Annotated in this window: 107 protein-coding genes, 1 tRNA gene and 1 pseudogene (1 of these 109 cut by a window edge); 29 read left to right on the top strand and 80 right to left on the bottom strand. The window is 62.4% G+C overall.

Annotated features, from left to right (window positions below):
• Window positions 1-560, top strand: the 3' end of a protein-coding gene (locus CWS72_RS01370) for a type IV pilus twitching motility protein PilT (RefSeq protein ID WP_274540576.1). 658 nt of this gene lie to the left of the window's left edge; 560 of the gene's 1,218 nt are visible here — the last part of the coding sequence; the start codon falls outside the window, past its left edge; its stop codon occupies window positions 558-560.
• Window positions 561-718: 158 nt separating this feature from the next.
• Here the strand turns inward: CWS72_RS01370 and CWS72_RS01365 are convergent, their stop codons facing one another.
• The 21 genes from CWS72_RS01365 to CWS72_RS01270 form a co-directional block, all read right to left on the bottom strand.
• Window positions 719-1,444 carry an ABC transporter ATP-binding protein gene (locus tag CWS72_RS01365; protein WP_199175497.1) on the bottom strand — a complete coding sequence of 242 codons (726 nt, stop codon included), beginning with the start codon at window positions 1,442-1,444 and terminating at the stop codon, window positions 719-721.
• Window positions 1,441-1,914 carry a hypothetical protein gene (locus CWS72_RS28025; RefSeq protein ID WP_199175496.1) on the bottom strand — a complete coding sequence of 158 codons (474 nt, stop codon included), beginning with the start codon at window positions 1,912-1,914 and terminating at the stop codon, window positions 1,441-1,443. Before CWS72_RS28025 ends, CWS72_RS01365 begins: the two co-directional genes overlap by 4 nt.
• On the bottom strand, window positions 1,911-2,555 hold the full coding sequence (locus CWS72_RS01360) for a hypothetical protein (protein ID WP_101248751.1): 645 nt from the start codon (window positions 2,553-2,555) through the stop codon (window positions 1,911-1,913). The genes CWS72_RS28025 and CWS72_RS01360 overlap by 4 nt, the downstream gene beginning before the upstream one ends.
• The gene (locus tag CWS72_RS01355) at window positions 2,555-4,282 is read right to left on the bottom strand and encodes a hypothetical protein (RefSeq protein WP_146002585.1); all 1,728 of its coding nucleotides are present in this window, start codon (window positions 4,280-4,282) and stop codon (window positions 2,555-2,557) included. The genes CWS72_RS01360 and CWS72_RS01355 overlap by 1 nt, the downstream gene beginning before the upstream one ends.
• 8 nt (window positions 4,283-4,290) lie before the next feature.
• Window positions 4,291-5,496: a type II secretion system F family protein gene (locus CWS72_RS01350; protein WP_101248749.1), complete on the bottom strand. Its 1,206-nt coding sequence runs from the start codon at window positions 5,494-5,496 to the stop codon at window positions 4,291-4,293.
• 12 nt (window positions 5,497-5,508) lie between these two features.
• Window positions 5,509-7,299: a GspE/PulE family protein gene (locus CWS72_RS01345; RefSeq protein ID WP_241911523.1), complete on the bottom strand. Its 1,791-nt coding sequence runs from the start codon at window positions 7,297-7,299 to the stop codon at window positions 5,509-5,511.
• Window positions 7,300-7,614: 315 nt separating this feature from the next.
• Entirely contained in the window at window positions 7,615-8,427 is an 813-nt protein-coding gene (locus CWS72_RS01340; protein WP_101248748.1) for a prepilin-type N-terminal cleavage/methylation domain-containing protein, read from the bottom strand.
• Between the two features lie 217 nt (window positions 8,428-8,644).
• Window positions 8,645-9,340 carry a hypothetical protein gene (locus CWS72_RS01335; protein WP_101248747.1) on the bottom strand — a complete coding sequence of 232 codons (696 nt, stop codon included), beginning with the start codon at window positions 9,338-9,340 and terminating at the stop codon, window positions 8,645-8,647.
• A 3-nt stretch (window positions 9,341-9,343) separates the two neighbouring features.
• Entirely contained in the window at window positions 9,344-10,111 is a 768-nt protein-coding gene (locus tag CWS72_RS01330) for a hypothetical protein (protein ID WP_101248746.1), read from the bottom strand.
• 50 nt (window positions 10,112-10,161) lie between these two features.
• Complete coding sequence (locus CWS72_RS01325) at window positions 10,162-12,150, bottom strand: type II secretion system protein GspD (RefSeq protein WP_146002584.1); 1,989 nt, start codon at window positions 12,148-12,150, stop codon at window positions 10,162-10,164.
• A 113-nt stretch (window positions 12,151-12,263) separates the two neighbouring features.
• Window positions 12,264-13,028 carry a prepilin peptidase gene (locus tag CWS72_RS01320; protein WP_101248744.1) on the bottom strand — a complete coding sequence of 255 codons (765 nt, stop codon included), beginning with the start codon at window positions 13,026-13,028 and terminating at the stop codon, window positions 12,264-12,266.
• A complete protein-coding gene (locus CWS72_RS01315) occupies window positions 13,025-14,563 on the bottom strand; it encodes an ExeA family protein (protein WP_101248743.1) in 1,539 nt (512 codons plus the stop codon). Before CWS72_RS01315 ends, CWS72_RS01320 begins: the two co-directional genes overlap by 4 nt.
• A gap of 4 nt (window positions 14,564-14,567) precedes the next feature.
• Entirely contained in the window at window positions 14,568-15,818 is a 1,251-nt protein-coding gene (locus tag CWS72_RS01310; RefSeq protein ID WP_101248742.1) for a tetratricopeptide repeat protein, read from the bottom strand.
• A gap of 148 nt (window positions 15,819-15,966) precedes the next feature.
• Window positions 15,967-16,920 carry an adenylate/guanylate cyclase domain-containing protein gene (locus tag CWS72_RS01305; protein ID WP_101248741.1) on the bottom strand — a complete coding sequence of 318 codons (954 nt, stop codon included), beginning with the start codon at window positions 16,918-16,920 and terminating at the stop codon, window positions 15,967-15,969.
• Window positions 16,921-17,140: 220 nt separating this feature from the next.
• The gene (gene ubiV, locus CWS72_RS01300) at window positions 17,141-18,040 is read right to left on the bottom strand and encodes a ubiquinone anaerobic biosynthesis protein UbiV (RefSeq protein ID WP_101248740.1); all 900 of its coding nucleotides are present in this window, start codon (window positions 18,038-18,040) and stop codon (window positions 17,141-17,143) included.
• A complete protein-coding gene (ubiU, locus tag CWS72_RS01295) occupies window positions 18,037-19,035 on the bottom strand; it encodes a ubiquinone anaerobic biosynthesis protein UbiU (RefSeq protein ID WP_101248739.1) in 999 nt (332 codons plus the stop codon). Before ubiU ends, ubiV begins: the two co-directional genes overlap by 4 nt.
• A complete protein-coding gene (ubiT, locus tag CWS72_RS01290; protein WP_241911522.1) occupies window positions 19,035-19,679 on the bottom strand; it encodes a ubiquinone anaerobic biosynthesis accessory factor UbiT in 645 nt (214 codons plus the stop codon). Before ubiT ends, ubiU begins: the two co-directional genes overlap by 1 nt.
• A gap of 117 nt (window positions 19,680-19,796) precedes the next feature.
• The gene (locus tag CWS72_RS01285; protein ID WP_241911521.1) at window positions 19,797-20,327 is read right to left on the bottom strand and encodes a TlpA family protein disulfide reductase; all 531 of its coding nucleotides are present in this window, start codon (window positions 20,325-20,327) and stop codon (window positions 19,797-19,799) included.
• Complete coding sequence (locus CWS72_RS01280) at window positions 20,324-21,229, bottom strand: 1,4-dihydroxy-2-naphthoate polyprenyltransferase (RefSeq protein WP_101248737.1); 906 nt, start codon at window positions 21,227-21,229, stop codon at window positions 20,324-20,326. Before CWS72_RS01280 ends, CWS72_RS01285 begins: the two co-directional genes overlap by 4 nt.
• 284 nt (window positions 21,230-21,513) lie before the next feature.
• Window positions 21,514-22,899, bottom strand: coding sequence for a pentapeptide repeat-containing protein (locus CWS72_RS01275; RefSeq protein WP_146002583.1), 1,386 nt, complete (start codon window positions 22,897-22,899; stop codon window positions 21,514-21,516).
• Between the two features lie 112 nt (window positions 22,900-23,011).
• The gene (locus tag CWS72_RS01270; protein ID WP_101248735.1) at window positions 23,012-23,740 is read right to left on the bottom strand and encodes a response regulator; all 729 of its coding nucleotides are present in this window, start codon (window positions 23,738-23,740) and stop codon (window positions 23,012-23,014) included.
• A 273-nt stretch (window positions 23,741-24,013) separates the two neighbouring features.
• Here CWS72_RS01270 and CWS72_RS01265 point away from each other — a divergent pair, with 273 nt between their 5' ends.
• Genes CWS72_RS01265 through CWS72_RS01255 form a run of 3 tightly spaced genes read left to right on the top strand, consistent with a single transcriptional unit; the run spans window position 24,014 to window position 30,864 of the window.
• A complete protein-coding gene (locus tag CWS72_RS01265; protein ID WP_101248734.1) occupies window positions 24,014-27,370 on the top strand; it encodes a transglutaminase family protein in 3,357 nt (1,118 codons plus the stop codon).
• Window positions 27,371-27,412: 42 nt separating this feature from the next.
• The gene (locus CWS72_RS01260; protein ID WP_101248733.1) at window positions 27,413-29,986 is read left to right on the top strand and encodes a circularly permuted type 2 ATP-grasp protein; all 2,574 of its coding nucleotides are present in this window, start codon (window positions 27,413-27,415) and stop codon (window positions 29,984-29,986) included.
• On the top strand, window positions 29,983-30,864 hold the full coding sequence (locus CWS72_RS01255) for a transglutaminase family protein (protein WP_101248732.1): 882 nt from the start codon (window positions 29,983-29,985) through the stop codon (window positions 30,862-30,864). The genes CWS72_RS01260 and CWS72_RS01255 overlap by 4 nt, the downstream gene beginning before the upstream one ends.
• A gap of 282 nt (window positions 30,865-31,146) precedes the next feature.
• Here the strand turns inward: CWS72_RS01255 and serA (CWS72_RS01250) are convergent, their stop codons facing one another.
• Window positions 31,147-32,379 (bottom strand): phosphoglycerate dehydrogenase, encoded by a 1,233-nt coding sequence (gene serA / locus CWS72_RS01250; RefSeq protein WP_101248731.1) that lies wholly within the window; start codon window positions 32,377-32,379, stop codon window positions 31,147-31,149.
• Between the two features lie 390 nt (window positions 32,380-32,769).
• Here serA (CWS72_RS01250) and CWS72_RS01245 point away from each other — a divergent pair, with 390 nt between their 5' ends.
• A complete protein-coding gene (locus CWS72_RS01245) occupies window positions 32,770-34,035 on the top strand; it encodes an ammonium transporter (protein ID WP_101248730.1) in 1,266 nt (421 codons plus the stop codon).
• A 31-nt stretch (window positions 34,036-34,066) separates the two neighbouring features.
• On the opposite strand, the gene CWS72_RS01240 is transcribed toward CWS72_RS01245, so the two are convergent.
• Window positions 34,067-35,047, bottom strand: a complete 981-nt coding sequence (locus CWS72_RS01240) for an aldo/keto reductase (RefSeq protein ID WP_101248729.1) — start codon at window positions 35,045-35,047, stop codon at window positions 34,067-34,069.
• A gap of 153 nt (window positions 35,048-35,200) precedes the next feature.
• Here CWS72_RS01240 and CWS72_RS01235 point away from each other — a divergent pair, with 153 nt between their 5' ends.
• The 3 genes from CWS72_RS01235 (at window position 35,201) to CWS72_RS01225 (ending at window position 37,259) form a co-directional block, all read left to right on the top strand.
• The gene (locus tag CWS72_RS01235; RefSeq protein WP_101248728.1) at window positions 35,201-35,686 is read left to right on the top strand and encodes a YchJ family protein; all 486 of its coding nucleotides are present in this window, start codon (window positions 35,201-35,203) and stop codon (window positions 35,684-35,686) included.
• Between the two features lie 276 nt (window positions 35,687-35,962).
• Complete coding sequence (locus CWS72_RS01230) at window positions 35,963-36,865, top strand: LOG family protein (RefSeq protein ID WP_101248727.1); 903 nt, start codon at window positions 35,963-35,965, stop codon at window positions 36,863-36,865.
• Between the two features lie 7 nt (window positions 36,866-36,872).
• Window positions 36,873-37,259 carry a hypothetical protein gene (locus CWS72_RS01225; protein WP_101248726.1) on the top strand — a complete coding sequence of 129 codons (387 nt, stop codon included), beginning with the start codon at window positions 36,873-36,875 and terminating at the stop codon, window positions 37,257-37,259.
• A gap of 71 nt (window positions 37,260-37,330) precedes the next feature.
• On the opposite strand, the gene CWS72_RS01220 is transcribed toward CWS72_RS01225, so the two are convergent.
• The 7 genes from CWS72_RS01220 to CWS72_RS01190 all read right to left on the bottom strand — a co-directional run bounded on the left by CWS72_RS01220 (window position 37,331) and on the right by CWS72_RS01190 (window position 44,452).
• Window positions 37,331-37,882 (bottom strand): gamma-glutamylcyclotransferase, encoded by a 552-nt coding sequence (locus CWS72_RS01220; RefSeq protein ID WP_241911520.1) that lies wholly within the window; start codon window positions 37,880-37,882, stop codon window positions 37,331-37,333.
• Between the two features lie 55 nt (window positions 37,883-37,937).
• The gene (locus CWS72_RS01215; protein WP_199175494.1) at window positions 37,938-38,684 is read right to left on the bottom strand and encodes an amino acid ABC transporter ATP-binding protein; all 747 of its coding nucleotides are present in this window, start codon (window positions 38,682-38,684) and stop codon (window positions 37,938-37,940) included.
• Between the two features lie 14 nt (window positions 38,685-38,698).
• Window positions 38,699-39,793, bottom strand: a complete 1,095-nt coding sequence (locus tag CWS72_RS01210) for an amino acid ABC transporter permease (protein ID WP_101248723.1) — start codon at window positions 39,791-39,793, stop codon at window positions 38,699-38,701.
• 1 nt (window position 39,794) lies between these two features.
• Window positions 39,795-40,892 carry an amino acid ABC transporter permease gene (locus CWS72_RS01205; RefSeq protein WP_338056136.1) on the bottom strand — a complete coding sequence of 366 codons (1,098 nt, stop codon included), beginning with the start codon at window positions 40,890-40,892 and terminating at the stop codon, window positions 39,795-39,797.
• A 105-nt stretch (window positions 40,893-40,997) separates the two neighbouring features.
• Window positions 40,998-42,017 (bottom strand): amino acid ABC transporter substrate-binding protein, encoded by a 1,020-nt coding sequence (locus tag CWS72_RS01200; RefSeq protein ID WP_101248721.1) that lies wholly within the window; start codon window positions 42,015-42,017, stop codon window positions 40,998-41,000.
• Window positions 42,018-42,299: 282 nt separating this feature from the next.
• The gene (locus tag CWS72_RS01195; protein ID WP_101248720.1) at window positions 42,300-43,418 is read right to left on the bottom strand and encodes an NADH:flavin oxidoreductase/NADH oxidase; all 1,119 of its coding nucleotides are present in this window, start codon (window positions 43,416-43,418) and stop codon (window positions 42,300-42,302) included.
• Between the two features lie 332 nt (window positions 43,419-43,750).
• Entirely contained in the window at window positions 43,751-44,452 is a 702-nt protein-coding gene (locus CWS72_RS01190; protein WP_101248893.1) for a pirin family protein, read from the bottom strand.
• Between the two features lie 129 nt (window positions 44,453-44,581).
• Between CWS72_RS01190 and CWS72_RS01185 the strand changes: the two genes are divergently transcribed.
• From CWS72_RS01185 to CWS72_RS01165, 4 genes are all read left to right on the top strand, one after another.
• Complete coding sequence (locus tag CWS72_RS01185; RefSeq protein WP_101248719.1) at window positions 44,582-45,493, top strand: LysR family transcriptional regulator; 912 nt, start codon at window positions 44,582-44,584, stop codon at window positions 45,491-45,493.
• Between the two features lie 115 nt (window positions 45,494-45,608).
• Entirely contained in the window at window positions 45,609-46,556 is a 948-nt protein-coding gene (locus CWS72_RS01180) for a glutathione S-transferase family protein (protein WP_101248718.1), read from the top strand.
• A gap of 263 nt (window positions 46,557-46,819) precedes the next feature.
• Window positions 46,820-47,521, top strand: coding sequence for a class I SAM-dependent methyltransferase (locus tag CWS72_RS01170; protein WP_199175493.1), 702 nt, complete (start codon window positions 46,820-46,822; stop codon window positions 47,519-47,521).
• Window positions 47,522-47,629: 108 nt separating this feature from the next.
• Window positions 47,630-48,028, top strand: a complete 399-nt coding sequence (locus CWS72_RS01165; RefSeq protein WP_101248716.1) for a hypothetical protein — start codon at window positions 47,630-47,632, stop codon at window positions 48,026-48,028.
• Window positions 48,029-48,408: 380 nt separating this feature from the next.
• Here CWS72_RS01165 and CWS72_RS01160 read toward each other — a convergent pair whose 3' ends face one another.
• Entirely contained in the window at window positions 48,409-49,080 is a 672-nt protein-coding gene (locus CWS72_RS01160; RefSeq protein WP_101248715.1) for a hypothetical protein, read from the bottom strand.
• A 160-nt stretch (window positions 49,081-49,240) separates the two neighbouring features.
• On the opposite strand from CWS72_RS01160, the gene CWS72_RS01155 reads away from it, so the two are divergent.
• The gene (locus tag CWS72_RS01155) at window positions 49,241-49,630 is read left to right on the top strand and encodes a hypothetical protein (RefSeq protein WP_101248714.1); all 390 of its coding nucleotides are present in this window, start codon (window positions 49,241-49,243) and stop codon (window positions 49,628-49,630) included.
• A 229-nt stretch (window positions 49,631-49,859) separates the two neighbouring features.
• Here CWS72_RS01155 and CWS72_RS01150 read toward each other — a convergent pair whose 3' ends face one another.
• The 11 genes from CWS72_RS01150 to CWS72_RS01100 form a co-directional block, all read right to left on the bottom strand.
• Complete coding sequence (locus CWS72_RS01150) at window positions 49,860-50,165, bottom strand: hypothetical protein (protein WP_101248713.1); 306 nt, start codon at window positions 50,163-50,165, stop codon at window positions 49,860-49,862.
• A 276-nt stretch (window positions 50,166-50,441) separates the two neighbouring features.
• Window positions 50,442-51,218, bottom strand: a complete 777-nt coding sequence (locus tag CWS72_RS01145) for a prepilin peptidase (RefSeq protein WP_101248712.1) — start codon at window positions 51,216-51,218, stop codon at window positions 50,442-50,444.
• A complete protein-coding gene (locus CWS72_RS01140) occupies window positions 51,215-53,206 on the bottom strand; it encodes a type IV secretory system conjugative DNA transfer family protein (RefSeq protein WP_158240454.1) in 1,992 nt (663 codons plus the stop codon). The genes CWS72_RS01145 and CWS72_RS01140 overlap by 4 nt, the downstream gene beginning before the upstream one ends.
• Before the next feature lie 39 nt (window positions 53,207-53,245).
• Entirely contained in the window at window positions 53,246-54,244 is a 999-nt protein-coding gene (locus CWS72_RS01135; protein ID WP_101248710.1) for an ATPase, T2SS/T4P/T4SS family, read from the bottom strand.
• On the bottom strand, window positions 54,241-55,797 hold the full coding sequence (locus tag CWS72_RS01130) for a TrbI/VirB10 family protein (RefSeq protein WP_101248709.1): 1,557 nt from the start codon (window positions 55,795-55,797) through the stop codon (window positions 54,241-54,243). The genes CWS72_RS01135 and CWS72_RS01130 overlap by 4 nt, the downstream gene beginning before the upstream one ends.
• A gap of 127 nt (window positions 55,798-55,924) precedes the next feature.
• Window positions 55,925-57,094, bottom strand: a complete 1,170-nt coding sequence (locus tag CWS72_RS01125) for a GNAT family N-acetyltransferase (RefSeq protein ID WP_101248708.1) — start codon at window positions 57,092-57,094, stop codon at window positions 55,925-55,927.
• On the bottom strand, window positions 57,091-57,423 hold the full coding sequence (locus CWS72_RS01120) for an EamA family transporter (protein WP_101248707.1): 333 nt from the start codon (window positions 57,421-57,423) through the stop codon (window positions 57,091-57,093). The genes CWS72_RS01125 and CWS72_RS01120 overlap by 4 nt, the downstream gene beginning before the upstream one ends.
• A complete protein-coding gene (locus tag CWS72_RS01115; RefSeq protein ID WP_101248706.1) occupies window positions 57,420-57,839 on the bottom strand; it encodes an EamA family transporter in 420 nt (139 codons plus the stop codon). Before CWS72_RS01115 ends, CWS72_RS01120 begins: the two co-directional genes overlap by 4 nt.
• A gap of 93 nt (window positions 57,840-57,932) precedes the next feature.
• Window positions 57,933-59,276, bottom strand: a complete 1,344-nt coding sequence (locus CWS72_RS01110; protein WP_101248705.1) for a sensor histidine kinase — start codon at window positions 59,274-59,276, stop codon at window positions 57,933-57,935.
• Window positions 59,273-59,950, bottom strand: coding sequence for a response regulator (locus CWS72_RS01105; protein ID WP_101248704.1), 678 nt, complete (start codon window positions 59,948-59,950; stop codon window positions 59,273-59,275). The genes CWS72_RS01110 and CWS72_RS01105 overlap by 4 nt, the downstream gene beginning before the upstream one ends.
• A 162-nt stretch (window positions 59,951-60,112) precedes the next feature.
• Entirely contained in the window at window positions 60,113-61,015 is a 903-nt protein-coding gene (locus CWS72_RS01100) for a protein-L-isoaspartate O-methyltransferase family protein (protein ID WP_158240453.1), read from the bottom strand.
• Window positions 61,016-61,372: 357 nt separating this feature from the next.
• On the opposite strand from CWS72_RS01100, the gene CWS72_RS01095 reads away from it, so the two are divergent.
• The 4 genes from CWS72_RS01095 (at window position 61,373) to CWS72_RS01080 (ending at window position 64,557) form a co-directional block, all read left to right on the top strand.
• Window positions 61,373-61,576: a hypothetical protein gene (locus tag CWS72_RS01095; protein WP_101248702.1), complete on the top strand. Its 204-nt coding sequence runs from the start codon at window positions 61,373-61,375 to the stop codon at window positions 61,574-61,576.
• A 392-nt stretch (window positions 61,577-61,968) separates the two neighbouring features.
• Window positions 61,969-63,135: an AGE family epimerase/isomerase gene (locus tag CWS72_RS01090; RefSeq protein ID WP_158240452.1), complete on the top strand. Its 1,167-nt coding sequence runs from the start codon at window positions 61,969-61,971 to the stop codon at window positions 63,133-63,135.
• A 137-nt stretch (window positions 63,136-63,272) separates the two neighbouring features.
• Complete coding sequence (locus CWS72_RS01085; RefSeq protein ID WP_101248700.1) at window positions 63,273-63,551, top strand: hypothetical protein; 279 nt, start codon at window positions 63,273-63,275, stop codon at window positions 63,549-63,551.
• 166 nt (window positions 63,552-63,717) lie between these two features.
• Entirely contained in the window at window positions 63,718-64,557 is an 840-nt protein-coding gene (locus CWS72_RS01080; protein WP_146002582.1) for a hypothetical protein, read from the top strand.
• A gap of 8 nt (window positions 64,558-64,565) precedes the next feature.
• On the opposite strand, the gene CWS72_RS01075 is transcribed toward CWS72_RS01080, so the two are convergent.
• From CWS72_RS01075 to CWS72_RS01065, 3 genes are all read right to left on the bottom strand, one after another.
• A complete protein-coding gene (locus tag CWS72_RS01075) occupies window positions 64,566-65,498 on the bottom strand; it encodes a formylglycine-generating enzyme family protein (protein ID WP_158240451.1) in 933 nt (310 codons plus the stop codon).
• 111 nt (window positions 65,499-65,609) lie between these two features.
• A complete protein-coding gene (locus CWS72_RS01070; RefSeq protein WP_101248697.1) occupies window positions 65,610-66,584 on the bottom strand; it encodes a TRAP transporter substrate-binding protein in 975 nt (324 codons plus the stop codon).
• Window positions 66,585-67,092: 508 nt separating this feature from the next.
• Complete coding sequence (locus tag CWS72_RS01065) at window positions 67,093-68,181, bottom strand: SMP-30/gluconolactonase/LRE family protein (protein WP_101248696.1); 1,089 nt, start codon at window positions 68,179-68,181, stop codon at window positions 67,093-67,095.
• Between the two features lie 331 nt (window positions 68,182-68,512).
• On the opposite strand from CWS72_RS01065, the gene CWS72_RS01060 reads away from it, so the two are divergent.
• A complete protein-coding gene (locus CWS72_RS01060) occupies window positions 68,513-69,088 on the top strand; it encodes a beta-class carbonic anhydrase (RefSeq protein ID WP_101248695.1) in 576 nt (191 codons plus the stop codon).
• Window positions 69,089-69,103: 15 nt separating this feature from the next.
• Here the strand turns inward: CWS72_RS01060 and CWS72_RS27310 are convergent, their stop codons facing one another.
• Window positions 69,104-69,340 carry a hypothetical protein gene (locus CWS72_RS27310; protein ID WP_146002581.1) on the bottom strand — a complete coding sequence of 79 codons (237 nt, stop codon included), beginning with the start codon at window positions 69,338-69,340 and terminating at the stop codon, window positions 69,104-69,106.
• Between the two features lie 138 nt (window positions 69,341-69,478).
• The gene (locus CWS72_RS01055) at window positions 69,479-70,231 is read right to left on the bottom strand and encodes an SDR family NAD(P)-dependent oxidoreductase (RefSeq protein ID WP_101248694.1); all 753 of its coding nucleotides are present in this window, start codon (window positions 70,229-70,231) and stop codon (window positions 69,479-69,481) included.
• 104 nt (window positions 70,232-70,335) lie between these two features.
• On the opposite strand from CWS72_RS01055, the gene CWS72_RS01050 reads away from it, so the two are divergent.
• Both CWS72_RS01050 and CWS72_RS28255 read left to right on the top strand, forming a co-directional pair.
• Window positions 70,336-70,668: an ArsR/SmtB family transcription factor gene (locus CWS72_RS01050; RefSeq protein ID WP_101248693.1), complete on the top strand. Its 333-nt coding sequence runs from the start codon at window positions 70,336-70,338 to the stop codon at window positions 70,666-70,668.
• 273 nt (window positions 70,669-70,941) lie between these two features.
• Window positions 70,942-71,085, top strand: a pseudogene (locus CWS72_RS28255) (transposase); the annotation flags it as partial.
• On the opposite strand, the gene CWS72_RS01040 reads toward CWS72_RS28255, so the two are convergent.
• Window positions 71,045-71,120 (bottom strand) — tRNA-Glu (locus CWS72_RS01040). The pseudogene CWS72_RS28255 and the gene CWS72_RS01040 overlap by 41 nt on opposite strands.
• A gap of 317 nt (window positions 71,121-71,437) precedes the next feature.
• On the opposite strand from CWS72_RS01040, the gene CWS72_RS01035 reads away from it, so the two are divergent.
• From CWS72_RS01035 to CWS72_RS01020, 4 genes are all read left to right on the top strand, one after another.
• Window positions 71,438-72,115, top strand: coding sequence for a TetR/AcrR family transcriptional regulator (locus tag CWS72_RS01035; protein ID WP_199175492.1), 678 nt, complete (start codon window positions 71,438-71,440; stop codon window positions 72,113-72,115).
• 297 nt (window positions 72,116-72,412) lie between these two features.
• On the top strand, window positions 72,413-73,090 hold the full coding sequence (locus CWS72_RS01030; protein ID WP_101248691.1) for a type 1 glutamine amidotransferase domain-containing protein: 678 nt from the start codon (window positions 72,413-72,415) through the stop codon (window positions 73,088-73,090).
• A gap of 264 nt (window positions 73,091-73,354) precedes the next feature.
• Window positions 73,355-73,912, top strand: a complete 558-nt coding sequence (locus tag CWS72_RS01025) for a cytochrome b (protein ID WP_101248690.1) — start codon at window positions 73,355-73,357, stop codon at window positions 73,910-73,912.
• Window positions 73,913-73,947: 35 nt separating this feature from the next.
• A complete protein-coding gene (locus tag CWS72_RS01020; protein ID WP_158240450.1) occupies window positions 73,948-74,586 on the top strand; it encodes a TetR/AcrR family transcriptional regulator in 639 nt (212 codons plus the stop codon).
• Here CWS72_RS01020 and CWS72_RS01015 read toward each other — a convergent pair.
• Entirely contained in the window at window positions 74,570-75,070 is a 501-nt protein-coding gene (locus tag CWS72_RS01015; RefSeq protein WP_101248688.1) for a M67 family metallopeptidase, read from the bottom strand. The genes CWS72_RS01020 and CWS72_RS01015 overlap by 17 nt on opposite strands.
• A gap of 7 nt (window positions 75,071-75,077) precedes the next feature.
• The gene (locus tag CWS72_RS01010; RefSeq protein WP_101248687.1) at window positions 75,078-75,389 is read right to left on the bottom strand and encodes a hypothetical protein; all 312 of its coding nucleotides are present in this window, start codon (window positions 75,387-75,389) and stop codon (window positions 75,078-75,080) included.
• Window positions 75,390-75,446: 57 nt separating this feature from the next.
• On the opposite strand from CWS72_RS01010, the gene CWS72_RS01005 reads away from it, so the two are divergent.
• Complete coding sequence (locus CWS72_RS01005; protein WP_101248686.1) at window positions 75,447-76,436, top strand: RluA family pseudouridine synthase; 990 nt, start codon at window positions 75,447-75,449, stop codon at window positions 76,434-76,436.
• A gap of 130 nt (window positions 76,437-76,566) precedes the next feature.
• Window positions 76,567-77,451 carry an RNA polymerase sigma factor RpoH gene (rpoH, locus tag CWS72_RS01000; protein ID WP_101248685.1) on the top strand — a complete coding sequence of 295 codons (885 nt, stop codon included), beginning with the start codon at window positions 76,567-76,569 and terminating at the stop codon, window positions 77,449-77,451.
• Window positions 77,452-77,544: 93 nt separating this feature from the next.
• Here the strand turns inward: rpoH and CWS72_RS00995 are convergent, their stop codons facing one another.
• From CWS72_RS00995 to CWS72_RS00930, 14 genes are all read right to left on the bottom strand, one after another.
• Window positions 77,545-78,030, bottom strand: a complete 486-nt coding sequence (locus CWS72_RS00995) for an acyl-CoA synthetase (protein WP_101248891.1) — start codon at window positions 78,028-78,030, stop codon at window positions 77,545-77,547.
• The gene (locus CWS72_RS00990; RefSeq protein ID WP_146002580.1) at window positions 78,030-80,048 is read right to left on the bottom strand and encodes a protein kinase family protein; all 2,019 of its coding nucleotides are present in this window, start codon (window positions 80,046-80,048) and stop codon (window positions 78,030-78,032) included. The genes CWS72_RS00995 and CWS72_RS00990 overlap by 1 nt, the downstream gene beginning before the upstream one ends.
• A gap of 416 nt (window positions 80,049-80,464) precedes the next feature.
• Window positions 80,465-81,754: an adenylosuccinate synthase gene (locus CWS72_RS00985; protein WP_101248683.1), complete on the bottom strand. Its 1,290-nt coding sequence runs from the start codon at window positions 81,752-81,754 to the stop codon at window positions 80,465-80,467.
• Window positions 81,755-81,824: 70 nt separating this feature from the next.
• Window positions 81,825-82,946 carry an ATP phosphoribosyltransferase regulatory subunit gene (locus CWS72_RS00980; protein ID WP_101248682.1) on the bottom strand — a complete coding sequence of 374 codons (1,122 nt, stop codon included), beginning with the start codon at window positions 82,944-82,946 and terminating at the stop codon, window positions 81,825-81,827.
• 182 nt (window positions 82,947-83,128) lie between these two features.
• Window positions 83,129-84,706, bottom strand: coding sequence for a phosphoglycerate dehydrogenase (gene serA / locus CWS72_RS00975; protein ID WP_101248681.1), 1,578 nt, complete (start codon window positions 84,704-84,706; stop codon window positions 83,129-83,131).
• An 81-nt stretch (window positions 84,707-84,787) separates the two neighbouring features.
• Entirely contained in the window at window positions 84,788-85,963 is a 1,176-nt protein-coding gene (locus CWS72_RS00970) for a phosphoserine transaminase (protein ID WP_101248680.1), read from the bottom strand.
• 123 nt (window positions 85,964-86,086) lie between these two features.
• On the bottom strand, window positions 86,087-86,494 hold the full coding sequence (locus tag CWS72_RS00965) for a GNAT family N-acetyltransferase (protein ID WP_101248679.1): 408 nt from the start codon (window positions 86,492-86,494) through the stop codon (window positions 86,087-86,089).
• Window positions 86,491-87,471 carry a threonine dehydratase gene (locus CWS72_RS00960; RefSeq protein WP_241911519.1) on the bottom strand — a complete coding sequence of 327 codons (981 nt, stop codon included), beginning with the start codon at window positions 87,469-87,471 and terminating at the stop codon, window positions 86,491-86,493. Before CWS72_RS00960 ends, CWS72_RS00965 begins: the two co-directional genes overlap by 4 nt.
• The gene (gene thiD / locus CWS72_RS00955; protein WP_101248678.1) at window positions 87,468-88,277 is read right to left on the bottom strand and encodes a bifunctional hydroxymethylpyrimidine kinase/phosphomethylpyrimidine kinase; all 810 of its coding nucleotides are present in this window, start codon (window positions 88,275-88,277) and stop codon (window positions 87,468-87,470) included. The genes CWS72_RS00960 and thiD overlap by 4 nt, the downstream gene beginning before the upstream one ends.
• 17 nt (window positions 88,278-88,294) lie before the next feature.
• Window positions 88,295-89,653, bottom strand: a complete 1,359-nt coding sequence (gene glmM, locus CWS72_RS00950; protein WP_101248677.1) for a phosphoglucosamine mutase — start codon at window positions 89,651-89,653, stop codon at window positions 88,295-88,297.
• 92 nt (window positions 89,654-89,745) lie between these two features.
• Window positions 89,746-91,641, bottom strand: a complete 1,896-nt coding sequence (locus CWS72_RS00945; RefSeq protein WP_158240449.1) for a VOC family protein — start codon at window positions 91,639-91,641, stop codon at window positions 89,746-89,748.
• 540 nt (window positions 91,642-92,181) lie between these two features.
• Entirely contained in the window at window positions 92,182-93,009 is an 828-nt protein-coding gene (locus CWS72_RS00940) for a 2-oxoacid:ferredoxin oxidoreductase subunit beta (RefSeq protein ID WP_101248889.1), read from the bottom strand.
• 5 nt (window positions 93,010-93,014) lie between these two features.
• Window positions 93,015-94,727 carry a 2-oxoacid:acceptor oxidoreductase subunit alpha gene (locus CWS72_RS00935; protein WP_101248675.1) on the bottom strand — a complete coding sequence of 571 codons (1,713 nt, stop codon included), beginning with the start codon at window positions 94,725-94,727 and terminating at the stop codon, window positions 93,015-93,017.
• A gap of 382 nt (window positions 94,728-95,109) precedes the next feature.
• Complete coding sequence (locus CWS72_RS00930) at window positions 95,110-95,967, bottom strand: IclR family transcriptional regulator (protein ID WP_199175491.1); 858 nt, start codon at window positions 95,965-95,967, stop codon at window positions 95,110-95,112.
• Between the two features lie 551 nt (window positions 95,968-96,518).
• Here CWS72_RS00930 and CWS72_RS00925 point away from each other — a divergent pair.
• Both CWS72_RS00925 and CWS72_RS00920 read left to right on the top strand, forming a co-directional pair.
• A complete protein-coding gene (locus CWS72_RS00925; protein ID WP_101248674.1) occupies window positions 96,519-97,847 on the top strand; it encodes an MFS transporter in 1,329 nt (442 codons plus the stop codon).
• A gap of 154 nt (window positions 97,848-98,001) precedes the next feature.
• A complete protein-coding gene (locus tag CWS72_RS00920; RefSeq protein WP_101248888.1) occupies window positions 98,002-98,304 on the top strand; it encodes a putative quinol monooxygenase in 303 nt (100 codons plus the stop codon).
• Between the two features lie 31 nt (window positions 98,305-98,335).
• Here CWS72_RS00920 and folP read toward each other — a convergent pair whose 3' ends face one another.
• The 14 genes from folP to CWS72_RS00850 form a co-directional block, all read right to left on the bottom strand.
• Window positions 98,336-99,502: a dihydropteroate synthase gene (gene folP, locus CWS72_RS00915; RefSeq protein WP_241911518.1), complete on the bottom strand. Its 1,167-nt coding sequence runs from the start codon at window positions 99,500-99,502 to the stop codon at window positions 98,336-98,338.
• 17 nt (window positions 99,503-99,519) lie between these two features.
• Entirely contained in the window at window positions 99,520-101,454 is a 1,935-nt protein-coding gene (ftsH, locus tag CWS72_RS00910) for an ATP-dependent zinc metalloprotease FtsH (RefSeq protein WP_101248672.1), read from the bottom strand.
• 95 nt (window positions 101,455-101,549) lie between these two features.
• The gene (tilS, locus tag CWS72_RS00905; RefSeq protein WP_146002579.1) at window positions 101,550-102,854 is read right to left on the bottom strand and encodes a tRNA lysidine(34) synthetase TilS; all 1,305 of its coding nucleotides are present in this window, start codon (window positions 102,852-102,854) and stop codon (window positions 101,550-101,552) included.
• Window positions 102,855-102,874: 20 nt separating this feature from the next.
• Window positions 102,875-103,882, bottom strand: coding sequence for a tol-pal system protein YbgF (gene ybgF / locus CWS72_RS00900; RefSeq protein WP_146002578.1), 1,008 nt, complete (start codon window positions 103,880-103,882; stop codon window positions 102,875-102,877).
• A gap of 338 nt (window positions 103,883-104,220) precedes the next feature.
• Window positions 104,221-104,715, bottom strand: coding sequence for a peptidoglycan-associated lipoprotein Pal (gene pal, locus CWS72_RS00895; protein WP_101248669.1), 495 nt, complete (start codon window positions 104,713-104,715; stop codon window positions 104,221-104,223).
• Between the two features lie 162 nt (window positions 104,716-104,877).
• Window positions 104,878-106,209, bottom strand: coding sequence for a Tol-Pal system beta propeller repeat protein TolB (gene tolB, locus CWS72_RS00890; RefSeq protein WP_101248668.1), 1,332 nt, complete (start codon window positions 106,207-106,209; stop codon window positions 104,878-104,880).
• Window positions 106,206-107,177, bottom strand: a complete 972-nt coding sequence (locus CWS72_RS00885; protein ID WP_241911517.1) for an energy transducer TonB — start codon at window positions 107,175-107,177, stop codon at window positions 106,206-106,208. The genes tolB and CWS72_RS00885 overlap by 4 nt, the downstream gene beginning before the upstream one ends.
• Before the next feature lie 6 nt (window positions 107,178-107,183).
• Complete coding sequence (tolR, locus tag CWS72_RS00880; RefSeq protein ID WP_101248667.1) at window positions 107,184-107,642, bottom strand: protein TolR; 459 nt, start codon at window positions 107,640-107,642, stop codon at window positions 107,184-107,186.
• A gap of 2 nt (window positions 107,643-107,644) precedes the next feature.
• A complete protein-coding gene (gene tolQ / locus CWS72_RS00875) occupies window positions 107,645-108,367 on the bottom strand; it encodes a protein TolQ (RefSeq protein WP_101248666.1) in 723 nt (240 codons plus the stop codon).
• A 4-nt stretch (window positions 108,368-108,371) separates the two neighbouring features.
• Entirely contained in the window at window positions 108,372-108,821 is a 450-nt protein-coding gene (gene ybgC / locus CWS72_RS00870; protein ID WP_101248665.1) for a tol-pal system-associated acyl-CoA thioesterase, read from the bottom strand.
• Window positions 108,814-109,860 carry a Holliday junction branch migration DNA helicase RuvB gene (gene ruvB / locus CWS72_RS00865; RefSeq protein ID WP_101248664.1) on the bottom strand — a complete coding sequence of 349 codons (1,047 nt, stop codon included), beginning with the start codon at window positions 109,858-109,860 and terminating at the stop codon, window positions 108,814-108,816. Before ruvB ends, ybgC begins: the two co-directional genes overlap by 8 nt.
• Window positions 109,857-110,480, bottom strand: coding sequence for a Holliday junction branch migration protein RuvA (ruvA, locus tag CWS72_RS00860; RefSeq protein WP_101248663.1), 624 nt, complete (start codon window positions 110,478-110,480; stop codon window positions 109,857-109,859). Before ruvA ends, ruvB begins: the two co-directional genes overlap by 4 nt.
• Window positions 110,477-110,983, bottom strand: a complete 507-nt coding sequence (gene ruvC, locus CWS72_RS00855; RefSeq protein WP_101248662.1) for a crossover junction endodeoxyribonuclease RuvC — start codon at window positions 110,981-110,983, stop codon at window positions 110,477-110,479. Before ruvC ends, ruvA begins: the two co-directional genes overlap by 4 nt.
• A 23-nt stretch (window positions 110,984-111,006) precedes the next feature.
• Complete coding sequence (locus CWS72_RS00850; RefSeq protein ID WP_101248661.1) at window positions 111,007-111,759, bottom strand: YebC/PmpR family DNA-binding transcriptional regulator; 753 nt, start codon at window positions 111,757-111,759, stop codon at window positions 111,007-111,009.
• 393 nt (window positions 111,760-112,152) lie between these two features.
• Here CWS72_RS00850 and CWS72_RS00845 point away from each other — a divergent pair, with 393 nt between their 5' ends.
• On the top strand, window positions 112,153-114,285 hold the full coding sequence (locus CWS72_RS00845; protein WP_101248660.1) for a methyl-accepting chemotaxis protein: 2,133 nt from the start codon (window positions 112,153-112,155) through the stop codon (window positions 114,283-114,285).
• An 82-nt stretch (window positions 114,286-114,367) separates the two neighbouring features.
• Here the strand turns inward: CWS72_RS00845 and CWS72_RS00840 are convergent, their stop codons facing one another.
• Both CWS72_RS00840 and CWS72_RS00835 read right to left on the bottom strand, forming a co-directional pair.
• Window positions 114,368-114,646 carry a hypothetical protein gene (locus tag CWS72_RS00840; RefSeq protein WP_146002577.1) on the bottom strand — a complete coding sequence of 93 codons (279 nt, stop codon included), beginning with the start codon at window positions 114,644-114,646 and terminating at the stop codon, window positions 114,368-114,370.
• A gap of 16 nt (window positions 114,647-114,662) precedes the next feature.
• Window positions 114,663-115,079, bottom strand: coding sequence for a DUF1178 family protein (locus CWS72_RS00835; protein WP_101248658.1), 417 nt, complete (start codon window positions 115,077-115,079; stop codon window positions 114,663-114,665).
• Window positions 115,080-115,343 lie beyond the last annotated feature (264 nt).

Genomic DNA, 115,343 nt, shown 5'->3' with positions numbered 1-115,343 from the left:
CCGACGTCATCCTGGTCGGCGAGATGCGCGACCACGAAACCATTTCGCTGGCGCTCACCGCCGCGGAAACCGGTCATCTGGTCATGGGCACCCTGCACACCGGCGGGGCGGCGAAGACCATCGACCGGATCATCGACGTCTTTCCCGGCTCGGACAAGGACATGGTCCGCGCCATGCTTGCCGGCTCCCTTCAGGCGGTGATCAGTCAGGTTCTGTTGAAAAGGACCGGCGGCGGGCGAGTGGCGGCCCATGACATCCTGGTCGGCACCGCCGCCGTCCGCAATCTGATCCGCGAAAACAAGGTGCCGCAGATCGCCTCGATGATGCAGATGGGCAGCCGCTACGGTATGCAGACCCTGGAGGATTCGGTGAAGACCCTGATCGCGCAGGGAAAGATCGACCCGGCGGAAATGGACCGTTTCATGCCACCGGGCCAGGACCGGAGCACGGGAGGAACGTCCGCCGCGCCTCTGCCGGCGACGGCGTCCGCCTCGACGGAGGAGGCCCCCGCCACGCCCCCGCAACCACCGAAACGGGGGGTGACCAGCCTGTTCCGCTGATTTCCACTTCTCGGTGATCGGCCCCGATCACCTCTGCCCTCAATCGCCGGGCGGGTTTCTCCGAAACCCTGGGCTACGCGCCAATGATGGCGCGGGCCCTCAATGGGCCAGACCAAGTCTCGATGAGCGGCACTCATCGAGACTTGGTTTAATCCGCATCACCGCGCAACGGCGTCGATCGCCGCCAGGAAGGCGCGTTCGAGATTCTGCCCTCCATGACGCGCCATCAGATCTCCCGGCGGCCCGACATAGATCAGACGCCCGTCGCACATCACGGCGATCCGGTCGCACATTTCCTCGATGTCGGCCAAAATATGCGACGAAAAGAAAATCGCGTTTCCGTCGACGCTGTATTCCTTCAAGCGGTCCTTCAGCATGATCCTGGCGCGGGGATCGAGACCACTCATCGGTTCGTCCAGAATCAGCAGGGGAAGACCGGTCAACAAGGTCCCGAGCAACCCCAGCTTCTGTCCCATTCCCTTCGAATAGGTCCGTCCCTGCCGACCCAGTGCCGCCGGATCCAGATCCAGCCCCTCGCACAACCGCGTCGCCGCGTTCCGGTCCAGAACCTTGCCGTAATAGCCGAGCGTGAGGGATAGAAACTCCCACCCCCTCAGAAGGGGCGAGGGTTGAAATTTCTCGGGCAGATAGGCGAGCAACCGGCGTCCCTTCGGCGGGCCGGCGGGCAATCCGAAAATATCCGCCGTTCCGCTGGCCCGGCTAAGCCCCAGCAACGCCTTGATCAGTGTGGTCTTCCCGACCCCGTTCAGACCGATCAGACCGAAGACCTCTCCCGGCTCGACGGTAAAGGCGATATCCCGGATCACCGTGCGTTTTCCATATCCGGCCGCCAGATCGGCGATTTTAAGCGGTGGAACGCTCACGGAACGATACCCTCCACGATGTCGTGACGCGCCGCCCGCCAGGTCTGAAAGGGACGTAAATGGAACCGCGCGGGCTCGTCGCCCAGGGTCACGATCTCCACATCGTTTTCCTTGACCGAAATCACGCGAAATCCCGGCGGCTGATGATCGGGACTGATCCGGTAGCCGTTCGCCCAAACGGTCCATTGGCCATTTCCCAGGTCCACCAATGCCGACACGAAAATATTCGCCGCTCCGCCCTTCCCGGCGGAGACGGCCTTTTCCATGTCCGCCGAGGCGCCCCCCTCGGATTGACCGGCGAGGGCGCGGCGGATGGCAGCCGCTTCCTCGGCGCTGAAAAGCAGCGTCCGCCCCCCCGCCCCCGGTTCGCCGGGCGGCGGCGATTGCTGGGCATGGGCGGGGCCCGGCGCCGCCACGGAAACGGCGGCCGCCAACAGAGCCCGGCAAAGGGCGGAACGCTTCGTCGTCATGGCCCCTCCTGCGCCGGCGTCCGCAAAGTCAGCCATTGGAAGGAAAGACGGACGCGAACCGCCGAGACGGAACGTCCGGCGCGAAGGTTGTTCAACAGATCGGCATCGATATCGGCGGTTCTCTCCAAACCGGCTTCGACCACATGATAATGGGATGGCAGGGATTGCAGGACCTCGTCCCAAAAATCCATGGCATCGGCATCCAGCAGGGCTCCGCTTTCGAAGCTGACCTGTGTCGATCCGATCCGATATTTCTCCTGGGCCGGTCCCGCCACCGCCTGAGGCTCGACCTTATAGTGCAGATTGGCCAGGGAATGGCGGCCGGCCATGTCCTGGGCGTCGGCGATCAGCTTGACGGCATTCGGATTGTCGAGAACCCCCTTGTCCCCGGCCGCAGCATAACGCCGCCGCAACTCGGGATATTGGTCGATCTGACGCCGCAACTCGGCGCTTTGCCGCCTTGCCTGCGCCAATTGCGCGCGCAATTGGGCAACCCTGGACTCTTGCTCGTCCACCACGGTTTCGACCGCATAGGCGCCGAGGATGACGATCACCTCGGTCAAGATGACCGCCAGGACGATTTTCAGCCGGCGGGGCAGCGCCTTCAGCCGTGTCATGTCCAGACGCAACTCGGCGCTCATCACAGCCTCTTGCGGATCAGATAATCGGCAACGGCCGGACCGGTCGGCTTGACGACGGGGCTGGCCCCCGCCGTTCCCTCCAGAACCTGGGCGCGCGAGGTCGCGGACGGCAATTTCAGCAGGGAGACGTCATGCCCCGGCAGGCTTCTCGTCAGCCGGTCCTTGATATCCCTGGCCCATCGCGTCACCTGATCGGTCTGCCCCGCCTCCATCGCCGGCAACCGAATGGTCAGTTGGATCTCGTAGCTCACCGCGGCATCTTTTTGCGCCCCCCTCGCCGCCCCGGCCGGTGCCCCGGCGGGACGGGGAAGGAACGGGGGATCGGGAGCGGTGAAGAGGATCTTTTGCACCTGCGTCGCCGGATCCAGGGCCAAAGCGACCGACCGCAAGACCTCGTTCGGATTGATCTGGGCCTTGTCGAAGGCGGTTAGCGCCTGTTCGACCTTCTGCAAATCGTCGATGGAGACCTCGTAATTCCGCGTCCTCTGCCGAAGCTGGTTGAGCCCTTGCGTTTCCAGGGCCATGGAATTTTGCAGCGCCTCGGCCGTGGACATCGCGTCGAGGGCATCGAAGGCCAGCGAACCCACATAAAAAATGGAAAGCAGCGCCAGAAGCGAGGCCGTGGCGAAACCAGCCTTGTACAACTGCTCGAACACCAGCCTCTCGCGCAACCTTTCGGTCGGCAGGAGGATGCGGGGACGGCGCTTCGATGCCAGGACCTGGGCGTGCAGGATATCGGCGTAAGGACCATCTTCCGGCCCGACCTCGCCATACCCCAACCGCTGCCCCGCCTGTTTCGGGGTCAGCGCCATCACCTCGCTCACCGGCAGGTCGCGCCGGGTCACCGCGGCGCAGATGTCGTGATTGGCCAGAACGACGAGATTGAGCCGATCGGTTTCCGCATAGCCGAGACGCTTGATATAGCTGATCGAGGAGCGAAGCTCCCGTTCGATCAGCATCGCGGCGGCTTCCGCGCTCAGGTCGCCGGGCGGAGACGCGGTCAAACGGGTGAGCACCAGATTGGCCCCCGACGAAAAGATCTGACGGAAACCGCTGGTCGCCTGCTGCGTGACCAAAGCGTGCCAGACGGTCTGGCCTTCGTCGCCGGAAGACGGGCAAAGACGGGCGGCCACGGCTTCCGATTCCAGCGGCAACAGACAGAAGCCGGTCACCGGATTGGACAGGCTTTCGAGAAAGCCGATCCATTTGCCGATCGTCCCGGTAACCGGCAGGGCGGCGAACAACACCGTCTCCTGCCCGTCCTTGGCGCGGTTCAAGGATACCGCGGCCTTCAGGGTGTCGTGAGGAAAGGCGACATCCAGACGCCGCTTGACGATGGTCAGACGATCGAAGCGGCCGACGCGGGGCAATTGTTCCTCGCGGTACATCTGTTCCAGGACATCGACGGAAACCATCAATGGCGCCGTGGGATCGTCCCCCAGATATCGACGAAACGTCTCCAGGCCGTCTTCCGCGTCGACCGCGACAAACAGGGCATCGACCACCCGGCGCCCCTGAAACCGAACCAGACTGCCCCCGCCATCGCCGAAAATCAGGACGAACCGGCCCGCCGACGAAAGCAGGCCCCAAGCCCTCAACAGTCTTCCCAAGGGGCGAACCGCCGCCGCCACACGGCCACCCGTGATGACGCCGGCACCGCGCGCCAACCATTTCCGGATGGAAGCGGCGGGACGAAACAGGGACATCCAACGGGACGGCTCCAACATCGAAAAAATCACCCCATCCTGCTCAGGCTGTCGTAAATGGGCCCCAATACCGCCAGCACGATCCACGCCATCATCGCCCCGGCGAACAGCGTCAATGCCGGCTCGATCATGCTGACCAGGGCGTCGACGCTCCGCTCGACATCACGATCGTAGAAATCGGTCACATTGTTCAGCGTCTCCCCCAGGTTACCGCTGTCTTCGCCGATCTTCACCAGGCGGATCACCAGACTCGGGAACTCGCCGGTATTGCGCAATCCAACCGACAACGGGTTGCCGTCCTCGACGCCGACACGCACCAAAGCCAGGGACCTGGCCAGACACCGGTTGCCGGTCACCCGGCCGGCGGTGTCGAGGCAGGTGAGGATCGGCACGCCGCTTTGGAACATGGTGGCGAAGAAATGCGCGAAACGCGACAAGGAAAGTTTACGCCTCAATTCGCCGAGGAGCGGGACCCGTAAAATGTAAAAATCGATTTTGTAAGCAAAGCTCTCCGAGAGGCGTGCCCAGAGCTTGAACAGAAAATAACCGCCCACGGGCAGCCCGGTGATCGCCCACCAATAGCCCTGGACGAAATCGGAGGTGGCGATCAACGCCATGGTGATGATTGGAAGTTCCTGTCCGTTGGCCATCAGAAACGACACCACCTGCGGCACCACGAACAGCATCATGAACATGAACAGGGCCGCCATGACAGCCAGCATGATCATCGGATAGCGGGTCGCCCTGCCGATCTTGGCGTTCAGGTTCTCGGACCATTTCAAATGCGCGATCAATTGCGTGAAGGATTCGGTCAGATTGCCGCTTTCCTCGCCGGCGGCCACCAGGGATTGGAAGACCGTGCTGAACACTCGCGGATGCCTGCCGAACGCCTCGGACAGGGATTGGCCGGAGGAGACATCCTCGAAGACCTCGGCCAGCAAATCCCGCAGCCGCCGATGATCGGTCGCATCGCGCACATCGGCCAGCGCCTCCATCAGGCTGACACCGGCGGCCGACAGTTGCTGCAGATGGAGGCACATCTGGATCAGCTCGCGATTTTTGACCCTTCCGCCAAACAGGGCCAGGCGGTTCCGCCCTTTATCGGCGGAGACGGTGAGCAACTCGAGATTGATCTGCTTCAGTCGCTGATAAAGATCGGCCTCATTGTTGGCGTTCAACTGACCGGAAACCCGCCGCCCGGTCTGATTCAGCGCCCGATAATGGTAAAGAGGCATCGGCGCGCGCCCTTACAACCGATCGGTGATGTCGACCGCGCGGGAAAGGCTGTCCAAGGTAATCGCCCCCTGAAGGACCTTCAGGAAACCATCCTCGGCGATCGGCACATAGCCGAACTTCCGCGCCGCCTCCCTGACCTGGACCAGGGAGGCGCCGGACAGGATCATCTCGTCGAGCACCCGGTTGACCGGCAGCAGTTCATGCACGGCGAGCCGCCCCTTGTAACCGGTGTGGCGGCATTCGGGACACCCCCTGGCCTCGCCGAGCAGCGGCGCCTTTTCCGGATCGACGCCGAGAATTCCGCATTCCTCCGCCGTCGCCGGACGCTTCGCCATGCAATGGGGGCACAGCGTCCTGACCAGCCGTTGCGCCATGATGGCGATGATATTGCCAGCCAGCAGGCCGTGGCTGAGGCCAAGATCATGCAGGCGGGGGATGGCCCCCGCCGCGTCGTTGGTATGCAGCGTCGTATAAACCTGATGGCCGGTCATCGACGCCCTGAGCGCCATGGCGGCGGTCGCCTGGTCGCGCACCTCGCCGATGAAGATGACGTCCGGGTCCTGGCGCAGGATGGCCCGCACGCCGTCGGCAAAATTCATCGCCGTGCCGTCCCTGACCTGGCCCTGGCGCATCAATTGGACCTCGTACTCCACCGGGTCTTCCAGCGTCATGATGTTGCGTTCGAGGGAATTGATCTGGTTGAGCACGGCGTAAAGCGTGGTCGTCTTGCCCGAACCGGTGGGACCGGTGACGATGATGATGCCTTCCGGCCGTTTGATCAGCTTTTGCAGCAGCCGGAAATTGTTGTCGGAAAGGCCCAGGCCGTCGATGGACATGACGGCGCGCGATTTGTCGAGGATCCGGATGACGATGTTCTCGCCATGCACGGTCGGCAGGCAGGAGACGCGGAAATCGATCTTGCGGCTGCCCATGGCGAAGCCGAAACGACCGTCCTGCGGGTTCAGCTTGTCGGCGATGTTCATGCCGGAGACGATCTTGATGCGATGCGAGATGGCCGGCCAATGATCCTTGTGGAAGGTGCGGATCTGCTGCATCACCCCGTCGATACGGTAACGCAGGCGGACGAAGGCGCCCTCCGGTTCCAGATGAATGTCCGAGGCGGCGCTTTTCACCGCATCCAGTACGATGGCGTTGACCAGCCGCACCAGGGGATGGACATAGCCCTCGCCGGCCAGGGCGGACGCCGAGATGTCGTGCTTGCCGGTTTCAAGTTCCCGCAGGATGCCGTCGATGGAAAATTCGTAGCCGTAGAACTGGTCGATGGCCTGCAGGATCTCGGCCTCCGAACTGACCAGCGGAATGATCTCGCAGCCAGGAGGGGCGTATTTGCGGGTCTGATCGAGGGCCAGGACGTCATAGATGTCGGCCATGGCCAGGCGCAGCGACTTACCCTCCAAGCCGACCGGCAGCACCCGGTAGCGCAGCGCCACTTCCTTGGGAATCCGCTTCAGCACGTCGGGCTCGACCACCGTGCCCTGCAAATCGAACTTCTCGTAACCGGAACTGGAGGCCAGCACCGCCGAGAGCGCCGATTCGGTAATAAAGCCCAGATCGACCAGCAACGTCCCCAAAAGCTTGCTGGTCCGCTTCTGCTCGTAAAGGGCGACTTGCAGCTGATCCTTGGAAATCAGCCCCATCTCGACCAGATGATCGCCGATGCGGGCCCCGGCTCTTCCGTCCTCGTTCCGAGAAGGCGATTGCGCATCCGGAGGGGGGGCAATGGAATCTTCGGACTTCGCCGGCGTCCGCCCGACCTGATCGGAAAATTCGAAGCCCCCCACCGTCTCGCTCCCTTCCCGGCCATGCCCAATTGCCCACCTTGGATAACCGGCGTCCCTACCCATCGGCGCTCGGATAAACCCTCGCCCCTTGCGGGAGAGGGTGGCCGCCTTAGCGGCCGGGTGAGGGGGTCGCGCGTCGGCGCGGCATAAAGACTTGTCCGTTCCTGCACACTTTTTCCGCGCTCCCGCGCGTAAGTCCCCTCACCCCACTCGCTTCGCTCGTCCCCTCTCCCGCAACGCGGGCGAGGGGTTTTTTCTTTAAAGTCAGTGCCGAAAAATCGATCTCTACGGACAAGCGGCGGCAGGCCCCAATATTTATTGAAGAATGAAATTTTCCACGCAAGATACCGAGTTAGGATTTACGCCCGAGACGACATATCGACCGACCCCAGGATCGGCCGTCGTCGGAGCGGGATTCGTGCAAGTACCGTAGGTCGCCGTATTGACGAGAATCGTCCCCGTTCCGGGATTGCCATCATCATACTTCGCATCCATGCCGGAAGCATCGGCCTCCTTGAGGCCCACCGTGGGGACAGCCGCAGCCGGCGCATTTCCTTGAATACGCAGGATCGGGGCCCTCACGGCGGGACCGCCGTTCGCCGCCATATTGTAACTTCCGATGGTCAGGAACGTTCCGCCGATTTTTCCCGCATATGTCGCGCTTGTCGACGTAAATACATTGCCGCTGCTTACCACGATGCCCGAAAGCAGGTCCGCCGCAGCCAGATCCAGCCAAACGATCTGCGATTCGTTGCCCGTATCATTGGCATTATCGGCCAGATAGGCAGGCGCCGCCGCCTGGAAGGCTCCGATCATGCCGTCCTGATTGCCATCGGTGGCCGCGGTAAGCGCCGTGAAGCCGAAGGTGGTGCGCCCCGTAAGGTCGCCGGGATAGTAACCATATCGGTCCTGGAAGGTATAAACGGCTCCCCGGACGGCGTCGATCTGCGCGACCTGCATTTTCACGCGCGCGCTGTTGACGACCTCCTGCCCCTTGATGATGCCGCCGATAATCAAGCCGATGATCACCAGGACGATCGACATTTCGATCAGGGTAAAGCCATGCTGACCATTCCGGCAATCGCCCGCCCTCGACAGAAATCCCCCAGATGGCGCAACCTCCGTCATCACCCTCTCCTTCCGGGGACACCCACACCCCCACGTTGAACTATATATTTAGTATAGTGACCAAGAGGAGCTTCGCAACTCTTTCCTACAAAACCTCTTAAAATCAATGAAAAACATCAATAACGTCCTTATGCCGACATTCATATTGACCAAGTTACCGGAAAATAATCCTTCAATTGGTCAATACCGGTTGATCATCGGCCGCGGGCCATCCCAATCAGGGGGATTCTGGCAAATTCAGTCTCTTCAGAAGCTCTTGCATGGCTTCGCGCCGCAATTTCGACAAGCCTGGATCGGCGTCTATGTCCTCGGCGGCCCGGTTGTTTCCCGCGAAGCGGTAGAGCGGCGGGGCGAGCAAGGGCAGCCAGGCCGGCACCCGCGGATTGTCACGCAGCGCGCTCAAGTCCCCCGCGATCAATTCGCTCAATTGCCGATCCTTGACGATCCGGCGCGCCCGTTCACCCGCCCATACCAATTCCGGCCAGCGCCGCGCCGGATCGGCCAGGGCGCGCTCGCGGAAATAAAGCGCGATCTTGCGCACGCGGGACGGCCCCGCGTTGGGTTCCATCACCGAACCGAAATAGCTGGCGCCCAGGACGAAACTGTAATCCGAACGCTCGTCGAGGCGGTCGAGAACCTTCAGCCAGTCGACAACCCGGTCGTAATCGTAATCGATCAAGGGGCGGACCCGGCCGCCGCCATCGCCGACGTCCTGAAGCCAGCGGGCCAGAACGCGGAACAAAAACTGGTCGTCGCCCAGGGCCAGCCCCTTGATGCCCTGCTCGTTCAGGGGAAACGGCATCTCCTCGATGGCCGGACGCAGCGGCCGCAGGATGCGGGCATAGCCGACCTGGGCGCATAAAAGCGCGACCAGGACGATCCATAACAGGGGATGGCGGCCGGCCGGCGCCATGGCTCAGAACCGCTTGACGTGAAGATCGCGGATGGTCGCGGCCAGCAGCAGGGGCAGGTAAATCGCCGTCTGCACCGCCAATTCGCGCAATCCCCATCCGCCGCCCGGCCCATAAACCAGCCAGCGGCTTTGGCCGAACAGATCGATCCGCGGCATCACGGCGGCGATGATCTCGACGACCCATCGATTGACATCGTTCAGCAGGGCCTGATCGAAGCTCGCCGTATGGCTGACGGTGATGGCATGCAGAAAAGCGGCGGAACGCGCCAGCAGATAGAAGCCGAGCGCCGCCATCACCGAGGCGCCGGCGCTTTCCAGCGACATGGCGCAGAACAGCGCGATGGCCACCACGATGAAGCCCTCCAGGGTCAGGCTGACACCCCATTCCATCAATCCCGCGCCATTGGCGGAAAAAGCCACCATCAGCAGCAGCGGCGCCACGATGGACAGCAGAAGGGCGATCAGGGCGTAGGCGCCGAAATAGGCCAGCACGAAGGACGTCCGCGAAATCGGCCGGGCCAGGATGGCCTCGATCTCGCGGGTTTCATACATTCTGCGGACATGGAAACTGATGAAGGTGATCAGCCCCAGGACCAGAATCATCCGCGTCAGCTCGCCGCCGAAGGCCAGTCCGAACTCCCGCTTTTCGGCCAGCGCCGAGGCGGCCAGAAACGTCGCCCCGCCAACCCCGGCGACGAGAGCCACCAGAAAGGCGGCGATCAGGCGGTCGCGAATCGCCGTGATCAACACGTAGCGGAGCGTCGTCAGCATGGTTCAGTCCCCCACCGGCTCGCCCCGTCGCCGGGGAAGGCGCGCAATGCTCAGAACCCCAGGGGCCGGGGATCGTGCATGTAGCGCTTGTAAAGATCCTTGTCGGCCCAATCCACCGTGTCATTGCCATGAACGATGGTGGCCTTGAGGAAGATCACCAGTTCGGTCATCTGCGTCTGATCGGTGTTGGCCTTGAACAATTCACCGACGACCGGCGCGTCCTCGACTCCCGGCAGGCCGCTGTCCTGCTTGCTCGCCACTTCCTGCATCAGGCCGCCCATGACGACGACGGCGCCGGAGGGAACGGTGACCACAGAATCCATCTCGCGCACGTCGATCACCGGCACGCTGGAACTCGCGATGGCGGCGGTGATGTTGGCCGACGAACAGGCGTTGCTCGACGAACTGCCGCAGGCGCTGGCCAGCCCCAGGGCGACGGCCGGATCGGAAACCGAGCTGCCGGGCCATGCCGTCACCGTCGGACGCAGGCCCAGGACCACCTGATCCTTATCCAGATCGATGGCCGGCTGCACCGTCATCACCACTCCGATCGGCAAGGTCTGCAAAGTGCTGTTGTAGGTGGCGGTCTGCGACGCCGACGAGCCCGTGGTCGAGGGGGTGGAGGTCACCGTCGCCGTCAGTTTGAAATAAACCTTGTTCTCGGCCACCTTCAGCATGGCGGTCTGATTATTCATCACCGTCAACCGGGGACTGGACAGGGTCCGGGTGGTCCCGAAGGCCCTGATCAGATTGATCATCGCCGACAGATCGCCGCCGAAGGTGGTAAAGCCGATATTGAACCCCGTCGAGCCGAACGGCTGGGTCAGGTTGCCGGGAGTGGGCAGTGATGGAATCGAAGCCGTCGTGCTGGTGCTCGGGTTGTTGGAACTGATGCCGAAGCCGGTCCCCTTCAAATTCTGACGCAGCGCCACCCAGTCGACGCCGGTGCTGTATTTGTCGTTCAGGCTGACCTCGACCACCTTGGCCTCGATCAGCACCTGGGCCCCGGCCTTGGCCAGCGCCTTGTCGAAATAGGCCTTGACCAGCTTCTGCTGACGTCCCGTCGCATAGACCGAGACGATCCCCGCCTGCTTATTGACGCTGTAGCTGGCCGCCGAAAGAGCGCTCGCCGGAGGGGCCGCGGGGGCCGGCGGCGCGGGAACGACGGCGCGCGCCAATTCGGCGGCGGCGCTCTTCACCGCCTCGCCCGGTTCGCCGGCCGATCCCTCGCCCGCCTCCAGCGGCAAGGCGCCGGTTCCGCCCCGCACGGCCTTCAGCGGGCTCGCCGGGACCACGGCCGAACTGATCATCGAGCCGGTCGTGTTGGTGGCCACCGGCTGATTGCGGGGATTGGAGTTGGCCAGGATCTGCTTGAGATTGGTCTCGACCTCGGCCCAGGCGTCGGAAGTCGATTTGCTGCTCACGTCACTGGTCGAGGTATTGGTGCCGCCACTACCGCTACCGCTCCCCTGAATCATCGTATTGATATTGGCGCTGCTGGCGATATCCGTACTCGTGCTGCGGATGGAATTCAGCAGATCGAGGTGATAGCTCTCGTGATACATGCCGTCCACCTCGACATGCAGCACATTGTTCTTGAAGGAATAGCGCAGATTGCCGAGATCGCAGATGCGGTCGACCACGTCGAGGAACGGACGGTCCCTGGCGGTCAGAATGATGCCGCCGCCGATATTGGGATCGAGGTCGAGATCGACGTCGACCTTGCGGGCCAGTTCCAAAAGGACGTCGCGCAACGGCACCGAGGGATCGGTGATGCTGACGCTGACCAGACGCTGGGCCACCGACGGCGGCGGCGGCGCGGCCAGGATGGGCTGAAGATCGGGAATGGGCGGCGGCGCGGCGGAACGATCGGCCGCCGGCGGCGGGTTGCGTTCCAGCAGGTTCTTGTAGTCCGCCTTGGTCAGGCCGTTATCGGGAGGGGCGCAGGCCGCCAGCACCGCCGCCGCGCAGAAGGAAAACAAAATCCCGCGACCGGCGGAATGGCGGACGTCCAATCTTCCCGAATAAAACCCAAACACGGAATTCCCCCATTCCCCACCAGCGTCAAAGGATAAAGGCCAATCCACCCCGATTCAATCTCCAGTCCTGGTAATGGGCAAAGTGGGGAAATGGGAAAAGAGAAAAAGACGCCTCATCCCGGCGCCAGCACGGCCAAGACGGCGGGATGGAACAATCCGACGAGAAGACTGACGCACAGGGCCGGTCCGAAAGGAAAGACCGGCCCACGGCCGGACAGCCGCCAGACGACGCCCAACAGCAATCCCGTCAGCCCGGACAGCAGGAGATAGGCGCCGAGATCCTGCAACCCCAGGTAATAGCCGGCCACACCCAGGAATTTCACGTCGCCCAGACCAAGGCCATCCCTGCCCCGCCAACGCTTGAATCCCCATCGCAATCCATACGTCACCACCACCCCGGCAACCGCGCCGGCCAGGCCGTCCCACCAGCCGCCGCCGTCCCACCAACGCCAAATGACCGCCAGCGGGGCCAGAAACAGAAGCATGGCATCGGGAATGATCCCCGCTTCGAGATCGGCCACGGTAATCACCGTCAGTCCGAACGCCGTCAACGCCAGGATCACGGCGCCCGGAAGATCGCCGACGCAATGCCGCCACGCGGCGAGGAACAGAAGCGCGACAAGCAGTTCGATCACGGGATAGCGCCAGGATATGGGCTGCCCGCAATGCCGGCAGCGGCCCCGGGCCGCCCCCCATGACAAGAGGGGAACCAGATCGGCAACGCCGAGCGACACGGCGCATTTCGGACAGCGCGACCGATCGTTGCCGATCGGCAGGCCCAGCGGCAAGCGGTGACTGAGGGCCGTCGCCAGACTACCGAAGACCAGACCGAACAGCACGAAGACGGTGGCTTCTCCCAGGGAACCCGGTCCGCTCAATGGCCGCGACCGCTGCCGTAAATTCCCGGTCGTCCCGGCAAGGTGGCGTTGATGGCGGCATCGTTGGTCACCGGAATATCGACAGGAACCGGGGCCGCCGCCGGCGCGGCGACGGGAGCGGTGGGCGCGGAGGTCGAGGTCCCCGTCGTGGAGGCCGCCGCCGGGACTGTTGCCGCCGAGGAGGTGACGACCTTGGGGCTTTGGGTTCCGCTCTCCGACGGCGGCGAAGCCGAAACCGGCGCCACGGGCGCGGCCGTGTCCGGCGGCGGTTCGTCACCGGAAACCGATACCGGCACCGACTTCGTCTTGCGGGGGGCGCCCCGTTTCGGCTTGCCCTGGTGCGTCTTCGTCATCGCAGTCGCCACGGAGGGCGAGGCCGTCTCGGGAGCAGGCGATATCGCGGCGTCTCCCCCGGCATCCGCCGCTATCGGCGTCACCGCCGGGGCAGTGGCGGCCGGCAACGGAGGAGGAACCGCGGCGGCGGCGGGCGGCGGCGACATGACGGATTGCGGGGAACTCTGCGACGGCGCCGGCAAGGCGACCGGCGCCGGCGCGGCGGAAACCGTCGCCGGTTCCACCAGGACGACGACCCGATGGGTTGCCGACCAGGCGAACCAGCCGCCGACGCCGGCGGCCAAGGCGGCCAGCAGCGAAACGACGACAGCGCGGCGCCCGAACGCCCCGAAGCAGGCCTTCAACCAAGTCCAGTCAAAGCCGCCCCCGGTGACCAGCCCGGGCGTGTCCTTGATCGCCTCTAGAACATGGGCGCGCCGCACGGTGGGCGATCCTTCGGAAAAGGCGACCAGCATGCTCTTGTCGGCGATGATGTTGACCACCCGGGGAATGCCGCCGCTGCGGCGGGCTATGGTGGTCAGGGCTTCCTCGTTGAAGATGTCGTAATCCACGCCCTGGCGGCGCGACACTTTGAGACGGTGCGCGACATAGCGCCTGGTTTCCGCCTCGGTCAGCGGCTTGGTGGAAAAGGAGAAGACCACGCGCTGATTCAGCTGCCGGAGGGCCGGATCGCGCAGCAATTCGTCGAGTTCGGTCTGCCCGAACATCACGACCTGCAAAAGCTTGCTTCGTTCGGTTTCGAGATTGGAGACCAGACGAATGGCTTCCAGCCCGCTCTTGCCCAGATGTTGCGCCTCGTCGATGACCACCACCGCCAGACGGCCCCTGGCATGCTCCTCGACCAGGAAACGGTTGAGGGCGGCATAGGGAGAGATATCGCCGGCCGGCGAGACGCCGAATTCCTCGCATACCGTCAGGATGATCGACTGGGCGTCGGCCTGGGGAGCGTTGATATAGGCGACCGCCTCGGTTTCGATCAGCTTGTTGATCAGAAGACGGCACAGCAGGGTCTTGCCGGTACCCACCTCACCGACGATCTTGACGATGCCGCTTTCACGCCGGAGCGCGAACTCCAGCGAGGCAATGATATTGGTATTCTCTTGCGTCGGATAATAATAATCGACGTTTGGCGTCAGCGAGAAAGGATGATCTTGCAGCCCGAAATGGGCGAGATAGGGCATACGGTCACCTCCCCTGCAGATAACGCAGACGTTGGCGAATTTGATCGAGCGGCACCGGCAGCGACGATGCCCCCCCCAACAAATCGACGGCTTGGCGGTAGGATGCCACCGCCGCTTCCCGGTCGCCAGCCCGGTCCTGCAAAATCGCCAGATTAAGACGATAGAGGCCGTTGTCGGGCGATTGCGCGACCGCGTCGCCCAAGGCCAGGATCGCCGCGGCGAGATTGTCCCGCCGGGCTTCGATCGAGGCGATCTGGGCGGAAATCGGGCTGAATGCCGGATAGTTCTTCTGAAGTACGCGCAACTCCCCCAGCGCCTGATCGGGCGCAAGATCGGCGACGATGGCCGTCGTGTTGGTCAGCGCCTCGCGGTTGCCGGGATCGATCGCCAGCACTCTGCGATAGCTTTCCCGCGCATCGCCATAGCGACGCAGTTTGTGTTCCGCCGTGCCCTTGCCCAGCAGGGCGGCGACATTCCTGGGCGAGGATTTCAGGATCTTGTCGTAAAGGCCGAGGGCGCCTTCGTACTGGCCGCGCATCAGCATATCGTAGGCGGTATTCGCGTCTTCATGATTGGGCGCCGCCGCCACCGAAACGGCGATCGAGGAGGCGCCGTCACGCCCGGTCAGATCGGCCGTCGCCGTCCGCCGGTCGACGGTGACCCCTTGGGCCAGCGCGGGAGCCATCCTTTCGCGCCGGATGCGGTCAAGAACGGCGGGAAGATCCTCATCGGCCTGTACGACTTTCGGCCTTCCAGCGGCCGCCCTGCCGGCAACCGGCAAAGCCGGCGCCGTCGAGACCGGCGCGGGCTTTGCCGGAACGACGGGAGCCGGAGCGGCCTGTATCGAAGCGGGTTGGACCGGAGCGGGTTGAGACGGCTCGACCGATGCCGCCGCCGCTTGCGGCGAAAGCGCCCCCGCCTTCTCGCCGACTTGTGCCGGCGCGGCGTCGGGCACGGCCGGCATCACAGCGGGCGGCTGCTGGGCCAGGGTGGGAAGCTTGCGCGGCGATCCCGGCACTTTGGGCGACGGGGCCGAGACGCGATCAAGACCGGATAGCAGGTCATCTCCGAACAGAACAAAGACGCCGGCCGCGATGGCGAGACCCGCGGCCACTGCCGACAGCGCCACAGGCAGGCGACGCCGGCGAGCTGGCCGCCCCCCCATCAGAGGCAGGCGCGGCGTCGGCATCGGATCGGAACGCAGTGTCTCCCGAGCCTTGGACGCACGCTCCAAGGCTTTGTAGAGAACGCTCATGCCTGCACCTCAAAGGGAAACGACACCCCACCCCCAAATGATCGAACCGCCCATTTCAGGCCACGAATCTAGCATGGAACCCCGCCGTCGCCCATCACTGATGATGGGATTTTCAATAACGATCGATGGCAATTCTTACCCACCATTTCTAAAAGGGCATATGCACGCGAAAGACCTCGGGCGGATTAGCGATATTCTTCATTTTTGGCTGCCCAATGCTTTGAAAACCCGCTTCGATCTTCCCTTTCACGTCCTCGTAAATATCGGCGCAGATGGAAATTCCCCCTGGCGCCGTCACCGATTCCATGCGCGCCGCGATATTGACCCCCTCGCCGAACACGTCCTTTTCGGTACGGATGACTTCACCACGGTGAATGCCGATACGGACCTGCAATTGATCGTGGGTGGGGCGAGAGCGGTTCAATTCCCGCAATCCCGTCTGCATGGCGATGGCGCAGCGCAACGCGTCGAGCGAACTTTCGAAGACGACCATGAAGGCGTCGCCGATGGTTTTGATTTCCTTGCCGCGATGGGAGGTGATCGCCTTGCGCATCACGACATTGTGTTCCTTGAGCAGGGCGTAGGCGGCGGCCTCGTCCTTTTCCATGCGCGCGCTGTATCCGACGATATCGGTCATCATGACGACCATGACCTGCTTCCTGTCGGCATCGGGGCGCGTCACCTCGAATGCCCGCGCCGTCCCCGAGGGAGAGAAAACAGCCGATGAGGCGGCGATCCGCCGCCTTTGCAGCGCCAGGCGAAGAGCCCCGCCGACGATGCTCACCGGCAACCAGAGACCGGCCACAGCAACGGCGGCGATCAGACATGCCACCACGATATCGGGATAAAGCACGCGGAATTCGGCATTGCTCGAAATGACATAAAACAGGGCGCCGTAAAGTCCCGTCCGCGCCGCCCAGCCGACGATGCCGCCCGCCAGGACCCGCAGAAAAAGAAACAGCAGAGCGACGGCGACGGCCACGGCCGCCAGCTTGGGCTCGTAAAAATAAAGAGCGGTTTCCCAGGTCGATTGAAAATAGAGGGGAAGAACCGCCACATAACCGATAATTATTTTGATATATTCCGCAATAATTATCGGCATCTCCCCTCACCCGTCACGCCCTGCGGAAGACCCGCGCGGCGGACGTCTGAACGCGAGCGTTCCCCCGCCCCGGTCCGGATATAACGGACATATGCGACTTTTCCGGTAAGACCAACCCCAGAGGTCAGCCTAGCACGAAGCGGAAGCGCCTGTGGAGAGGTCAGTGCATACTCCGGTGAGAAAGATGGGGCTTGATTCAAGCCCTGTCGTTCGCGAACCTTCAGGCGACGAAGGCATGTCCTTCCCTGCCATGCACATAGCCGTTGGCGAACTCGACGTCCGGCGGCACCAGATCGGCCAGGCGCCCGGCCGCCTCTTTCGCATCCAGGGCCCCATCCAGAACGCGACGAAACAGCCCGGCCACCGCCACCATGTCGCCGCTCTGGGGCCACAGGCGGAACCGGTGGATGCCGGCCTTCCGCAGATCCCCAAGTTCGCCCAGGAGATTGGCGTAACGCGAGGACATGGTCTGGGTCCCGTTGACGGTGAGAAAGGCCAAGCCGTCCATGGTGTCAACGGCCATGCCGTCGAGATCCTGTCCGCAGACGTATTGACAGCCGTCCTTGTGCAGATTGTGCGAGCGTGCGTGATAGCAGCGGGCCGAAAGGGCGAGAGGCAGGCGGCCGAAGGACTGCACCTCGATTTCGGCCTTGTCCTCGGCGGCGAGGATCGTCAGGGTTTCCAGCGGCAGCTCCGCCGGCAGGCAAATCCGCCGCGCCCCCCTGCCGGCGAGATAGCCCAGCGTTCCCTCGTTATAGACATTGACGAAGGGCCCGATCATATGCGGCCGTCCGGCCAGATCGGCGGCAATGGCAAGATCGTTGGCCTCGACCAGCAGATCACCCGCATCCAGGGCCAATGCCCGCATGGCGTCGCGTTCGCGCTCCGACATGACCAGGGCGAGCGAGGACAGGACGACCTCCTTGCCGGCGGCGGTCAGGCGGTCCATGACCTCCGGCAGATGGGGCGCGAAAAACGGCTGGCGCTTCGAACAGACCACCTCGCCCAGATGCACCGTGTCGACTGGGGCCTCGTCGGCCAGGCGGAAATAAAAGTCGCGCCAGACTTCCGGCCGCCAGTTGAAGAGCACCGGGCCGACGGTCAGTTTCGCCTCTCTCATCGCCAGCTCCGTTCATAGGCGCCGGCGGTCTGCCGGCCCCCTTCGGTGATGTCCTCCAGCGCCATGTCGGGCGGCGTTTCGCCTCGGGCGATGGCGTCGACCGCCTGGCGAAAGGACCGCACCACATTCGCCACATAGGCCCGGCCGCGCTGCCGGCCTTCGATCTTGAAGGCCCGCACGCCGGCGGCGATCATCTCCGGCAGAATGGACAGGGTATTGAGCGAGGTCGGCTCCTCGAAAAGATAGTTCAGACGACCGTTGGCTTCGAAGCGTCCCTTGCAGAGCGTCGGATAGCCGGCCGGCTCGCCGGCACCGAAGGTATTGATGGTGAAGCCGCCCAACTGGCTGACCACCTTGTCGCCTTTTTCGATATAGCGGACATGGCTGGCGGGCGAGCAGGCGCCGTTCATGTTCGGCGATTTGCCGGTGGCGTAGGAGGACAGCGCGCAGCGGCCTTCCGCCATCACGCAAAGCCCGCCGAAGACGAACACCTCCATCTCCACCGGAACGGCCGCGCCGAGACCGGCGATTTCGGAAACGGTCAACACCCGGGGCAGCACGGCGCGGCGAATGCCGAAAGCCTCATGATAGAAACGGATGGCTTCGGCCGAGGAGGCCGAGGCCTGCACCGACAAGTGAAGCCGCAAATCGGGATGTTTGCGGGCCGCATAGTCACAAAGGCCCAGGTCGGCCAGAATCACCGCATCGACACCGAGCCTCGCCGCATCATCGACGGCGCGGTGCCAGATCTCGGGATGGCCGGCGCGGGGAAAGGTATTGATCGCCACATAGACCCGGCCGCCGCGAGCATGGGCGTAGGCCACTCCCTCGGCCAGTTCCTCGCGGCTGAAATTCAGGCCGGGGAAGTTGCGGGCATTGGTCTCGTCGCGAAAGCCCAGATAGACGCAATCGGCCCCGGCATCGATGGCCGCCCGCAAAGCCGCCGGCGTTCCGGCAGGACAGACCAGTTCGACGGGCGATTGGGACGCCGCCATCACGGCCGCTCCCGCTGACGAAGACTCCGGCGCAGGGTGGCCACTTCGCTTTCCAGCTCGGCCAGGCGGGCCGACTGGGCATCGACCCCTTTCAGCGCCTGCCCGACCAAGGCCCGGCGGATCAGGTCCATGTCACGCGACAGGCGATCGAACAGCCGGCCTCCGACCAGACCGACACGCCGAAGCGGCCGGGCCAGTGGGCCCAGCGTGGCGGCGAAATCGGCATCGAGATCGATGCCGGCTCCGTCGACCGCATTGCGCAGCGCCAGCACCACCTCGGTATCGCCTTCGATGACCAATTGACGCGAGAAGAAGACCGCGTCGCCGTCCAGGCGCCCCTCGGCCAAGGCGAACAGCAGGCTCAAGGGCCCGCGAACCACCGCCGTCGTCGTCATATCCGAAAAATCGCGGCGCACCGTGAGCCGGGGCCGATCGGGCCGCGGTTCCAGGATCAGAACGAACGGCAGATCGACGGGATCGATGCCGACCACCGCATCGGGATAGGCGCTCAATCTTTCCAGAATATCGGGATGCCGGCGTCGCACCACCGCCATGACACCGTCGAACAACGGCTGGAGAAGGCGCGGCGGTACCGGCGTCAACGCCACCCCAGCCAGCAGAACCGGCGAAAACGGCGGATCCACGGGGCGCGAACGCTCCGTGCGTTGATACTGCATAACAACCCCGATTTTTTTATGGCCAGAACTCGCAGCAAAGCATCCGGGGGACCGCCGCGTCAAGAGATCCGGCGACAAGGCCGTTCACCCGCCGGCCAGGAGACCTTCGAGGATTTTACCGATCTCGGGGCCATCCCAGGCGGCCTCGCCTTCGACACGCACCACTTCCCGCCCCTGGCGGTCGATGAGCAGCGTGGTGGGAAGCCCGCGAATTCCCAGCGCCGTGGCGCTGTGGCTCGACGGATCGAGATATTTACCCAAATGGGAGATGCGCAGATCCTCGTAGAAACGATCGACCACCGGTTTACCCTTGCGGTCCAGGGAAACGGCCACCACGACCAATCCCTTGTCGGCCAGTCGGCCCTGCAGCTTGTCGAGTTGAGGGAATTCGGCGCGGCAGGGCGCGCACCAGGTGGCCCAATAATCAAGCACCACCACCTTGCCCTTGAACGCCTCCAGCCCAAGCGGGCGGCCGTCCTGATCGGTGAAGGTCACAGATGGCACGAGCTTCGGCGCCGAGGAGAGCAGCAGCTCGCCGGCATGCGCGGAATGCCCCATGGCGACGACCAGCAGAAAGCCGAAAAGACGGGCAAGCCGCCCGCGCGGGGCCCTCACAGGGCGAGTCCGACACAAAGCAACAGGCCATAGGCCAACTGCACCTGGGCCGTTTGCCCGAGAATCCGATTGAAGGCCGGCCCCGGCGCCTCGCGGAAGAACCGCCTGACCATCACCAGGGCCAGGGGCAGGCCGACCAGGGCCACCCAGGCGTGCCCGCCGCGCAGCAGAAGGTCGAACACCGGCAGCAGGGCGAAAGGAGTGACCATCAGCAGGGCGTAAAGCCACCGGCTGATCCGCGGACCGGCGACGATAGCCAGGGTCCGGCGCCCGGCCCGGGTATCGGCCACGATGTCGCGATAGTTATTGACCAGCAGGACCGCCGAGCCGAAGCAACCGATGGCGACACCGCCCAGGACCGAAGCCACCGTCACCCGCCCCAGATGCAGCCAATAGGTTCCAGCCACGGCGCCGATGCCGAAAAAGATCAGGACGCAAATTTCACCGAACGGCGTGTAGGCGATAGGCAGCGGACCGCCGGTGTAGGCCCAGGCGGCCAGCAGACTGGCGACGCCCAAAAGAAGAATTGGCCAACCGCCCATCCAGACCAGGCTGAGGCCGGCCAGCGCCGCCACGACCGTGCAGACCATGGCGCCGCGCTTCATCTGGGAGGGTGACAGAAGACCCGCAGCCGTCACCCGCAGCGGCCCCAGGCGATCGGGACCGTCGGCACCACGCTCGTGATCGGCGACATCGTTGTACAGGTTGGAGCAGATCTGGATGGCCATGGCGGCGACCAGCGCCAAGGGAATGGCCAGGCAATTGATGCGTCCGTCGCCGCTCCAGGCGATCGCGCTGCCCACCGCCACCGGAACCGCCGAAAGGCTCAGGGTTCGCGGACGGATGGCCATCAGCCAAAGGACGAAAGGCGACGGCCGGGGAGCAGCAACTGAAGTCGACATAAAATCCTCTATGGTTCAAAACTCAGGGCTTGTCACGAAATTAACGCTCCAAACCCCACGGTTTCAGATGACGTCCACGCTCCGCCCCGGCGGGCCGAAGCGCCGCTCGGGCTCAGGCGACCGGCATGACCGACAGAATGCCCAATAGCACGGCAGGGCCCCGTTTATCCACAGGATCGTGCCCCGGAGCGGAGCGAATCCGCCCGAACGTCTTATAGCAAATCTCGACAAGGGCCTGTGGCACTTATCGTTTAGCCAGAACCTCAGTCATCCGCCATGCCGAATCAATCATTTCCCTCCGGCAAAATCAGACCTGGCGGCAGTCGGGTCGCGGCATCGCCTTTGACACCGTCCAATTGCCCTTGGATCAAACCGCCCACCTCTGACAAATCGGCTTCGGCCAGATTGGCCCCGACGAGAATGGCGCCCGTCAGGTCGGCGTCGCCGAATGTCGCCCCGGTCAGATCGGCTCCGCCCAGGTCGGCGCCCTTCAGGCTGGCCTGGGAAAAGACGCACCCCCGCAATTTGGCATGCCGCATGCGGGCCACGGCCAGATTGGTCCCGACGAAGGTGCCGCCGAAAACGTCGGCATTGCGAAGGTCGACGCCGTGCATATCGGCCCCGGTGAAATCGGACCCGGAAAGCTCGGCGCGCCGCAGCATCGCCGAGCTCAGCACTTTGCCGCCGAGGGCCAGACCACACAACTCGCGCCCTTCGAGGTTGGCCCGGCGGCCGTCTCCGCCGCTGCTGGCAACCCATGAGGCGTGGGCCTCAAGGATTGCTTCGATCCCGGCCCCAGCGTCCTTTTTGGCGCCGTCCTTGTCCTGGAGCGGGTCCGCCAGGGCAATGTCTTTCTTCTTTTTTTTCTTGTTTTCCGCGAGGGCGGCCAGTTCCAGCGGCTCCGACGGCGCCTTCCCGACGGCGGCCGATTCGTCGGGCCATGGCCGGATCTCGGCCACCGGAGGGCTTGCGACCACTTCGATCGGATCCGTCCCCCGGTTCGATTTGGCTGGAGGCTCGACAGCGCCGATACCGCCTCCCGAGCGGACCGTCATCGCCGGAGGCGGCGAGGGAAGATCCCGTCCGACGGGTCGTGCGGCCACCCTGACCGCCTTTTGGGCGGCCGTTCGCCGCTCGACCGGCGGGGGCGGCGGCGCCTCTCCGACGGGGACGGACGCCGGAGCGGATTCCTCGACGGCCACCTTGGCCGCTGGAAGAACTTTCGACGCGGCGTCGGCGACGGGTTCCCCCGCCGATTTGAACAGGCGCGGATTGGTCGCCACGCCGACGACCGCCTTCAGCAGTTTCTCGCCCGATACCGGTTTTTGCAGAATGCCATGAATACCGAAGGCCGTAACGCGGGCCAACTGGGTCTTGTCCAGCGTTTTCACCAACAAGATGACCGGCATTTCGGGAGCGGGACTGTCCTCGCCATGACGCAACCACCGCAGCATCTGGATGACGGGGGTGTCGTCCTCGGGCACCTCGATGAAAGCGATATTGATTTCCTGGTGGGAAAGACGCGGCACCTCGGTGACGCGAGCCGTACTCTGGACCTCGCAAACCCGGCGGTGAAGAAACAGGCCGCGTGCAAAAAAACGGAACTGTTCGTCGCGATCGACGATCAAAATCCGTTGCTTGGTCCAATCAATAGCGGAAACCGCACTCACTCATCCGCCCCCTTGCCAAACCCGGGCGCGGCTCATTGTGGCGCCGTTTGCAAAGCGCGTCGATAACCTTAGGAGGGTTATCCAGTTCAGCCCATCACCACCGATTGCCGGTTCAGCCCACCGCCACCGACGGGGCGAATTTATAGCCGAAACCGTGACTGGTCAGAATCATCGCGGGGGACTTGGGGTCGACTTCCATCTTGCGGCGCAAGCGGCTGACCAGAACGTCGATGGTACGATCCACCGGCGTCCAGAACTGACTGCCGATGGCATCGAGAAGCTGATCACGCGACAATACGCGGCCGGCACTGTTGACCAGGGCGGTCAGCAAATCGAATTCGGCCCGCGTCAGATTGATTTCCAGGCCTTGCGGATCGATCAGGCTGCGCTTGGCGAGATCCATCTCCCAGCCGTCGAAACGCCGGACTTCGCTGCCGGGCGGGCCATCGGCCCGGCGTCCGGCGCGCGGCATGTTCAGACGGCGCAGCAAATTCTTCACCCGGGCCACCAACTCACGCGGGAAAAACGGCTTCGTCACGTAATCGTCGGCGCCCATCTCAAGGCCGATCACGCGATCGATATCCTCCTTGCGCGAGGTCAGCATGATGATGCCGACATCCGATTTGGCACGCATTTCGCGGGCGATGTAGAGACCGTCCTCGTCAGGCAGGTTCAAATCGAGAAGTATCAGATCAAAACGATGATGAGCGACCAGATCATGGGCCTGCGCGGCGCGCTGCGCAGTACTGACGCGAAAGCCCTCAGATTCCATGAGAGTTGCCAACATGGCGCAGGTGGCCGGTTCATCTTCCAATACCAGGATGTGGTAGTCCCTGCCCATTTCTTGCCTTTCTTGGCTTTATGTAGAAATTCGAATGAACCGAGGGGCAACCATTTACTTTTTGGGACCCTGAAGCCGAATATGCCACCGACTTTAATGGGTTGCAACAAAGGTAACACATGACAAAGGTCACGTCTGCCAATGGTTCCCGCCTCAAAGTAGCCCAAAAGACAGGCCGCGCCCTTGACTGCCCAAAAATCGGACAAATCTTGGCTTGCGATGAACCCGGCTTTGAGCCATTGATCGCAGACGGCCATCATTTCGGGGAGCCACATGAGCATTCACGTCGCCCTCAACCATAAGACGACCTACCAATACGACCGCCCGGTCAAGGTTTCACCCCAGGTGGTCAGGCTTCGCCCGGCCCCCCATTCCCGCACCAGCATCCTATCTTACGCCCTTAAGGTTGAGCCTTCCGGCCATTTCATAAATTGGCAGCAGGATCCCCAGGGCAATTTCCTGGCTCGCCTGGTTTTTCCAGAACCGGTCACGGCATTGACCTTCGAGGTCGATCTGGTCGCCGAAATGGCCGTTTTCAATCCTTTTGATTTTTTTCTCGAGCCGTCCGCCGAAACCATTCCCTTCGACTACGACCCCACCTTGAGCGAGGAACTGAAACCCTTCCTGGTGGCCGAGCCGGCGGGACCGGAACTCGCGGCCTTCCTCAAGGGCATCGACCGGACGGCCTGCCGGACCATCGACTTCCTGGTCGGCCTCAACCGCGATCTGCAGCATTTGATCGGTTACGTCATCCGCATGGAGCCCGGCGTCCAAAGCTGCGAGGAAACGCTGGGCAAACGCACCGGGTCGTGTCGCGACAGCGCCTGGCTGCTGGTGCAGACGCTGCGCCACCTGGGGCTGGCCGCGCGGTTCGTCTCGGGCTATCTCGTGCAATTGGTCCCCGACCAGAAACCGCTGGACGGCCCCGCCGGACCCGAGCGCGACTTCACCGATCTTCATGCCTGGACGGAAGTTTACCTGCCTGGAGCCGGCTGGATCGGCCTCGATCCGACCTCGGGCCTCCTGGCCGGCGAGGGACATATCCCCCTCGCGGCCACGCCCGAACCGGGAAGCGCCGCGCCGATCACCGGCCTGGTGGAACCCTGCGAGGTGGAATTCGCCCATCACATGGAGGTCAGGCGCATCGTCGAAACGCCGCGCGTCACCAAGCCCTACACGGACGAACAATGGGCCGGCATCGACGCTCTGGGGAACAAGATCGACGAAATCCTGCGATCCGGCGACGTCCGCCTGACCATGGGCGGCGAACCCACGTTCGTCTCGCTCGACGACATGGACGCCGACGAATGGAACACCGCCGCCGTCGGGCCGACCAAACGCCAGAAAGCCTTCGCGCTGATCAACCGGCTCCGCGACCGCTTCGCGCCTGGCGGCCTGCTGACCTTCGGCCAGGGAAAATGGTATCCCGGCGAAAGCCTTCCTCGCTGGGCCTTCTCGCTTTATTGGCGGGGCGACGGGAAACCGTTGTGGAACAATCCAGATCTGGTCGCCGCGGAAGACGCCGAGGATCAGCCCGACGAGGAAACCGCGCGCCTGTTCGGCGAACGGCTGTGCCAGCGGCTGGGGCTGGACAGCCAATATCTGGTGGCGGCCTACGAGGATCCGCTGCACTACATCGCCCGCGAACAGACGCTGCCGGTCAATGTCGATCCGCTCGACTGCAAGCTCGATGATCCCGAGGAAAGGGCCCGCCTCGCCCTGGTCTTCAGCCGTGGCCTCGACCGTCCCGTCGGGTTTGCCCTGCCGATCCAGCGCTGGAACGCCAAGGATCGGCCCCGCTGGATCACCGGCCCCTGGCCGATGCGCCGGGGACGGATGTTTCTGGTCCCCGGCGATTCGCCCCTGGGCTATCGGCTGCCGCTCGAATCGCTGCCCTGGATTTCGCCCTCCGCCTATCCCTGGACCTACCCGGAAGATCCCTTCTCGCCGCGCGGCCCCCTGCCCGATCCGCAGCAGTTGCGCCAGTCCCCGCCGACGGCCCAGCCTAAACGGCAGGCAACGGGCTCGCCGACGGCGAAACCGACGGCCATCATCAAGGAGCAGGCCACAACACCCCTGGGCGAAGTCCGCCAAACAGCTTCCGGCTGGATTTCCGATACCGTCCGGACGGCGCTCGGACTGCAACCGCGCGGCGGCAAGCTGTGCCTCTTCATGCCTCCGCTCGACAATGCCGACGACTTCGTCGAACTGGTGAGCGCCATCGAGGAAACCGCCGACGACCTTTCGGTGCCCGTGCATATCGAGGGATATCCGCCACCCACCGATTACCGGCTCAATCTCATCAAGGTGACCCCGGATCCCGGCGTCATCGAGGTCAACATCCACCCGCAGTCCTCGTGGCCGGCGCTGAGGGACACGACGGCGGCGCTCTACGATTGCGCCCGTCAGACCCGTCTCGGCACCGAGAAGTTCATGATCGACGGCCGCCACGTTGGAACCGGCGGCGGCAACCATATCGTCGTCGGCGGGGCGACGGCCCCCGACAGCCCGTTCCTCCGCCGCCCCGACCTCCTCGGCAGCCTGGTCCGCTGTTGGCAGAACCACCCCAGCCTCAGCTATCTGTTCTCCGGCTTGTTCATCGGACCGACCAGCCAGGCGCCGCGCGTCGACGAAGCGCGTGACGACAGCCTCTACGAACTGGACATCGCGCTCCGCCAGTTGCCCTTGCCGGGCCTTGAGGTGCCGCCGTGGCTGGTCGACCGCATCATGCGCAACGTCCTGACCGACGTCACCGGCAACACCCACCGCACCGAAATATGCATCGACAAGCTCTATTCGCCGGATGGCCCCACCGGACGGCTCGGCCTGGTCGAATTCCGCGCTTTCGAGATGCCGCCGCACGAAAAGATGAGCTGCGCCCAGCAGCTTCTTCTCCGCGCCCTGATCGCCCGTTTCTGGTTCGAACCCTATCGCGCCCCGCTGGTCCGCTGGGGACACGCGCTGCGCGACCGCTTCATGCTGCCCCATTTCCTCTGGCGGGATTTCACGGATCTTCTGGACGACATGCGCCGCGCCGGTTTTCCCTTTGAAAATGCCTGGTTCGCCCCGCATTACGAGTTCCGCTTCCCGCGGTACGGCAACGTCCGCCACGGCGGCGTCGGCGTCGAGGTCCGCCAGGCCCTGGAACCCTGGCATGTCATGGGAGAGGAACCCGGCGCCGGAGGAACCGTGCGTTACGTCGATTCCTCGGTCGAACGGCTGCAGGTCAAGGTCGACGGCCTGGTGGGCGAACGCCATGTGGTGACGTGCAATGGCCACCGTCTGCCGCTGACGCCGACCGGAACGCCGGGAGAGTACGTCGCCGGCGTCCGCTTCCGCGCCTGGCAGCCGGCGTCCTGCCTGCATCCGACCATCGGCGTGCATGCCCCTCTGATCTTCGACGTGGTCGACAGTTGGAACAAACGCTCGCTGGGCGGCTGCACCTATCACGTGGCCCACCCCGGCGGACGCAATTACGAAACCTTCCCGATCAACGCCAATGAGGCGGAAAGCCGCCGTCTCGCCCGCTTCTTCGCCATCGGTCATACGCCGGGCGAAATGTCTCCGCCGCCGCCCGAGCCCAATCCGGATTTTCCCACCACCCTTGACCTGCGGCTCTCAGTTCGGTGACGATAGAACGCGAATAACCCGTTTTTGGTGTGTGAAAGACATATGGAACGCAGGCAGCTTCCGCCGGATGACAGACTGATCGGGCAAGGCTCCCTGCCGGGGGCCTTCCGTTTGGGCTATCCCATGGTCCGCGGCCACAGGGATGAAATGGTCGACGCCGACGGCTGGCTGCGTCCCCAATGGGAAAACTTCATCGAAGCCCTGTCGACCTTTCCCCACGACGAGATGCTGACCCGCTGGGACCGGGCGCAGCGCCTGATCCGCGAGAACGGCGTCACCTACAACGTCTATCGGGACCCCCGCGGACTGGACCGACCCTGGCAGCTCGACCCCGTACCCCTGATCCTGTCCTCCCAGGAATGGGCGGGCATCGAAGCGGCGATGATGCAGCGCGCCGAACTTCTCGACAGAATCCTGGCCGATCTTTACGGACCGCGCGAATTACTGTGCGACGGCATGCTGCCGCCGGCCCTGGTCTTCGGTCACCCCTCCTATCTGCGAGCGCTGCACAATGTCTGTCCCGCCGGCGGACGGCGCCTGCATCTCTACGCCGCGGACCTGGCCCGCTCGCCCGATGGGCAATGGTGGGTGATGTCCGACCGCTGCGAAGCGCCCTCGGGGGCCGGCTACGCCCTGGAAAACCGCGTCATTGTCGCCCGGACGCTGCCCGAGATGCTCCGCACCCGCCCGGTCGAGCCGCTCACGCCATTTTTCCATAAATTGCGCGAGACGCTCTACAGCCTCTCGCCGCGCCATCACGAGGCGCCGCGCATCGTCCTTCTGACGCCCGGCCCCTATAACGAAAGCTTCTTCGAACACGCCTATCTCGCCCGCTTCCTGGGCTATACCCTGGTCGAAGCCGAAGACCTGACGGTTCGCGGCGACCATGTCTATCTGAAGACCCTGGACGGTCTGCAACCGGTCGACGTCATCCTGCGCCGCACTGACGGCGCCTATTGCGACCCCCTGGAATTGCGGGGCGAGTCGACGCTGGGCATCGCCGGCCTGGTTCAGGCGGTGCGGCGGGGCAATGTGGTGGTGGCCAACGGCCTGGGCAGCGGCCTGTTGGAAAGCGGCGCCATGGCCCCGTTCCTGCCCCTTCTGGCGAGACGACTGCTGGGCGAGGACCTGAAGATGCCCTCGGTCGCCACCTGGTGGTGCGGCGGCAACAAGGAACGCGATTACGTGCTGGCCAATCTCGACCACATGGTGGTCAAACCGGCCTATCCAGGCATCAAGGCCCTGCCCCAGCCGATATTCGGCGAACATCTCCCGGCGATCCGCCGGGCCGAACTGGCCCAGAACATTCGCAACCGCCCCGAAGCCTTTCTCGCCCAGGAGCGCCTGAAACTGTCCACCGCGCCGGTGTGGACGAAGGGCGAATTGGATCCCAGGCCAATGATGCTGAGGGTGTTCGTCGCCGCGCATGAGGACGGCTATGTCGTCATGCCGGGCGGCCTGACCCGCGTCGCCGCCGAGCGCGGCGGCAATATCGTCTCGATGCAATATGGCGGCGGCAGCAAGGACACCTGGATCAGCGCCGACGAACAGGTGCCGCTCGCGGTGCCGCTGAAGACCGCCGACGCCCCGGTCAAGCTGGTGCGCGGCGCCCATGACCTGCCCAGCCGGGTGGCCGACAATCTTTATTGGTTCGGCCGCTATGTCGAACGCTCGGAAGACGCGACGCGGCTTTTGCGGGCCACCCTGTCGCGCATCGGCAATGCCGCCAGCTATGGCGCGGCCGACGAACTGCCGGTGGCGGTCAGCCTGATCAGCCGGCTCTACCGGCTGCCGGCGGACATCGACCCCGAAGAGGCCGCCGCCACCATCGCCCGGATGAACTTCGACCCGGCCCATATCCACGGCCTCAGGGCCACCATCGAACGGGTCCATCGCATGGCCGCCATGGTCCGTGACCGCCTGTCGCTGGACACCTGGCGGGCGGTCAACCGGCTGCTCGACGAGGTTTCGAAAATCAGCATGGGCGATCGCCTGAACACCGAGGATCTCGTCAATCTGCTGAACCACGTCGTGCTCGCCTGCGAGGCGTTGAGCGGACTGGCCATGGAAAACATGACGCGCGGCCTGGCCTGGCGCTTCGTCGATATCGGCCGGCGGCTGGAGCGCGGCATGCATGTCCTCGATGTTCTTTCCAACATCCTGCAACCGTTGGACAGCGCCGGCTCGGCCGCCCTCGACGTGCTGCTCGAAGTCTCGGACAGCGCCATGACCTATCGCTCGCGTTATCTTTCCGCGCCGCAGTTCGCCCCCGTGCTCGACCTGCTGCTGGCCGACGAAAGCAACCCCCGCTCGCTGGCCTTCCAGATGGCCGCTCTCGGCACCCACATGGATCAGGTGGCGGCGGGACGCCGCACCGCCTTCTACGGCCCTGAGCAGCGCCTGACCATCTGGCTGACCGGAGCGGTCCGCACGGCCGAGGTCGATGTTCTCGCCCGCCCCGACGAAGACGGCGGCCGACGGAATCTGGCGACCTATCTGGAAGTCCTGCGCTCGAAATTGTGGGAGCTGTCGGAGACGGTGACACGGGAATATTTCACCCACGCGGTTGGCCGCAGCGCCACGGGAAACGCCCCGATCCGGGAACCGATGCCATGAATTACAAGGTCCGCCATCTGACCACCTACACCTACAACGAGCCGGTGCTGGTGGCCCATCACATGGCGCATCTGGCGCCACGTCCCCTTTCCTGGCAGGTCTGCCGCCGTTCGACCCTGAGGATCCGTCCGCAGCCCACCGAGATGGAAGGGCACGGAACCGACTATTTCGGCAATCCGATCACTTTTTTCTCGCTGCACGACCAGCACCGTAAATTGATCGTCGAGTCGTTGAGCCGGGTCGAGCTGAAGCCGCGCATCCGCCCGGCCCCCGAGGATACGCCTTGGTGGGAAAGCGTCGTCGACGTCCTGGACAGCGTCCGCACGCCCGAACTTCTGGAAGCCAAGGAATTCTGCTTTCCCAGTCCCCTGGCGGGTATCTCGGAGGCGCTGGCCGACTATGCCGAGGCCTCCTTTCCGGCCAACCGCCCGATCCTCGCCGGCCTGCTCGATCTCATGCACCGGATCCACCGGGACTTCACTTACGACCCCACGGCGACGACGGTGAGCACCCCGCTGGAGCGGGTGCTTATCGACCGCCGGGGCGTCTGCCAGGATTTCGCCCATCTGGGGATCGCCTGCCTGCGCAGTGTCGGCCTGGCGGCCCGCTATGTCTCGGGATATCTGCTCACCCGGCCGCCGCCGGGAGGGACCAAACTGAAGGGCAGCGACGCGTCGCACGCCTGGTTCCAGGCCTATGTCCCCGGCACCGGCTGGATCGACTTCGATCCCACCAACGACCGCGTTCCCGACCTTGAACATATCACCACGGCCTGGGGCCGGGATTACGGCGACGTCAGCCCCTTGAAGGGCGTGGTGCTGGGCGGCGGCGAGCAGTCGCTGAAAGTCGCCGTCGACGTCGAGCCGATCGAGGCGTGAGACGGGCCGGAACACCGGCAGGAACGCCCATAAGCGCTAGCATAACCCTCGCCCCTTGCGGGAGATGGTGGCCGCTTTAGCGGCCGGGTGAGGGGGGCTTAGCGTCCGCGCGACATAAAGACTTGTTTGTTTCTGCACACTTTTTCCGCGCTCCCGCGCGTAAGTCCCCTCACCCAACTCGCTTCGCTCGTCCCCTCTCCCGCAAAGCGGGCGAGGGTTAAGCTTGCGCCTATGGGTATCCCGCCGACGCCACCCACGACGCGGCGGGAAGTCCCCTGAATATCAGTACAGGTAACGGGCCCGGATGGTGCCTTCCAAAGCCTGCAGTTCGGCCATCACCTCCGCCTCGTCGACCTCGCCGTCGATATCGACCACCACATAGCCGACCTCCGGGTCGGTTTGCAGATACTGGGCTGAAACGTTCAGATTCCGAGACGAGAACAGCTCGTTGATCCGCCGCAGCATGCCGGGGACATTGGCATGGATGTGCAGGAAACGGCCGCCGCTGGCTTTCACCGGCAACGAGACCTCGACGAAATTCACCGCCCCGAAGGTCGAGCCGTTATCCGAATATTTGATCAGCTTCTCGGCCACTTCGAGACCGATATTGGCTTGAGCCTCATGCGTGGAGCCAGCGACATGCGGCGTCAGGATGACATTGGACAGACCGCGCAAGGGACTGTCGAACGCGTCGGCATTACTGCCCGGCTCGGACGGGAAGACGTCGATGGCCGCCCCGAGGAGATGCTTGTCCTCCAGAGCCTTGACCAGGGCCTCGATCACCACCACATTGCCGCGCGAAGCGTTGATCAGGTAGGACCCCTTGCGCATGGCGCGCAATTCCTTCTCGCCGATCATGTTCTTGGTCTGCGGCGTCGCCGGCACATGCAGAGTTACCACGTCCGAGATGCTCAACAGCTCCTTCAGCTTGGAGCAGGGCTGTGCATTGCCGATGGCGAGCTGCTTCTCTGTGTCGAAATAGCGTACCCGCATGCCCATGGCCTCGGCCATCACCGACAATTGGGAACCGATATGGCCGTAGCCGACGATGCCCAGGGTCTTGCCGCGCAGCTCGAAGGAGTCCTTGGCGCTCTTCAGCCATTTCCCTTCATGCGCCAGACGAGACTTGTCCGGAATGCCGCGCAACAACATGACGATCTCGCCGATGACCAGCTCTGCCACCGAGCGGGTGTTCGAATAGGGCGCGTTGAACACCGGGATACCGGCCCGGCGCGCCGTATCCAGCCGGACCTGATTGGTCCCGATACAAAAGCAGCCGACGCAAAACAGACGGTTGGCCGCGGCCAGGACCTTGTCGGTCAGCTTGGTGGCCGAGCGGATCCCCAGCATATGCACGCCTTGGATCTTTTCGACCAGCTCGGCTTCACCGAGGGCGTGCGGCAACAATTCCACATTGTTGTAGCCTGCCTCGTGAAATTCGCGGACGGCGTTTTCATGGACGCCTTCCAGCAGCAGAATGCGGATCTTATCTTTGGAAAGGGAAAGCTTCACCACGGCGGTTGCCTCGGCATCAAATGAGGAGGCGGCGAAGATACGAAAGATTGGCCCGCAGGTATAGACCGGAGATGAAAAAGCTGCATAGCGGTGACGGCCAGGGAGAGCCCGACCAGAAAGCCCACCGCAGCCCAAATAATAAGCAATATTGACAAGGATATGAGTTTTGCCTATTATGTTACCATAACGTCTTCGAAAGACTAGATTGTCTAATTTATAGGCCATTTCTTTCTAGTTTGCCCATTTTTATTGCAGAATATTTTTAAGACTTTTTCAAGTATTCCGACTAATCGGTTGAAATCGTGGAATTCACTCCAAACGATATGCGTTGGCATGCCGTTTGATAGCGGTTGGCCCATCGCGTTTCAGGAATGACTTCACGAGGCCAAGATGGATTCCACCACCCCGGGGCTTGATGTCCTATTCGTTCTGCTCGGCGCCATCATGGTGCTGGCCATGCATGCGGGCTTCGCCTTTCTCGAAGTCGGCACGGTACGGCGCAAGAATCAGGTCAACGCCCTGGTAAAAATTCTGACCGATTTCGCCGTCTCGACCGTTGCCTATTTTTTCATCGGCTACGGCATCGCCTATGGCGTGCATTTCCTGGTTTCGGCCAAGGTCCTGACAGGCGCGGAAGGCAGCCTTTTCGCACCTAAAGGCTACGATCTCGTGAAGTTCTTCTTCCTGGCCACCTTCGCGGCGGCCATTCCCGCCATCGTTTCCGGCGGCATTGCCGAGCGGGCCAAATTCCATCCGCAACTGATCGCCACATTCCTGATCACCGCCATCTTCTATCCCGGGTTCGAAGGCATGGTGTGGGGGACCCGCCTGGGCTTCCAGGATTGGATGGGCGCCACCTTCGGCAGCGGGTTCCACGACTTTGCCGGATCGGTGGTGGTCCATGCCTTCGGCGGCTGGGTGGCCCTCGGCGCCGTAGTGATGCTGGGCGCCCGCCGCGGCCGCTACCGCAAAGGTGGCGGGATGGCCGGCATCCCCCCGTCGAACCTCCCCTTCCTGGCCCTTGGCGCCTGGATCCTGTCGGTCGGCTGGTTCGGCTTCAACGTGATGAGCGCGCAGAAGATCGAAGGATTGTCGGGACTGGTCGCCCTCAATTCCCTAATGTCCATGGTCGGCGGCATCCTCTCGGCCCTGCTGATCAGCCGCAACGACCCCGGCTTCATTCACAACGGAGCCCTGGCCGGGCTGGTCGCCGTTTGTGCCGGTTCCGACGTCATACATCCGGTTGGCGCGCTCGCCACCGGTGCGATCGCCGGCATGCTGTTCGTCTGGGTCTTCAACCAGTGCCAGTCGAAATGGAAGATCGACGACGTCCTGGGCGTCTGGCCCCTGCACGGCTTCTGCGGCGCCCTGGGCGGTATCGCCTGCGGCGTGTTCGGACAGGAATCGCTGGGCGGCTTGGGCGGCGTTTCATTGCCGGCACAGATTTTCGGAACCGGGCTCGGCGTCCTCATCGCCACGGTGACCGGCTTCGTCGTCTACGGCGTCTTGAAGGCTATTCTGGGTCTCCGGCTATCCGGCGAGGAGGAATTCGCCGGCGCGGATCTCTCGATCCACCGGATCGGCGCCTATCCGGAGGAGGAAGTGCCGTCCTACGACATTTCCCCCGTCCTCGACGACCCCAGACGGGTCGCCTGATCCTGCGCATGGTGGGCGATCTGGCGCCCCGTCAGGAGAAACCGACGACGGGGTGCGGAACGTAAGCGGCCTCCAGCGCCGCGACTTCCTCGGCCGACAGCTCGATCGACAGGGCCGCCACCGCGTCATCGAGATGCCGGGGCTTGGAGGCCCCGACGATCGGCGAGGTGACCCCCGGCTTCCGCAGAACCCAGGCCAATGCCACCTGGGCACGGGGAATGCCGCGCGCCTTGGCCACCTCGGCGACTTTTTCGACGACCCGGCGGTCGGCATCCAACGTGGCGGAATAGAGCGTCTTGCCGTAGGCGTCGTTTTCCTGGCGCTCGCTGGTTTCGTTCCAGTCCCTGGTCAGCCGGCCGCGGGCCAGCGGACTCCACGGCAGCACCGCGATCTTCTGATCGGCGCAAAGCGGCAGCATTTCCCGCTCCTCCTCGCGATGAAGCAGGTTCAGATGGTTCTGCATGCTGACGAATTCCGTCCAACCGTGCAGCCTGGCCACGTAAAGCGCCTGGGCGAACTGCCAGGCGTACATCGACGAGGCGCCGATGTAGCGCGCCTTGCCGGCCTTCACCACATCGTGAAGCGCCTCCAGCGTCTCCTCGATCGGCGTTGCGTAATCCCAACGATGGATCTGGTAGAGATCGACGTAATCGGTGCAAAGACGCCGCAGGCTGTTGTCGATCTCGGTCATGATCGCCTTGCGCGACAAGCCGGCGCCATTCGGCCCGGGGCGCATGCGGTTGTAGACCTTGGTGGCGATCACCACCTCGTCGCGACGCACCATGTCCTTCAGGGCGCGACCGACGATTTCCTCCGAAGTCCCTTCGGAATAAGCATTTGCGGTATCGAAGAAATTGATGCCGAGATCGAGCGCCTTCCTGATCAGGGGGCGGCTCTGCTCGTCATCGAGCGTCCAGGAGTGCGGGCCCCGGCCGGGAACGCCGAAAGTCATGCAGCCCAGCGTGAGATGCGAGATTTCGAGGCCGGTCCGGCCAAGCTTCACAGTGTCCATCGATCCACTCCTTAAAATCCCCCGCGAGATCCGAACGTCCCGGCCATATCCAATCATGCGGGACGCTTCAAAACAACGCCTCCTGGACCGGCGGCCCGGTTTGGGGTAACAAGCGCCTTCGGTTTCATTTCAACCTGGGACTTGAGAGACATCATGACCGATTGCCCCTGCGGCAGCGCCAAAGCCCTCGAAGATTGCTGCGGCCCCATCCTGGCCGGCGGCCCCGCCGCCACGCCGGAGGCGCTGATGCGCTCGCGCTACACGGCCTATGTGCTGTGCGACATCGACCATCTGGAACGCAGCCTGGCGCCGGAAGCCCGCACCGACCATGACCGCAAGGCGGCCGAAGCCTGGGCGAAAGCGGTCGAATGGCAAGGTCTGACGGTGCTCTCGACGGAAGGCGGCGAGGCGGACGCGCAAACCGGCACGGTGGAATTCGCCGCGCGCTTCCGCCAGAACGGCCTGGAACAGACGCACCATGAAACCGCCAACTTCCGCCGCCTCGACGCCAGTTGGGTCTATGTCGACGGCAAGATGCACAACAAGCCGGTGGTGCGCAGCGGTCCGAAGGTCGGGCGCAACGATCCCTGTCCATGCGGCAGCGGCAAGAAATACAAGCAATGTTGCGGTCGCTCCTAGTCGGGCGCGTCATCTAAAATGACACGACCGACTAGGTGGGCTTCATACGATGCCTTCGCCTCCGGCTCCGGCAGGCTCAGACGCCGCTCAGGCTTTCGTGGAACCTTTCATTCAAGATGAAACGTTCCACTAGCGATACCTGTCGCCCGCGTGCCGTGACTCATCTGAAGCGAGTCACGGCGGCGGCATCGACGAAATCCCGGGGAATGCCTGCCAACCATTGGATATCGGCCCGTTCGTCCCTAAATCTATCCGATTAAGCAACGGAAGTTCCGCATGACACCCAAAGGTGAAGGCCCTTTTCCAACTGCCCGTGAAGACGCCGAACTCGCAGAAAAGCCGCAAAGCCAATCGGCGGCCTATCGCCTCGCCTTCAAGGACGAAGACTTTCTTCTCCGCGAAGATCTGCGGCCGGTTCGCCTCCAGCTCGAACTGCTGAAGCCCGACCTTCTGCTGAAGGAACACGGCATCCGCTCGACGGTGACATTCTTCGGCAGCGCCCGCATCACCGATCGCGCCACTGCCGAGGCGTCGCTCGCCGAAGCCGAAAGCGCCGCCCGAGCCCATCCGGACAATGCCGAACTGGCCCGCAAGGTCGGCATCGCCCGCCGGACGCTGGCCAACGCCCGCTATTACGACGAAGCGCGGCGCCTGGGCGAAATGGTCTCGAAAACCTGTGCCATGGGCAGCGACTGCGATTTCGTGGTCTTGACCGGAGGCGGCCCCGGCATCATGGAGGCGGCCAACCGCGGCGCCGATGACGCAGGGGCCCAATCCATCGGCCTCAATATCGTGCTGCCGATGGAACAGGCGCCCAATCCTTACGTCACGCCCGAACTGTCTTTCCGCTTCCACTATTTCGCCCTGCGCAAGATGCATTTCCTGACCCGCGCCAAGGCACTGGTGGTGTTTCCCGGCGGGTTCGGCACACTGGACGAGATGTTCGAGGCCGCCACCCTGATCCAGACGGGAAAGATCGAGCGCATCCCCTTCCTGCTGTTCGGCAAGGAATATTGGGAGCGGGTGATCAACTTCGACACCATGGTGAACGAAGGGATGATCGCCCCGGCCGACAAGGATCTGTTCGAATTCGTCGAAACGGCCGAGGAAGCCTGGCATCACATCGCCCGCTTCTGGGGCCTGTCCTCGTTGGAAATGGTCAAGGCCGCAACCGACTGAACAGGGGATGGCATTGAAGTTCCTGGATTCCCCGGCAGCCTTCCTGACCGCCCTCGCCATCGGCATCTTCGCCTTTGGACTGGGCTTGACCTCACCCATGTGGTTTCTGCTCTCCGGCATGGGGCCGTTGGTGGCCATGCGGGCGGGAACCCCGATCGTCGACACCAGCATCGCCGGGCTGATCGTCACCACGATCATCGGCGTCCTCGCCTATCGGCTGAGGAAGCCCGTCGAAAGCGGCGTTTCCAAGGAGCCTGCCCCCCTTTCCGAACGGGCCGAACGGCGGAAACATCTGACCGTGCATATCCTGGTCATGCTGATGTTCGTCGTGCCCTTCCTGACCATCATCCTGGGCATGCTGCTCCGCCAGTACATCGACGCCGACGCGGGGTGAAAAACGACGCCCAGGGGCCTCGGCGGCTTAAAAGCCCTCCTATCCCTCGTCTGAGGTGACCCTGCGCTTTTTCAAATCCCGCTGCCGCCTTCGATGACGCCGGTCAGTTCCTCGACGGTGCGCAACAGGGCGTGCAGGGCCGGCTCGACGAAGCCGGTGGCTTCCAACTCGCGGACCGTGTTGATCAGATAATCGCGGTTGAGGCCGGCGATGCCTTGCGACTCCATGATGATATGGGCCGCTTCGGCCAGGGCAAGATCACCGGCATAGTAACGATGAGCCTCGTCGGCGACGAACGTATAGGCGTTCACCCTGGCGTCACCGATGGTGACCGGGAGGGTCTTCGGAAGATAGGCATAGCTGCCGAGTTCACGCTCGTTCAGATAGGAAACGACCGCGTGCCGCTCCTCCTCGGCCACGCGGTAGACCAGCCCCCGGCAGACGCCGCCCGGCGTCAGGCCCAGCACCAGCCCGGGCCGCTCCGGCGTTCCCCGCCAATAGCGGCTGTAGATGCAAAAGGACCGGTGATATCCGTCGAGAACGGCGGGCTCCACCTCCACATAAGGAAAATCCGGCCGCCACATCAGCGAGCCGTAACCGAACACCCAAAGATCACCACTCAACGCTGTACCTCCGCCCGGCGTCTGCGCGCCGCGCGCCCCCTCGTTTCAACCGGCGTCAGTGACGGATGATCTGACTCAGGAACTGTCGTGTCCGTTCTTCCTTCGGATTGCCGAAAAGTTCGGAGGGAGTGTTCATTTCCACCACCTGACCATCGGCCATGAACACCACCTTGTCGGCAACGGTGCGGGCGAACCCCATTTCGTGGGTGACGCATACCATGGTCATGCCTTCTTCGGCCAGTTCGACCATCACGTCCAGGACTTCCTTGATCATTTCGGGATCGAGCGCCGACGTCGGTTCGTCGAACAGCATGATGCTGGGGCGCATGCACAGGCTGCGGGCGATAGCCACGCGCTGCTGCTGACCGCCCGACAGTTGGCCCGGATATTTCTTGGCCTGCTCGTGAATCTTCACGCGCTCCAGATATTTCATGGCGATGTCCGCCGCCTCGGCCTTCGGCATGTGCTTAACCCAGATCGGGGCCAGCGTCAGATTTTCCAACACTGTCAGATGGGGAAACAGATTGAACTGCTGGAAGACCATGCCGACGTCGCGGCGCACCTTCTCGACCGCCTTGACGTCGTTCGAGACTTCGGTCCCATTGACCAGAATGATGCCGCTCTGATGTTCCTCCAGGCGGTTGACGCAACGGATCATCGTGGATTTCCCCGACCCCGAGGGCCCGGCCACCACCACCCGCTCACCCCTGCGGACGTCAAGATTGATGTCGCGCAGGGCGTGGAACGTCCCGTACCACTTGTTCACGTCTTTGAGCGAAATGACGATTTCGTCTGTCGGCATGAAGCTTGTTCCCATCACCTGCGGCGCGCGCCGGCACTGAGGCGGCGCTCAAGATATTGACTGTATTGCGACATCACGTAGGAAAAAACGAAATAGATCAACGCAGCCACCACATAGCCCTCGACATAGAAGGCCCGCCATTGCGGATCCGACAGGGCCACCTTGGTACTGGAAAGCAGATCGTAAAGTCCGATGATGATGACCAGCGAGGTATCCTTGAAGGTCGTGATGAACTGGCCGACCAGCGGCGGAATGACCAGCCGCAACGCCTGGGGCAAAATCACCAGGCGCATCTTCTGCCAGTAGGTCAGGCCGATGGAATCGGCCGCCTCATATTGCCCACGCGGAATGGCCTGCAAGCCGCCACGGACGATCTCGGCCAGATAGGCGGCCGTGAACAAAATAATGCCGAGCTGCGCGCGCAGCAATTTATCGATGGTCACGCCCTCGGGCATGAACAGCGGAAACATGATGGAGGCCATGAACAGCACGCTGATCAGGGGCACGCCGCGCCACAGCTCGATATAGACGACGCACCAAGCCCGCACCGCCGGCAATTGCGAACGCCGCCCCAGCGCCAGCACCACGGCCAGCGGAAAGGACAGGACGATACCGAAGATCGACAGGATCAAGGTCAGGGGCAGGCCACCCCAGCGGTCATTCGTCACCAGGGGCAATCCAAGGATGCCACCCCACATGAGGACGCTCACGACGACCAGTCCGGCCACCAGCACCCAACCCAGCCACGGCCTCCAGAATCGCGGATTGGCCGCCGTCGCCAGCATGACGATGAACAGGACGACAGCCAGGAACGGACGCCATTGCTCGTCGTAGGGGTAGATACCGAACAGGATCAGACGGTATTTCTCGGTAACCAACCCCCAGCAGGCACCGCCGGCCGCCCGGCACGCGGCCGGATCGCCGATCCAGGTCGCCTTGATCAGCCCCCATTGAATCGCGGGCGGAACCGCCAGCCACAACCCCCACAAAGCGACGATGGTGAGCAGGCTGTTGGCGGGCGAACTGAACAGATTTTTTCGCGCCCAGTCGACGGGGCCGCGCAGCCAACCATTGGCGGAAGGATTTTCCAGCAGGGAGGATTCGGCCATCTCAGCGCCCTCCCCGCAAGGCAACCCGCTTGTTGTACCAGTTCATCAGGAAGGACAGGATCAGGCTGATGGCCAGATAGACCCCCATGATGATGGACACCCCCTCGACCGCCTGCCCCGTCTGGTTGATGGCGGTATTGGCCACGCTCACCAGATCGGGAAAACCGATGGCCACCGCCAGCGGCGAGTTCTTCACAAGATTGAGATATTGACTGGTCAGCGGCGGAATGATGACGCGCAGGCTTTGCGGCAGGACGACCAGACGCAGCACCTGCATTCGCGACAGGCCGAGCGCCAGCGCGGCCTCGGTCTGGCCGTAGGACACCGCCAGAATGCCGCTTCGCACGATCTCGGCGATGAAGGCTCCGGTGTAGACCACCAGCCCCAGCAAAAGGGCGGCGAATTCCGGACTGACGGTCGAACCTCCGGCGAAATTGAACCCCGCCATGTGCGGCACGTCGAAGGAAAGATGGGCGCCGGTCGCCAGAAAGGCGATCAGGGGCAAGCCCGCGATGAGCCCAAGACTGCTCCAGAGCACCGGGAAATAGCGGCCGGTCTTTTCCTGCCGGCGACGGGCCCAGACGCCGACCAGAAAACTGGCCGCCACGGCGAGCGCCAGGGTTGAAACCACCATCACCGCGCTGTCGTCCCAGATCATCGCCGGCACGCGCAAGCCGCGGTTGGACAGGAAGATGCAGTCGAACAGATTGAAGGCGTTGCGCGATAGCGGCAGTGAAACCGTGATCAGGGAATAGCAGAACAGCAACAACAGCAGGACCGGCACATTGCGCATGGCCTCGACATAGGCCGAGGCCAGACGCGCCACCAGCCAGTTGTGCGAAAGCCGGGCGATGCCCATGACGAGCCCCAGAAGGGTCGTCAGGACGATACCGATGACGGCGACCTCCAGCGTGTTCAGCAGCCCCACCTCGAACGCCCGAAAGTAGGAGTCGGACGGCAGATAGGGAACCAGATGTTCGCTGATGCCGAAACCGGCTTCGCGGTCCAGGAACCCGAAGCCGGTGGCGATATGACGGGCATTGAGATTGGTGAGCGTGTTGGCGACCAGGAACCAGCCGATGCCAGCCACCATCGCCATCAGCAGAAATTGGTATAAAACTCCGCGGAATCTCTCATTGTTCCACCAATGACGGAATTCCGCGGAGGAAGCCCCAGACGAAACGGGATCAACCATGGCGGAGAATCAGCGGATCGGCATGGCGTACATCAGCCCGCCCTTGTTCCACAGATCGTTCAATCCACGTTCCAGTTTCAGCTTGGAATCCTTGCCGACATTGCGGTCGTAGCTTTCACCGTAATTGCCGACCTGCTTGATGATGGAATAGGCCCATTTCTCATCGACGCCGAGACTCTTGCCCATGCCCGGGGTGACGCCCAGCAGGCGCTGAATGTTGGGATCGGAGCTTTTCAACTGGGCATCGACATTGGCGGAGCTCACGCCGCGCTCTTCGGCGTCGATCATCGCCTGGAAGGACCATTTCACCAGGTTGAACCATTGATCGTCACCCTGGCGCACGGCTGTGGCCAGGGGCTCCTTCGAAATGCGTTCCGGCAGGATGACATAATCATCCGGGACCGGCGTCTGATTGGCGCGGATGGCCGCCAACTGGGACCCGTCCGAGGTCATGGCGTCGCAACGCCCCGAAATGAAGGCGCTCGCCGCCTCCTCGAAGCTTTCGATGGTCACCGGCTTGATGTCGATCTTGTTGGCACGGGCGAAGTCCGACAGATTGAGTTCGGTGGTGGTGCCGGTCTGGACGCAGACGGTCGCCCCGTTCAGTTCCCTGGCGCTCTTCACGCCGAGTTTCTTGGCGACCAGGAAACCTTGGCCGTCATAGAAATCGACGGCGGCGAACAACAGACCGTTGGAGGCCTCGCGCGTCAGCGTCCAGGTGGTGTTGCGCGACAGCAGATCGACCTCGCCCGACTGCAGGGCCGGCAGGCGCTGCTGCGCCGACAGCGGCACATAGCGGACCTTGGTGGAATCGCCGAACATGGCTGCGGCGACGGCGCGGCAGACATCGACATCGAGGCCCGCCCAATTGCCCTTCTGATCCGGTGCCCCGAAACCGCCCAGACCGGTATGGACGCCACAGACCACCTGTCCGCGGCTCTTCACGGAATCGAATGTTTGACCGGCTTCGGCGGTACCTGCAATTCCCAGTAGAACCGTCGCCAGACAAAGGGAGAAGATGGACTTCATTTTGTCGTTCCCTCCAAGAGATTTAAGGTGGCCCGTCTGTCTTTAACCGACATTGACCGTCGCATGATGACGTCACCTCTCGGAGCTTACAAGAGGCTGGCGCCATATTTTGGGCAGCCTCATCTTTTTCGCTGAATTTGCTCACAAATACGGCAGCCCGCGAGCCAGAATTATCCCAGATCCAGTAAGCCGTCGGCAGCTCTGCATACCGGACGCGACAAAGGAAAAGCCATCCGGTCATTCAGGCCATACTTGCGCCGGATGATTTTTTCTGCGCCTCGATTAGCCGGCGAGACCGGCGCGTTGTCCCGCTCCCGGCCATAATTTCGGTTGAACCCGCAGATACTGCGGCGGATAGAAGGCGTTCGCCCGCAGGACATCGGCGGCATGCCATACCCAGCGGGGGTCGTCGAGAAAGGCGCGCCCGAGGGCGATGAAATCGGCCTGCCCCTTGGCCAGCACCTCCTCGGCCAGATGCGCGTCGGCGATCAATCCGACCGCCCTGGTCAGCATCCCCGTCTCGCGGCGGATGCGGGCGGCCAGTTCCACCTGATATCCGGGAGTGACGGGGATCTTGGCGTCGGGCGACAATCCACCCGAGGACACACAAACGTAATCCACCCCCTCGGCCTTGCAGGCCGCCACATAGGCAACCGCCTCGTCGGGCGAGAAGCCGCCGTCGATCCAGTCAGTGGCGCTCACCCTGATTCCCAGCGGCTTGTTGGCCGGCCAGACCACTCTTACGGCCCTGATCACCTCAAGCGGGAACCGCATACGCCCCTCCAGCGCTCCACCATAAACGTCGGTCCGACGATTGGAGAGCGGCGAGAGGAACTGATGCAACAGGTAACCATGCGCCGAATGGATTTCGATGGAGTCGAAACCAACCCTTTCGGCGCGGATGACGGCATCGACGAAGGCATGGCGCAGACGGTCCAGATCGTAAGGCCCGGCTTCCGACGGTGCCGGCCAGTTGGACGTGTAGGGAATGGCCGAGGCCGACAGGGTCGGCCAGGCGCCATCCGCCGACGACAACGGCCCGGCGCCTTGCCATGGCGGTTGCGTCGAGGCCTTGCGGCCGGCGTGACAGAGCTGCAAGGCGATCCGGGTCTCGCCGAACTGCTTGACGGTCCGGACGAGTTGCGCAAGACCGGCCTCGCAGGCATCCGAATAAAGCCCCAGGCAGTTGGGCGATATCCGCCCTTCCGGGGATACCGCGGTCGCCTCGACCACGATCATGCCCGGCCCGGAAACCGCCAGATTGCCATAATGCTGGAAATGCCAGTCCTGCGGGGTTCCGTCGATGGCGCTGTATTGGCACATGGGCGCCACGACGATGCGGTTGTTCAAACGCATGTCCCTGATCGCCAACGGCTCAAACAGATGACTCGATCCCGCCATGAATGGACCCTCCCTGAAGTTCCCATGAAATCCGGCTTCATGATAGACCCGCAGTGAAGACGAGGCGAGAGCGAAGGCAGGAGAGCCCGCTCTTAGATCATTGTTTTTCCAAGATTTAGGATCATTCCACAAAACCGGGGCGACCGTTTCGCCGCCCCCGGCCCCCGCGCGATTACCCAAGTATTCAAGGCACCCGGAAAAAGGCCATTATTCATAAACCATAGGGGAACCGGCAAATTTTAAGACGCATTTGAGGAGAACGGAACGTGATCTCTTGTAATGCGCCCCCTCGCCGGAGGGCCAGACGATTGGCGAGGGAGCGCCCTGGATTCTTAAGCAAGATCGAAGAGAAGGAATTCGCTCGTCTGGTCAGCTTTGACGGTGAGCAGATCCTCGCCTTCGACGGCAGCGCCATCACCGGCCCGCATCGGCTGATCATTCAGCAGAACCTGACCCGAAACCATCTGCAACCAGGCACCGCGACCAATGTCCAGGGAATGGGTGAGGACGCTCCCGCCGTCCAGTTTGGCCGCGTAGAGGGCCACGTCCTGATGGATGCTCAGCGCGCCTTCGCGGCCGTCGGGAGCGGCGATCAGACGCAGACGGTTGTGCTTCTCTTCTTCAGCGAACAATTTCTGTTCATAACCGGGCGGCAGGCCTTCCTTCTCCGGCAGCAGCCAAATCTGCAGCAGCTTCAGCGTTTCGGAGCGCGAGCCATTATATTCGGAATGCCGAATGCCCGTTCCGGCCGACATCCGCTGAACCTCGCCGGGCCGGATGATCGAATGCTCTCCCATGCTGTCGCGATGTTCGAGCACGCCTTCCGTCACGTAGGTCACGATCTCCATGTCGTGATGACCATGGGTTCCGAAGCCCGTTCCGGGTGCGATCCTGTCGTCGTTGATGACGCGCAGGGCGCGGAACCCCATATGATCGGGGTCGTGGTAATGGGCGAAGGAAAAACTGTGATGCGTGTCGAGCCAACCGTGGTTGGCATGGCCGCGCTCGGCGGCGGGACGCAAGGTGATGGTCATGGCGTAAAACTCCTGTGTGAGACGCCCGTCGATCTTGAGAACGAGGATATCTCCACCCAAAATTGGAGACAATCCGCCACATAAGCACTATACTGTTGCTAATTTAACGACAATGGAGAGGGGGAAATCTTGGACCGCCTGGATAGCATGGAAGCGTTTGTCCGCGTCGCCGACAGCCATAGCTTTTCAGAAGCGGCCCGGCGGCTCGGCCTGTCGAAATCGGTGGTCAGTCGTCAGGTCTCCGCGCTGGAATCGCAACTGGGCGCCCGGCTCTTCCACCGAACCACCCGCAGCCTCTCGCTGACCGAGATCGGCCAGGCCTATTACGAACGTTGCGCGCGTATTCTGGCCGAAATCGAGGAGGCCAATCTTTCGGTCAGCAGCCTGCAGGCGGCACCGCGCGGCAAGCTCAGGATCAACGCGCCGATGAGTTTCGGCGTTCTGCACCTGGCCCCCCTGCTTCCGGCTTTCCTCGCCCGCTATCCGCAGATCGACATCGATATGGCGATGAACGACCGTTTCGTCAGTCTCGTCGACGAAGGCTTCGACGTCGCGGTCCGTATCGGAAAGCTTGAGGATTCAAGTTTGATCGCCCGTTATCTGGCTCCCGCCCGCCGTGTCGTCTGCGCCAGCCCCGCCTATCTTGAACAATATGGCACCCCCCTTACTCCGAACGATCTCGATGGACATTGCTGCCTGACCTACAGCAATCGGACGACGCCCGAGGAATGGCCCTTTCATACGCTGGAAGGCCAGCGCTGGGCGGTGGAAGTGCATGGCCGGCTGCGGGTGGACAATGGCGATGCGCTACGCGAAGCCGCCCTGGGGGGGGTCGGCATCGTCACCCTGCCCAGCTTCATCGTCGGCCGCGACCTTCAGGCCGGCAGCCTGGTCCCTCTGCTGTCGGAGTACATTCCCCAGGATCTGGCCATCCACGCGGTTTATCCGCACAATCGCCACCTGTCGCCCAAAGTGCGGGCTTTCGTCGATTTTCTCGTCGAGCATATCGGTTCCCGCCCCTATTGGGATCTGGTGGAATAGCGAACGCCGCCGTTCCACCCCACGCAACACTGTTTTGCCGTCATCCGGCGTTGCCCGCGGGCGGCCCTTCATCCGATGATGGGGGCAACTTGAATATTCAAGGAAGGCAAGGCGAATGGGTCTGTTGGTCGATGGCCGGTGGCAGGATAAATGGTATGACACGGCGTCGCAAAACGGCCGCTTCGTCAGGCCGCCCACGCAATTCCGCCACCGCATCGGCACGGATACGGGCTTTCCGGCCGAGGCCGGACGCTACCATCTCTACGTCTCCTACGCCTGTCCCTGGGCGCATCGCACCCTGATCTACCGCGAGCTGAAGGGGTTGCGCTCCGCCATCGGGGTCAGCGTGGTCGCCCCCCTGATGCTGGAGAACGGCTGGGAGTTGGCCGACGGAGCCGATCCGGTCAATGACGCGGCCTTTCTGTGGGAGATTTATACCAAGGCCGATCCCACCTACAGCGGCCGGGTCACCGTGCCGGTGCTTTGGGACAAGATGCGCCGGACCATCGTCAACAACGAATCCTCAGAAATCATTCGCATCTTCGATGCCGATTTCGGGTCCCTGGCGACCGGCCCCACCTTCCGCCCGAAGGATCGCGAGGCCGAAATCGACGCCTGGAACGACGAGATCTACGACAGCGTGAACAACGGGGTCTATCGCGCCGGCTTCGCCACCACGCAGGCCGCCTATGAGGAGGCTTACGGCACGCTGTTCGCCACCCTCGACAAGCTGGAACGCCATTTGCGGGACCACGCATTCCTCCTGGGCGATCAGGTCAGCGAAGCCGACTGGCGACTGTTCACCACCCTTTTGCGCTTCGACGCGGTCTATCACGGTCACTTCAAGTGCAATCGCGCCCGCCTGATCGATTTCCCAGAGCTTTGGGATTATACGCGAGCCCTCTATCGGATCCCGGTCGTGGCTGACACCGTGCGCTTCGATCATATCAAGCAGCACTATTACGGAAGCCACCGGACCATCAACCCGACCGGGATCGTCCCCCTGGGGCCGGTGGTCGACTTCAACCATCCGACCCGTCGGACACCCGCGTTTTTCGACTGATACGGCAACAGCCCCGGCCATTCGAAATTTTTTCCCGAAAGGAATCAACGCCTTTCCGGTCAAGCGCGGTCTATGCCCTGGAAGGGCTTTGCCGAAACGATCCGGTCTGCCAAACTGTGCGCCGTCAATGACCGTACGGGGGGTCTGCCCATGCGTACTCGACCGGTCTTCTTCGACGCGCCACGCCACCGGATGGGCGCAGGCGATAGCCGCCCCGCGCATGGCGTGCCTGTCCTCAAGGCCACGGCGATCGCGAGGCGGCCGTGAGAGAAAATCCGCATGGTCACCTGGTCCGCGAGGCCTTCGACAATTCGGCGCGGCATTTCGATCGTCTCCGCCGCCGCCTGGTTCCCCGTTTCGACGATTTCTACGGCAGCGTCCTCGAACTTCTGGAGGACCATCTTTGCGACGAGCCGGTTCATTGCCTGGACCTTGGCGCGGGAACCGGCCTTTTGTCGGAACTGGTGCTCGACCGGTTTCCCCAGGCCAGCCTGACAGCCATCGACGTCGCCGAGAAAATGGCCGAACAGGCCCGCCTGCGCCTGACCCGTTTCGGCGAGCGCGTCCGCATCAAGGTTGCCGACTACCGCCACATGGACTTGCCGAACCCGGTCGGCGCGGTCGTTTCGGCTCTGTCGATCCATCATCTGGCCGATGGAGAAAAGCGGTCCCTGTTCCGTCGTATTCACGATGCGCTGCTGCCCGGCGGCCTGTTCATCAATGCCGACCAGTCCCTGGCACCGGCCCCGGCCGCCGAACGCGCCTATCACGCGCGCTGGCTGGCCGATGTGCGGGCCTCCGCCCTGGGCGAGCAGGATCTGGCGGTCGCCCTGGAGCGGTCGCGGCGTGATCGCAACGCCCTGATGACCGATCAGGTCGCCTGGCTGCATGAAGCCGGCTTCGCCGTGGCGGACGTCGCATGGAAACGCTACCGCTTCACCGTCTTCTGGGCCCGCAAACGCTAAGGGAGTGGCGCGAAATAATCGCTCCACGCCCTTAAGTTTATGAATTGAATTCGGTCCGCCATACCATCACATCAGCGATGGACGTCCAATTCATAAGCGGAGTTCAAAATGAGCCCTCTCATTTCGTCTTTTAGAATCGCCATCGCCGCGGGGGTGCTGTCGCTGTTCGCCCTGCCGGCCGGGGCGGCAGAACTTTCAAAGGAATTGAGCACCGCCGTCACCCATGCCGGGCTGGCGGCGGGATCGCCGGATTTGAAGATGGTGCAGACCCACCTGCATCACGTGGTGAACTGTCTGGTCGGCCCGGCGGGCGCCGGCTTCGACTCTGGACAGGCCAATCCGTGCAAGGACCAGGGAACCGGCGCCATCCCCGACGCCCCCGCCGACAAGCAGAAGCTTCTGCTGACGGCTGCGGCCCTGGCGCAAGGGGGATTGGCCGAAACCGATCTCGCCAAAGCCCAGGCGGCGGCCACGGCCACGCAAGCCGCGATCAAAGGAGCGGAATGACCCCTTAGAGCCTGTCGTCAGTTACCGGGATACGGTGCTGGTGCCCCAAAAACCGTCATGGCCGTGCTCGACACGGCCATCCACGTGGAGGGAGGGAGCGAACGACGGAGACTTGTTCGGGGCCGTGGATGCCCGGCTCAAGGCCGGGCATGACGTCTTTTGATTGAATCGCGAAACAAAAATACCGGAAAAGTGGTAACTGACGACAGGCCCTAGGGCCTCTCGCGAAATAATCGCTCCCAACCCTAAGATTTTATATGACGCCTGCGCTCCGCTACGGCGGGCGAGAAGCGCCGCTCGGGCTTGGTGCCCGTTGATTCGATAATTTATCAACAGGCACTTAACGACTCGGGTCCGGTGGAGAATGACCGGACCCGGCCTCAATGGCCGAGGAGGAAATTTTTCGAAAACCGCCCAAAATTCTCTAACAAGCCATTGCGCTGGCTGGCCCCAACCGACCGTTCGGAGGCCTTGGACGATGCGTCCGGAGTTTTCCCGTCACGCTGGTCATCCCCCCCCGCCTTGGCATCCACCGTCCAATGGGATTGCTCGCCCGACAAATAGACGTTGTTGACCTTGCCGCTGAGCTCCAGGGAAATTCCCCGTTTGGTCAGTTCGCTTTCCAGCGATTTCAGAACCGGTTTTTCCCCCTGGATCTCGCCCCGCCCCCGCACCGCCTGAAAAAACGCGGATAACCGCGTCACGGATTCGGGCTCCATCGCGGCGATTTGTTCCCTGAAAGCTTTGGCCTCAACCAAAAGCCTGGCGTCCTCGCCTTGCGCGCCATCCGACAAAATCATTCCCAGCAGAGCTTGCCGAGCCCGTTCGGTCGAGGCATCCGCCGCGGCCCCGCCACGGCTTCGTTCACCGCCCCCGGCCATCCGCCCCCGCTTCAGGCGACCCGCAGCTCGAAGGACCGTTTCCTTTTCAGCATCATGTCCAGCGCCAGGCGTCGAAGACATGCGCTGCGCCTTGCGCGCGGCGAACCCCTTGCCGCCGTCCTTGTAGTAACGCCAAAGCGATCTATCGATGGATGGCAAAGGCTCCCCCATTTCATCCTCCTGATGGGTTTGGAAAAAGATGTGCGTCCCTTGCCCGAAATGGCCGCTCCATCCCTAAGGAGAGACATCCTTCGGACCATATTCGGCATTGCCATTGTCTTCATTTTGGATACTGTTTGTCAACAGCACCCTCATTAGCGGAAAGATTGTCATGACCGACGGAACAACCACGCGCCCCCTTGAAATCATGCGAACCCTGGCATCGCTCATCGATCCCTCGATCGAAGCCCTGCTGGATTCCCATGGTTTCATGTTTGTTCGAATGCACATTGCCGACCACCGCGCCCAGGCCCTGTTCTGCACCGATTCCCACGGATCGGTGCCGCCGTGGCACCTAACGATGACAGCTGCGGCCGAGGGCGGCCTCACTCTGTCATTGGTCAAAAGCCTGGATGAACAGCCACAGCTTTCCTTGACCATACTCGTGGGGACTCCCCCCGCCGCGTCCTTGGCGGAAGCGGTTGGACTGGCGGTCTCCTTCGCCCTGATGTCCGATCAGATGCAGTGCAACCTTTCCGGCGACGTCACCGATGCCGCCTGATCCCCACCAATGAATCACTGGAGAATCCGCGACCGGTGACCACCGGATAATCGCTTATGGATAAGGCCGTGGATGCGGATCGATATCCGCCGAGATACCCGGTCGACGGGACACCCCTGCCCGCGACCACTTTTTCCCTCCCATCGCTTAAGCCCCCGCCGACACCCCTGCGAATGCCTTCGGTGGTTGTCCCGCAGCAGGACGAACCAAGGTGGATGGGATGGGGTCGTTACGCGACGTTGGCGTCGTCGGGAGCTTTCCGCGACATGGCCTCCAGCGCGATACAAACCTGATAGATCAGATTGCCCGCTTCCTTGAAATCGTCCTCCTCCGTCAAACAATGATGGGCAAACCATAATTTTTCCAAGGCCGCCCGAATATCCACCACCGGCCGGGATACGATCCTGGCATAGATGGCATCCAATCTGGGGCCTGGATCAGCATTCGCCGCTTCATCCAGAGAATTATTAAGAACTTTTTTCTGCAACTGCCGGTACTCATCAACCAGCGATATGTTGTCCTTTTCCCCAACCATGAGGACCTCACTCGCAATAAGGGGTTATCGGCGCAATATTGGCTCTTTGCACTGACCACAACGATTCATAACGCTTCTCCTGGCCAGCCTTTTGTTGAATCGGCCATAAATCCAGGCATCCTATTAATATAACATTTCAAATCTATCCTCCTTAATAAACCTTTGTATTCCACCCTTCGAAATGAAAAACAGTTCTTATGACATAGCCACTTTTTTCATATTTCATATCAAAAGATATATGATTAAACTTAAGATAATTTTATTGTTAGTAATTTTCTACTGGAGGTGCCAACCGCTCATCGTCGAAATAAAAAGCAGATAAAGAGCGGACGTCGCGGCCAAAGCCGGCCCAAAACACCACCTCATCTTGGGACGTCGCCCAAGACGAAGCGCCATGACCGCCCCCATCGACAAAGACGCGCTCAAAAAGACGACCGTAGCCCCGAGCGGACCCAACCAGCTTCCGATGGCCGCAAGCAATTTGGCGTCGCCCGCCCCCAGGCACCCTCCCCGCCCGCGCCCCAGCCAGCCAGTGAGGAAGGCCATGCCCCAGCCGAGACCCGCCCCTGTGAGCGCTTGACCGGCACCAACGAATGGATGCCATCCGGCCGCCAGAATCAGACCGAGCATGAGAAGCGGAACGACGATCACATCGGGCAGGATACGATTGCGCCAATCGATCCAGCCGCAGAACAGCACGGCGGCACAAAACAGCATACCGGCCGCCGCTTGCAGCGACGACCCGGCGGTCGCGACCGCCATTCCCAGCAGGAGGACGGTGAAAAACTCCAACACCGGATAACCGGTTCGGGAACAATCATCAGCTTCGTTATTTCCACTTGCGCGGAGAAGAGGTGATGATTCGTTTATTTCCCCGCCTTGCCTCATCTGGGGAAGGGTCCCGAGGGCCGCAGCCAACAAACCATGATCGAGCACGATATCCAGGTTCCGGTCGAGCCACCGGGCGGCGCCGGCCACCATCCACCCCGCAGGCAGCCAAACCAGGGCCGTCCAGATGTTGACCGTAAACGGCAAGGTGACGATCCCGGTCATGGCGTCCCCATTGACGGAGAACCGGCCCGTCTCCCTTCGGATGTCCCTTGTTCTTCGCCGAAAACCTCCACTTCCCGAGTCGCGGCCAACCACTCCGGAAGCGCCGGGGCCGGACGCGGCCCGCGATCCTTTCGCACATCCCAGGCGCGGCGGCGAAGCACGCGGTCTTTGAAGTAAAAGGGGGTCCGGGCTCGAATCGGGCGATTGGTGAACTTTTGAAAGAGAACGATATGGGTTCCCGCCGGCATCGCCATGAAATCGGCGGGATGGATCAGGGCGACGGCGGAAAGGCTTTTATTGATATTGACGGCGAATGGATTGGCCTGCCTGGAAAAACCATATGTCCGACCGCTGGTTTTTCCCTCAAAGGTCCGGCTTCCCACCATTTCGGAAAATCTTTTGGCCACGGCCTCGTTGTTGAGGGGAAGAACAACCTTGGCAGCCGTGGTCGACAACAACGTCTCCAACCCCGTCTTACCGTATTTATCTTCGATCTGCGCGAAATCCTGCCCGATCAGCAAATAGGAGACCTTCTGACCGCGGCCAACCGCCGGCCCATCGATCAAGGCCTGGATTTTGGGCATTTGCGGAAACTCATCCAGAACGAACAGAGCCGGATAGGGGCCGGATTTCCGCCCCGCGGCATCGACATGTCCAGGCGGATGCGACGTCAAATAGGCGGAAAGCGCTTCGATGAATAATGCCGAGATAACTCCCAGCGCCCGTCCGTCCTCCTGACTGACGCAGAGGTAAATGGTGAGCGGCCGCAATTTTCCGCCACGCGGATCGCGCATGCCCCGAACATCGGAGAATTGAAAATCTGATACTGCGGTCCGTTGCCGGACCGCCGAATTCTTGAAAATAGTCAGGCCGGCATCCATGGTGGAAAGGATCGACCCCCGCTCGCGATCCGGCGTATTGGCCAACTGGGTCAATTCCATCACCGCGCGATGGGCATATCCTTTTTCCCGAGCCTCGTTGACCGCCTCGATCAGAAACATCCGGATGGGATCGGCCATGAAGGCCGCGTTCGGATCGGATTCCTTCAGTGCCTCAATCTTCTCACCGGCGGCCAGCGATGCTTCGGTAATCCAGTCGAGCAACATGGGAAAGCAGGCTTCGCGCCCCTGCCATTCGGCGGGGAGTCCCCGCATGTCCCCATGTTCGCACTTCGAGACGATGAAATGGGTGAGGCCGACGAGGGCCGCCCGGCCCTTCTTGCTCCAATGAGGATCCGCGCCGCCCTGCGGATCGGGAATGAGAACGGCGCCGAGGCGTTCGATATAAAGGTCGCGCTGCGGCCCGTTATCGGGCAGGGAGCGGGGAGACAAGGGATTCCATCGGGGATGATAAATGCCGGCGGCGGGATCGTCTTCGGCGGCCCACTCCAGACGGAATACCGGACCGACCCTCTGCCGATATCCGGATGTAATGGCATGCAACTCCGGCTTGACGTCGTTGATGATCATCGAGGTTCCGTCACACTTCAGAATAGTCGGAACGACTACCGCCGCCGTCTTGCCGGTCCCAGGCGGAGCGATACACAAAACCGATAAGGTCTCGGGCAACGTCAACCAGCGCCGGCGCCATTGCCCGAGCACTACGATCATGCCGGAGAGCAACCCCATGCGGGCGACATCGCCATCATCGGCCCAGCGGGCCGAACCATAGACGGCCGGGATCATCGAATGCGGATTCAGCCGCAAGCCGACACCGAGAACGGTGAGCGCCAGGAATGGAAAAACGACGACCAGCGGTGGGAACCGTCCGGATGACAGCGCCTGCGCCAACCATTCACGATGCACCGCCAGCCAGTAGCCGCCATGCTCCGTCAAGGTGGCGAAATAGCCCTCGACCCAGCCGACACTCTCCAGGCTGACGCCACGTTCGGACAAATAAGTAAGAGGCAAAGCGAGCGGCACCGTGCCCAGAAGCATGACGATGGCGCTCAACGCCACGACGATCTGCCATCGGACGCTCTTGCGCATTTCATCTTCCATGCCCGCCCCCAATCATCCGCCGCCCCTTCAAGCATCGTCCATGGCGACGGCCGCATGCGCCAGGCGGGGAATATCGATGGCGGTAACCACCCGCCTGGCTCCTTGCCGATCGATCTGCACGATACGGCCGAACGCCTGGGCGATGATGTCGACAGCGGCACCGGCGTCGATGCCGGGATTGCTCTGTGCCAGGTTTTGATAAAAGGCCCGCAACGCCGCCTCCGGACTGCTGGCGTGGATGGTCGCCATAAAATTGGTATGCCCGGTGGTCATCAGGCGAAAAACGCCGGGAGCGTTGGAAATGCCGATCTCGCCGCAGATGATGACGTCGGGCGTCATCCGCACCACCGCGTCGACCACCCGCATGAAATCGATACCGTTGGTCGTTTCGGTACGCGAGACGACCAGATGGACGCGGTTGGGATGAGGAACCACCACCTCGCGGGCGTCCTCCACCGTCAACACGCGGGAGTCCTCGGGCAAATAGCCGACGATGGCATTGAGAAAGGAGGTCTTGCCGGTCGAAGTCGCCCCGGAAATCAGGATCGCCTCCCGTCCCTGGACGGCGGCCAGCAGATCCTCAAGGGGCGTATCGTCGTAGCGTTTCTGACCATGGCTCAGCGGGACGTCGGCAAGAACCGACTTCCGCTTCAACCCGTAGCGGTCGAGGGTGATTTTCCGTTCGGGATTGAAAACGCGGACGGTGACGGCAATTCCCTGCACATCGCCCATGTCGTAACGCACATTGGGTCCGACCAGCGCGGTGAAGCGATGCCCCTCCGGCAAGGTCGTATAGAGCAGCGGCATGCGCCGGCGATGAAACACCTGACCGCTCACATTGGCGAGTTGCTGGCAGAGGATGACCACGTAATCCTCGCTCAGGGCCGGGTCGGATCGGACCTGCCACCCGCCACCGGCCATTTTCACCCAGACCTCGCCGGGGCGATTCATCGCCACCTCCTCGACATCCGGCCCGCTATAATGGACCGCCAGGCGACGCAGCGTGTCTTCAAGAAGCGGGTTCATGGCCGAACCGCCGACGATGCGCTTCCTGTCGAAGCGGTGGAACCGGCGGCATTGGCCGAGGCCGCCGTCCCGCTCTCCCGCAATTGCTGGAGCACGCCCGATTGCATGATCTGCTGAGCGGTTTGCGGCGCCAGCTTCTGTAAACCGGGATTCTGGGCTGCGGCCTCGACCAGGCCGGGCAACAATTGCGTGGCCAGATCGGTGTTGGACGCCGCCACCTTCGCCAGGTTTCCCTTGGCGGCGCTCACCGCCTGCAACCGGTCGGGATCACGCAACCAGATGTCCTCCGAGGGAATGATATTGAGTCTGGTTCCCTGCGGAACGGTCAACACCGGGCGGATATCGACGTTCTCCTGGATCATTCTTTGCCCCAACTGGTCGAGATCGTTTCCCAACCGGTTGCCGGCGCGGGCCCGACCGCTCAGGGACTGGGTGGTCCCGCCCAAGGGACTGGTCACCGAGGTACTGCTGCCGCTCAAGGCCCAGTCCCCCGCCGCGGCGATAACGCTGGTCAAAAGCGAACTTCCATATTTTTCGAAGAAGCGCGTATCGAGATCGCCGGGAAGGCCCGTTCGCCCCATGACGTCGGCCGCCTGGTTATCGATATTGATGCTGACACCGTCGGGCCGGATGATTCTGGACCAACTGATGTCCAGGCGGGCCTCGCCATAACGGGCCAGGGAGCGATAGTGGCCGACCACCCGGGATCCGGCCGGGATCAGCACGCTCCGCCCCTGCGATCCGAAGACGTTGCGCTCCACCACGGCGATGGCGCGCCCGGGCAGCTGACTGCCGATGGTGTTCTCGAGGACGGCGGGAATGTAGCGGTCGGCGGTGATTACCCGCGTCCGGTCCACCGGAAAGGTCGAGACGATTCCCGGCAACCCGGCCTCGGTATAATCGTTGTCGACCGGCGTCCGGCGCGTCGGGATGGCGCCCCCCCCGGTTTCAACGCTCAAGCCGCCATCCTGGCGGGAGCGGGCGAACAGCAGAGAGGCTTCCGCATTGGGTGCGTTGACCACGGCCGCCGTCACGGCCGCGACGGCGGCCTGCCGCGGTTGGGCCTGCCCGGACAGCGAGACGAACAAGCTGCCCCCCGTCGCCGAATGGCCGATCACCACCTCCGCCTCCGTCTCGCCTTCGCGGCGCGGACGGTAAATCACGGTCAAAGTGCAGGCGTTTCCCGGATTTAATTCCAGTCCGGCAACGCATGTACCCGTAACGGAAAAAGCCTGCGGCTGCCCTGCCAGATGGATCTGAACGAGGCTGGCGGGACTTTCCCCGGAATTGATCAGCCGCACCTGGCGGGCCGCGCTCTCGCCCAGGGTGACCACCCCGAAATCCACGGTGACCGGCTCCACACTCAAGCGTGCCGGGGACAAGGACGGGGCGGGCTTTGCCTGCGATTTTTTGATCAGATCGTCAAGGGTACTCTCGCCCTTCGGGATGGGCAGCTTCTTTTCCTGGCGGGGCGGTGGATTATCGCATCCGGCGACGAGCAGGGACAATGCGACGAGGCCCATGCCGATTCGCCAACGCCCTCCCCTCGCCATCACCGCAGCCTCCGGATTTCCAAACGAGCGGCGAATGTATCCTATATGGATACATATGTAAACATTCTGAAGAATGACTCGGGGCAATCCGGTGCTTGATACCGATTCCGATCACCGGCAATCGGTATCAAGCACCGGGGGTCGCATCCGGGTGGGCCTTGAGGAAGCGGGCCAGATCCTCGTCCAGGGTGTGCCAGCCGACGGTGCGGGCGATGGCGGCGTAAAGCCGGTGCATCAGGGGATGGCGATGCCGGCAGTGGTTGGTCAGCGGCACCAGGGCGTGGCCCATCTCGATTTTCGGCGCATATCCCGTCTGGCCGCTTTGGATCGTGGTGAACCCCCGGGGCAAGGCCCAGTCCAGCGCCGCCTCCCACAGACGGAAATAAAGCAGCCATTCCTTGGGCCGGTGATAGTCGATACCGATGAATTTGTTGATGAGCCGCCCGCCCACGGCGAAGCACAACATGAAGGCGATCAGGTCTCCGCCCTCCGCCTCGCGCAGCAGGATGAAATGGCTGGCCGTCCGCTCGGCCAGTAGTTCGAAGAAGCGGCGGTTGAGCCGTTCGAATTTGGTTTCGGCCTTTTCGTAGGTCTGCCAGAACAGTTCGAAGATCTCGTCGAGAACTTCTCCGCCGGGCGCCTGGACGACCTCGACGCTCACCTTGACCGCTTGCGCGCTGCGCCGCAGCTTCTTCCTGAAAAGATGCCGGCGCGAGGCCTTCATGGCGGCGAAATAGTCCTCCTTGCGCGGCGACGGCAGCCGCGCCTCGGTGCCGGGAAAGCTGACCAGCGGGAAAAGCCGCCGCCGGCCGGCCAGCCAGGCGAAATCCTCGTCCATCCCCGACGGCATATCCTTCCAGACGAGCATCGATGTCCCCAGGGCGGCGGCACGCGCCTCCAAGGCGTCCTGGAAGCACAGCAGGGCGGCCCGGCGATCGATCCCCGGCAGGAAGCCGACGGTTCCCTCGTCGGCGCAGGGCGAACCCACGAACAGCGTGCGCTGGCGGAGCAGCGAGGGGAAAACCCGGCCCAGCAGGCGAAGCGTCGGCAGCAGGGCGGGCGGCATGACCAGTTCGATCGGCACGTCCATCAGGAACAGCGGCGCCAGCCCGACCTCCCGGCCGTCCCGGCACAGGATGGCGTAAAAGAAGCGGAACTGATCGTCGAGCCCCGCCGCCTCCAGGCTTTCATACCACCAGCGCCCCTCCAACGGAGGGGCGAAACAGCAATCCCACAGAGCGGACGGCACGGCATCGACCTTGTCGACGAAACGGACCTCGAAATCGGGAAGCGTCATGCGCGGGCCGCCACCAGGCCGGCGCCGGCGATGATCAGGCAGACGCCGAACCAGCGCGTGCGGCTGACCGTCTCGCCCAGCGCCAGGCGCGACAACACGGTGACGGCGACGAAACTGAGACTGCCGATCGGATAGGCGGTACTGACGTCAAGGAAATGCAGCGCCCCCGTGTAAAGCAAGGCTTCGGAGACGAACAGCGTCACGCCGAGCGTCGCCCACAGGCCCTTGCCGACCACGGCCAGTGAGGATTTCTTCAAGAAAAGCTGGGCCAGCCCTTCGATCAGAGTGCAAAGGACGACTAGGGTAAGTCCGAAGGCGGTTTGGCTCATACCGGCGCCTCCGGCCGCGGTCCGGCGGGCGGACTGACATGGTCGGTACGGCTGATGAACCAGACGCCCGCCAGAATGAGGGCGATGCCGGCCAACAATTGCCCGTCGACCGGCTCATCCAGGAAAAAGACCGAACACAGGCTGACGGAAACATAGCTGAGCGAGGTAATAGGCTGGGCGTAGCTGAGGTCGGCGTGGTCGAGAACCTTCAGCCAATTGAACAACTGGCAGGCCAGCAAGACCGCCACGACGAGGAAAACGGGGCGATCTAACACGGCCATCACCGAATCCCCGACCGACGAGGACGGCGGCAAGGTGGAGACGGCCGCCTTCCACGATACCTGTACGACCGTATCGATCAGTATCGCCAAGGCCAGGCCCAACACCAGGCGAAGGGGAATTTTTCTGTCGGCCATCGTCACGTCGCATCACCAGGGGTAATCATCTGTCCGGCGGCCCAAGGGCCCCGTGCCGCTTTATATCGGCAATCGTCATCGGAGAGGAAGAAATCATGGCGGAAAACGAAGTGTGATCACCGCGCCGCCTCCGGGGGCGTCCCCGACCTCGACGCGCCCGCCATGGATGTCCATGGTCCGGGCGACGATCGCCAGCCCGAGACCGGCCCCGCCTCCCCGGTCGTGATCGCCCCGCCAATGCCGCCGAAAAATCGCCTCGCGTCGCTCCGGCGGAATTCCCGGCCCCTGGTCGGAGACGGCGATGGACGGTGCGCGGCTCACCGCGATACTCACTGTACCGCCTTCGGGCGAGTAAGCCAGGGCGTTCTCAGCCAGATTGCGCACTGCCCGGAACAGGCCGTCGCGCATGCCGGCCACCGGCACCGGCCCCTCGTCTCCGACCACCTCGATCAACCGGCCACGGGCGAGGGCGAGCGGTGCCAGTTGCGTGGCGACCTCCACCGCCAGGGCATGGAGATCCATGCGTTCGAACGGCTCCCCCTGAAGAGCGCCGAGACGGGCCAAATCGAGCAACTGATTGACCAGGCGGACCATGGAATCGGCGTCCTGGCGCAAGGCGGCCGCGGACTCGCCGTCGAGCGTGGCCAGATGGGCGCACAGAACGGCCAGCGGCGTCCGCAGGTCATGCGCGGCGTCGGCCAGGAAATCCTGTTGCGCGCGATAGCCTTCCTCCAGGCGGTCGAGAGCCGAGTTGACCGAGGTGATCAGGGGAGCGATCTCCCGTGGCAGGTCGGCCAGGGGCAGGCGCTCCGACACGGCGCCCGGACCGATCGCCGCCGCCTTCGCCGAGACCAGCCGCAGCGGCCGCAGGGCGCGATGGACGATCAGCAGATTGATCCCCAACAGACCGAAAACGAACGGCCCCCAGATCCAGCCGAGATGCACGACGAATTCCTCGACGACCGCATCAATGTGGATGTCCTCGTCGTCCGACGCGACCTGAATCCACACCCGTTGCCCCGCCTCCTCCGCCGGTTCGGTCACACCGAAAATATCCCGCCCCCGGGGTTGCGACCGCACGAAATATTCCGCCGTCCGCGGATGGGTGGATTCGACGGGATGAAACGGGATCGTCACCCCGTCCGACGCCCTCAGCAGACGGCCGTCGGCGTCCAACACGGCGAACCGGCTGTCCGAGGACATCAGCGAGTCGGCCAGATCCTTAGGCAGCGGCGCCGTCCGCCAATCCTTCGTGCCGTCGATGAAGCGCGCGATGAGCAGAACCTGCGCATGCAGCGTCCGCTCGCGCAGACCGGTGTCGGTGTCCCCAAACTGCAAATAGAACAACCCGCCGGCCAGAACCACGGCCACCAGACTGACGGCGACCAGCCCGATGGCGATCCGGCCGAGCAGCGACCGCTCCGGCCGGCCGGTCACGACGTTTTCTCGGCGAGAAAATAACCGACGCCTCTCAGCGTCTGAATCGACACGTCGGCGCCGGCGACCTGCATCCGCTTGCGCAAGCGGTGGATCAGCACTTCGATGGTGTTCGATTCGACCTCGTCACCGAAGGCGTAGAGGGCGTCTTCGAGGGCCGCCTTGGAGACCACCCGGCCGGCGCGGCGCATCAGAACCTCCAAGGCGTCGAGCTCCCGGCGGCCCGGCAGAAGGAGTTGACCGGCGACATGGACCTCGCGGGCCATGGTGTCGAACGTCACATTGCCCTGGGTCAGGGTCAGTCCGAGATTTCCGCCGGGGCGCCGCAAAAGAACCCGGATGCGGGCGACCAGTTCCTCCATGGCGAAAGGCTTCAGAAGATAATCGTCGGCACCCAGGTTGAGCCCCTTGACCCGGTCGCCAACGCCGTCGCGGGCGGTCAAGACGATGACCGGAGTAGCATCGCCGCCTTGGCGCAAGTCGGTCAGCAGCGACAAGCCGTCGGCATCGGGCAACCCGAGATCGAGGACCACCACGTCATAGCGCATCCCCCGCAATGCCGCGGAACCATCCGCGGCACAAGACGCGCGATCAATCGAAAATCCGGCCTTGCCGAGGCCGGCGGCGACAAGGGAGGACAGCCTCTCATTGTCCTCGACCAACAAAAGACGCATGGTTTTCCGTTTTCCCCACCCATCGGAACGATGGAGTTCAAGGAAAAGGTTAGCACATTTCGGCCTTCCCTGCCGAAGCGCCTTGATATCCGAGCCCGCCGCAGCGAAGGGCAGGCGTCATATGAAACCTTCGGGATTGGAGCGATTATTTCGCGACAAGCCCTAAGCGCAGAGACGTTGATCGGGGTGACTTTCCATCCCGACTTCCTCGGCGAGACCAGCCGGAGAAGACCGGGTGGTCAGGCACCAGCCGTCGCCATGAAGCCAGCAATCGGGGTCGGGATCATGCCGATCCAGGCGGAGTCCGCGGACCGACGGCCCCCTCGGATCGGCAATGGCCTTGTCGACGGCGGCGACGGCGGCATCATCGCGAGTGCCGATGCATGGATAATAACGCACGAAGGACTGTGCCCGGACATCTATCCAATCCGCCGACATTTTTTCGAAGCGAAAGAGGAAGCCGCCGTTCAGCGACCCGGTCAGCGGCAGGATCATCCGGCCGCCCACCACCAGGGCGTCGGTCCACGGCTTCGGCACGACGGTGATCCCGGCGCTGACGAACACCACATCGAGCGGTGGCGGGGAACAGGCCAACGCGTCGCCCGTCATCTCGACATTGCCCCTGGACGCGAGATTGCTCCTAGCCAAGGCGGCCAGATCGGGATCGATCTCAGCGGCGATCACGCGGCCGGCCGGACCGACCAGCTCGGCCATCACCGCCGAAAAATAGCCAAGGCCGGCGCCGACATGCAGAACAGTCTCACCGGGCACGATGCCCGCCGCCTCGATCATTCTGGCGATTCGCGCCGGATTGGCGCTGACCAGATCGCGGCTGGTATCGATGGCGACACCCACGGCATGGAGGATCCGTCCGGGATCGCAGTCCTCCGTCGCGTAAAAGCCACCGTCCGCCGCCTCGACGATCCAAGGCCCGGGAGGCAGAAACCGCTCGCGGGGAACCGCCGCGAAAGCACGCAGCAAAGACGGTGAGCGCAATCCGCCATGCACCACCAGTTCCGCCATATATGCCGCTCTCAAATCCGCCAGATATTCCGTCACCACCATGCCTCCGCGCCCACTTCGCGGAATGACACTGGCATGCCCGGCTGACGCCAACCTTACAACGAGCCCTTTCAGGCGAACGCCCCCGGACGACATGCCCCTGAAATTCTCCGTTCGGCGCCATGGGTATTGTCGCCGGCAAGACCAATGGCGATATGGCGCCAGGATAGCCTTAACTCGCTTGACACGGAAAAACCCTCTTTCACAGCCGGAAAGCTCTGCCGCGTCCAAATTGGTCAGACCATATCGGGGGTGATAGTGGACTGGCCCTACGCCGGTATGATACGTTTGATACTTAATAAATATAGGCGCAAAAAAAATGCGCCTAATCAAAGAAAACACTGCGAAAGGAGGGAACTCATGAATCGTCATGACGATGAATGTGAACTTCCCTTGGAACAGCGGCTCAAGGGTTTACGCGCCTGCCTCGCCCATATCCGCGAGGAGGCTTTGGCTTATGGCCAGGAAGACGTGGCGGGACATCTCGCCATGGCTTGCCATATTCTCGATGGCAATGTGGAACTTATGCCATCGGCGCGCTCATCCAACCGAAGGTTGTCCTAACCATCACTTTTCCGGGGAAATACGAATAAAAGCGATGCCGTTCGACTGAGGCTACGGGTCGGTCGCGTGCCCCTTGGCATGCGAAACCATGCGCCTCCTTTCGAAGGATCGGGAAACAAGCTTGACCAAAATTGACAGGGTAATCGGATGAACGCGCGCGAGTTGCTCTTCCGAAAACGATTCTCGCCGCGTTGGCGCGATCCCCGAAGCTTTAGCGAAGGAAGCCCGAGGCGGACGGATGTCCGCCGCCCGGCACGTAAGGGACTAAGAATTTAAACCAGGGTAATCGGTTTCACCCGATTACCCTGCCAAAATTGACCTGACCACTTGACCGCTTTGCCGGAACGGTGTTGCCTATGGTCCCGTTTCAAGGCTTTCCGGGAGAGAAGACCGTGTCCGATTATTCGTCCCACGTGGCCGCGCCGCGCGACCTGCGCCAATGGCTCAATCAGATCGCGTTGCCATCCTTCGCCAGAATCGCCGTGCGCCCCGGCGAGGAAGGCTACGTCGAATTCCTGACGCCCTCCTTCGTCGCCGATTCCAAACCGCGCAAAAGCACGCTGTCGACGGGACGTCTGCTTTACTGCTTCAGCCATGCCGCCATCCTCGATCCGCGCGGCCCCGGCCTGGCGGCGGCGCGCCACGGCCTCGATTATCTGCTGCGACGCTGCGCCAATCCGGAAGGCGGGTTCTATCGCAGCCTGAACACCGACGGCTCGCCCCTCGACAATCGCTGCGATCTCGGCGATCTGGGGTTCGTCCTGTTCTCCCTGGGCTGGTACCACCGTGCCTCCGGTGAGAAGCGCGCCCTCGAAATCGCCGAACGAACCATGCGTTTCATGGAGATCCATCTGGCGTCGAAGGCAGGCGGTTTCCAGGAGGATACCTTGGGCACCCTGCCGCGCCGGCAGAACCCCCACATGCATCTTCTGGAGGCCTGTCATATCCTGGCCGAGGAATCGGGGGAAAGCGCCAGCGCGCCCGGCCCCTGGCTCAGCCGGGCCCGAAAGCTGGTCGACCTGCTGCGGCGGAAATTCATCGATCCGTCCAACGGCTCGCTGATCGAACAGTTCGACGCCGATTGGGTGCCCGTCACCGGAGCCGGCCGTGAACCGGGAAGCCATTTCGAATGGGTTTGGGCCCTGTTGCATCATCGCCGCCTGACCGGCGACGATAGCGTTCTGCCGATCGCCGATGGATTCTACCGTTTCGCGCTCGAACACGGCGTCGACAGCGAAAAGCCGCACCTGGCCTTCGATGCGGTCGACGGAACCGGGCAGATTCTGGCCGCGACCAAGCTGATGTGGCCGCAGACGGAAGCCATCAAGGCCTTCGTGGCACGTGCCGAATTCCTGGGCGACAGCGACGCGGCGGGACGGATCGACACCTTCCTTGATCTGCTGTTCCGTCATTACGTCGATGCCGAAACCGGATTTTTCTGCAATCAGGTGGAACGGGACGGAAAGAAGCGGGTGGTCGAAATGCCGGTCCGGGTGCTTTATCATCTGGAATTGGCGTTGGCCGAGGTGATCCGCTGGCGGGAAAAAGCGCGGGCGTAGAATGCCTGCGCCCGGGGGACAACCGGGATGATGCCGATTGTCCCTTGACGCGCACGCGGACTTGCCAAGCCGACGCCGCTTGCGCAGACTGTCGCCGTGAGACAGTCGACGTCGTCGACAGGATATAAAGGTGCCGCATGAGCTACGAAAAGGTGGAAGAGGCCTGGAGGCTGAGCGAAGCCGCCCGCGATTACGTCAAGGCGGCGGGGCATGAGGTCAGTATTCAGGAAATCTTCGATAAGGTCTTCATTCCGTCGGATCTCGTCGATATCGAGAAAACCAAGAGCGAAGGCGGCAATCCGCCCAAGGTCTTTTTGAAATCGCCCTACGGTTTGCAGTTTCGCCCGGAATACAAGGACTGGATCCCCTTCCGTCACGGCCCGGTGACGCTGGAACCGCTCAATCTCAATCCCTGAGACAATCCATCCGGCAAGAACCGACGGGGTCGCTTGAACGGCCTGTTGCGACCATTCGGCAACAGGCCTTGGACCCTTTCGGATTTTTTTCGTTTCCGTGCCCCGGAAAGCCCTCGTCATCCCGTGAAATAGATCGATATCAGAAATGCCGCCGGGCGCGTTCGCGATGGCGTCCCTGGCATGGCTGATTTCGTCGCGGGCCGATGGAGGCGGTTCTCTTTTGAGTTCTTTGGGTATCAAGTCCCTCGGCGTCTGGTGGCGCGCCTTCCGCCGCGGCCCCACCAACTGGTCGCGATGGGGTGTGGGTTGTTCGCTGCTGCTGCATGGCCTGGTGGTCCTGGCCATCCTCCTCGGCCTGCCTCATCTGCTGTCGCCCTCCCCGCCGCCGCCCGTCGTCGACCCTCTGCCCGTCGACCTCGTTTCGGAAGGCGCCGCCGCCGCCGCCGCGGAGGCAGGATCCCCCATCCGCCCGGCCTCGCAGGCGACGGACCTCAAGATCGACGAAAAGCCACTGGCCCCTCCCGTCTCCGACATCCCAGCCCGCAAAAAACACCCGCCCACCGACAGCACCACCCTTCCCCTGCGTTCGCGGGTCGATCGGCCTTCGCGGGCCAAAGCCAAGCCGCCGGTGCCATCGCAAAACGGGCAGTCGGCGATGGGCCCCGGACTGACCGACGGCACCGGCGCCTCGGGCTGGCGAAGCACGATCAGCATCAAGGATTTCCTGCGCGCCCAGGTCGAGCGTCACCTGGAATTCAGCACCACCGCCTGGGGTGCTGCCGATTTCGTGGTTTCGATCCATGTCGTCCTGGAACCCGACGGCGTGGTGCGGAACGCCGAGATCGTCGACGATCCCCGTTATATCGCCGACAAGCTGTTCCGCTCGGTCGCCGACAGCGCGCGGCGGGCCGTCCTGGTCGCCTCCCCTCTGCAGCTGCCGCCCGGGCGCTACGAGGCCTTTCACGATATCGTGCTCGATATCAATCCACGGGATGTCGGACAATGACCCGACGGTCAGGGTAGGTTTCTGACCACGCGAAATCCGGCGTAGCTGGCATAGTCGTGACTGCGGCTTGTCGCATCGTCGCGGTTTCGGGCTGCCGAGCGCACGAATTTCGGCAAGTTGCTCCAGGATCCGCCGCGCATGACACGCTTCGAGCAATCACCCGAACGCCAGGCGCCGCCGTCGGCGGGGGCGCCTGCATAGTTTTCGTTCCAGCAGTCGGCCGTCCACTGCCAGACGTTGCCCAGCATGTCGAAAAGCCCGAAAGGATTGGCCGCGAAGCTGCCGACCGGGGCGATCTGACGGTTGTCCCAGGAACTGCCGCAGCCGTTGCAAACGGCATTGCCGGTGCCGATCGCCTCGCCCCACCAGCGGGCCGTGGTGGAGCCTGCGCGGGCCGCATATTCCCATTCCGCTTCGCTGGGCAGGCGATACGGCCCCGCCTCGCCGCCGACAGTAGACGCGGTGCGCTTGCGCTGTTTGTCATTCAGCCAGGAAACGTAAGCCTGGGCATCGTTCCAGTTGACGCAAACCACCGGGGCCTTCGGCGCGAAACCGGCCGAACGCCAACTGGTTCCCGACGGCCAGTCGCATGGCCCCATCTCATATCCTGTCTCGCGCACGAAAACGGAAAACTCCTGTACCGTCACCGGATAGCGCGACATGGCGAAGGCCCGAACGGAAACGCCGTGCCGAGGCCCTTCGGAATCGAAGCGTCCAGGTTCTCCAAGGGGGCTGCCCATCATGAATTGGCCGGCGGGAACCGCCGCCATTTCCGGGCAATCCGGACAATCGCGGAACACCTGGCCCGAACGAATTGCGCCCTCGGACACGCCAACCGTCGAATGACGCGCGGCACCGGCCGGCGCCGCCGTCAGGGAAACGGTGGGAACGGCCGTCAGAAGAACGACGAAGACAAGGACGGCTGTATAAAAAAAGCGCATGGACCTCTTCTCCGGCAAGGAGGACGCCCCATGCGCAGTCATACCACGGGTTCCGCAAATGACGACACCCCGAAGGCATTCCGGCCTTCGGGGCGCAGGGTCAAGAAGTCATCACTTGGTGTCGACGATATCCTGAACCAGTTGCTTCAGTTCGGGCGTGTTGGCGACCTTGTCCCACAGGGGCTTTTCCACCTCGATGAACTCGGCCTTGTGGACGTCCGTGATAAAGGTCACGCCGGCCTTGGCCAGAATGGCCTTGGAGGCGTTTTCCTTGGCCGTCCACAGATTGACGTAATAGGGCACGGTTTCCTTGGCGGCGGCCCGGATATTCTGGCGCTCGGCTTCGCTCAGGGTATCCCAGACCTTCTTCGAGAAGACCAGGCATTCCGGGGCCATCACATGTTCGGTTTCGCTGTAAACCGAAGCGGCCTCGTAATGATGCGCGGTCTCGTAGGATGGGTAATTGTTCTCGGCGGCGTCGACCAGGCCGGTCTTCAGGGCGGTGAAGACCTCACCCATCGGAATCGGCGTGGGGTTGGCCCCCATCGCGCGGATCAGGTCGACCCACAGGTCGGACTGTTGGACGCGGATCTTCATGCCCTTGACGTCGGCCAGGGTGCGGACCGGCTTCTTGGCGTAGATGTTGCGCGCGCCGGATTCCCAAAGGGCCAGGCCGATAAAGCCCGCCTTTTCGAACTTGGCCAGCACGCGTTCGCCGATCGGCCCGTAGATGACCTTGCGCAGATGATCGACGTCGCGATAGAGGAAGGGCAGCGACAGGATCATGGTTTCGGGAATGATCGACTGGAAAGCGGCGGTATTGACGCGAACCATATCGAGAGCGCCCAGCTTGGCCTGCTCGACGGTATCCTTCTCCGATCCCAGCGAACTATTGCCATAGACCCGGACGGTGTAGTTGCCGCCGGTCTTTTCCGACAGAACCTTCCCGAGCTGAATTTCGGTCATCACCGTCGGATAGTCCATGGGATGGACATCGGCCGAACGGAACTCGCGCGCCTGGGCCGCCGACACGGCGAAGACACCGGCGATCGCAACCGCCGACAGGGTTTTCAAATGGAACTGCATGTTTCCTCCTCGTTTGAGACCGTTGTTTTTATGGTCGAAAAGGCCGAATGCCAGGGACGGCTTCGGAACCGGACGGGAAACCCCGGTCGCTGCTGCCCCCCCCCCGCACGGCGACCGGGTGGTCGGCGAATGCTGATCCCACCGGATATTGGAAATGTTACGTCAGCTCCCCTCTGATCATTAACATATCTAATATATTAGTTTATCGGAGGCAGTCGCGCAACCGCGCCTTCAAGGCAACGCCTTTTCCCTGAAACCGCTTTTGGAATATCGACATGCGGAAAAGGGCCGCGCCGCGCCGAAGACGGTACCGCAAACGCGCATTCCGTTAAATGAGCAATGAATTTATGGTTGAATTTCCAGGACTGCGGGAAGCATCGGCCAGACCGCGCCTCATAAGAGAATTGGCCGGTTTGTCACGGAATTCCGGCGCTCATGGCGGGCGCACCGCAAAACAAAGACCGGATGCCTGTGGCGCATCCGGTCTTTGAGGATCAACCGGGGCCCGTCAGACCGCCCCTTCGGCCTCCACATAGAGGGCGTAAATCGAATGGGAGGACGCCATGTAGAGGCGATTTCCCCGAGGGCCGCCGAAGGTCAGGTTCGGGCACCGCTCAGGCAGGTGGATGAACCCGATCGGCTTGCCTTGGGAGTTGAACACCTTCACTCCGTCGAGATCCTCAGGCTTTGCTTTCAATTGATAGACCTTGCGGTCACCGACGTCGGTAGGCTCGCTCTGCAGGGCGCCGTTGCTTCCCCATCCGCACCATAGGTTGCCGTCCTTGTCGACCCGAAAGCCATCCAGCGCCCCCTGGTCGGCGGCATCGATCAACTTGGTCTTGCCACCGACGGAGCCGTCGTCATTGACGTCAAAGCTCCAAATGCTGCGATTGGGAGTGCCCTTCCATTCGATGACGTAGAGCTTCTTCTCATCCGGAGAGAATGCCAGCCCATTGGGATTGACCAGATCGGTGATGACCGCCGTCAGCTTGCCATCCGTGCCGATCCGGTAAACATTGGTCGTCTCCTGCTCGGGTTTCGCCTTGTAGCCTTCCCAATTGCCGTTGATGCCGAAGGTGGGATCGGTGAACCAGATGGTGTCGTCCGATTTCACCACGATGTCGTTGGGCGCGTTCAGGCGCTTGCCTTCGAATTTATCGGCCAGGACGGTGATCTTGCCGTTCTTTTCGGTCCGGGTGATGCGCCGGGTCACCGAATGTTCGCAGGTGACCAGGCGCCCCTGACGGTCCCGCGTATTGCCGTTGGCATAATTGGACGGGCTGCGGAACACGGTGAAGCTGCCGTCCTTTTCGTCGTATTTCATGATCCGGTTGTTGGGGATGTCGCTGCAAAGCAGATAACCCTTGTCCGGGAAATAGACCGGCCCCTCGGCCCAGCGCATGCCCGTGGCCACCTGTTCCACGGTGCTGCTGTAAAGGCGGTATTTGGCGAAACTGGGATCCAGGATTTCAACGGCGGGATCTGGGTATCGCTGATTCGGTTTGAACGGAAACGATTGAGCGCCGGCGCGGCCGGAAATCGCCATAACAGCGCTACCAAAGGCTCCAGCAAGAACGGCACGACGAGATACTTCCATTGACGTCACTCCCCGGTAATTCTCATTTTTGAGCGTTATACTGGAAGAGTAAGCCTGGAGACGGCCGCTTCTAATGCCAATCGAATATCAATCAATACGGTTGTTGTATCGATGGATGACGTCCCGATTCGCGTTCTTGGCCGGATTTGCTTTTTGTGACGCCGCCGCACCAGGTTCAACCGGAACGTGACGACACCGGAACACCTGCCAATCGCCATACGGATAAAGCCGCACCGCAGAAAACAGCGGGATTTCATATAAAATTATATTCAATAGATCGATTTGATAGACTAATGTGGCGACTTAAGTGCCCTTTCTGCGGAGAACTACCGTGAGCAAAATTCTCAAAGAAGTTCTTGATGCCAACCAGAGCTATCAGGCGGCGTTTGGCGACAAGGGAAGCCTTCCGCTGCCTCCGGGACGCCATTTCGCCATTCTGACCTGCATGGATGCACGTCTTGATCCAGCCAAATATGCCGGCCTGGCCGAGGGCGATGCTCATGTGATCCGCAATGCGGGAGGACGGGCCAGCGACGACGCCATTCGCTCACTTGTCATTTCCTATAAACTTCTCGGTACCCGCGAATGGTTTGTCATCCATCACAGCGATTGCGGCATGGAACTCTTCACGAACGAGGTCATTTCCGACCTTCTCCACAGCAGCCTCGAAACGGCGACCATCGATGAGCACGGTTGGCATGACCGTGGTCACGGCCCCGGCTCGGACGAGGGGAAATACATTAACTGGCTGACCATCGCCGACCAGAAAAACAGCGTTCTTGAAGATGTCCGCCGTATCCGCAGCCATCCTCTGGTCCCCAAGACCATCCCCATTTACGGATATATTTACGACGTTCATTCCGGAGCTTTGGTCGAGGTTTCCGAAGCCACCGCCGCGGGGCGCTGACCGCCCGACGGGCGATCAGCCTGCCAGTCTCTGGCGGACGGCCGAAACCAGACCATTGAAGCATTCCATCGATACCCGATCGCTGGCCATGAGTTGCTGGAATACGGGATCGCTCATCATTTCGGCGAAGGAAGGCTCCATGGGCCAGACCGTTGGCGAATGGCCCCGCATCGGCTGCGGGGCAAGAGCGACCCATCCCGGACCGGCTCCGGACGGAGTGGCGGAAACGCCACTTTGGTAATGATCTGACATCGAACACCTCGATCGATAATTTTCTTGAAAATAGACGGGTCCGGTCACCGGACGATTTCAGCAAAGGCCCGATCTGGTAGCGGATGGTCTCGCCGCCGCATTTCCACCATATTTTCCCGGCGGCCGTACCCTTGCGCCTCAGCGCAGCCCGCCGGTGACATGCAGTGTTTCGCCCGTGATGTAGGATGCTTCGTCAGAGGCCAGGAAAGCTGTGACGGCAGCGATCTCCTCGGCCTTGCCGATCCGCGCCAAAGGCGTAACTGCCTCGATCCATTGGCGCATCTCGCCCTCATGCAGGCCGGCCGCGACCACCCCTTCGGTGGCGATCATGCCGGGATTGACCGCATTGACCCGGATCTTGCGCGGCGCCAGTTCTTTCGACAGCACGGACGTGATGGCATCCACCGAGGCCTTGGTCGCGGTGTAAACCGCCGTGTTGGCCGGTGCGAAGGTCGAAACCCCCGAGCTGATATTGACGATGGCGCCGCCACCTTCCGCAAAATGCCGGACGGCTTCCTGCGAGACCAACAGAAGCCCAAGGACATTGAGATCGAAGTGCTTGTGGAAATGCTCCGCGGTAATGGTCTCAAGCGGCGAGAACTCGTAAATGCCGGCATTGTTGACGAGGATATCGATGGCACCGAAGGCCTTGACGGTATCGGCGACCAGACTTTTCACCTGATCGGCCTCGGTCAAATTGCCGTGAATGGCGACGGCCCTGCCGCCTTGGGCTGTGATATCGGCGACGAGACGGTCCGCCACATCCCTGCTGGCACTGTAATTGACCGCAACGGCGGCGCCTTCCGCGGCGAAACGGGCGGCGATCGCCGCTCCGATACCCTTCGATGCGCCGGTGACCAGCGCGACCTTTCCTTGCAAGCGTTTGCTCATGATATCTCTCCTGAGGAATTGCCGCCCCCCGAGGGCTTAAAGTTCAATAGTTCAAAAATATCGAACTATTGAAATATGTCAAGCATCCTGGTAAACATCCCCCCATGGTTCAATTCGTTCATCCGTCGCGTGACGACATCACGCTGGAGGGTGTGCTGGCGGCTCTTTCCGATCCCATGCGCCTTCGCATCGTCAAAAGCATGGTCGGCCAGCATGGCTGCATGTCCTGTACCGAGGCGACCCCCTGCCCCGACATGGCCAAATCCACCTTGTCGAATCATTTCCGGATCTTGCGCGAGGCCGGGTTGATCCATACCGAGAAGAAGGGGGTCGAACATCGCAATATCATTCGCCAGGACGACATCGAGACGCGATTTCCCGGATTGCTGAAGACGATCCTGGGCTTCTGCGACGAACCTCGCCAAGGCAAGGACTGATCTCACCGGTGGAAATGGGAATGTGAAAACGCCCGCCGCCTTATGGGGCTCGGGTCGATTGCCTTCTTAAGAAATCAGCGATCGAGCCCGAGCGGCCCAGCCTTCAAAACACGAAGCTAGGCGCCACCTCGCGGTGGCCGTGGAACACACGGACGATCTCAATCCAAATTTCGATCAGATCTTCGTCGGCACGGTTGCTACAAACGATCGTAAATACCATCAGCCCGCCTGCCCGGCCGCCAAGCGACGGCAGACCCGAGATCCAGCGCATGTTCGCACGGCGTCACCGAAGGCTTCCATCGCAAGATGAAGCTCATTCAGCGTCGCGCTTACGGCTTTCGAAATTTTCTGCCGGATCAACCACTTAAGATGTGGTTGGCGTCCCCAAGGGGATTCGAACCCCTGTTACCGCCGTGAGAGGGCGGTGTCCTAGGCCTCTAGACGATGGGGACGTTGAGAGGCGAGAAGCGGTCTATGTAACGAAGGACGTCCGAGCGATCAAGCGATTTTTGCCAAAGACGTCGAGTAATCGGCAGAAAGCGGCGCGAGCGCCAACCGGGACCCCCTCGATTTTTCCCATACGCAAATCACATGGCTGCCATGCGCATAAGAACGCTTGCGATATGTCGTAAAAAAACACACTTCTAGGGGGCGGCAGATGCATCGTCCCTGACGATCTCCTGTCGCCTTTCTTGGACGTTTCCTCCCTAAACTTGGGCCCTGGGTAACCAGGGCCCCTTTTCTTTTCCGCAGGCCTCATGAGCCGATCGTGGTGCCAGGGAGAAAAACATCACCAGAATCTTATAGACGACCGGTCTACTTTCTATATAATGCCCTCATGATCATCACGCCCCCCGCCACCGACACCCGACAGCATATTCTTGAAACCGCCCAGCGCTTGATGTCGCAACGCGGCTTCACCGCCGTCGGCTTGGCGGAAATCCTGAAAGCCGCCAGGATCCCGAAGGGGTCGTTCTATTATTATTTCCAGTCGAAGGATACCTTTGGAAAAGAACTTCTGGAAAATTATTTCTCCTCTTATCTGCAATATCTGGACGATACCCTGACCACGGGAGCGGGATCCGCCGCAGATCGTCTTATGCTTTATTTTGATCATTGGGTTGAAACACAAGCCAGCCACGATCCAGAGGGAAAATGCCTGGCGGTTAAACTTGGCGCCGAAGTGGCTGATCTTTCTGAGGCAATGCGCGACGTTCTGTTGCGGGGTATCCGGGAAATCATCGGGCGCCTGGCCGCCAGCATCGAAGATGGCACGAGGGATGGTTCCTTGAGCGTGCAGGCAACCCCGCAGCAAGCCGCGGAGACGCTGTATCATTTATGGCTTGGCGCCAGCCTGGTCGCCAAGATAGCCAAGACTCGCGATCCGCTCATTTCGGCGCTGACCGCGACGCGCCAGTTCCTGCGCCCGACCACCTCTTCCGCCTGAATGAAGAGTTAACTCCCGAAACGCTCCGTTCACCGCCCCAATTTCCGGTTTTTCCTGAAATTTTTCTAGACGACTGGTCTACTATCGGAGAACACGATGTTTGCTTTCGACTTTCACAACCCCACGAAGAGCATCTTCGGTCAACAGACCATCGCCCGCCTGGACAGCGTGATTCCGGCCGGCTCCAGCATCCTCGACGCTATCCTCTAGAACATTGAAATATTGTAACTATTCAATCCACCGAGCCCAGGTGGCATTCCCGTAATCATCTCTTCATCACAGTGAAAGAAACCGATCATGAAGATCCTCGTCGTCCTCACCTCCCATGACCAGCTCGGCAACACCGGCAAGAAGACCGGTTTCTGGCTCGAAGAGCTGGCCGCTCCCTATTTCGCCTTCATCGATGCGGGTGCTCATGTGACCCTGGCCTCGCCGAAGGGGGGCCAGCCGCCGCTCGACCCCAAAAGCAGCGAACCCGATTCCCAGACCGACGCCACCCGCCGGTTCGAGGGCGACGTCAAGGCCAAGACCGCGCTGGCCCATACCAAAAGGCTCGCGGACGTCTCCGTGGACGACTTTGACGCCGTCTTCTATCCGGGCGGACATGGCCCGTTGTGGGATCTGGCCGAAGATCCCCTCTCGATTTCGCTGATCGAGAGCGCCATCGCCGCCGGCAAGCCGGTGGCGGCCGTCTGTCATGCTCCCGGCGTGCTGCGCCACGTCAAAACCCCCGCCGGGGAGCCGCTGGTGCGGGGCAAATCGGTCACCGGCTTCTCCAACACGGAAGAAGAGGCGGTGCAACTGACCAACATCGTGCCATTTCTGGTGGAGGATATGCTCAAGGCCAATGGCGGCAACTACTCGAAAGGGAGTGACTGGCAGTCCTACGTGGTCACCGACGGCCTGCTGATAACGGGGCAGAATCCCGGTTCGTCGGAGGTGACGGCGCACACCCTTCTCAAGCAGCTCGCCTGAGGAGCGGCGTCACGGGCAGACGCCCGTGCCACTTTGTTTTTTTCCTACTCGGGCATGTCCTCTCAACACCACATGCCCGAGTTCCTCCCCGCACGGATCCTTATGGGCCCCATCCTCGGCGCTCGATTTGCCGATATACGATACGATGCGTCTCGTATATATTCGGGCATCAGCAATGCCCCCTCTCCCACCATCGGCAGCAGGCAGCCAGCATTGATGTGACAACGAATCGTTGTCGCTTGAGGCTCATTTAAGGAAGAGATCATGTCTTTACGTCGCCGTTACACGGCAACCGCCCGCGCCCTTCATTGGGCGATGGCCGCCATCATCATCGTGGCCTGGGCCATCGGCTATTACGCCAACACCCTGGTTTATGGGGTCGATGCCGGCAAAGGGGCGACCATCACCCTTCACAAGTCCATCGCGACATTGACGCTGTTCCTGGTCGTCATCCGCATCGTCTGGCGAATTTTCCACCGTCCGCCCGAACTTTCCGGCATGGGCGCCCTGATGAAAAAGGCGGCGCATGCGGGACATTTTCTGCTGTATGTCGCGATGCTCACCCTGCCCCTCTCGGGGTGGGCCTACAGTTCCGCCGCCGGGTACGAAATCCCCGTCGCCGGATTGTTCCACATTCCGCAGCTTCTCGGCAAAGATCCGGCCCTGGAGGAATTCTTCAAATCGATCCATTTCTTCCTCGCCTGGACGATCCTCGTCCTGGTGGCCGGACATATCGGCTTCGCCTTGAAACACCATTTCTTGGACAGAGACGGCATCATGCATTCCATGCTTCCCACATGGCCCGGATCGACGGGGAGATAGCCGGGGTCTGGACAAAAGATCGCAGGGAAAGCCCCATGAAGCTCCGGCGCCCGGCCGCGCGGGAAGGAACACCTCCGGAAAAGAGAAGCCCACAGGGGCGTCCCCGGTGCGAAACCACCAGGGCGGCGATCCTGGACGCCGCCCGAAACCTGTTCGCCACACACAGTCTGCGAGCTTTGAGCATCGAGGCCATCGCCAGGGAAGCCGGAGTTTCCAAGGCCACCATCTATCGCTGGTGGAATAGCAAGGGGACGCTGATATTGGACGCCTGCCTGGACGAACTGCAACGCCACACCCGATATGCAGACGACCAGACGCTGCCCGATATGATCGCCAATCAAATGCGACGCCTGGTCGAAGTTTACTCCGGGTCCGTCGGGCGAATGGTTGCCCAGTTGCTCGCCGAAGGCCAACACGACCGGCAACTGCTGAACAGATTTTACCAGGAGCATATCCAATCCCGCCGCCAGGATCTGGCCGAACGGATCGGCGGAGACCCCGAACAATGGGAGATCCTGATGGATATGATTTACGGTCCGGTTTATTTCCGCCTGCTTTTCCAGCAGCAACCGCTGGACGAAAGCTTTGCCGAACGCCTGGCGACCGAAGCCGCTCAGCGCTTGGAGACATGGGTGACGCAACAGGCCTTGGGGCCTGTTACTCCAAGGCCGTGAGCTTCATCGGCTGAAAGCCGTTCACCCCCGCATCATCGCCCAGCGCCCGCCAGGCCCGGATTTCGCCGCCGCCAGAGGCGTTCGCCGCAATGATCAACCACACAGCCCCCGGCTCCATCGCCTGGGCCAGGTCGCGAGCCGAGGGAACGGGCGGTGCGTCGGGATGGGAATGGTAATGGCCGATCAGATAGCCCCCCGCGCCCCCCTGTTGGCGCAGCGCCCGCAACAGGGCGATATGAACGGCGGGATCGATTTCAAAGGTCCGGGCCGGTTGATCGGCGCAATTTCCGGCGGGAACAACCCGGATTACCGTCCGGTCGGCAACAGACGAGCCGCCGGGCGGGCCGCCGGGAAACCCGTCATGGCCAACCAGCAGCCCGCAACATTCCAGAGGATAGGCCCCGGCGGCGCAGGTTTTCAGGAGCGCCAGGTCGGAAGCGGCGATGAACAGCCTCGGCGCCGATATGGGAGCAGCCTCGGCCATTGCCGCCTCAGGGCTTTTGCGGGACCAGGGAGACGGTGCCGGCCAGATGCCCCGTCTGCGGATCGAGAACCAGGATCCGCTCGCCCTCACCGCCGCTGAAGCGCAAGATCACCCTGTCGCCGGCCACGGCCATCTGTTCCAGATGGGAACCGGACGCGACCGGCAGTTCGACGGAGAAATAGGGGCCAGCCCCCTCACCAGCGCCGGCCTTGGCCTGGGCCGGATGCAGCGTGTTGCGGTAGAGTCCGAAGCCCAGAAGGCCGAGACCGACGACGATCAGCATTCCCATGCCGATCACTAATGCCTTGAGCGCCTTCATGCTTTCGGTCAGCTTGTGCCGTTGCGGTTAAAATTACGAGGAGGCCTTGTGGACGCCATGAACGACGCGCGCCCGGCAACGCTTTACGGAACCCTACATACCCTTTCGGCCGAAGCGCCACAAGCCGGCATGCGTCTCGACAAGTGGCTGGCCGAATGCATGCCCGAAATCTCGAGATCCCGCCTCAAGGTGTTGATCGAAAGCGGCCGGGTCTGCCTGGACGATGCGGCCGTCACCGACGCCGGACGCCGGCTCAAGGGCACGGAGGTCTGCGTGTTGGACATTCCCGTCGCTCAACCCGCCGATCCGGAGGCCGAAGCCATTGCCCTCGATGTGGTCTACGAGGACGACGATCTGATCGTCATCGACAAACCCGCCGGCATGGTGGTGCATCCGGCGGCCGGGAACTATTCCTCGACGCTGGTCAACGCCCTGCTGCATCACTGCGGCGGCTCCCTCTCCGGCATCGGCGGTGTCAGGCGACCCGGCATCGTGCATCGGCTCGACAAGGACACCAGCGGCCTGCTGGTCGCCGCCAAGACGGACGCGGCCCATCAGGGACTGGCCGAACAATTCGCCGCCCATTCCCTTACCCGCGCCTACCGGGCCGTCTGCTGGGGCGTGCCGATGCCACGCCAAGGAGAAATCGAAGGCAACATCGGGCGCAGCCCAAACAACCGTAAGAAAATGGCGATCGTCGAGAGGGGCGGTAAACCGGCCCTGACACGCTATCGGGTGGAGCGGGCCTATGGCCAGACCGCCGCTCTCGTCGAGTGCCGACTGGCCACCGGCCGCACCCACCAGATCCGCGTTCACATGACTTCCATCGGGCATCCGCTGATCGGCGACCCGCTTTACGGACGCCAAACGGGACGCGGCAAGGGTCTTCCGGCCGAAGCACGGGATCGATTGACCCATTTTCCCCGTCAGGCATTACACGCATTTTTACTGGGGTTTTTACACCCAACCACCCACGAACACCTCCTCTTTGAGAGCAAAATACCATTAGATTTCAATAAATTAACATCATTTTTAGAGGGTGTTTAGAAAACACTATACTCGACACAATGACTGCGATATTCTTGACTTCGTAGGTGGGTTGACCCAACCCAGACGGCGCCAGGACGGTTCTCATCACGTAAGACCGGCCAGGGCGACGAGACGAGGGAGATGCAAAATGGCGGTGTCGTCGACGGTGTACACGATTGCTCCCGAAGGCAATTTGTCGCGCTATCTCCAGGAAATTCGCAAATTTCCGATGCTTGGTCCGCAAGAGGAATATATGCTGGCCAAACGCTACCGCGACGCCGAGGAAGAAGACGCCGCTCATCGCCTGGTCACCAGCCATCTGCGGCTGGTCGCCAAGATCGCCATGGGTTATCGCGGTTACGGCCTGCCTCTTGGCGAACTGATCAGCGAAGGAAACGTCGGCATGATGCAGGCGGTCCGGCGCTTCGATCCAGACCGCGGATTCCGGCTGGCGACTTACGCCATGTGGTGGATCCGGGCGGCCATACAGGAATATATCCTGCATTCCTGGTCCCTGGTGAAAATGGGCACAACGGCGGCGCAAAAGAAGTTGTTCTTCAATCTGCGCAAGCTGAAGGGACAGATGCAGGCGATCGACGAAGGCGATCTGTCGATCGAACATGTCCGCAAGATTTCCGACGAACTGGGCGTTCCCGAAGCCGACGTGATCAGCATGAACCGTCGCATGGCCAGCCCCGATCATTCCCTCAATGCCCCGGTCCGCATTGATGGCGAAGGCGAATGGCAGGATTGGCTGGTCGATGAACGCGACGACCAGGAAACCGAGCTGGCCGAGCGTGAGGAAATGGGCAACCGGCGCCATCTGCTGGCCCATGCCCTGACCAGCCTCAACGAACGCGAGCGCTATATCCTGACGCAGCGCCGCCTGCAGGAGAACCCCGTCACCCTCGAGGACCTGAGCCAGCAATACGGCATTTCCCGTGAGCGGGTCCGCCAGATCGAGGTGCGAGCCTTCGAAAAGCTGCAGAAGTCGATGAAGAACGCCATGATCGACCAGCATGCCCACGCCTGAAGGGGCCTGTCTCAGTACGCACGAACGAAAACGCCGGCTTTCACGCCGGCGTTTTTCTTTTCGAATGAACAGCCTCGATAAGAAAAGCCCAGATCAGAGCAGCTCTTCGGGAGTGGTCACCCCGTCGCCCCATCGCTCGACCAGCTTGCGCTGGGATGCCTGCAGCCCCACGGAGCGATGCTGAGCGGTAGAGGCCATGATCGTCGCGACGACCGGGGGCAGGGCCAGGTAGAGCAACGATCCGGCTCCCGCCGTCCCGTAGGCGACCAGCAACAGGGTGACGGAGGTCACCTGTTCGATGGCGAAAGACAAGGTGTGATGACCAAACCATAAATTAAACAGCCAGGGCGCCAATCCTGCAAAATTAGCTCCCCCGACGCAGACCCAGCCGTAACGGTTATTCCCCCGCTCGACGACGGCGGCCACGATGGTCGGCAATAAGCCGACGAACATCACCAGAAGAGTCGGCAAGGAGAAGGGCACCAGAGCCATCAGGGTCAGGAACAGCACAGTCCGGTTGACGCCGCCGCGTTTTGCCGCTTTCGCCGGAGTAGCCTTGTTTCCGCTTTTCTTCGCCATCAGAACCACCGTGATAACAAGAGAAGCACAACGGTGACAAAGGCGATAGCCATCGAAATCAGCGCGGCCAATTGCTGGGCGAAGCGAATGGCCTTCGTATTGTTGACCCGTCCCTCCTCGATGTCCTTGATTTCACGCTGCGCGCTCGCCCATGTGGCGCGCGCCTCGGCAAATCCATGAGCATCCTGGGCGCGCTCCTCGGGAGCGTCGAGCAGACGCGACAATTCGACCAGGCTGCCCTCCCGGGCCAACCGGGGGATTTCCTTCTCGATATGGGCGCGCCTCTCGCGACTGTGATAACTGTTGATCGCGGGTTGCAGCAAAGTGCCGACCCAGGTGGCCAATCCCTGCAGCCCCCCCTGTCCCAGGCGCCATTGAATCAGAGCCAGGAGATTGAGCATCCCCATGACTGACCGGTCGGGGTCGGGCAGAGTCAGATCGCCCATCTGCCGCTCCATATCGAAATTGGCCCTGGCTCCGATGAAGGCGGCGACATGCCGGTCGATCGGCCAGGTTTTGGCGTCGACCTTCTTGGCCGCGGCATTCAGCGCCGGCAGCAGATCGCGGATGTCGAGCACATAATCCTCGACCGTGAAGGGGCTCATGCAAGGCATCGACTCGTTCAGTTCGTAAAGCACCCGTTCGATGCCGTTACCAATGGAGGCCCGTTCGAGAAACCCCTTCTGGTCGCGGTAGAGCGTGGCCATTATCGAATTTTCCGGGCTATAGGCCTCCCGGGTTTCGAAATAGCCCTTGGGCGCCTCCCGCACGATGGTTTCGACAATGAACTTGACCTCAGTGCCCTCGACCATCGCCACGGCCAGCAGTCCGCCGATACCATCCGGCATCGCCGCGACGGACTTGTAACGGATCGGCGCCCGGCCATCGAGAAGCATGCAAGTCTTGGCGACCATGAGATCGAACGCCGCCGTTCTCTTCTCATTGACCGTCATGACCGCGTCACGCAATACCCCGGAGACGGCGTCGGCCTTGTCTTTCGCATCGAGCGAACGGCGCAGCCACAGCTCCAGCCGCCCATCGAGTATCACCGGCGCCACCGCATCCCAATTCTTACAGAAGGCCACGGCCAGTTCGCGGGCGGTTGAATATTCCCGTCCGGCGAAAGGCAGGGCGCGCGCCGCTCTTTTTTCAAACTTGGCGAGCAACGGCGAGAGACGCCGTCCGCTCAACCACAGCTCCAGGGATTCCAGCGTCCAGCGTTCCAACGGATCGTCGCACAAGGTACCGCGCAGAATTTCACTGGTCTGCAACGACATCCGCCCCTCGCCAATGAGGGTGGCGAAACTGCCCTGGACGATCTTGCGCCGCAGCACGGCGTCGTCGTCGAGGTGCCCCACCGGATTGCGTCCCTGCACCAGCACGGCCAGCGAAGCTCCCAGCGAATAGAGATCGTCGGTGTAACTTCCCGGGCCACGGCCGGCCGGATTGCACATGCCGGATTCCACGGTTTCGATCAGAACCGGTTGCTCGAAAGCGGGCAGTACGGTGACGCAATCTCCGAGAACGATCCGATCCTTCTCGGCCGTTGCCCAAAACATATTGGTCGGACGAATGGCGCGATGAGTCACATTGTGCGACCGCAACACCTTGAGCGCCTCGAAGATCGGAGTGACCGCCTTGCGGATCAGCTCGGATTCCTCAAGCGCTTTGAACTCGCTGGTGATGCTGGCCATGACGCGGCCACCGGCAGGCCGCTCGTAAACGACGGCCATGACCTTGCGATTGAGCAGGGGCCAATGCATGACGCCCCATTCGACCATGGTCATCAAGCCGGGGCCCTCGCTTCCCTTAAGCGCGCGCATGGCATCGATGCGCACCGGATGACCGGGCCGCGCGATCAGGGCAAACAGGGATTTTTTCGGGTCGCGACGGTCTTCCGCGTGATAAGCCTGGGCGCTTGGCGTCGCCAAATCCAGAAGAGGCGTCCCCGGGTAGATCTGATACCGATCCCGCAAACTTACGGAACCGCCTGCCCCACTCTGTTGGTCGCTCGCCATCCCACTTCGCCCTCATGCCCGATACGGACGACAGCACGATTCGAATTAATATGCTGTTAAGCCCGCGCGGGTGCGTGCTGTTTTAAAAACGGGCGTCCTCGACTGCACCTGAATTTAACACAGTTCGGCAAATCCGCTAACCATACCAAAAACATTCACCTTTTCGGGATCTTCATGGCGCGATTAAACGCCCCCGAACACGAATTCAATTAGCTGGCGGACCTGTCGTCAGTCGTGCTGATGGCCCCCGAAACCGTCATGGCCGTGCTTGACACGGCCATCCACGTGGTGAGAGCGAACGATGGTGACTTGTTCGACGGCGTGGATGCCCGGCTCAAGGCCGGGCAATGACGTCTTTTGATTGAATTGCGAAACAAAAACACCATAAGCGCGGCAACTGACGACAAACCCTCGGATCAATTGGCGAAAGGATCGCGAACCAGGATTGTGTCCTCGCGCTCTGGACTGGTCGACAGCAAGGCCACTGGCGCCTCGATCAGTTCCTCGATACGGCGGACATATTTGATCGCCGCCGCCGGAAGCTGCACCCAGGAACGGGCCCCTTGCGTGCTTTCGTGCCAGCCTTCGATGGTCTCGTAGATTGGCTCCACCGTCGCCTGACGCGACATCGAGGCCGGCAGATGCTGAATGACCTGCCCCTCGGACTTGTAGCCGGTGCAAATCTTTAGTTCGTCGAAACCATCGAGAACGTCGAGCTTGGTCAAAGCGATGCCGTTGATGCCGCCCACCTTGACCGCCTGGCGGACACAGACGGCGTCGAACCAGCCGCAACGCCGGCGACGACCGGTCACCGTGCCGAACTCGTGCCCACGGTCACCGATGCGATTGCCGATGTCATTGGCCTGCTCGGTGGGAAACGGCCCGGCGCCGACACGGGTCGTATAGGCCTTGCAAATCCCCAGAACGTAACCCACCTGCCCCGGCCCGATGCCGGAACCTGAGGCGGCCTGGCCGGACACCGTATTGGAGGACGTGACGAAGGGATAGGTCCCGTGATCGACATCCAGCATGGCGCCCTGGGCACCTTCGAACAGAATGCGCTGCCCGGTACGGCGGGCCTCTTCCAGACGACGCCAGACGACATCGGCGAAGGGAAGAATGCGCGGAGCGACTTCCTTCAATTGTACGAGCAGATCGTGGCCGTCCACCTCGGCCATGCCGAGACCGCGCAACAGCGCATTGTGATGGGCGAGCAGACGCTCGATCTTCATTTCCAGAACGGAGTCGTCATCCAGATCGCAGACCCGGATGGCGCGCCGCGCCACCTTGTCCTCATAGGCCGGACCGATGCCGCGCCCGGTCGTGCCGATCTTCGAGGAACCGCTGGCCTCCTCGCGGGCACGATCAATATGGCCGTGCAGCGGCAGGATGAGGGCGGCGTTCTCGGCCAATTTCAAGATATCGGGTGTGATATTGACGCCCTGGCCGGCGATCCGGTCGATCTCGGCCAGCAAAGCCCAGGGATCGACCACCACGCCATTGCCGATGATCGAAGGCTTGCCACGCACGACGCCGGAGGGCAGCAGCGAAAGTTTGTAGGTGACGCCGTCGATCACCAGGGTATGGCCGGCATTATGCCCGCCCTGGAAGCGCACCACCACGTCGGCCCGCTCGGAAAGCCAGTCGACGACCTTGCCTTTGCCTTCGTCGCCCCATTGAGCGCCGACAACAGCCACATTCCCCATAACCAAACTCCCTTCATTGCCATGCGACGCTTCCGCTCCGCTTTACGCGGACCCGGACGGCCGCTCCGGCTCACGCCGCGATCACACCGCCGGCCACAAGAAGATGGCCACAGGCCAGACGACGGGACTCGGCCCGGTCATCGGCGACTTTTTCCAAACCAGCCACGGTCACCCACCCCTCGGCCCTCAGGGCCTGGCCCTCGGCGAACGGCGTTCCGAACGGCAGAAAAATCCGCCGGACGGCGACCGGGCCGGGCAGCACGTCGAGGACCGTATCCATGAACAGGGTGGCGCCGGCCGCGCTTTCGCCGTCGGCCTGGTAGCGGCCGCCACGTCCCAATTCCGCCGCCGACTGCCGGGCGAAAATGGTGAAGGCGGGACCCGTATGATATTCGAAGCCGCGCCCCTCCACCGGATCGATGGTCAAGGTCAGCTCGGGAGCCGCGCTGGAAACCAGTTCGACCACGGCGGTCAGACGCTCGCGGAGCGCCGCCGCATTGCCCGACAGGGGAACGGCGGACAGCCTGGCCAGGGCGGGAACGGCCGGGCCGGCCGCCTCGACGAGGCCGCAAAGGATCGGGCCGATGGCGCCGCCGACGGCGGCAACCGCGGCGACATCCTTGTGGTCCAGGGCATCCTTCAGCCCGTCGATTTCGTCCAGGCCGCTACAGATTTCTGGAACCAGCGATGGCAAGGTGAGATCGACGCACACCTCGCCCACGCCGAGATCGACCAGCGCTTTGGCGGCCAGGATCACCACTTCGGCGTCGGCCGCGGCGCTATCGGCGCCGATCAGTTCGATGCCGGCCTGGCCGAACTGCCGCTCGGGACGCAACTGGCTGCCCTTCACCCGCAGCACCTGGCCGGCATAGGACAGACGCAACGGACGCCTGGCGTTGGCCAGGCGCGTCGTCGCGATGCGCGCGACCTGCGGCGTCATGTCCGCACGCACGCCCATCATGCGCTGGGTGACGGGATCCATCACGCGGAAGGTATGCTTGGACATCGCCGCGCCGCTGCCCTCCAGGAGACTTTCCTCGAATTCGATCAGCGGCGGCTTGACCCGCTCATAGCCCTGGGCTGCGAAACTCGCCATCAGGCGCGTGACAACGTCAGCCTCGTGGGCGGCTTGGGGGGGCAAAATGTCGCGCAGGCCTGCCGGCAGCAGCGCGCGGGTAGCGAACTCGGTCATGAAACAGCCGTTTGTCCTGACAGAAACTGGCGCGGGGAAGCCCTGCACACAAGGCTTTCCCCGTTTACCCCGTTTAACCTCCGACGGCAATTGGAAAACATGATGACGAGGGTAATCGCTTGCGGCGACGAGCCCCGGCATCATGTTCCATCAAACCGCCGGTCGGGAGGATTCCCCCCGTCTCAGAATTTCATCGCCTTGGCCTGGACCACGTTGGGAATGGCCCGGACCTTTTCCAGCAGCGCATTGCCGACCTGCTGATCCACCTGGATCAGGGCGATGGCGTCGCCGCCGGCCTCGGCCCTGCCGAGGTGGAAGGTGGCGATATTAACCCCGGCCTCGCCCAATGTGGTGCCCAGGCGACCGATGAAGCCGGGCTTGTCGGCATTTGTCACATAGAGCATGAACGGCCCCACCTCGGCCTCGATGGGGATGTTCTTGATCGAAACGAGGCGCGGCTTGTCTCCGCCGAACAGGGTGCCCTCGACGCTCCGCGTGTGCTGCTCGGTGGTCACCGACAGCCTGATCAGGGTGTGATAATCGCAAGACCGGTCGTTCCTGGCCTCGGTCACCGTGATATTGCGTTCCCTGGCGATGACCGGGGCATTGACCAGATTGACCGTCTCGACGAACGACTTGAACAGACCTTCGAGGATGGTCGCCGTCAACGGCTTGGTATTGAGATCGGCCACCTGGCCTTCATAGCTGATGGAGACGGCCTTGATGCCATGTTCGGTCAACTGGCCGGCGAAGCTGCCCAACTGGCCGGCCAGGGCCATGTAGGGCTTGAGCTTCGGAGCGTCCTCGGCCGAGACCGACGCCATATTGATGGCGTTGGTCACCGCGCCGGTCAGCAGATAGTCCGACATCTGCTCGGCCACCTGCAGGGCGACGTTCTCCTGGGCTTCCGTGGTCGAGGCCCCGAGATGCGGCGTGCAGACCACCTTTTCGTGACCGAACAGGATATTGCTCCTGGCCGGCTCCTCCTTGAAGACGTCGAGGGCGGCACCGGCGACGTGCCCGGAATCCAGCGCCGCCTTCAGATCCTCCTCGACCACTAGGCCGCCACGGGCGCAATTGACGATGCGCACTCCCTTCCTGGTCTTGGCCAGGGCCCCGGCGTCGATGATGTTGCGCGTCGCATCGGTCAGCGGCGTATGCAAGGTGATGAAATCCGCGCGGGAGAGCAGATCGTCCAACTCGACCTTTTCGACTCCCAATGCCTTGGCCCGTTCCTGGGACAGAAACGGATCATAGGCGACGACCTTCATCTTGAGACCGATCCCCCGTTCGGCAACGATCGAGCCGATATTGCCGCAGCCGATGACACCCAGCGTCTTGGCGGTCAGTTCGACCCCCATGAATTTCGACTTTTCCCATTTGCCGGCATGCGTCGAGGCGTTGGCCTGGGGAATGTCCCGGGCCACGGCGAACAGCATGGCGATGGCATGTTCGGCGGTGGTGATGGAATTGCCGTAGGGCGTGTTCATCACCACCACGCCGCGCGCCGTCGCCGCCGGGACATCGACATTGTCGACGCCGATGCCGGCGCGGCCGACCACTTTCAGATTGGTGGCTGCGGCCAGAATCTCGGCGGTCACCTTGGTGTTGGAACGGATGGCCAGACCGTCGTACCGGCCGATGATGGCCTTGAGTTCCTCGGGCGGCAGCCCGGTCTTCACGTCCGCCTCGATGCCGCGATCCTTGAAGATCTGCACGGCGGCCGGGCTCAGTTTATCGCTGATCAATACCTTGGGCATTTTGGAAATTCCCCCGCAAATCGTCTTCGTTGCCGGGTTCCCCGGAAAAGGGGGCTGTCCGCGCCGAGGCGGACAGCCGTTTCAGACCTTCGCCGCGAATTCGGCTTCGACCTGGGCGAAAGCCCAATCGAGCCATGCCGTCAATTTTTCGAGGTCGGACGTCTCGACGGTGGCCCCACCCCAGATCCGCAAGCCCGGAGGAGCATCGCGGTAGGAGGCGATGTCGTTGGCCACCCCTTCCTTGTCGAGGATCGAGGCGATCTTCTTGGTCGCCGCCGTCTGATCCTCGGCGGAGAGCTTGGCGAAGAACGGCGCCTTGACGACCAGGCAGATCGAGGTGCAGGAGCGGATCTTGGGATCCTGAGCCAGGAACGCCGCCCAGGAGGATTTCTCCACCCATTTGGCGAGCGCCGCCAGATTGCCCTCGGAACGGGCGATCAGCCCCTTCAGGCCACCGATGCTTTCCGCCCAGCGCAGGGCGTCGATCTGGTCCTCGACGGCGATCATGGAGGGAGTGTTGATGGTATCGCCCTTGAAGATACCGTCGATCAGCTTGCCGCCCTTGGTCATGCGGAAGATCTTCGGCATCGGCCAGGCGGGCTTGTAGCTTTCCAGACGGGCGACGGCGCGCGGGCTCAAGACCAGCATGCCATGCGCGGCTTCGCCGCCCAGAACCTTCTGCCAGGACCAGGTCACCACGTCCGTCTTCTTCCAGGGGATATCCATGGCGAAGGCGGCCGATGTCGCGTCGGCGATGACCAGCCCCTTGCGGTCATCCGGGATCCAATCACCGTTGGGAACGCGCACGCCCGAGGTGGTCCCGTTCCAGGTAAAGACCACATCGCGATCGAAATCGACCTGGCCGAGATCCGGCAGCGTGCCGTAATCGGCCTTGAAGGTCCGCACGTCGGATAGCTTCAACTGCTTGGTGACGTCGGTCACCCAGCCTTCGCCGAAACTTTCCCAGGCCAGAATATCGAGACCACGTTCGCCCAGCAGCGACCACAGGGCCATTTCGACGGCGCCGGTGTCGGAAGCCGGCACGATACCGATCAGATAATCGTCGGGCAATCCGAGGATGGCCCGGCTGCGGTCGAGAACTTCGGCAAGCTTCGATTTACCGAGCTTGGCGCGGTGCGACCGGCCGATGGCGGCGTCGGCCAAGGCCTGCACCGACCAACCGGGGCGCTTGGCACAGGGACCTGAAGAAAAATGAGGATTGTTCGGCCGAACAGCCGGCCGCTCGAGAACTGTCATATGAAACCCCTCCTTACAGAAGGGTCGCGATCCGTTGGGGGATCGTGGCCCGGCGCGAGGATGGCAGGCCGCCCCCGGGAGGTCAATTGGCCGTTCGATTAACCCGCGAGGAAAATGTGGTGATCACCCCTGACGTTCGCGGGTCCAGGCGCTGGCATGCGAGCGCATGCCGATATGCGGGTAATAGCCGACCGCCGCCGGGGCGGCCAGCAGCACCAGCAGACATTGCGCTCCCGCCTCCGCCTGCGTCCGATCGATCAGCGCCCGGCCGATTCCCTGTCTTTGCACGGCGGCGTCGACGCAAAGATCGGACAGATAACAGCAGAAACTGAAATCGGTGAGCGAGCGGGCGACGCCGACCAGCCGGCCGTCGCGGCGCGCCGTCACGACGATGTCGGCCTGCCTCAACATCTTGTCGAGACGGTCGAGATCGTCGACGGGCCGCCGCTCGCCCAGGGTCGAGCGGATCAGGACGTCCCGGAAATCGACCGCGGCCAGATCCGGCTCCACGGCATAACGGATTTCGCTCACGACGGCGCTCCGCCGGACAGGGCGCGCATGATCAGCTCCGCATCGACGTTGCCGCCGGAGAGAACCAGCCCGACCTTGCGGCCGGCCTTGCGGCCGGCATCGGCCAGAAGCGCCGCCAGGGGGGCGGCCCCCGCCCCCTCCGCCAGATTGTGCGTGTCGGACAGGTAATAGCGCATGGCGGCCAGGATCTCGTCATCACTGACCGTCACCACCCGATCCGCTCCTTGCGCGATGATGTCCACTGCCACCGGATCGGGGACCCGGCAGGCCAGGCCATCGGCGATGGTATTGGCGGTTGGCGTCGTCATCAGACGCTCGGCCCAGAAGCTGTCGGCATAAGCCGGCGCCCCCTCGGCGACGACGCCGACGATTTTGGTCTCAAGCCCGAGGGCGTCCCGGACGGAAATCATCGCGCAGATGCCCGATCCCATGCCGATCGGCACATAGACGGTGTCGAGCCCGGGGACGGCCCGCAGGAACTCCAACGCCGCCGTCGACACCCCCTGCACCAGCCAGGGATGGAACGACGGCACCATATGCAGGCCCTGCTCGGCGGCCAATTCCCGCGCCCGCTCCGCCGCCTCCTGGAAATCGTCGCCGAATTCTATCAATTCCGCGCCCAAAGCCCGCATGGCGGCGTTCTTCCCGGGGCTGTTTCCCTCGGGAACGACGATCACCGCCCGCAGCCCCAACTTCGCCGCGGCGAAGGCGATACTTTGACCATGATTGCCCCGGGTGGCCGCGATGACCCCTTTCACATCGGGCGAGACACCGAGCAGCCGGTGCAGATAGACCAAGCCGCCACGCACCTTGAAGGCTCCCAGCGGCGTGTGGTTCTCGTGCTTGACCCAGACCTCGCAACCGGTCCGCCGGTCGAGGAGCGGCCAGTGGATTTGCGCCGTGGCTCCCATCGCCTGGTAAACCAACCGGGCGGCGGCCTCCATCTCGGCCAGCATGGCGTCATGGAGGGCGTTCACGTCCGTTCCCCGAACGGGCGCACGGTGTGGGCATGATTGAGCGGCCCGTGGCCGTGCCCGAATCCGGGGGCGCCGACGATGGCCAACTGCACGTAACGCCTGGCCCGCCGCACCGCCACCCTGACCGACGCCCCCTGCGCCAGGCCCGTGGCAATGGCGGAAGCCATGGTGCATCCGGTGCCGTGGGTGCTGGTGGTTTCCAGCCGAACCCCCTCGAACGTTTCGATACCGGCGGCATCGATCAGCACGTCGACCAGCCAGGATCCGGGCAGATGGCCGCCCTTGACCAGCACGGCGCCGGGCCCCAGCTCCAGCAGGGCACGGCCGGCGGCCACCATGTCGTCGACATCGCGGATGGTCATGCCGGTCAGGGCCTCGGCCTCGGGAATGTTCGGCGTGACCAGGGTGGCCTTCGGGATCAGCCGCTGCGACAGGGCTGCGTGGGCCGCGTCGTCGAGCAATTTATGCCCGCCCTTGGCGACCATCACCGGATCGAGTACCAGCGGCAAGGCGGGGGAACGGCGTTCCAACGCCTGGGCGATCACCTCGATGGCCTCGGGTTTGTTCAGCATGCCGGTCTTGACGACGTCGGCCCCGATATCGTCAAGCACCAGGTCGATCTGGCTTCGAATGAAATCGGCAGGCACATCCATGACGCCGAACACCCCTTGGGTATTCTGCGCGGTCAGCGCGGTGATGGCCGTCGCGGCGAAACCACCCAGCGCGGTCACCGTCTTGATATCGGCCTGGATCCCGGCACCGCCGCCGGAATCCGATCCGGCGACGATCAGCACCCGGCCGCGCATTCTGCTGGGAACGTTTTTCACTGCCCGGCCGCCTTGCCGATCGTGGCGATGATGTCGTCCACCACCTGGGCGATCAGCGTCTCGTCCTCGCCCTCGGCCATCACGCGTATCAAAGGCTCGGTTCCCGATTTGCGGATCAAAAGCCGCCCGCTGCCGGCCAGCCGGCGTTCCCCGTTCTCGATGGAGGACAATACCCGGGGATCGTTCAATATGGTGTCGTTGAGGTCGGGCGGCACGCGGATATTCTTCAGAAGCTGGGGCAAGGGATCGAACAGGCGCAGCACCTGGCTGGCCGGTTTGCCCGACACGATCAGGGCGGCCAGAACCTGCAAGGCCGCCACCAGGCCGTCGCCGGTCGTCGAATAGTCCGACAGGATGATGTGGCCCGACTGCTCGCCACCCAAATTGAAACCGTCGCGCCGCATCCGTTCAAGGACGTAGCGGTCACCGACATTGGTCCGGTGCAGCGCCAAACCACAGCCGGACAGGAACCGCTCGAGGCCCAGGTTAGACATCACGGTGGCGACCACCCCCCCCCCCTTCAGCAGGCCGTTGTCGTGCCAGCTCCGGCCGATCAGGGCCATGACCTGATCGCCGTCGATGAGATCGCCATGCTCGTCACAGAGGACCAGTCGGTCGGCGTCGCCGTCCAGGGCCAGTCCGAGATGGGCGCCGTGGGCCACCACCTGGCTCTTCATCACGTCGGTGGACAGCGAGCCGCAGCCCTTGTTGATGTTGAAGCCGTCGGGCGTGACACCGACCGGCACGACCTCGGCCCCCAGTTCCCAAAGAACGGTCGGCGCCACCTTGTAGGCGGCGCCGTTGGCGCAATCGACGACGATCTTGAGGCCATCCAGACGCAGGCCCCGGGGGAAGGTGTTCTTTGTATATTCGATATAGCGTCCCAGCGCGTCATCAAGGCGGCGTGCCCGGCCCAATGCCGAGGCGGCCACCCGATGGCCGGCCAGGCCGTTCTCCATATGCGCCTCGATCCGGCTTTCGGCCTCGTCCGACAGCTTGAAGCCGTCGGGACCGAACAATTTGATGCCGTTGTCCTCGAACGGATTGTGCGAGGCCGAAATCATCACGCCGAGATCGGCGCGCATCGAGCGGGTCAACATCGCCACGGCGGGAGTCGGCAGCGGCCCCAGCAAGACGACATCCATGCCCACCGAAGTGAACCCGGCGGTCAGGGCCGGTTCCAGCATGTAACCGGACAGGCGGGTATCCTTGCCGATGACCACGGTGTGCCGATAGGCCCCACGGGTAAAATAATGGCCGGCGGCCATTCCGAGCCGCATCGCCGTTTCGGCGGTCATCGGCTCGACATTCGCGGTTCCCCGCACACCATCGGTGCCGAATAATTTGCGTGTCATGGCTAGTCCTAAACTCATAACCAACGGCCGCCCTTACCGGCGGCCGGAAAAGTTGAATTGATTACCTCAAGCGTGAAGCGGAGGGAAGCGGGTCAGTCTTTCCAACCCAAATAACGGGCGTAATCCCCCACCTGGCTTTCCACCATCTTGCGCCCGGGGAACAGGCGACAACCATGCCGCTCCGCCTCGGACAGCAACTGCGTTACCTCGGGCAACAGCAGAGTGTCGGCCACCCAGGCGCCCTTGCGCAACTCGGACGGATCGAACGGCAGGGCATCGTCGGGTTCGGTTCCGCTGGGCGTCGCATTGACCGCGACGTCGACCGTTTGCGGATCCGCGGGCTTGCCGGTATAGACCAGCAAACCGCTGAAAGCGGCCTTGAGATCCTTGGCCAGACGCTCGGAACGCTCCAGCTCCAGATCATCGATATAAAGGCTTTTCACGCCGGCCTCGGCCAGGGCATAGGCGATCGCCCGGCCGGCGCTGCCGGCGCCGACCAGCCAGACGACGGCGCCCTTGACGCGTCCGCCGAGACCAAGAAGACCTTTGACGAAGCCGGGGCCGTCGACGATGTCGCCAATCAGATGACCGCCGGGCTCGCGCCGGACGACGTTCACCGCACCGATCGCCTTCGCCCGCTCACTGATTTCGTCAAGCAAGGGCACGATGGCGACCTTGTGTGGCAAGGCGACGACGAAGCCGACCAGATTTTCGATGGTCCGGGCGCCTTCGACGAAAAGACGCAAGGCATCCGGGCCGACATGGAAGGGGACGCAGGCGGTGTTCAACCCGTTCAGCGCCAGCCAGTGACCGACGATTTCAGGCATCCGCAAATGCGAGGTGGGATCGCCGACCACGCCCATCAGGGTTGTGCTGCCGTCGGCCGAGGCCTCCGACACATCCGGAAGGATGGGGGGGATGAACGGTGTCGTCGGCAGGGTCACCACCCCCTTCTGCGCCATCAGCCGGGCCGTCACATCGTGCCGCCCGAAGCCGCGGTGATGCTTGCGTTCGACGATTTCGAAAAATACCCGGTCGTTCTTCGGCTGAACGTAGGCATGCAGAAACTGGCCGCCGCCCTCGGTATCGATCATCACCTTGTAGCGGGACAGTTTCGCCACCAGGTCCGGATTGTATCCCTCGGCGATCAGGCTGTCATAATAGCTGAACTGGATCGGCAGGATATCGAGGCCCCGCTGGCCGGCCCCATCCAGATAAGCGAAAATGTCGTCCGTGGCGAAAGCCAGATGTTGCACACCCTCGCCGAAATTATCGCGCAGGAACCGCTCGCAGTCGGTACCGTCGTCGACCGGTTCGTTCATGCAGATTTGAATTTTCCGCTCGGGATCGGCGACGACGGTGCTCAGCACATATCCCTTGGGGTCGACGATGCTGTTGTGCTCGATAACGCGGAACCCGAAGCAACGGCTATAGAAGCGGACCCATTTCTTGGTCTCGCCCTGGCGGACCGACTGCGAGATATGGTCGATCGTCCGCAGATCGTCCGAACAAGAGCCTTCCGACGTCGGAAGAAAATCGACGTCATAGATCGACTTCCGGGCGTCACGCTCGTCGATAAGATAGATCAGCCGGCCCGAGATGGTCCGGATGGCGGGAATCGACAGCTCTCCCGGTCCGTTGACCCCCTTGTAGTCCTGGGCCCCCTGGCGCACCGCGTAATCATGCAGCCGCGGCGCCTCGGACGCACGGTAGGCCAGCGCGCAGACCGACGTACCATGCACCGTGCCGAAGGAATGGGCGAAGGATGACGGCTCGCGGTTGATGATCAGGTTGATCCCACCCTGACGAAAGAGCAAAACGTCCTTCGAACGATGCTGTCCGATATGGGTAAAACCCAATGATTCGAAATCTTTTTGAAGATTAGCGAAGTCAGAAGCGCTAGAAGCGGTGAATTCTACGAATTCAATCCCGGAAATATTGCAAGGCTCATCGAGATAATCATAATTTTTATTTTCGACACCGAGCATTGCGCTACTCCCTTTCCATAGATCGGCGCAGACGATCGGCGACAAAGCCCGGATTGGTGACGCGGGCGGCCTCGCCGAGGATCCGACGGCAGCCAGCATACATCATCTTGTCGGCCCGAAATCCCCAAATTTCCGCGGTTTCCGAACGAATGAGCTCGCCCGGAGCCGCCAAACGGGGTCGATCCCTCCAAGGATCGGATTCACAGGGGGGCCTCAAGGCTTCTCCCGTTACCTCTGGTTCCCCAATGGCTTGAAAGGAAACCCTGGATATTTTGAACCACCAAGGCACCAAGGCACCAAGGCGTCTTTCGGATCATCCGGCGGCGGCCAATCTGCGCCGCAGGCATTCGCCCGACAGCCGATGACGGGGCGGGAAAAGGCCAGTGGCATACTCCGCCACCTTGGTGCCTTGGTGGTTCATCAAAAGCCGGAGCGCACCGGAATCATCAAGAGGACGAAGAAAATGTCCCCCCAGGACCTGTTGATTCGATCATTTATCAACAGGTCCTGAATGAGCCCGATGGCCGCACCCTTCCGAGATCAGGATGCGAATTTTTTCTCGATATCGGCGAAGCTTGCCGTGACTTTACGCTCCGGCATGAAGGCCGGACGGTTGCCGGCGAACAGCACGCCGGTGGTGAAGCCGTCGTCCGAGGCCAGACGATGCATCGCCTCGGCCACCAGTTGCGGCGGCTGGTCCTGACCGGCATGAACGGACTGCTTCCACTCCCGCTGTTCCGGCCGGTAGGTGACGCAGGGGCTCAAGACCTGGATGAAGGAGAAGCCGGGGTGATGCACCCCTTCGACGATCAGGCGGGCCACATCGTTGGGATTGCCGGCGAAACCGCGGGCGATGAAGTTGGCGCCCGCCGCCAGGGCCAGCCGCACCGGTTCAACCGGCGAGACGCCGGTGCCGTGAGGCGTCAGCTTGCTGTTGCACCAATCCGGGGCCGTGGTCGGCGACGCCTGCCCCTTGGTCATGCCATAGACCTCGTTGTCCATGATCACATAGGTCATGTCGACGTTGCGCCGGCAGGCATGCATGAAGTGGTTGCCGCCGATGGACAGGCCGTCGCCGTCGCCACCGGCGACCAGCACGGTCAGATCGGGACGGGCCAGCTTGACCCCGGCGGCGATGGCCAGGGCACGGCCGTGCACGCCGTGAAAGCCATAGACGTTGGTGTAGGCGGGAATGCGCGACGAACAGCCGATGCCGGAAATGAAGGCGATCTGCTCGCGCGGCGTGTTCAACTCGACCAGGGCCTTGGTAACGGCCAGAAGCACCGCATGGTCACCACAACCGGGGCACCAGATCGGCTTGACGTCGGATTTGAAGTCTTGAACGGTCAAAGGGCTTTGTATGGTCATGGCGGTCACTTCCAAGCAGCAAGACGCGTTTCGATTTCAGCGGGCCGGATGGGCAGCGGCCCCGGCCGGCTGACCACCAGGACGTCGCCCGGCAGATCGTAATGGCCGCGCAGGAACTTATGAAATTGCTGAGAATGGCTTTGTTCCACCACCAGCACTTTCTTCACCCCCTTCAAGGCCTCCTGCATCTGGGCAGGACGGGTGGGCAGAATCAGGCGCAGGGAAATCATCTTCGCCTTGATGCCCTTGGCGCGGGCGCGTCCGATGGCCTCGCGCACGGGCCCGGTCACCGAGCCCCAGGTGATGACGGCGATCTCGCCATCACCTTCGATATCGGCCCAATGCTCGCCGTAGTCGAAGGCGTCCAGCTTGCCGGCCCGCTTGTCCAACTGGGCCAGATGGTCGCTGGCCTGCGAGGACGGCGTGCCCCGTTCGTTGTGCTCAAGCCCGTCGGCCACGTAATTGTTGCCGGCCATACCGGGAATGGCCATCGGCGACACGCCGCTGTTGGTCAGGGCGTAACGCTGATAACCGGGGGCGTCGGCCTCCGGCACCAGACGCTGCGCCACGAAGCCGTTTTCGGCCGGCTTGTCGATCACCACCCGCGACTGTCCCATGGCCTGGTCCGACAGAACGATGGCCGGCGTCTGCAGGGCCTCGGCCAGATGGACGCTCCACTGCGTGGCGAACAGGCAGTCGGTCGCCGAATTGGGGGCCACCACCACATGGGGGGCGTCACCATGCAGACCATAGACCGCGATATTGAGATCCGATTGCTCGGATTTGGTCGGAATGCCGGTCGAGGGGCCGCCACGCATCACGTCGATCACCACCAGCGGCGTCTCGGACGCCACGGCCAGCCCGATGGATTCGGTCATCAGCGACAGGCCGGGACCCGACGTGGCGGTCAGGCTCGGCAGCCCGGCGAAGGAACCGCCGATCACCATGTTGATCGAGGCCAGCTCGTCCTCGGCCTGAACCAGCGCCCCGCCGGTCTTCTCCAAAGCCGGCGCCAGCCATTCCAGCACCTCGGTGGCCGGCGTGATCGGATAGGCCGCGACGAACTTGATGCCGCCCCGGAGCGCACCCAGGCCCGCCGCCTCGTTCCCGCTGATATTCCAGCGCAACGCCTCGCCATGCGGCTGAGACGGCAACTTCGTCACCGACGGCAGGCCGGCCGCCGCCTGGGCTCCGGCCTCCAGACAGGCGGTGCTGGCCGCCAGAACCTCTTCACCCTTCCGGGCCAACTGCTTGGTGAGAACGGCAATCACCGATGCGATGGGCAGCCCGATCAGCGTGGCGACGGCACCCAGCCCCACCATATTGGCCCTCCCGCCGGGAATGGCCCCGGCCAACGCCTTCAAGGGCAGCGCCGCCACACGGGCGCCGTAACCGGCGATCGACGGAGGCACGTCGCCCTGCTCGGGATCGGCCAGAATCAGGCTGCTGGAGGAAAGCGGGAGTTCCGCCGAAAAACGATTGATGTTGCCCCAATCGAAAGGCACCAGAAGATCATAATGATCATCGAGAGAGGAAATCGGCACCGAGGAGATTCGCACGAGGGCAGCCGCTTCGCCACCGCGGATCTGCGGCCCCATGGACCGCGTCATCAGACCGTAGAAGCCGGCCTGCGCCGCCGAATCCAGCAGAATTTGCCCGGCGGTCATCGCTCCGGCGCCACCGCTACCGGTCAAAGCCACCGAAATCGAATAGGACATATGTCAAAACTCCCTTCTCACAGGCCCGAATACTTTCCAGGTCTTGCTATAAAGCGATATTGGTTGCCAGATCTATTTATTAACGGCAGCTCTGCACCACCTGTATCCGCGCCCCTTATCCATAAAAATTTTATTGACTAAAATCGATACACTCCAATGAAACCTTGGTTCACAGCCAATTCCATTTGGTTATCGAGCCATACCAAGCATGGCCCCCAGACGGACCATCTTCACCGACAGTCCACGATAACATGCTGTTTTACATGAAAAATTGAATTAGCGACCATCACCCTGGGCGAGACGGCGGAAGGTCTCCTCATGTTTGGGCGGCGGCAATTTTAGCGGAACAGGCACAATTTTTCTAATGGCCGATGGCCCCCGCTTATACCTTGGAGCGGCGTTTCGCCCTGGCCGGCGCGGCGGCGGCATCCTGGCTGCGGCTGACCGCCGCGATGGCCCGTTTGAGAAACGGCGAGCCCGCGCATGCGGCGGCGAGTTCATTGGTTGCCGCGACGACGGCGGGCCCCAATGCCTCCAAACGCTCGTCGGTCAGACGCAGATGCGGGCCTGCGACCGAAATCACGCCGATGACCTGCTCCGAATGCGGATGCCGGATCGGCGCCGCCACTGCCGCGATGCCCAGATGAACCGCCTCGCTCACCACCGAGAACCCACGGACGCGAGCCTCATGGAGCATCTTCAGCAACTCCTGCACCGTCCGGGGCACGTTCGGCCCACAATCACCATGCTGGACGAATCCGCCCTGCTTGGCGACCAGTTCCAAAGCCGCCTCCTCGCTCAGGCATGACAACCAGGCATGGCCCGACGCCGTGGAAATCAACTCGACCACGCCCCCCATATCGGGATCGAACCGCAATCCGGCGGAAGACCCTTGCGCCTTGGCGACCCAAACAAGCTGTTCTCCGTCGATCACGCTCAACCGCGCCACTTCCCCGGAAATTTTGGCAAGCTCATCGAGCACCGGTTGCGAAATATCGACCACGCCCAGCCCGGACAATTGCGACAGCCCCAAAGAGCACAGCTTCAAGGTCAGGGTATATTCGCCGTATTCCTTTTGCTGGCGCACATATCCGTGCCGAATAAGCTCGACCAAAAGCCTGTGGGTGGCGCTTCGCGGAATATTCAATTTGTCCGCGACCTCATGCATCGGCAAGCCTTGAGCATTCGCCGCGAGCAGTTCGAGAATGGCCAGCCCACGATCAAGATTTCCAGTCGTCACCTTTTCTCTCTCCAGCTCGGCACAAAAAATTCAGCACAAATAATGGGCCACAGCGGGGCCAGCGACAAGGCCCGGCTTCCATGGCTTGGGGTTTTTGGCATTCCTCCACCCCCATATGTTCATTAGTGGAATAAAATTTCATTACAAAACTTTCATCCAAAAAAATCGGCCTTTCTCGCTGATAGCCAACGGATGAGCGAGGAAAAACACCGTTCAACCCGACATAACTGCCGGAAAATAGGATTTCCTTCCAAGAACCATCGCCGCAAGGATATGTCGCGCATCAATATCGCATTGACATAAATTGACTGAATAGTCCAATCTTGCGGACATCAAGATGACGAAACGCATCGGGGGATGCGCATCCGAGGGGGGGAGATCATCAAGACTTGACAGGTCGGTATGATTCCCCCGCATCCCCATAAAAAAAGTGCGAGTACCGCCTTTACCTCTCATCGCAAGCACGGCGGCGATGACCGGGCAGGCCGCAAAACGGATCGCAGAAGCGATCCGAAAAACATCAAATCAATGCGATAGGGAAGGAACTTTCAATGCAAACGACATCTGATGCAGCCGCACCTCCTGCGTCGGCGGCCACTTCAGCCAAACGGACCTATGTCCGTTTTGGAATCCTTTCGCTTCTTGCCATCGGCACGATGATCAACTATCTGGACCGCACCGTGCTCGGCATCGCCGCCCCCTCCCTGACCAAGGAGTTGGGCATCAACGCGGCGGTAATGGGCGTGGTCTTCTCGGCCTTCGGCTGGACCTATGCCGCAATGCAGTTGCCGGGAGGGGTATTCCTCGACCGTTACGGCTCCAAGGTAACCTATTTCCTCTCCCTGACGCTGTGGTCGTTCTTCACCTTGATGCAGGGCTTCGCCACTGGCTTCTATTCCCTTCTCTTCTATCGCTTCGGGTTGGGAGTATCGGAAGCGCCCTGTTTCCCGACCAACAGCCGCATCGTCGCGACCTGGTTTCCCAAGCAGGAACGGGCAACGGCGACCGGCGTCTATACCGTCGGCGAATATCTGGGCCTGGCCGTTTTCGGGCCCTTGCTGTTCTGGCTGATGGCGACCTTCAGTTGGCACGCCCTGTTCCTCGTCGTCGGCGTGGTCGGCATCGCCTTCGGCCTCCTTTGGTGGTTCTGCTACCGGGAACCCCAGGATTCGAAGTCGGTCAACCAAGCCGAACTGGACTATATCGCCGAAGGGGGCGGCCTGACCCCGCAAACCGCCGTCAAGGTTCCCTTCCGCTGGTCCAATGTCAGAAAACTACTTTCCTTCCGCCAGATCTGGGGGGCCTCGATCGGCCAGTTCGCCGGCAATTCGACGCTGGTCTTCTTCCTCACCTGGTTTCCCACCTATCTGGCGACGGAACGCCATATGGGGTGGGTCAAGATGGGCTTTTTCTCCATCATGCCGTTCCTGGCGGCCGCGGTGGGCGTCATGGCCGGCGGGTGGGTGTCGGACCTGCTTTTGAAGAGGACGGGCTCGCTGAACATTGCCCGTAAGACGCCGATCCTCTGCGGATTGCTGCTGGCATCGACCATTGTCGGCGCCAATTTCGTCGATGACGACATGCAGGTCATCGCCTTCATGTCGCTGGCCTTCTTCGGTCAGGGCATGGTCGGCCTTGGCTGGGCCCTGATTTCCGACATGGCGCCCAAGGAACTGATGGGACTGACCGGCGGCTTGTTCAATTTCTGCGCCAATCTGGCGGGAATCTTCACACCACTGGTCATCGGCTTCATCATCGCCGCCACCGGCTCATTCGTTTACGCCCTGGTTTATGTCGCCGCCTTGGCCATTCTGGGCGCGCTCTCCTACATCTTCATCCTGGGCGACGTCCACCGGCTGTCGCTCGACGACATGAAGTAATAACACCTCGCGAAGGGGGCCTTCCCGCAAAGGCCCTCTTTTCTTCGCCGGCCGCCAACCGTACTGTCCATGGAACGCGCCGCGCTCACCGCGGTTCGCGCGAAGCGCAAACTGCGCTGGATCCCTTGCGTGACGGATGACCGAAGGTAAAAAAATGATTCATGTACTGGCGGTGATTACCGCGAAACCCGGCAGACGCGCCGAACTTCTGGAAAAATTCCACGCCAACATCCCGGCGGTCCGGGCCGAAGCGGGATGCATCGAATATGGCCCCGCCATCGACGCGGACGGCATCACCACGGCGGCTTTCGGACCGGACAGCTTTGTCGCCATCGAGAAATGGGAAAGCCCGGAAGCCCTGGCCGCACATGCGAAATCGCCGCATATGACGGCCTATGGGGAACGCACTGCGGATTTGGTGGCCAGCCGCGCCATTCACGTCCTGAAACCGGCCTGATCGATCTATCTCAAATCCTTGAGACCGGGTATTACTGGGCCGGTGCGGGCATCTCCTCGCCGGCCCTTTTAATGCCCTGCCAGACAGCCACCGCCTGTACCGTCTCGGCGACGTCATGCACCCTCAGGATCTGGGTTCCCTGCCCCAGGCCGAGCAGGGCGGCGGTCAACGAACCGGCAAGACGCTCTCCGGCCGGCTCGCCCAGCGACAATTTGCCGATGAAGCTCTTGCGGCTCACCCCCAGCAACAATGGCACGCCCAGCGCATGATAAAGGCCCAGCCGGGCCAGGATCTGCAGATTGTGTTCGACCGTCTTGCCGAAGCCGATGCCGGGATCAATACACAGCCGATCGGAGGGAATACCCGCCGCCCGGCAGGCGGCCAGGCGCCCGGCCAGGTAATCGTAAATATCGAGGGGGGCGAAACCGTAATGCGGGTCGCGCTGCATGACGCCTGGTTCACCCTGCATATGCATCAGCACCACCGCCGCGCCGCTCTTGGCGGCCACGGCAAGCGACCGGGGATCATCGGAAAGCGCCGTGATGTCGTTGATGATGGCGGCCCCGCTTTCCACCGCCGCCCCCATGACCGCCGCATGGCGGGTATCGACGGAAACGGGAATACCCTTTTCGGCCAGGGCGCGGATCACCGGCACAACACGGCGGATTTCCTCATCCGTATCCACCGCCTCGGCGCCGGGACGAGTCGATTCGCCGCCGACATCGAGGATGTCGGCACCCGCCGCGCAAAGGTCCAGGCCATGGGCGACGGCCTTGTCGACATCGAAGAAGCGGCCACCGTCGGAAAAACTGTCCGGCGTCACATTGACGATGCCCATGACGCGCGGGCGCCCTAGATCGAGTCCGGCGAAGGCGGGACGCGCCTTGCCCAAATTAGACAGCAGACCGCCGACATGACGGGCGACATCGGCGCCTTCCGCCTCGGACCAGTCGAGCACGTCGGCGAAGGGCGCCGCCGCCTCGGTCAACTGATCGTCTTCGCGCAGCAAAACACTGCAGGACGAAAAGGCCAACGGTCCGCCCGCCAGGCTCCAGGCTTGCCCGGAAGCGATGGCCGCCGCGGCGGTCTTGCCCGAAACGATTCCAGCCGGCCCGACATAGAGCCGCCCCCCCAGCCCGCCCCGAGCCGCCAAAAAAGACAAGCCCCGCGGCAAAGCGGGACTTGTCTGTACTTTCAAAGGAGCGTTCACCGGCATCACGAACCGGGTTGCGGCTCCGCCCCCGGACCGAAGCCCGGCTGGCCGCCGACGCCGCTCGTCGGCACAGAGGACCGGCGTGGCGGCTCGCGGGTCTTCGCCCCCGGCTCATCCGAGCCGGAATCGCGGACCACCGGTTCGCCACGCAGCAACTGACGAATCTCATCACCGGAAAGCGTTTCGAACTCCAGGAGACCGTGCGCCAGCGTGTGCAGATCCTCAAGACCGTCGGTCAGGGTCTTGCGAGCCCGGGCATAGGCCGTATCGACGATTCCGCGGATTTCCTCGTCGATGATCTTGGCCGTGGCTTCCGACAAATTCTTGTGGGTCGCCACGGAATGACCGAGAAAGACCTCCTGGTCGTTTTCGCCGTAGGTGAGCGGCCCGAGCTTTTCACTCATGCCCCATTCGGTGACCATGCGGCGGGCCATGTCGGTCGCCATCTTGATATCCGAGGAAGCCCCGGTGGTGATCTTATCGACCCCGAAAATCAGCTCCTCGGCCAGACGTCCGCCCATGGCCACGGCCAGATCGGCCTTCAGCTTGGCCCGCGAGATGGAAATGCGATCGCCTTCCGGCAGACGCATGACCATGCCGAGCGCACGTCCGCGCGGAATGATGGTGGCCTTATGGATCGGATCGGACTCGACTTCGTGCAGGGCGACGATGGCGTGTCCGGCTTCATGATAAGCGGTCAGCCGCTTCTCTTCTTCGGTCATGACCATCGAGCGACGCTCGGCGCCCATCATCACCTTGTCCTTGGCGGCCTCGAACTCGGTCATGGTCACCACGCGCTTGCCAGCGCGGGCCGCCAGCAGGGCCGCCTCATTGACCAGATTGGCCAGATCAGCGCCCGAAAAGCCGGGGGTCCCACGCGCGATGATCTTGGGCTCGACATCGGGAGCCAAGGGCACCTTGCGCATATGCACCTTGAGGATCTTCTCGCGGCCCAGGACATCGGGATTGGGCACCACCACCTGACGATCGAAACGACCGGGACGCAACAGAGCCGGATCGAGGACGTCGGGCCGGTTGGTGGCGGCGATCAGAATGACGCCCTCGTTGGATTCGAAGCCATCCATCTCGACCAACAACTGGTTCAGCGTCTGTTCGCGCTCGTCGTTGCCGCCGCCCAGGCCGGCGCCGCGATGGCGACCGACAGCGTCGATTTCATCGATGAAAATGATGCAGGGTGCGTTTTTCTTGCCCTGCTCGAACATGTCGCGCACGCGGGACGCGCCGACACCGACGAACATTTCGACGAAATCCGAACCCGAAATGGTGAAGAAGGGGACATTGGCCTCACCGGCGATGGCGCGCGCCAGCAGCGTCTTGCCGGTACCCGGAGGTCCGACCAGCAGGACGCCCTTCGGAATCTTGCCGCCCAACCGCTGGAATTTCTGCGGATCCTTCAGGAATTCGACGATCTCTTCCAGTTCCTGCTTGGCCTCGTCGATACCCGCGACGTCTTCGAAGGTCACCCGCCCGGTCTTCTCGGTCAGCATGCGGGCACGGCTTTTGCCGAAACCCATGGCCTTGCCGCCGGTCGACTGCATCTGGCGCATGAAGAAGATCCACACGCCGACCACCAGGAGCATGGGGAACCAGGACAGGATGTAATTCCAGAAGGTCTGCGTCTCCTCGCTCTTCGGCGTGGCCGAAATGCGGACATTGGCCTGACGCAGTTTCGGGACGAAATTGGCGTCCGGCGGCGCATAAGTGCTGAAATTACGCCCGTCGGTGAAATGGCCGTTGATCGATTCGCCCTGGATCGTCACATCGGCGACGCGTCCGCTCTCGACTTCGGTCAGGAAGTCGGAATAGGCATAGTTGTTGCTGCCATGCGGCGTCGTCGAGTTCTGGAAGAGGTTGAATAAGGCCGCCAACAAAACCGCGATGATGACCCACAACACCAGATTCTTGCTAAAATTCATACAACGATCCCTCGATGGGCATTCCGCGGCTTCAGTCGACCAACCGAACCGCACAGCCTACAGATAATGCAATCCGGAACCTAAACAAGGCAAATTCATACCTGGGTGAGCGGGTTTGCCGGAACGAATCGGACCCACCCGATCGTCAGATCGCATTCGGTTCTTCTTTTATATCCTAGGTGTGGAACGGCCGAAATGCCACGATGATCGAAGAGTGCCGGTAAAGTCATGATGACTTCCAGTGGAATCATCGGTTCGGCAAGCCCATCACGGATGGAAAGCCAGCCCTGATGTCCCAGACCATCGATACGCCCCCCACCCCGCCCCGTCAGAAATAGGTCGAATCGGCCGTCCCACAAGACGCGTTGACCGGCCTGAACGGGCTGCGATGGGGCGAGCCGCCCCGGTTCTCGGCAAACCAGCCAACCGTTTTTTTTCGGCGTCAGCAGACATCCCGCGAAGGTCCGCCGACGCCGCTGGGGCGAACGCAAGGCCTCCGACAACCGTTCCAGACGTTCCAGCCGTGGCGGATAGGCCTCCCCGCCGATCGTCCGGCACAACCGCGCCAACAGCCGCAGGCAGACCTCCTCGGGCATGCCGGCCAGTTCGTCCGTTCGCAGCCAGGCGAAGCCGCTGCCATCGAAAGCGACCGCACGAACCATCGCCTCGCACGTCGCCCGTTCCAGGGCTCGCCTGGCACGCGCCAGCCGTCCCGCCGTCGCCGCCAGGCATGCCCCGTCCAACCCTTCGGCGCTCAAGGCGGGCGCCATTCGGCGCAGCCGAACCCGGCGGTAAGCCCCGCTGGCGTTGGACGGATCCTCGACCCAGGGCTGCTCCAACGCCCGAAGGGTCGCCATCAGCCGGGCATGCGGTACATCGAGAAGCGGACGCAGCAACAAAACATCCGGAAGAGCGGAGACGGGGGCCATCGCCGATAAGCCGTCGACACCGCTTCCCCGGCCCAGGCGCAGCAGAAACGTCTCGGCCTGGTCGTCGCGATGATGCCCCAGCAGCAGATAGAGAACACCGTGCCTAGAGCACCAGTCCCGCGTCAGCCGGTACCGGGCCTCGCGCGCGGCGGCCTGCACGCCGGACGACGGCTTCGCGCCTTCCCAACGCAAGATATGATGGGAAATCCCCCGTTCGGCCAGCCAGCCGGCGACCTGGAGGGCCTCGGCGGCGGATTCGGAACGCAGAGCGTGATCGACGATGAGCGCTTCGACGCGGCCGCCGCGGGCCCGGGCCCAGTCTTCGGCCAGCAGACATAAAGCCAGGCTGTCCGCCCCACCGGAAACGCCGACAGCAAGAACGGGGCCGCTCTCGAACGGCCCCAAGGAGTTCATCCGCAGGGCGAAATCGGCGGCGTCGAGTGGAGCGGCTCCGGTCGGATCATCCCTCACCGAACCGCCCCTCCCATCGCTCAACACCCCAGCTTTTGCCTCTCCGATGCGGCCAGCCGCCGCAGATTGTCGGCGGCATCCGGATATTCGGAAGAGAAGCGGGACAAGGCCGCGCAGGCCTCCTTCTTCTTGCCGAGGTTGCTCATCGACAGACCGACCTTCAACAGGCTTTCGCCGGCCTTCGCCGATTTCGGATATTTACGATAGGCATCAAGGAAGGTCACCGCAGCCTGGTCATATTGCCCCTGCGCATAGGAAATCTGCGCCAGCCAATACATGGCGTTTCCGGCCAACGGATCCTGGGGATGCTGCGCCACGAAGGCCTGGAAGGCCCGCGAGGCCCCCGCATTGTCGGAATTCTTCAGAAGTCCGAAGGCATAATCGAATTGCTCCTGGGACGTTTTGCCGACCAGCGCCGGAGCCGCAGCGGCCGGGGCGGCGGCATTGGCCTGCGCCTGCGTGCCGGACGCCGGGCGGCCGAGGAAGCCGGGAGCCGCTCCGGGCCCCTGCTGCGCCGGCTGAGCGTCATTCGCCCCTGCCGCCGATTTGTTGGCGCCGCCGGAAGCCGCCGGCGCGCCAGCCGGCGCGGGAGCCCCACCGCCGCTGCCGCCGCCAGCCTTGCCTTCCAATTCCTTGAGCCGGAAATCATTATCGGCCTGCATGCGGTCAATTTTCGCCGACAGTTGGTTCGCCGAGAACGAGGTTTTCTCCAACTGACCGGTCATATCGCGCAACTGGTTTTCCAGATTATTGATGCGGTCGTCGAGAAGGCTGTAGGCGTCGCCGCTCAAGCTGCCGGAGGGACGGGCTCCACCGCTGTTTCCACCGCCACTGGTGCCGCCACCCAAGGCGGGAGAGGTGATCACCGTCGGCCCGCCACCATTGCGATATACTTGACCTTGCAAAGTATTCAAATCGCGCTCCAGGCGATCCAAACGATCGACCAGACCGCGCGTGTCGGATTGCGCGTAAGCGGAATGCTGGAAAGACAGCCCCGCAGCCAGAGCCAGGACAAATACCGCACGCATGACGACTTGCACGCTCGACCTCTCATATGACGGGCGGCGCCAAAGCCGCCCAATTTCGCTAAGGGCTTGTCGCAAATAATCGCGCCAAACCCTTGGGTTTTATCTGACGCTTCCGCTCCGCTTCAGCGGGCGAGAAACGCCGCTCGGGCTTAAGGGCGATACTTTCCGGATGATATCGACCCCGTTTCCGACCTCGCCACCCCACCATCGATGGTGCGCCCGGGTCCGGTTAAGGAACAATACCCGTTTTCCATCCGAAGGATGGACAAAATTAAGGCGCCTGCCGCGATTGGCAGACGCCTCAACTTTACGCGAGATGCGTGCGGACAGAAGTCCGATTACTGGATCACGCCAACGCCACGACGGTTCTGGGCCCAGGCGGTCTCGTTCGAACCGAGAACGGCCGGACGCTCTTTACCGTAGGAGATGACCTTCAGGCGAGAAGCCTGGACGCCCTGGGAGACCAGGAAGTCCTTGATGGAGTTGGCACGACGCTCGCCGAGCGCCAAGTTGTATTCACGGGTGCCGCGCTCGTCGGCATGACCTTCAACAACCAGCTGGTCGCTCGGATACTTCTTCAGGAAGGCGACCCACTTGCCCAGCTGATCCTTAGCTTCGGGAGCCAGGCTGTACTTGTCGAAGCCGAAGAAGACACGATCGCCAACGTTGGCGACGAAATCGGCCTGGCTACCGGGAACCACACCCGGCTTCGCCGGCGCAGCGGCCGGAGCCGGAGTCGCGGTGGCGGCGCCACCTTGATTGGCCGTATCGTCGGAGCTGCAAGCACCCAGCAGAGCAACGGCGGCAACCATGCACAAGAAACGGATCTTCATTTACTACTCTCCCCCTAAATAGGACGGATCGATATTGAATGGAATGGAACTTGGCCGGAAAACCTCACCTGCTGCTAGGTGACGCCTTCCAAATACAAGGATTCGCGAACCCGTTGCAGCCGTTAGAATTCCCTTTCGGGGTCGCAATATACTTACGATGCCTTATGGAATCAAGGGGGACCACGCAGGATCCGACCCATCAAGAGGGGTAACGATCTGTCTTTCGTTATTACCCGTCAAGTCGATGCTATAAAGTTTAACCGTACCACCTCTCCCGGAAGAATCCGAGGGAGTCTGCCGCCAAAACGCGAGAACGCGACCATTCGGCGCCCACGTCGGCGCCTCGACCAGGTATCCACGAGTAAGCAGGCGTTCACCCGAACCATCGGGATGCATAACACCTATGTAGAATTCGTTACCCTTCTGCTTTGTAAAAGCGATGAGGTCGCCGCGAGGTGACCAGACCGGCGTCATGTAGCGCCCATCGCCGAAGCTGACGCGCTGCTGGCCCGATCCATCCGAATTCATCACATAGAGCTGGGGGCTGCCGCCACGGTCCGAGTTGAAGGTGATCTTGGCCCCGTCCGGAGAATAGCTGGGTGAGGTATCGATCGCCGCGGTGGTCGTCAGACGCGTGCTGTGACGGGTCCGCAGATCCATCTCATAGATGTTGGTGTTGCCGTCCTGGGCAAGGCTCATGACCACCTTGTTGCCATCCGGCGAGAAACGCGGCGCGAAGGTCATTCCGGGGAAGTCGCCCAGCAATTCCCGGCGGCCGCTATCCAGATGCAGGATATAGACCCGCGGATTGTTCTGGAAATAACTAAGGTAGGTAATCTCACGCTGGTTGGGCGAAAAACGCGGGGTCAGCACCAGTTCCTGACCATCGGTCAGGAACCGATGATTTTCGCTGTCCTGATCCATGATGGCCAGGCGCTTGATGCGCTTCTGTTGCGGACCGCTTTCCGCCACATAGACGATCTGCGTGTCGAAATAACCGTCTTCGCCGGTAATTCTCTTATATATGGCGTCGGAGATCATGTGGGCGATACGGCGCCATCCTTGCGGAGCGGCGTTGTAGGCCTGCCCGATCATCTGATTTTCAGCGAAGACGTCCCACAGACGGAACTCGACGCGCAAATGGCCGTCCTGTGTCTGCTCGATCCGCCCCTGCACCAGCGCCTGGGCTCCGATCGCCTTCCAGTCGGGGAACCGCGGCTGAACCTGCAGCGATTCGACGGTCTGGATGAACGCTCTCTGATCGATTGGCTTAAAAAGACCGGACCGCTCCAGGTCGGCGGCAATGACTCCGGCCATATCCTTGCCGATCTGACCTTCCTGCCCGGTCACCCCCGCGAAGTTGGTGATCGCGATGGGCATCGGCTGCACATTCGGCTTGTTGACGTCGATCTGCACCTGGGCGTAGGCCGGCGAACCGGCAAACGCCGCGGCCAGTACGGCAAAGCGAAGGGCCTTCAACAAAAGTGATCTCATCGCAACGAGTCCCTGGGATCGAAATTCAATACGAGGTCTTTCAAGGCGTCATACTTGCCCGTCGGCAATTTGATCGGCGAGCAGGTAAAGACGGCACGGCGGGCGCTGTCGGCCGCCGAACGATAATAGTTGTCAGAGTAGTAGCGCGGATCGTCGACGATGTCAGCCCGCACCACGCTGCCGTCGGAATTAAGCAGCACATGCACGCGCACGATCAGATTACCGGCATCGCGGGCTCCGGGGTCGAAATTCCAGCATTTGCGGAATTGGGCGGCGATGAAATCCTTGTCGGTCATGCTGACCGGTTCGGACGGAATGTTCGAATTGGAGTTCACCGTCTTGTTCGATCCGGCGGCCGCCTGTTGCGGCTGCGGCGCAGGCGAAGGCTTGGACGTGTCGCGCAGTTTATCGACCGTTTTCAACAGGCTGTCGAAATCGTTGTTGGTCGGCGGCGGCGGCTTCTTGGCCGGCGGCTTGACATCCTTCAGGACATCCGGCTGCGGTTCCGGCGGTTTCGGCTCGGGAGGCTTCGGCTTGGGCGTCGGCACGGGCACGGGGTCGGGCTCCGGCTCGGGCGGCTTCGGCGGCGGGACCGGCTTCGGAGGTTCCGGTTTCGGCGGCTCGGGCTTCGGCTCGGGGGGCTTCGGCGGCTCGGGCTTCGGCGGCTCCGGTTTCGGCGGTTCGGCTTTGGGAGGCTCGGGCGTGGGCGGAGCCTCCTGCTTCGGCGCCTCGGACGGCTGTTCGACGGGCTTGGGCGACTGCACCTGCTTGGGTGGCGGGTTGGTCTTGTCACCCAACTCCGCGATCTCGACGATCACAGGCTCACTGATCTCGGGTGGCGGCGCCAGCAATTGCGGCAAACCGAAAACGGCAATCACCAGGGCGACGATATGCAGCGCCACCGAGCACAAGAGCCCAAAGCGCAGATCACCCGCTTTGCCTGACGAACCACCATGTTTGACGGGCATGGTCGATCAACGGGCTCCCTTGCGTGGAGATTCGGCGACGGGCTGGGTAACCAGGGCTACGTGGGGGAAGCCGGCGGACGACAACTGCCCCATGACCTCCATCACCCGGCCGTAATTGATGCCGGCATCGCCACGGACGAAGATGCGGTTGTCCGGCTTGGCGGTGGTGATCGCCCTCAGGCGCGGCGCCAACTCCTCCATCTGGACTTCGGTTTCCTGCAGGAAGATACGCCCCTTCGCATCGACGGTGACGCTGATCGGCTGGTCGTCTCCCTTCATCTGACTGGCGTTGGTCTTCGGCAGATCGACCGGTACACCGGCGGTCAACAGCGGTGCGGTGATCATGAAGATGACCAGCAAAACCAACATCACGTCGACCATCGGCGTGACGTTGATGTCGGCCATCGGGCGGAAACCGCGGCGTTGACTGCCGCGACGTCCGCCGCCACCCAGGGCGGCGCCCATCTTTAAGCCTTTTCTTCGAGTTGACGCGACAAGATGGCGCCGAATTCTCCGGCGAAGGCCTCGAGCCGCTTGGCGTAGCGGTCGATATCGGCCGACAGCTTGTTATAGGCGAGCACCGCCGGAATGGCGGCAACCAGCCCCAGGGCGGTCGCGAACAGGGCCTCGGCGATGCCGGGAGCAACCACCGCCAGACTGGTGTTCTTGGTGGCACCGATGTGATGGAAACTGTTCATGATGCCCCAGACGGTACCGAACAGACCGATGAAGGGCGCCGTCGAGCCCACCGAGGCCAGGAACCCCATGCGGGCCTCCAACTGTTCCATCTCGCGTCCCAGGGTCACCGACATCACCCGGTCGATACGCTGCGGCAGGCTTAAGCGGACCACTTCACGGTCGGCCAACCCCTTGGCGGCCGAACGGCGCCATTCCCGCATGGCGGCGACGAAGATCGAGGACATGGGATCGAGCGGCCTCGAACCGATGCGGTCGTAAAGCTCCTCCAGCGAACCACCGGACCAGAAGCTGTCCTCGAACTGGTCGGCCTGATGAACCAGGCTGCGCAGGCGAAACCATTTGTCGAAAATGATCGCCCAACACCAGAAGGATGTCATGACCAGGGCGGCCATGACTGTTTTGACGATGATGTCGGCCTGCATGAACAGGCTCCACATCGACAAATCACTGGTCGCCTGGCCGGCGATGGCTGCTGTTTGCACGGGGTCCATGACTCTAGTCCGCCTTTTCGCTGAGAAAGTCTTGCAGATCGCTGCGAATCGCGGCGGGGATACGCATCGCCCGACCATCGAAATGCATGCATACCAAACGGATGTCCAGATGCACCAGGACCTCTTCGCCCCGCCAGATACTCTGGCTGATGTGCAGGCTGGCTCCGCCGAGATGGGTGAGATGGGAACGGATTTCCAACAGATCGTCGAGACGCGCCGGACGACGATAGTCGATCTCGCAACTGCGCACGGCGAAAAGCAGGCCGTGATCCGTCCGAAGTTGCGTATGGTCCAATCCGAACAGGCGCATCATCTCGGTACGCGCCCGTTCGGCAAAATCCAGATAGGTGGCGTGGTAGACGATGTTGCCGGCATCGGTATCGGCGTAATAGACGCGCAACGGGAAAAAATGAATTTTCCCGTCCATCCGCCCGGACAATGCGGCGTCAGCCATCGAGGCCCTCCCCGCCGCCATCGAGCAGATCGAACTGCTCGCTGCGCTGGACCGGCGTCAGGCCGAGATGACGATAACCCGCCACCGCCAAGACCCGCCCCCGTGGCGTCCTTTGCAGAAAACCCTGCTGGAGAAGATAGGGCTCGATCACTTCTTCGATGGTATCGCGCTGCTCGGACAGAGCGGCGGCCAGGGTTTCGACGCCGACCGGCCCTCCGTTGTAATGCTCGGCGATGCAGGACAAATAGCGCCGATCCATGGCGTCCAGCCCCATCTGGTCCACGCCTAAGCGATTGAGCCCGTCGTCGGCGACGGTGCTGGTGACGGGCAAGGTGCCGGCCACCACGGCGAAATCGCGGACGCGCCTCAGCAGGCGACCGGCCACGCGCGGCGTGCCTCGCGCACGGCGCGCGATTTCCCGCGCACCATCTTCCGTCATCTCACATCCCAGCACGCGAGCGCCACGGCGAACGATCAACTCCAACTCTTCCGGCGTATAGAAATTCATCCTGAGCGGAATGCCGAACCGTTCACGCAAAGGCGTGGTCAGCAATCCCGATCGGGTGGTGGCACCGATAAGGGTGAAAGGCGCCAGATCGATGCGCACCGAACGAGCCGCCGGGCCCTCGCCGATGATCAGATCGAGCTGGAAATCCTCCATCGCCGGATAGAGAACTTCCTCTATGGCAGGATTAAGGCGATGGATTTCATCGATAAAAAGGACGTCGCGCGGTTCCAGATTGGTCAGCAAAGCCGCCAAGTCGCCGGCTTTGGCGATGATCGGCCCCGAGGTCGCGCGGAAGCCCACGCCAAGCTCGCGGGCGACGATCTGAGCCAGCGTCGTCTTGCCCAGACCGGGAGGACCGAAAAACAGCGTATGATCCAACGCCTCGCCCCGGGAACCTGCCGCCTGGATGAAGATGCGCAGATTGTCGCAAGCCGCCTTCTGACCGATGAAGTCGGACAGCGAGAGCGGGCGCAAACTGCCTTCCGTCTCGCCCGGCACCGCTTCGGGGGCGACCACCCTGGGATCGCTCACCGTGCCAGCTCCTTACCTAAAATTCGCAGGCCTTCGCGGATCAGGACGCCGGCGACGGCCCCCTCGCCCGAGACCTCGGACGCCTTCAACACCGCCGCATGCGCATCGACCCTTCGATAGCCCAGATTGACCAAAGCGGAGATGGCATCCTCCAAAGGTCCGGCCTCAAGCGGCGCGGAGGCCGCCGTCTGGCCTGCGGAAACAGGCGACAAGGCGATCTGCACGACCTTGTCCTTCAGTTCGGTAATCAGCCGGGCCGCCAATTTCGGACCGACGCCCTGGGCTCGGCTCAACATCGCCTTGTCGCCGGACGAAATGGCCCGGGACATATCTTCCGGCGACAGGGCCGAGAGCATGGCGAGCGCCACCTTGTTGCCGACGCCCTGCACCGTCAGCAGCAGACGGAACCAGTCGCGCTCGGCGGGCTGGGAAAAACCGAAGAGATGAATGTGATCTTCGCGAACATGCGTCTCGATATGGATCTGCGTGGCCTCGCCGACCGCCGGCAGCCGCGCCAAGGTCTTGGTCGAACAAAAAACCAGATATCCGACCCCAGCCACATCGATGATCGCCCAATCCTCGCCGACGGCGTCGACCAACCCCTTCAATTTCGCGATCATGACGCCCGCTCCAACGCCATGGCGATGCGCCTGGCCGTTCCCTGATGATGGGCATGGCAGATGGCCACCGCCAGAGCATCGGTCGCATCGGCCTGGCTGGCATGGCAACCGGGCAGCAATTGGCGGACCATGACGCCGACCTGCCCCTTATCGGCCCGACCGGTACCGACGAGGGATTGCTTGACCAGACGCGGCGCATATTCGGCAACGGAAAGTCCGGACAGGCTGGCTGCGAGGAGAACCGCGCCGCGCGCCTGCCCCAGCTTCAAGGTCGAGGCGGGATTCTGATTGACGAAGGTTTCCTCGGCGGCGGCGGCGTCCGGCTGCCATTCCGCGATCACGGCCAGAATGCCCCGATGCAACTGGGCCAGACGCTCGGCCAGGGAAAGGCTGGCGTCGGAACGCACGATCCCGTCAGCCACCCAGCGCAGCCGATTGTCCACCGCATCGATCACGCCCCAGCCGGTGGTGCGCAATCCGGGATCGAGCCCCAGAAGTTTCATTTTTCATGCGGTCGGCTTGAACCTCAAGCGCTAAGCCGCTCCATCACGTCCTGTGAAATATCAAAATTAGCCTGAACGCGCTGGACGTCGTCGTTGTCCTCCAGCACCTCCAGAAGCTTGATCAAGGTCTGCGCGACCTGCTCGTCGGAAATGGGAACGCTGGTCTGCGGACGCCAATCGAGCCGGGCGCTGGCCGGAGGACCGAAGGTGCTTTCCAGCGCCTCGCGCACCGTATTCAGATCTTCCGGAGCACAGGTGACGTCGTGGCCCTCCTCGTCCGAAGAGACATTATCGGCCCCGGCCTCCAGCGCCGCCTCGAACATGGCGTCATTCGACGTCCGCTCGGCGGGATAATGGATCGCGCCGACGCGATCGAACATGAAGCTCACCGAATTGGTTTCGCCAAGATTGCCGCCATGCTTGGAAAAAGCCGAACGGATCTCCGAGGCGGTGCGGTTGCGATTGTCGGTCAGGGCCTCGACGATAATGGCTACCGATCCCGGGCCATAGCCCTCGTAGCGCACCTCTTCATAATTGGTGTCACCGTCGCCCCCGGCGCCCCGCTTGATGGCCCGCTCGATGGTATCCTTCGGCATATTGGCCTCGCGCGCGGCCTGCACGGCGGCCCGCAAACGCGGATTCATCGTGGGATCCGGCAGGCCAGTCTTCGCCGAGACCGTCAGTTCGCGGATCAGTTTGGTGAACACCTTGGCGCGCTTCGCATCCTGCGCGCCCTTGCGGTGCATAATGTTCTTGAATTGTGAATGCCCAGCCATACTCGCAAAAGCCCTATTGTCGGGATTTCTGTGCCTATACCATATATGGTGAAATCGTCCAGTGCGAAGGCATGAACGGAGCCATGCCGGCGGCGCACTATGGCAATAAACCGACCGCAGGGGAAGCCTGCCGAAGGCCGCCCGCCCCACTTTCCATATTTAAGCACCCGCTTTTCCCGCCCCCCCAAACCCTGGGGTGCAAATAGTCGCCATGTTTGATCCATATCAATGTGACGAAATTACGAAAAGTTTTATAATCTTTTTAAAATAAGAAGATTTCGCATATATAAAATATAGATAAATAAAATATATATGCGGAATTATATATTCAAATCTATCTGAATATATATTTTTTTGTCAAAAAAAGCACAAATTATATACAGGGCGTCCAAGATGGGTTTACATCTCTCCAAGAAGCTCCCGCTTCTTTTTTTGTCGCTCGCCGCCATTACTGCCGTGGTCATCGGAACACTGGCCTACGTGATAGCGGCATCGGATTTAACCGCCGCCACCGAAGGCAAGCTGAAAGCGACCGTCGAGGCGCGCAAGGTCGAGATCGATCGCTACCTGGACGGCGTTCGACAGGATCTGGCGATCCTATCCGGCATCAAGACGGTCGGCGATTCGCTGATCGAATTCGATTACGGCTTCAAGGCGCTGGAAAATGCGCCGCAGAAGTTGCGCCAGCTTTACGCCGAAGCGCCCGATCCGGCCGCGCGCATGGCCGTCGATACCCGGGACGACGGTTCCGATTATTCGGACGTCCACGCCCGCTATCACGGATGGTTCCGCAACTTCATGCGGTCCAAGGGTTTCCCCGATATTTTCCTGATCGGCCCGGACGGCGTCGTCATCTATTCGGTCGCCAAGTCCGCGCAATACGCCACCAGCCTGGTCGACGGCCCATGGAAAGGCGGCGAACTGGCCAAGCTGTTCGGGCGCATCAAACAATCGCCAGGAAAGGAGCAGATCGTCTTCACCGACGTCAAGCGCGCTCCCGATCTCGACAATCAGCCGGCGAGCTTTATCGGAGCGCCGGTCATTTCCGATGACGGCCAGTTCCTGGGGGCCCTGGTCTTCCAGATGCCCATCGGGCGAATCAACGACATCATGCAATTGGCCGTCGGCATGGGCGAGACGGGCGAGACCTATCTGGTCGGCAGCGATCGCCTGATGCGCAGCCAGTCGCGCCTGTCCACCGAGCCGACGGTGCTCGCGCGCCCCATCGACAACGAGGCGGTGGCGACTGCTCTGGCCGGCAGAAGCGGCGTCGCGACGGTAATCGGCCGCCAAGGCCGTCAAGCCATCGCGGCCTTCGCCCCCGTGCGGTTCCTGGGGGCGAGTTGGGCCGTCATCGGCGAGACCGACGTGACCGAGGTGATGGCCCCCGTGCACGGCATGGGAATGGTCATGCTGGCGGGGAGCACCCTCGCCCTGCTGGTGGTGGTCGGCATCGGCTGGCTGTTCGCCCGCGGCATCACCAATCCGATCGGCGCGATGACAGCCGCCATGGGCGCCATCGCCTCCGGACATTTGGCGACGGCCGTTCCGGCCCGCCTGAGGACCGACGAGCTCGGAGAGATGGCCGGCGCCGTCCAGGTCTTCAAAGACAACGCCCTGCTGATGGAACGCATGCAGAAGGAACAAACGGAAATCAAGCGGCTCGCCGAGACGGAACGCCGGGAGGCGATGACTCAACTGGCCGACGGGTTCGAAGCCAGCGTGCGCACGGTCGTGGACGTCGTCTCCTCGGCGGCCCGCGGCATGAAGGAAACGGCGGAGACGATGACCAAGGCGGCCGACGCCACCTCTCAGCGGTCCTCGGCCGCGGCGGAAGCCGCCGAAACGGCGTCGGGAAACGTCCAGTCCGTGGCGGCCGCCGCGGAGGAACTGTCCGCCTCGATTCAGGAAATCTCCCGGCAGGTGTCCCGTTCCAGCGAAATCGCCACGTCGGCGGTGGGCGAGGTGCGCCGCACCAATCAAATGGTTCAGGGCCTGGCCGACGCCGCGCAGAAGATCGGCGAGGTGATCCGCCTGATCAACGGCATCGCCGAACAGACCAATATGCTGGCCTTGAACGCCACCATCGAGGCCGCCCGCGCCGGAGAGGCCGGCAAAGGGTTCGCCGTCGTCGCCGGCGAGGTGAAAAGCCTGGCCACGCAAACCGCCCGCGCCACGGAAGAGATCTCCGTGCAGATCGCCAACGTGCAAAGTGCCACCCAGACGGCCGTCGATGCCATTCACGGCATCGCCGATACCATCAGCAAGATGGATCAAATCTCGGCCGCCATTTCAACGGCCATCGAGGCTCAAGGAGAGACGACCCAGGAAATCGCCCGCAACGTGCAATTGGCGGCGGCCGGCACACGCGACGTGACGGGCAACATCGCCGGCGTCAACAATACGGCCGGACAAACGGGGCTCGCCGCCAGCCAAGTCCTGCAAGCCGCGGCGGGCCTGACCGAACAATCCGTGGAACTGCGCAACCAAGTCGACAGCTTCCTGGAGAACATCAGAAAACATTGATCGATCGGAGAAATCGGCACGCCACTCGCGGGTGACATGCATCGGCCTGAGGGAAGGGGGCTTGTGATCAAGCCCCCTTCCCTCAGAACAGCCCGCTCAAGGGGCAGCCGCAGATGGGGCAGGTCATCGCCGCGATGACGCGGCGCTTTTCCTCTTCGGAATATTTGTCGCCCAGGACGCGCTCGACTTCGCTCACCAATTCCTTGTGACTGGCCGAAGCGCCGCAGGCGTTGTCATGCAGGGCCAAAGTGCGGATGTTGGGCGTATCCTCGCTGAAAGCGAAAGCCCGGCTCGCCGTCCCCAGCGTCACGCCGGCACCTGCCAGCGCCGTCATCAATGCCCGTCTGGAAAGACCGCTCATATTCCTCAATCTCCCTTCAAGAATCCCTACGGGGACGTCCGGGAATCAACATGATGTCGACCCCCTCCTCCCGTAACGACCGGGCCTCGTCAAGCGAGGTCTGACCATAAATGGGGCGCTCTTCCACCTCGCCGTAATGTATCCGCCGCGCTTCCTCCGGAAAGCGCTCACCCACATAGTCGCAGTTCTCTTCGATCGTCCGGCGCAGAGCGATCAAGGACTCGCGCAATTCGGCGTCCGCATCCCGCTTACCTTTTTCCGCGCGCTCCCCGCTGATCACGCCGGGCGACATCGGCGCCTTGCGGACCGAGCGGTTGCTGCACACGGGACAGGTCAACTCACCGGCGGCCAATTGCTCGTCGAATGTGGCGCCATTGCGAAACCAGCCCTCGAACTCGTGTTCTTGGCCGCAGATGAGATGAAAGAGAATCATTATGGCAATTTTGCAGCAAAGCCGCGTCAGACTCAACGGTTTCAAGGGACACACAACCCATCCGCATCTCTAGCCATGGCCGCAATTACCAAAAATTGAAATCCCATTGACTCCCGCTAATAAATCTACTAAATCGATAGATATTGTGCTCTATACGCCAACCATGGGGGTCGCAGAGTGCATATCAAAAATACAATCCGCATAACAAAATAAAAATTCGCACAATATCAGCAAGAAAGACGGTGTTATACACGAAATTCTGGA

The organism is Telmatospirillum siberiense (assembly GCF_002845745.1).
In the GTDB taxonomy this organism is placed as follows: domain Bacteria; phylum Pseudomonadota; class Alphaproteobacteria; order Rhodospirillales; family Magnetospirillaceae; genus Telmatospirillum; species Telmatospirillum siberiense.
Note: the sequence above shows the minus strand (reverse complement) of the source record. Positions and strands in the feature narration are given on the sequence as shown.

Excerpts from the sequence above, each read along its gene's own strand:
- CWS72_RS28025 (WP_199175496.1), bottom strand. The coding sequence starts at position 1,914 with ATGACGACGAAGCGTTCCGCCCTTTGCCGGGCTCTGTTGGCGGCCGCC.
- CWS72_RS01360 (WP_101248751.1), bottom strand. The coding sequence starts at position 2,555 with ATGAGCGCCGAGTTGCGTCTGGACATGACACGGCTGAAGGCGCTGCCC.
- CWS72_RS01355 (WP_146002585.1), bottom strand. The coding sequence starts at position 4,282 with ATGTTGGAGCCGTCCCGTTGGATGTCCCTGTTTCGTCCCGCCGCTTCC.
- CWS72_RS01350 (WP_101248749.1), bottom strand. The coding sequence starts at position 5,496 with ATGCCTCTTTACCATTATCGGGCGCTGAATCAGACCGGGCGGCGGGTT.
- CWS72_RS01340 (WP_101248748.1), bottom strand. The coding sequence starts at position 8,427 with ATGACGGAGGTTGCGCCATCTGGGGGATTTCTGTCGAGGGCGGGCGAT.
- CWS72_RS01335 (WP_101248747.1), bottom strand. The coding sequence starts at position 9,340 with ATGGCGCCGGCCGGCCGCCATCCCCTGTTATGGATCGTCCTGGTCGCG.
- CWS72_RS01330 (WP_101248746.1), bottom strand. The coding sequence starts at position 10,111 with ATGCTGACGACGCTCCGCTACGTGTTGATCACGGCGATTCGCGACCGC.
- CWS72_RS01315 (WP_101248743.1), bottom strand. The coding sequence starts at position 14,563 with ATGCCCTATCTCGCCCATTTCGGGCTGCAAGATCATCCTTTCTCGCTG.
- CWS72_RS01310 (WP_101248742.1), bottom strand. The coding sequence starts at position 15,818 with ATGAGCGTTCTCTACAAAGCCTTGGAGCGTGCGTCCAAGGCTCGGGAG.
- CWS72_RS01305 (WP_101248741.1), bottom strand. The coding sequence starts at position 16,920 with ATGCCGATAATTATTGCGGAATATATCAAAATAATTATCGGTTATGTG.
- ubiV (WP_101248740.1), bottom strand. The coding sequence starts at position 18,040 with ATGAGAGAGGCGAAACTGACCGTCGGCCCGGTGCTCTTCAACTGGCGG.
- ubiU (WP_101248739.1), bottom strand. The coding sequence starts at position 19,035 with ATGGCGGCGTCCCAATCGCCCGTCGAACTGGTCTGTCCTGCCGGAACG.
- CWS72_RS01280 (WP_101248737.1), bottom strand. The coding sequence starts at position 21,229 with ATGTCGACTTCAGTTGCTGCTCCCCGGCCGTCGCCTTTCGTCCTTTGG.
- CWS72_RS01270 (WP_101248735.1), bottom strand. The coding sequence starts at position 23,740 with ATGGGCAGGGACTACCACATCCTGGTATTGGAAGATGAACCGGCCACC.
- CWS72_RS01265 (WP_101248734.1), top strand. The coding sequence starts at position 24,014 with ATGAGCATTCACGTCGCCCTCAACCATAAGACGACCTACCAATACGAC.
- CWS72_RS01260 (WP_101248733.1), top strand. The coding sequence starts at position 27,413 with ATGGAACGCAGGCAGCTTCCGCCGGATGACAGACTGATCGGGCAAGGC.
- CWS72_RS01255 (WP_101248732.1), top strand. The coding sequence starts at position 29,983 with ATGAATTACAAGGTCCGCCATCTGACCACCTACACCTACAACGAGCCG.
- CWS72_RS01245 (WP_101248730.1), top strand. The coding sequence starts at position 32,770 with ATGGATTCCACCACCCCGGGGCTTGATGTCCTATTCGTTCTGCTCGGC.
- CWS72_RS01240 (WP_101248729.1), bottom strand. The coding sequence starts at position 35,047 with ATGGACACTGTGAAGCTTGGCCGGACCGGCCTCGAAATCTCGCATCTC.
- CWS72_RS01235 (WP_101248728.1), top strand. The coding sequence starts at position 35,201 with ATGACCGATTGCCCCTGCGGCAGCGCCAAAGCCCTCGAAGATTGCTGC.
- CWS72_RS01230 (WP_101248727.1), top strand. The coding sequence starts at position 35,963 with ATGACACCCAAAGGTGAAGGCCCTTTTCCAACTGCCCGTGAAGACGCC.
- CWS72_RS01225 (WP_101248726.1), top strand. The coding sequence starts at position 36,873 with ATGGCATTGAAGTTCCTGGATTCCCCGGCAGCCTTCCTGACCGCCCTC.
- CWS72_RS01215 (WP_199175494.1), bottom strand. The coding sequence starts at position 38,684 with ATGCCGACAGACGAAATCGTCATTTCGCTCAAAGACGTGAACAAGTGG.
- CWS72_RS01210 (WP_101248723.1), bottom strand. The coding sequence starts at position 39,793 with ATGGCCGAATCCTCCCTGCTGGAAAATCCTTCCGCCAATGGTTGGCTG.
- CWS72_RS01205 (WP_338056136.1), bottom strand. The coding sequence starts at position 40,892 with ATGGCGATGGTGGCTGGCATCGGCTGGTTCCTGGTCGCCAACACGCTC.
- CWS72_RS01200 (WP_101248721.1), bottom strand. The coding sequence starts at position 42,017 with ATGAAGTCCATCTTCTCCCTTTGTCTGGCGACGGTTCTACTGGGAATT.
- CWS72_RS01195 (WP_101248720.1), bottom strand. The coding sequence starts at position 43,418 with ATGGCGGGATCGAGTCATCTGTTTGAGCCGTTGGCGATCAGGGACATG.
- CWS72_RS01190 (WP_101248893.1), bottom strand. The coding sequence starts at position 44,452 with ATGACCATCACCTTGCGTCCCGCCGCCGAGCGCGGCCATGCCAACCAC.
- CWS72_RS01180 (WP_101248718.1), top strand. The coding sequence starts at position 45,609 with ATGGGTCTGTTGGTCGATGGCCGGTGGCAGGATAAATGGTATGACACG.
- CWS72_RS01165 (WP_101248716.1), top strand. The coding sequence starts at position 47,630 with ATGAGCCCTCTCATTTCGTCTTTTAGAATCGCCATCGCCGCGGGGGTG.
- CWS72_RS01160 (WP_101248715.1), bottom strand. The coding sequence starts at position 49,080 with ATGGGGGAGCCTTTGCCATCCATCGATAGATCGCTTTGGCGTTACTAC.
- CWS72_RS01155 (WP_101248714.1), top strand. The coding sequence starts at position 49,241 with ATGACCGACGGAACAACCACGCGCCCCCTTGAAATCATGCGAACCCTG.
- CWS72_RS01150 (WP_101248713.1), bottom strand. The coding sequence starts at position 50,165 with ATGGTTGGGGAAAAGGACAACATATCGCTGGTTGATGAGTACCGGCAG.
- CWS72_RS01145 (WP_101248712.1), bottom strand. The coding sequence starts at position 51,218 with ATGACCGGGATCGTCACCTTGCCGTTTACGGTCAACATCTGGACGGCC.
- CWS72_RS01140 (WP_158240454.1), bottom strand. The coding sequence starts at position 53,206 with ATGCGCAAGAGCGTCCGATGGCAGATCGTCGTGGCGTTGAGCGCCATC.
- CWS72_RS01135 (WP_101248710.1), bottom strand. The coding sequence starts at position 54,244 with ATGAACCCGCTTCTTGAAGACACGCTGCGTCGCCTGGCGGTCCATTAT.
- CWS72_RS01130 (WP_101248709.1), bottom strand. The coding sequence starts at position 55,797 with ATGGCGAGGGGAGGGCGTTGGCGAATCGGCATGGGCCTCGTCGCATTG.
- CWS72_RS01125 (WP_101248708.1), bottom strand. The coding sequence starts at position 57,094 with ATGACGCTTCCCGATTTCGAGGTCCGTTTCGTCGACAAGGTCGATGCC.
- CWS72_RS01120 (WP_101248707.1), bottom strand. The coding sequence starts at position 57,423 with ATGAGCCAAACCGCCTTCGGACTTACCCTAGTCGTCCTTTGCACTCTG.
- CWS72_RS01115 (WP_101248706.1), bottom strand. The coding sequence starts at position 57,839 with ATGGCCGACAGAAAAATTCCCCTTCGCCTGGTGTTGGGCCTGGCCTTG.
- CWS72_RS01105 (WP_101248704.1), bottom strand. The coding sequence starts at position 59,950 with ATGCGTCTTTTGTTGGTCGAGGACAATGAGAGGCTGTCCTCCCTTGTC.
- CWS72_RS01100 (WP_158240453.1), bottom strand. The coding sequence starts at position 61,015 with ATGGTGGTGACGGAATATCTGGCGGATTTGAGAGCGGCATATATGGCG.
- CWS72_RS01095 (WP_101248702.1), top strand. The coding sequence starts at position 61,373 with ATGAATCGTCATGACGATGAATGTGAACTTCCCTTGGAACAGCGGCTC.
- CWS72_RS01085 (WP_101248700.1), top strand. The coding sequence starts at position 63,273 with ATGAGCTACGAAAAGGTGGAAGAGGCCTGGAGGCTGAGCGAAGCCGCC.
- CWS72_RS01080 (WP_146002582.1), top strand. The coding sequence starts at position 63,718 with ATGGCGTCCCTGGCATGGCTGATTTCGTCGCGGGCCGATGGAGGCGGT.
- CWS72_RS01075 (WP_158240451.1), bottom strand. The coding sequence starts at position 65,498 with ATGCGCTTTTTTTATACAGCCGTCCTTGTCTTCGTCGTTCTTCTGACG.
- CWS72_RS01070 (WP_101248697.1), bottom strand. The coding sequence starts at position 66,584 with ATGCAGTTCCATTTGAAAACCCTGTCGGCGGTTGCGATCGCCGGTGTC.
- CWS72_RS01065 (WP_101248696.1), bottom strand. The coding sequence starts at position 68,181 with ATGGAAGTATCTCGTCGTGCCGTTCTTGCTGGAGCCTTTGGTAGCGCT.
- CWS72_RS27310 (WP_146002581.1), bottom strand. The coding sequence starts at position 69,340 with ATGTCAGATCATTACCAAAGTGGCGTTTCCGCCACTCCGTCCGGAGCC.
- CWS72_RS01055 (WP_101248694.1), bottom strand. The coding sequence starts at position 70,231 with ATGAGCAAACGCTTGCAAGGAAAGGTCGCGCTGGTCACCGGCGCATCG.
- CWS72_RS01050 (WP_101248693.1), top strand. The coding sequence starts at position 70,336 with ATGGTTCAATTCGTTCATCCGTCGCGTGACGACATCACGCTGGAGGGT.
- CWS72_RS01030 (WP_101248691.1), top strand. The coding sequence starts at position 72,413 with ATGAAGATCCTCGTCGTCCTCACCTCCCATGACCAGCTCGGCAACACC.
- CWS72_RS01025 (WP_101248690.1), top strand. The coding sequence starts at position 73,355 with ATGTCTTTACGTCGCCGTTACACGGCAACCGCCCGCGCCCTTCATTGG.
- CWS72_RS01020 (WP_158240450.1), top strand. The coding sequence starts at position 73,948 with ATGAAGCTCCGGCGCCCGGCCGCGCGGGAAGGAACACCTCCGGAAAAG.
- CWS72_RS01015 (WP_101248688.1), bottom strand. The coding sequence starts at position 75,070 with ATGGCCGAGGCTGCTCCCATATCGGCGCCGAGGCTGTTCATCGCCGCT.
- CWS72_RS01010 (WP_101248687.1), bottom strand. The coding sequence starts at position 75,389 with ATGAAGGCGCTCAAGGCATTAGTGATCGGCATGGGAATGCTGATCGTC.
- CWS72_RS01005 (WP_101248686.1), top strand. The coding sequence starts at position 75,447 with ATGAACGACGCGCGCCCGGCAACGCTTTACGGAACCCTACATACCCTT.
- rpoH (WP_101248685.1), top strand. The coding sequence starts at position 76,567 with ATGGCGGTGTCGTCGACGGTGTACACGATTGCTCCCGAAGGCAATTTG.
- CWS72_RS00995 (WP_101248891.1), bottom strand. The coding sequence starts at position 78,030 with ATGGCGAAGAAAAGCGGAAACAAGGCTACTCCGGCGAAAGCGGCAAAA.
- CWS72_RS00990 (WP_146002580.1), bottom strand. The coding sequence starts at position 80,048 with ATGGCGAGCGACCAACAGAGTGGGGCAGGCGGTTCCGTAAGTTTGCGG.
- CWS72_RS00985 (WP_101248683.1), bottom strand. The coding sequence starts at position 81,754 with ATGGGGAATGTGGCTGTTGTCGGCGCTCAATGGGGCGACGAAGGCAAA.
- CWS72_RS00980 (WP_101248682.1), bottom strand. The coding sequence starts at position 82,946 with ATGACCGAGTTCGCTACCCGCGCGCTGCTGCCGGCAGGCCTGCGCGAC.
- serA (WP_101248681.1), bottom strand. The coding sequence starts at position 84,706 with ATGCCCAAGGTATTGATCAGCGATAAACTGAGCCCGGCCGCCGTGCAG.
- CWS72_RS00970 (WP_101248680.1), bottom strand. The coding sequence starts at position 85,963 with ATGACAGTTCTCGAGCGGCCGGCTGTTCGGCCGAACAATCCTCATTTT.
- thiD (WP_101248678.1), bottom strand. The coding sequence starts at position 88,277 with ATGCGCGGCCGGGTGCTGATCGTCGCCGGATCGGATTCCGGCGGCGGT.
- glmM (WP_101248677.1), bottom strand. The coding sequence starts at position 89,653 with ATGACACGCAAATTATTCGGCACCGATGGTGTGCGGGGAACCGCGAAT.
- CWS72_RS00945 (WP_158240449.1), bottom strand. The coding sequence starts at position 91,641 with ATGCTCGGTGTCGAAAATAAAAATTATGATTATCTCGATGAGCCTTGC.
- CWS72_RS00940 (WP_101248889.1), bottom strand. The coding sequence starts at position 93,009 with ATGACCATACAAAGCCCTTTGACCGTTCAAGACTTCAAATCCGACGTC.
- CWS72_RS00935 (WP_101248675.1), bottom strand. The coding sequence starts at position 94,727 with ATGTCCTATTCGATTTCGGTGGCTTTGACCGGTAGCGGTGGCGCCGGA.
- CWS72_RS00925 (WP_101248674.1), top strand. The coding sequence starts at position 96,519 with ATGCAAACGACATCTGATGCAGCCGCACCTCCTGCGTCGGCGGCCACT.
- CWS72_RS00920 (WP_101248888.1), top strand. The coding sequence starts at position 98,002 with ATGATTCATGTACTGGCGGTGATTACCGCGAAACCCGGCAGACGCGCC.
- ftsH (WP_101248672.1), bottom strand. The coding sequence starts at position 101,454 with ATGAATTTTAGCAAGAATCTGGTGTTGTGGGTCATCATCGCGGTTTTG.
- ybgF (WP_146002578.1), bottom strand. The coding sequence starts at position 103,882 with ATGCGTGCGGTATTTGTCCTGGCTCTGGCTGCGGGGCTGTCTTTCCAG.
- pal (WP_101248669.1), bottom strand. The coding sequence starts at position 104,715 with ATGAAGATCCGTTTCTTGTGCATGGTTGCCGCCGTTGCTCTGCTGGGT.
- tolB (WP_101248668.1), bottom strand. The coding sequence starts at position 106,209 with ATGAGATCACTTTTGTTGAAGGCCCTTCGCTTTGCCGTACTGGCCGCG.
- CWS72_RS00885 (WP_241911517.1), bottom strand. The coding sequence starts at position 107,177 with ATGCCCGTCAAACATGGTGGTTCGTCAGGCAAAGCGGGTGATCTGCGC.
- tolR (WP_101248667.1), bottom strand. The coding sequence starts at position 107,642 with ATGGGCGCCGCCCTGGGTGGCGGCGGACGTCGCGGCAGTCAACGCCGC.
- tolQ (WP_101248666.1), bottom strand. The coding sequence starts at position 108,367 with ATGGACCCCGTGCAAACAGCAGCCATCGCCGGCCAGGCGACCAGTGAT.
- ybgC (WP_101248665.1), bottom strand. The coding sequence starts at position 108,821 with ATGGCTGACGCCGCATTGTCCGGGCGGATGGACGGGAAAATTCATTTT.
- ruvA (WP_101248663.1), bottom strand. The coding sequence starts at position 110,480 with ATGATCGCGAAATTGAAGGGGTTGGTCGACGCCGTCGGCGAGGATTGG.
- ruvC (WP_101248662.1), bottom strand. The coding sequence starts at position 110,983 with ATGAAACTTCTGGGGCTCGATCCCGGATTGCGCACCACCGGCTGGGGC.
- CWS72_RS00850 (WP_101248661.1), bottom strand. The coding sequence starts at position 111,759 with ATGGCTGGGCATTCACAATTCAAGAACATTATGCACCGCAAGGGCGCG.
- CWS72_RS00845 (WP_101248660.1), top strand. The coding sequence starts at position 112,153 with ATGGGTTTACATCTCTCCAAGAAGCTCCCGCTTCTTTTTTTGTCGCTC.
- CWS72_RS00840 (WP_146002577.1), bottom strand. The coding sequence starts at position 114,646 with ATGAGCGGTCTTTCCAGACGGGCATTGATGACGGCGCTGGCAGGTGCC.
- CWS72_RS00835 (WP_101248658.1), bottom strand. The coding sequence starts at position 115,079 with ATGATTCTCTTTCATCTCATCTGCGGCCAAGAACACGAGTTCGAGGGC.